General features: G+C 68.7%; 79 protein-coding genes (2 of these 79 running past the window's edge). 35 read left to right on the top strand and 44 right to left on the bottom strand.

Annotated elements, in window-relative coordinates; all coding sequences use genetic code 11:
- The 3 genes from OEB96_RS45050 to OEB96_RS45060 form a co-directional block, all read right to left on the bottom strand.
- Positions 1-1,057, bottom strand: the 5' portion of a protein-coding gene (locus OEB96_RS45050) for an asparagine synthetase B family protein (protein WP_266223188.1). 905 nt of this gene lie to the left of the window's left edge; only the first 1,057 of its 1,962 coding nucleotides appear in the window; it begins with the start codon at positions 1,055-1,057; its stop codon lies off the left edge, out of view.
- Positions 1,058-1,105: 48 nt separating this feature from the next.
- Positions 1,106-1,828 carry a hypothetical protein gene (locus OEB96_RS45055; protein WP_266223189.1) on the bottom strand — a complete coding sequence of 241 codons (723 nt, stop codon included), beginning with the start codon at positions 1,826-1,828 and terminating at the stop codon, positions 1,106-1,108.
- Positions 1,829-1,971: 143 nt separating this feature from the next.
- Positions 1,972-3,837, bottom strand: a complete 1,866-nt coding sequence (locus OEB96_RS45060) for a serine/threonine protein kinase (protein ID WP_266223190.1) — start codon at positions 3,835-3,837, stop codon at positions 1,972-1,974.
- Between the two features lie 251 nt (positions 3,838-4,088).
- Between OEB96_RS45060 and OEB96_RS45065 the strand changes: the two genes are divergently transcribed.
- On the top strand, positions 4,089-5,009 hold the full coding sequence (locus OEB96_RS45065) for a PAAR domain-containing protein (RefSeq protein ID WP_266223191.1): 921 nt from the start codon (positions 4,089-4,091) through the stop codon (positions 5,007-5,009).
- Positions 5,010-5,378: 369 nt separating this feature from the next.
- Here OEB96_RS45065 and OEB96_RS45070 read toward each other — a convergent pair whose 3' ends face one another.
- Positions 5,379-7,589 (bottom strand): type VI secretion system Vgr family protein, encoded by a 2,211-nt coding sequence (locus OEB96_RS45070; RefSeq protein ID WP_266223192.1) that lies wholly within the window; start codon positions 7,587-7,589, stop codon positions 5,379-5,381.
- A gap of 113 nt (positions 7,590-7,702) precedes the next feature.
- Here OEB96_RS45070 and OEB96_RS45075 point away from each other — a divergent pair, with 113 nt between their 5' ends.
- The 3 genes from OEB96_RS45075 to OEB96_RS45085 all read left to right on the top strand — a co-directional run bounded on the left by OEB96_RS45075 (position 7,703) and on the right by OEB96_RS45085 (position 13,464).
- Complete coding sequence (locus OEB96_RS45075) at positions 7,703-7,954, top strand: hypothetical protein (protein WP_266223193.1); 252 nt, start codon at positions 7,703-7,705, stop codon at positions 7,952-7,954.
- A 757-nt stretch (positions 7,955-8,711) separates the two neighbouring features.
- Positions 8,712-11,081, top strand: a complete 2,370-nt coding sequence (locus OEB96_RS45080; protein ID WP_266223456.1) for a serine/threonine protein kinase — start codon at positions 8,712-8,714, stop codon at positions 11,079-11,081.
- Between the two features lie 13 nt (positions 11,082-11,094).
- Entirely contained in the window at positions 11,095-13,464 is a 2,370-nt protein-coding gene (locus OEB96_RS45085) for a serine/threonine protein kinase (protein ID WP_266223194.1), read from the top strand.
- A 162-nt stretch (positions 13,465-13,626) separates the two neighbouring features.
- On the opposite strand, the gene OEB96_RS45090 is transcribed toward OEB96_RS45085, so the two are convergent.
- From OEB96_RS45090 to OEB96_RS45130, 9 genes are all read right to left on the bottom strand, one after another.
- The gene (locus OEB96_RS45090; RefSeq protein WP_266223195.1) at positions 13,627-14,511 is read right to left on the bottom strand and encodes a hypothetical protein; all 885 of its coding nucleotides are present in this window, start codon (positions 14,509-14,511) and stop codon (positions 13,627-13,629) included.
- Between the two features lie 594 nt (positions 14,512-15,105).
- On the bottom strand, positions 15,106-15,945 hold the full coding sequence (locus OEB96_RS45095; protein WP_266223196.1) for a hypothetical protein: 840 nt from the start codon (positions 15,943-15,945) through the stop codon (positions 15,106-15,108).
- On the bottom strand, positions 15,942-17,456 hold the full coding sequence (locus tag OEB96_RS45100) for a hypothetical protein (protein WP_266223197.1): 1,515 nt from the start codon (positions 17,454-17,456) through the stop codon (positions 15,942-15,944). Before OEB96_RS45100 ends, OEB96_RS45095 begins: the two co-directional genes overlap by 4 nt.
- A 939-nt stretch (positions 17,457-18,395) precedes the next feature.
- Positions 18,396-19,874 carry a right-handed parallel beta-helix repeat-containing protein gene (locus OEB96_RS45105; protein ID WP_266223198.1) on the bottom strand — a complete coding sequence of 493 codons (1,479 nt, stop codon included), beginning with the start codon at positions 19,872-19,874 and terminating at the stop codon, positions 18,396-18,398.
- Between the two features lie 47 nt (positions 19,875-19,921).
- Positions 19,922-21,400, bottom strand: coding sequence for a right-handed parallel beta-helix repeat-containing protein (locus tag OEB96_RS45110; RefSeq protein ID WP_266223199.1), 1,479 nt, complete (start codon positions 21,398-21,400; stop codon positions 19,922-19,924).
- Between the two features lie 18 nt (positions 21,401-21,418).
- Complete coding sequence (locus OEB96_RS45115) at positions 21,419-22,273, bottom strand: hypothetical protein (RefSeq protein WP_266223200.1); 855 nt, start codon at positions 22,271-22,273, stop codon at positions 21,419-21,421.
- 47 nt (positions 22,274-22,320) lie between these two features.
- Positions 22,321-23,205 (bottom strand): right-handed parallel beta-helix repeat-containing protein, encoded by an 885-nt coding sequence (locus OEB96_RS45120; RefSeq protein WP_266223201.1) that lies wholly within the window; start codon positions 23,203-23,205, stop codon positions 22,321-22,323.
- A 632-nt stretch (positions 23,206-23,837) separates the two neighbouring features.
- Complete coding sequence (locus tag OEB96_RS45125; protein ID WP_266223202.1) at positions 23,838-24,719, bottom strand: hypothetical protein; 882 nt, start codon at positions 24,717-24,719, stop codon at positions 23,838-23,840.
- 59 nt (positions 24,720-24,778) lie between these two features.
- Positions 24,779-27,082, bottom strand: a complete 2,304-nt coding sequence (locus OEB96_RS45130; RefSeq protein ID WP_266223203.1) for a serine/threonine-protein kinase — start codon at positions 27,080-27,082, stop codon at positions 24,779-24,781.
- Between the two features lie 554 nt (positions 27,083-27,636).
- On the opposite strand from OEB96_RS45130, the gene OEB96_RS45135 reads away from it, so the two are divergent.
- Positions 27,637-28,767 (top strand): O-antigen ligase family protein, encoded by a 1,131-nt coding sequence (locus tag OEB96_RS45135; protein WP_266223204.1) that lies wholly within the window; start codon positions 27,637-27,639, stop codon positions 28,765-28,767.
- A 7-nt stretch (positions 28,768-28,774) separates the two neighbouring features.
- Positions 28,775-29,620: a glycosyltransferase family 2 protein gene (locus OEB96_RS45140; protein WP_266223205.1), complete on the top strand. Its 846-nt coding sequence runs from the start codon at positions 28,775-28,777 to the stop codon at positions 29,618-29,620.
- Between the two features lie 28 nt (positions 29,621-29,648).
- Here the strand turns inward: OEB96_RS45140 and OEB96_RS45145 are convergent, their stop codons facing one another.
- The 3 genes from OEB96_RS45145 to OEB96_RS45155 form a co-directional block, all read right to left on the bottom strand.
- Entirely contained in the window at positions 29,649-31,517 is a 1,869-nt protein-coding gene (locus tag OEB96_RS45145; protein ID WP_266223206.1) for a M43 family zinc metalloprotease, read from the bottom strand.
- Positions 31,518-31,596: 79 nt separating this feature from the next.
- A complete protein-coding gene (locus tag OEB96_RS45150; RefSeq protein WP_266223207.1) occupies positions 31,597-32,253 on the bottom strand; it encodes a hypothetical protein in 657 nt (218 codons plus the stop codon).
- A gap of 216 nt (positions 32,254-32,469) precedes the next feature.
- Positions 32,470-33,615: a hypothetical protein gene (locus tag OEB96_RS45155; protein ID WP_266223208.1), complete on the bottom strand. Its 1,146-nt coding sequence runs from the start codon at positions 33,613-33,615 to the stop codon at positions 32,470-32,472.
- 166 nt (positions 33,616-33,781) lie between these two features.
- Here OEB96_RS45155 and aroA point away from each other — a divergent pair, with 166 nt between their 5' ends.
- The 3 genes from aroA (at position 33,782) to OEB96_RS45170 (ending at position 38,077) form a co-directional block, all read left to right on the top strand.
- On the top strand, positions 33,782-35,110 hold the full coding sequence (aroA, locus tag OEB96_RS45160; RefSeq protein WP_266223209.1) for a 3-phosphoshikimate 1-carboxyvinyltransferase: 1,329 nt from the start codon (positions 33,782-33,784) through the stop codon (positions 35,108-35,110).
- Entirely contained in the window at positions 35,107-36,423 is a 1,317-nt protein-coding gene (locus tag OEB96_RS45165; RefSeq protein WP_266223210.1) for a class I SAM-dependent RNA methyltransferase, read from the top strand. The genes aroA and OEB96_RS45165 overlap by 4 nt, the downstream gene beginning before the upstream one ends.
- A gap of 76 nt (positions 36,424-36,499) precedes the next feature.
- Complete coding sequence (locus OEB96_RS45170) at positions 36,500-38,077, top strand: right-handed parallel beta-helix repeat-containing protein (RefSeq protein ID WP_266223211.1); 1,578 nt, start codon at positions 36,500-36,502, stop codon at positions 38,075-38,077.
- Positions 38,078-38,094: 17 nt separating this feature from the next.
- Here OEB96_RS45170 and OEB96_RS45175 read toward each other — a convergent pair whose 3' ends face one another.
- Positions 38,095-38,694, bottom strand: coding sequence for a hypothetical protein (locus OEB96_RS45175; protein WP_266223212.1), 600 nt, complete (start codon positions 38,692-38,694; stop codon positions 38,095-38,097).
- 107 nt (positions 38,695-38,801) lie between these two features.
- On the opposite strand from OEB96_RS45175, the gene OEB96_RS45180 reads away from it, so the two are divergent.
- From OEB96_RS45180 to OEB96_RS45190, 3 genes are all read left to right on the top strand, one after another.
- The gene (locus OEB96_RS45180) at positions 38,802-39,464 is read left to right on the top strand and encodes a glutathione S-transferase family protein (RefSeq protein ID WP_266223213.1); all 663 of its coding nucleotides are present in this window, start codon (positions 38,802-38,804) and stop codon (positions 39,462-39,464) included.
- A 267-nt stretch (positions 39,465-39,731) separates the two neighbouring features.
- Positions 39,732-41,099, top strand: coding sequence for an MATE family efflux transporter (locus OEB96_RS45185; RefSeq protein WP_266223214.1), 1,368 nt, complete (start codon positions 39,732-39,734; stop codon positions 41,097-41,099).
- A gap of 128 nt (positions 41,100-41,227) precedes the next feature.
- A complete protein-coding gene (locus OEB96_RS45190; RefSeq protein ID WP_266223215.1) occupies positions 41,228-42,526 on the top strand; it encodes a hypothetical protein in 1,299 nt (432 codons plus the stop codon).
- 30 nt (positions 42,527-42,556) lie between these two features.
- Here the strand turns inward: OEB96_RS45190 and OEB96_RS45195 are convergent, their stop codons facing one another.
- From OEB96_RS45195 to OEB96_RS45210, 4 genes are all read right to left on the bottom strand, one after another.
- Positions 42,557-43,012 (bottom strand): hypothetical protein, encoded by a 456-nt coding sequence (locus OEB96_RS45195; protein ID WP_266223216.1) that lies wholly within the window; start codon positions 43,010-43,012, stop codon positions 42,557-42,559.
- Between the two features lie 132 nt (positions 43,013-43,144).
- Positions 43,145-44,272: a hypothetical protein gene (locus OEB96_RS45200; protein ID WP_266223217.1), complete on the bottom strand. Its 1,128-nt coding sequence runs from the start codon at positions 44,270-44,272 to the stop codon at positions 43,145-43,147.
- Positions 44,273-44,373: 101 nt separating this feature from the next.
- Positions 44,374-44,808 carry a hypothetical protein gene (locus OEB96_RS45205; RefSeq protein WP_266223218.1) on the bottom strand — a complete coding sequence of 145 codons (435 nt, stop codon included), beginning with the start codon at positions 44,806-44,808 and terminating at the stop codon, positions 44,374-44,376.
- Positions 44,809-44,935: 127 nt separating this feature from the next.
- Positions 44,936-46,135, bottom strand: coding sequence for a beta propeller repeat protein (locus OEB96_RS45210; RefSeq protein ID WP_266223219.1), 1,200 nt, complete (start codon positions 46,133-46,135; stop codon positions 44,936-44,938).
- 77 nt (positions 46,136-46,212) lie between these two features.
- On the opposite strand from OEB96_RS45210, the gene OEB96_RS45215 reads away from it, so the two are divergent.
- Positions 46,213-47,949: a CotH kinase family protein gene (locus tag OEB96_RS45215; RefSeq protein WP_266223220.1), complete on the top strand. Its 1,737-nt coding sequence runs from the start codon at positions 46,213-46,215 to the stop codon at positions 47,947-47,949.
- 1 nt (position 47,950) lies between these two features.
- On the opposite strand, the gene OEB96_RS45220 is transcribed toward OEB96_RS45215, so the two are convergent.
- Together OEB96_RS45220 and OEB96_RS45225 are read right to left on the bottom strand one after the other, a co-directional pair.
- Positions 47,951-48,448: a hypothetical protein gene (locus OEB96_RS45220; RefSeq protein ID WP_266223221.1), complete on the bottom strand. Its 498-nt coding sequence runs from the start codon at positions 48,446-48,448 to the stop codon at positions 47,951-47,953.
- An 11-nt stretch (positions 48,449-48,459) separates the two neighbouring features.
- Positions 48,460-48,993 (bottom strand): hypothetical protein, encoded by a 534-nt coding sequence (locus OEB96_RS45225; RefSeq protein ID WP_266223222.1) that lies wholly within the window; start codon positions 48,991-48,993, stop codon positions 48,460-48,462.
- Positions 48,994-49,338: 345 nt separating this feature from the next.
- On the opposite strand from OEB96_RS45225, the gene OEB96_RS45230 reads away from it, so the two are divergent.
- Together OEB96_RS45230 and OEB96_RS45235 are read left to right on the top strand one after the other, a co-directional pair.
- Positions 49,339-51,009 (top strand): hypothetical protein, encoded by a 1,671-nt coding sequence (locus OEB96_RS45230; RefSeq protein WP_266223223.1) that lies wholly within the window; start codon positions 49,339-49,341, stop codon positions 51,007-51,009.
- Positions 51,010-51,050: 41 nt separating this feature from the next.
- Entirely contained in the window at positions 51,051-52,604 is a 1,554-nt protein-coding gene (locus OEB96_RS45235; protein ID WP_266223224.1) for a vWA domain-containing protein, read from the top strand.
- Positions 52,605-52,684: 80 nt separating this feature from the next.
- On the opposite strand, the gene OEB96_RS45240 is transcribed toward OEB96_RS45235, so the two are convergent.
- Positions 52,685-52,963, bottom strand: coding sequence for a hypothetical protein (locus OEB96_RS45240; protein WP_266223225.1), 279 nt, complete (start codon positions 52,961-52,963; stop codon positions 52,685-52,687).
- 116 nt (positions 52,964-53,079) lie between these two features.
- On the opposite strand from OEB96_RS45240, the gene OEB96_RS45245 reads away from it, so the two are divergent.
- A complete protein-coding gene (locus OEB96_RS45245) occupies positions 53,080-54,192 on the top strand; it encodes a formylglycine-generating enzyme family protein (RefSeq protein ID WP_266223226.1) in 1,113 nt (370 codons plus the stop codon).
- A gap of 81 nt (positions 54,193-54,273) precedes the next feature.
- On the opposite strand, the gene OEB96_RS45250 is transcribed toward OEB96_RS45245, so the two are convergent.
- Complete coding sequence (locus tag OEB96_RS45250) at positions 54,274-55,167, bottom strand: hypothetical protein (protein ID WP_266223227.1); 894 nt, start codon at positions 55,165-55,167, stop codon at positions 54,274-54,276.
- A 264-nt stretch (positions 55,168-55,431) separates the two neighbouring features.
- On the opposite strand from OEB96_RS45250, the gene OEB96_RS45255 reads away from it, so the two are divergent.
- From OEB96_RS45255 to OEB96_RS45275, 5 genes are read left to right on the top strand one after another with little or no spacing between them, the layout of a single operon-like run.
- Complete coding sequence (locus OEB96_RS45255) at positions 55,432-56,028, top strand: TetR/AcrR family transcriptional regulator (RefSeq protein ID WP_266223228.1); 597 nt, start codon at positions 55,432-55,434, stop codon at positions 56,026-56,028.
- Position 56,029: 1 nt separating this feature from the next.
- Positions 56,030-57,331 carry an efflux RND transporter periplasmic adaptor subunit gene (locus OEB96_RS45260; RefSeq protein WP_266223229.1) on the top strand — a complete coding sequence of 434 codons (1,302 nt, stop codon included), beginning with the start codon at positions 56,030-56,032 and terminating at the stop codon, positions 57,329-57,331.
- A 3-nt stretch (positions 57,332-57,334) separates the two neighbouring features.
- On the top strand, positions 57,335-60,586 hold the full coding sequence (locus OEB96_RS45265) for an efflux RND transporter permease subunit (protein WP_266223230.1): 3,252 nt from the start codon (positions 57,335-57,337) through the stop codon (positions 60,584-60,586).
- Between the two features lie 39 nt (positions 60,587-60,625).
- Entirely contained in the window at positions 60,626-61,570 is a 945-nt protein-coding gene (locus OEB96_RS45270) for a hypothetical protein (protein ID WP_266223231.1), read from the top strand.
- 39 nt (positions 61,571-61,609) lie between these two features.
- Complete coding sequence (locus tag OEB96_RS45275) at positions 61,610-62,125, top strand: 3-hydroxyanthranilate 3,4-dioxygenase (RefSeq protein ID WP_266223232.1); 516 nt, start codon at positions 61,610-61,612, stop codon at positions 62,123-62,125.
- 1 nt (position 62,126) lies between these two features.
- Here OEB96_RS45275 and OEB96_RS45280 read toward each other — a convergent pair whose 3' ends face one another.
- Together OEB96_RS45280 and OEB96_RS45285 are read right to left on the bottom strand one after the other, a co-directional pair.
- Positions 62,127-63,284 (bottom strand): Rieske 2Fe-2S domain-containing protein, encoded by a 1,158-nt coding sequence (locus tag OEB96_RS45280; RefSeq protein WP_266223233.1) that lies wholly within the window; start codon positions 63,282-63,284, stop codon positions 62,127-62,129.
- Positions 63,285-63,378: 94 nt separating this feature from the next.
- Complete coding sequence (locus OEB96_RS45285; protein ID WP_266223234.1) at positions 63,379-66,060, bottom strand: amino acid permease; 2,682 nt, start codon at positions 66,058-66,060, stop codon at positions 63,379-63,381.
- Positions 66,061-66,260: 200 nt separating this feature from the next.
- On the opposite strand from OEB96_RS45285, the gene OEB96_RS45290 reads away from it, so the two are divergent.
- A complete protein-coding gene (locus OEB96_RS45290; RefSeq protein ID WP_266223235.1) occupies positions 66,261-67,586 on the top strand; it encodes an aminopeptidase P N-terminal domain-containing protein in 1,326 nt (441 codons plus the stop codon).
- Between the two features lie 284 nt (positions 67,587-67,870).
- Here OEB96_RS45290 and OEB96_RS45295 read toward each other — a convergent pair whose 3' ends face one another.
- Positions 67,871-68,368, bottom strand: coding sequence for a nucleoside 2-deoxyribosyltransferase domain-containing protein (locus tag OEB96_RS45295; protein ID WP_266223236.1), 498 nt, complete (start codon positions 68,366-68,368; stop codon positions 67,871-67,873).
- 81 nt (positions 68,369-68,449) lie between these two features.
- On the opposite strand from OEB96_RS45295, the gene OEB96_RS45300 reads away from it, so the two are divergent.
- The gene (locus OEB96_RS45300) at positions 68,450-70,663 is read left to right on the top strand and encodes a LamG-like jellyroll fold domain-containing protein (protein WP_266223237.1); all 2,214 of its coding nucleotides are present in this window, start codon (positions 68,450-68,452) and stop codon (positions 70,661-70,663) included.
- A gap of 24 nt (positions 70,664-70,687) precedes the next feature.
- On the opposite strand, the gene OEB96_RS45305 is transcribed toward OEB96_RS45300, so the two are convergent.
- Together OEB96_RS45305 and OEB96_RS45310 are read right to left on the bottom strand one after the other, a co-directional pair.
- Positions 70,688-71,647: a HupE/UreJ family protein gene (locus tag OEB96_RS45305; protein ID WP_266223238.1), complete on the bottom strand. Its 960-nt coding sequence runs from the start codon at positions 71,645-71,647 to the stop codon at positions 70,688-70,690.
- Positions 71,644-72,501 (bottom strand): peptidylprolyl isomerase, encoded by an 858-nt coding sequence (locus OEB96_RS45310; protein WP_266223239.1) that lies wholly within the window; start codon positions 72,499-72,501, stop codon positions 71,644-71,646. Before OEB96_RS45310 ends, OEB96_RS45305 begins: the two co-directional genes overlap by 4 nt.
- Before the next feature lie 146 nt (positions 72,502-72,647).
- Between OEB96_RS45310 and OEB96_RS45315 the strand changes: the two genes are divergently transcribed.
- Together OEB96_RS45315 and OEB96_RS45320 are read left to right on the top strand one after the other, a co-directional pair.
- Entirely contained in the window at positions 72,648-74,732 is a 2,085-nt protein-coding gene (locus tag OEB96_RS45315; protein WP_266223240.1) for a serine/threonine-protein kinase, read from the top strand.
- 8 nt (positions 74,733-74,740) lie between these two features.
- Complete coding sequence (locus tag OEB96_RS45320) at positions 74,741-76,510, top strand: serine/threonine protein kinase (RefSeq protein WP_266223241.1); 1,770 nt, start codon at positions 74,741-74,743, stop codon at positions 76,508-76,510.
- A 27-nt stretch (positions 76,511-76,537) separates the two neighbouring features.
- On the opposite strand, the gene OEB96_RS45325 is transcribed toward OEB96_RS45320, so the two are convergent.
- The 3 genes from OEB96_RS45325 to OEB96_RS45335 form a co-directional block, all read right to left on the bottom strand.
- Positions 76,538-77,326 carry a hypothetical protein gene (locus tag OEB96_RS45325; RefSeq protein ID WP_266223242.1) on the bottom strand — a complete coding sequence of 263 codons (789 nt, stop codon included), beginning with the start codon at positions 77,324-77,326 and terminating at the stop codon, positions 76,538-76,540.
- Between the two features lie 698 nt (positions 77,327-78,024).
- Positions 78,025-78,771, bottom strand: coding sequence for a hypothetical protein (locus OEB96_RS45330; RefSeq protein WP_266223243.1), 747 nt, complete (start codon positions 78,769-78,771; stop codon positions 78,025-78,027).
- Between the two features lie 415 nt (positions 78,772-79,186).
- The gene (locus tag OEB96_RS45335) at positions 79,187-80,287 is read right to left on the bottom strand and encodes a Kelch repeat-containing protein (RefSeq protein ID WP_266223244.1); all 1,101 of its coding nucleotides are present in this window, start codon (positions 80,285-80,287) and stop codon (positions 79,187-79,189) included.
- 464 nt (positions 80,288-80,751) lie between these two features.
- Between OEB96_RS45335 and OEB96_RS45340 the strand changes: the two genes are divergently transcribed.
- Complete coding sequence (locus OEB96_RS45340) at positions 80,752-83,277, top strand: hypothetical protein (protein WP_266223245.1); 2,526 nt, start codon at positions 80,752-80,754, stop codon at positions 83,275-83,277.
- Positions 83,278-83,302: 25 nt separating this feature from the next.
- Here OEB96_RS45340 and OEB96_RS45345 read toward each other — a convergent pair whose 3' ends face one another.
- The 3 genes from OEB96_RS45345 to OEB96_RS45355 all read right to left on the bottom strand — a co-directional run bounded on the left by OEB96_RS45345 (position 83,303) and on the right by OEB96_RS45355 (position 87,094).
- Complete coding sequence (locus OEB96_RS45345) at positions 83,303-84,610, bottom strand: hypothetical protein (RefSeq protein ID WP_266223246.1); 1,308 nt, start codon at positions 84,608-84,610, stop codon at positions 83,303-83,305.
- A 113-nt stretch (positions 84,611-84,723) separates the two neighbouring features.
- The gene (locus OEB96_RS45350; RefSeq protein ID WP_266223247.1) at positions 84,724-85,575 is read right to left on the bottom strand and encodes a hypothetical protein; all 852 of its coding nucleotides are present in this window, start codon (positions 85,573-85,575) and stop codon (positions 84,724-84,726) included.
- 427 nt (positions 85,576-86,002) lie between these two features.
- Complete coding sequence (locus tag OEB96_RS45355; protein WP_266223248.1) at positions 86,003-87,094, bottom strand: 6-phosphofructokinase; 1,092 nt, start codon at positions 87,092-87,094, stop codon at positions 86,003-86,005.
- Between the two features lie 149 nt (positions 87,095-87,243).
- Here OEB96_RS45355 and OEB96_RS45360 point away from each other — a divergent pair, with 149 nt between their 5' ends.
- On the top strand, positions 87,244-88,767 hold the full coding sequence (locus OEB96_RS45360; RefSeq protein ID WP_266223249.1) for a gamma-glutamyltransferase: 1,524 nt from the start codon (positions 87,244-87,246) through the stop codon (positions 88,765-88,767).
- A 10-nt stretch (positions 88,768-88,777) separates the two neighbouring features.
- Here OEB96_RS45360 and OEB96_RS45365 read toward each other — a convergent pair whose 3' ends face one another.
- Positions 88,778-91,912 carry a serine/threonine-protein kinase gene (locus OEB96_RS45365; protein WP_266223250.1) on the bottom strand — a complete coding sequence of 1,045 codons (3,135 nt, stop codon included), beginning with the start codon at positions 91,910-91,912 and terminating at the stop codon, positions 88,778-88,780.
- Positions 91,913-92,120: 208 nt separating this feature from the next.
- Between OEB96_RS45365 and OEB96_RS45370 the strand changes: the two genes are divergently transcribed.
- The 7 genes from OEB96_RS45370 to OEB96_RS45400 all read left to right on the top strand — a co-directional run bounded on the left by OEB96_RS45370 (position 92,121) and on the right by OEB96_RS45400 (position 101,608).
- Positions 92,121-93,284, top strand: a complete 1,164-nt coding sequence (locus tag OEB96_RS45370; RefSeq protein WP_266223251.1) for a hypothetical protein — start codon at positions 92,121-92,123, stop codon at positions 93,282-93,284.
- A 57-nt stretch (positions 93,285-93,341) separates the two neighbouring features.
- A complete protein-coding gene (locus OEB96_RS45375) occupies positions 93,342-94,694 on the top strand; it encodes an NHL repeat-containing protein (RefSeq protein ID WP_266223252.1) in 1,353 nt (450 codons plus the stop codon).
- Positions 94,695-94,836: 142 nt separating this feature from the next.
- Positions 94,837-96,636, top strand: a complete 1,800-nt coding sequence (locus OEB96_RS45380; RefSeq protein WP_266223253.1) for a DUF2330 domain-containing protein — start codon at positions 94,837-94,839, stop codon at positions 96,634-96,636.
- A complete protein-coding gene (locus OEB96_RS45385) occupies positions 96,630-97,556 on the top strand; it encodes a hypothetical protein (RefSeq protein WP_266223254.1) in 927 nt (308 codons plus the stop codon). The genes OEB96_RS45380 and OEB96_RS45385 overlap by 7 nt, the downstream gene beginning before the upstream one ends.
- Before the next feature lie 11 nt (positions 97,557-97,567).
- Entirely contained in the window at positions 97,568-99,325 is a 1,758-nt protein-coding gene (locus tag OEB96_RS45390; RefSeq protein WP_266223255.1) for a DUF2330 domain-containing protein, read from the top strand.
- Between the two features lie 62 nt (positions 99,326-99,387).
- On the top strand, positions 99,388-100,212 hold the full coding sequence (locus tag OEB96_RS45395; RefSeq protein WP_266223256.1) for a hypothetical protein: 825 nt from the start codon (positions 99,388-99,390) through the stop codon (positions 100,210-100,212).
- A gap of 232 nt (positions 100,213-100,444) precedes the next feature.
- Positions 100,445-101,608 (top strand): cytochrome c peroxidase, encoded by a 1,164-nt coding sequence (locus OEB96_RS45400; protein WP_266223257.1) that lies wholly within the window; start codon positions 100,445-100,447, stop codon positions 101,606-101,608.
- Positions 101,609-101,619: 11 nt separating this feature from the next.
- Here the strand turns inward: OEB96_RS45400 and OEB96_RS45405 are convergent, their stop codons facing one another.
- Together OEB96_RS45405 and OEB96_RS45410 are read right to left on the bottom strand one after the other, a co-directional pair.
- Positions 101,620-102,459, bottom strand: coding sequence for an Fpg/Nei family DNA glycosylase (locus OEB96_RS45405; RefSeq protein WP_266223258.1), 840 nt, complete (start codon positions 102,457-102,459; stop codon positions 101,620-101,622).
- Positions 102,460-102,919: 460 nt separating this feature from the next.
- Positions 102,920-105,262, bottom strand: coding sequence for a S9 family peptidase (locus OEB96_RS45410; protein WP_266223259.1), 2,343 nt, complete (start codon positions 105,260-105,262; stop codon positions 102,920-102,922).
- A gap of 214 nt (positions 105,263-105,476) precedes the next feature.
- On the opposite strand from OEB96_RS45410, the gene gyrA reads away from it, so the two are divergent.
- A complete protein-coding gene (gene gyrA, locus OEB96_RS45415) occupies positions 105,477-108,191 on the top strand; it encodes a DNA gyrase subunit A (protein ID WP_266223260.1) in 2,715 nt (904 codons plus the stop codon).
- A gap of 45 nt (positions 108,192-108,236) precedes the next feature.
- Here gyrA and OEB96_RS45420 read toward each other — a convergent pair whose 3' ends face one another.
- The 5 genes from OEB96_RS45420 to OEB96_RS45440 all read right to left on the bottom strand — a co-directional run.
- Positions 108,237-108,530: a helix-turn-helix domain-containing protein gene (locus OEB96_RS45420; protein ID WP_266223261.1), complete on the bottom strand. Its 294-nt coding sequence runs from the start codon at positions 108,528-108,530 to the stop codon at positions 108,237-108,239.
- Positions 108,527-108,817 (bottom strand): BrnT family toxin, encoded by a 291-nt coding sequence (locus OEB96_RS45425; RefSeq protein ID WP_266223262.1) that lies wholly within the window; start codon positions 108,815-108,817, stop codon positions 108,527-108,529. The genes OEB96_RS45420 and OEB96_RS45425 overlap by 4 nt, the downstream gene beginning before the upstream one ends.
- A gap of 264 nt (positions 108,818-109,081) precedes the next feature.
- Positions 109,082-109,663 (bottom strand): Maf family protein, encoded by a 582-nt coding sequence (locus tag OEB96_RS45430; protein WP_266223263.1) that lies wholly within the window; start codon positions 109,661-109,663, stop codon positions 109,082-109,084.
- 17 nt (positions 109,664-109,680) lie between these two features.
- Positions 109,681-111,876: a serine/threonine protein kinase gene (locus OEB96_RS45435; protein WP_266223264.1), complete on the bottom strand. Its 2,196-nt coding sequence runs from the start codon at positions 111,874-111,876 to the stop codon at positions 109,681-109,683.
- 123 nt (positions 111,877-111,999) lie between these two features.
- Positions 112,000-115,343, bottom strand: partial view of a serine/threonine-protein kinase gene (locus OEB96_RS45440; RefSeq protein WP_266223265.1) — the 3' portion only. It continues 220 nt past the right edge of the window; 3,344 of the gene's 3,564 nt are visible here — the last part of the coding sequence; its start codon lies beyond the right edge, outside the window; the stop codon is at positions 112,000-112,002.

Raw genomic sequence — 115,343 nt, forward strand, 5'->3', positions numbered from 1 at the left:
GCCCCGAGAGCACGTCGACCGTCAGCTCGAGCTCGTGGTGGTGGGTGCCGAAGAAGCGGGCGACCGCTCGCGCCTCGCTGCGCTCGTCGTAGCTGCGCCCTTCGGCCCCGTAGCCCACGCAGAACGTCTTCACCGGGCCATGGCCGTGCTCGCTGAGCACCGCCACGATCGTCGACGAGTCGATGCCTCCCGACAGGAACGCGCCCAGCGGCACGTCGGCCACGGTGCGCGACAGGATCGCGTCCTCGAGCACCGGGGCGACGACCTCGGCCCACTCCTCGAGCGAGCGTCCCTCGATCACCGCCGGCTCCGCGTCCCAGTAGCGGCGGATCTCGATCGCGCCCGCCTGCCACACCAGCAGGTGGCCGGGCGGGAGCTGGTGGATCCCGCGAAACATCGAGAGCGGCGGCGGCACGTAGTAGAGGTCGAGGTAGGCATCGAGCGCCAGCGGGTCGAGCTCGCGGCTCACTCCCGGCACGGGGAGGAGTGCCTTGGGCTCCGAGCCGAACACGAGGGCCGTGCCCGACGGCTTGGACCCTTCGGGGGCCGTGCCCGACGGCTTGGACCCTTCGGGGGCCGTGCCCGAGAGCATGGACCCTTCGAGGGCCGTGCCCTCGAGCAAGGCATAGTAGAGGGGCTTGACCCCCACTCGATCCCGCACCAGCAGCAGCCGCTTGCGCGCGTCGTCCCAGATCCCGAAGGCGAACATCCCCAGCAAGCGGTCGACCATCGCGTCGCCCCACTCGCAGTAGGCCGCCAGCAGCACCTCGGTGTCCGAGCGGGTCGTGAACACGTGGCCGAGGCGCTCGAGCTGTGCTCGCAGCTCCCGGAAGTTGTAGATCTCGCCGTTGAACGTCACCCAGCACGAGCCATCGGCGCTCTGCATCGGCTGGACGCCGCCCTCGAGGTCGATGATCGACAGGCGGCGGTGACCGAGTCCCCAGCCCTCCCCCAGCTGCAGGCCGTCGGCATCGGGGCCGCGATGCCGCAGCGTCGCGGTCATCGTCGCGAGCAGCGAGCGGTCGGCCTGGCCGACCATGCCGGTGATTCCGCACATGCGAAGTTGCTGACCTTCGTCGGGGCTCTGGCTGGGCCTCTGGTCGAGCTAGAGGCGGTCGAAGCTCTGCCGAAATTGATCCGTCTGGCGCTCCAGCACCAGTTCCTTGCTGTTGGCCTCGTAGAACCATGCGTCGTCGGTGTCCTGCCCGTAGCGCTGGAGCTTGATGTAGTCGCGACCGCCGAGGCTGCCCAGCTCCTGCACCGTGCCCACCTCCATCAGGCCGCGGTCGTAGGGGGCGAGCATGCGCCAGGTGTCGTCGAGGTCGAACGCCAGCAGGTGCAGGTCGGGGCCCCCGAGCCTGCGAGGTGACTCGCTGACCTTGACCCATGCGCCGAGCAGCGGAGTCAGGCGCGAGTCGGGCTGCGCGACCATCACCTCGACCTCGAAGCCGCCCGAGTTGCCCAGGTTCTTCGGACCATCGGGGGTCGCATCGTTGATGCCCAGGAGCAAGGGACCGCCCGCGCGCGAGCACAGCGTGGCCTTGGCGCCCACGAACTGCGGGCGGCCATCGACCTGGGCCAGCAGGCCCGCATGCCCGTCGTGCCAGCCGGTGAGGGGATCTTCGAAGCATGCGTCGGCCGGCCAGTGGACGTTGAAGTCCGAGCGCGGGTAGCCGTTGGGGCCCACGTCGGCGCCCCACTGCGGGGTGGCGTTGAAGCGCACCGCGCCCTCGACGTAGCGCACCAGGACGTGTTGGCCGGGGTCGAGGTGGACGTCGGTGGGGGTGAGGGCGCGGTCGCCCGGGACGAAGACGCGGACGGTGGTCATGGGACGGGGGCCTGCGAGTGGCAAGGGTACATGGTCCGCGGGGGGGATGGCGCTGATCGGGCAAACGGTGCTGGGTATGCAGGCGCGTATGCGATGAGTGGGTGCACGCGGCGGCGGTGGTTTCCGGGGAATCGCGTGCGGTGTTAGCGTGGTGTGCACTTGGGGTCGGTCGAGAACGGGTCGGTGCAGCCGGCGATGGCCTTGCCGAGCACGGGGCTCATGGCGATCTTGGGGTTCTTGCCCGAGAACGAGGGCCTGCCGACCGCCTTGGTCACGCAGTCTTCGATGGCCTCGATCTTCGTGCCGACCTCCACGCGCTCCACTCGACCCTTGCTGGTGATGTGCAGGGTGATCTTGACCTTCTTGCCGATCCCGACCTTCGCGCAACGGCGCTTTACCTTGTCGAGGATCGCGCCGCCGAGCGCTTGGTCGTCGAGTGGGCGCGAGGACGAAGGTTGGGGGCGGGGGGATGGTGAGGTCTCGGCCGGGGGGTCGATGGTGGGGGAGTGGGATTGAGTGGATGCGTCGGGGTCGTCGATCGGGAGCTCGGGGTCGGGGACTTCGAGATCCTGCTCGGGGGCGGATGAGGTGGCGAGCTCGTCGGTGGGGTCGTCCGCGGGCGATTCCGAGGTCTCGGTCGCATCGGGTTCGCTGCGCTCGAGCGGCTCGGGAGGTCCCGAGGGTGGAGGCGCCTGCGCTTCGGTGGGCGGGGTGACCGATGTCGGCGCAGTTCGAGGCTCGGGTGCGAGCGGAGGTTCGTCCCCCGGTGGTGATGCGACCGCGAGATAGGCACCTGCGGCCGAGATCGCACAGATGCAGATCGCCGCGATCGAAGCGAACGTCCACAGGCGCCAGGTGCTAGTGGATGGATTGGGCGAGGCAATGGCCTGCTCGGGATCCGCAGTCGATGCGGAAGCAGCGGGCGCTGGCGTGGCCATGATCGCGGCGGGAGTTGGAGACGGAGGAGCTGGACTCGATGGGAGTTCCGATGGCTCCGCCTCCAAGGGCGTCGCGAGCACCACGGGGGACGGGCTAGCGTTGGTGGTGCCGGAGGTCGCAACCGGACTGGGCACGGTGCCCGACCGTCGCCGCAACACCACCGTGCCGCCTCGTGGCTCCGGTTCGGGCTCGTCCTCATCCACCGCACGCAGCGCGCGACCGAACTCGTCCATCGTCGGGTAGCGGTCGTCGGCCTTCTTCGCCAGCGCTCGCAACACCACCGCCTCGAGCCCGGACGGCACCGACGACTGCAGCTCGCTCGGCGGCCGCGGCGGCTCGTAGACGTGCTTGGTGATGATCTCGAAGGCACTGTCGCCCGAGAACGGCACGCGACCCGTCAGCATCTCGTAGGCCACGATCCCGAGCCCGTACACGTCCACGCGAGGATCGTTGGAGGAGCCGTAGGCCTGCTCGGGAGCCATGTACCGGGCGGTGCCGAAGATCTCCCCGGTACCCGTGAGGTTCTTGACCAGCACGCTGTCGGCACCGGTGATGTCGGGAGCGAGGATCTTTGCGATGCCGAAGTCGAGGATCTTCACGAAGTCCCGCACGCCGTCGCCCTGCATCACGAACACGTTCGCGGGCTTGATGTCGCGATGGACGATGCCCCGGGCGTGGGCGGCCGCGAGTCCGTCGGTGGCCTGCGCCAAGAGGTGCTGGACGCGGCGCCATGGGAGCGGGGCGTGGCGACGGAGGATGGTGTGGAGGTCGCGGCCCTCGAGCAGCTCCATCGCGAAGAACACCGAGCCGTCGGGGGTCTCGCCGAAGTCGGTGATCTGCACGACGTTGGGGTGGCGGATCAGCGAGGCGGCCTTGGCCTCACGCTTGAAGCGGTCGCGGGCCTTGGGATCGATGGCGAACTGGGGGGCGAGGACCTTGATGGCGACGGAGGTGCCGAGGCGGAGGTGCTGGGCCTCGTAGACCGTGCCCATGCCACCCTCGCCGAGGGGGTGGAGGATGCGGTAGCAGTCACCGAGGATGGTGTTGGCGAGGGCGGGGGGGTCGGACATGGTCACATGCATTGTCGAAATCAGGAGACGAACACAAACCATCGAGCCTACAATGGCGCCATCGCGCCAACCGACCAGCCACGAGACACCTCACCTGCCGACCGCGAGAACGGTCACCCCCATCACCCAATCGGGACATCAGAACATCTCTCACTTGACCAATGAAGTGTTACCATGGATCCTAACTCCTCGCCATCACACTCTCAGCTCTTCATCTCCAAAATTACTACCACTACACTTCGGAGACCCCGATGCCCCCCGCCGCAACAATCGGAGACCAACATCTGTGCCCAAAGACCACCCCCGACGTACACATCGGCGGCAAAATCATCGGCCCTGGCTCGCCGACCGTGAGAATCGGCGCTGCAAGAGCCGCTCGGGCATCGTTCTCGAACCTGAACCGAGAACAGCTCAGGATCCAGGATCCCGACGCAGCATCATTGATCGAGGACAACGCGGCTGCGATCCTCTCCGCGGCGAAGGCTTTCGAGATCGACCCAAAGATCCTCGCCGGCATTGTCTACGTGGAGAACTGGAGGAACGTAAACTGGACCGAGATCGTAGAGAAACCGTTGGGCTTCTATATGGAGACGGTTCCGATCCTCAACAAGCGCCCATCCATTGGCCTCGCCCAGGTTCAAACTCGAACAGCCCGATTCTTGGAGGAACAGAAATACATTCTACCCACATCCGGCAACGAAGGCGGCTGGACACTCAACCTCCCGTTCTTCGACGAGATCCCCATACATGGAACCGAGCAAATGGCTCGCGAGCAACGCCTTGAGGACAACGAATTCAACCTTCTCTACGCTGCAGCGTATGTTCGATACTTCGAGAACACTTGGCGTGAAGACTTCCCACAGATCGGAGAAAGAGCGGACATCCTGGGCACACTATACAACCTTGGCCACGAGAGCACGAGCCCCAACCCGACGCCCAACGCCAATGACTTTGGCCACGCCGTGAGCGACAGCCAGTTGCTGATGGCATTGCTCTTAGGGTTCCTTGTCGGCGACGGAGACCGTGCCATCTGCCACGGTTCTCTCGATCAGATCCTGACCGGCTCAAGTACTGTATTCTTCGATGGCCTCTCGGCGGCTCGTCTCGGCGATCTCTGTACACATGGTGGTATCGTCGTATCGGGATCGAGCACTGTCTTTATTGGGGACTAAACTCGACCCCGCCAGCCCCACGCGACCACACCCGCGCCAGCAGCCCCTTATGAAGCGACGGCACTTCCTTCATTATCATGATAATCGCTCATAGCGCGATGCGCTCACGGGCTCATCGAATAACTCGGTGGCCTCGGGAAGCACCACATCGCGGAACCGCGAACACCCTCGATCTCGCTGAAGCACCGCGTGTCCGTCACGTTGTGACTCGTGGCCGGCTGAGGTATTGCCCTCTACGGTTCGATCTCGGCTCCCCGCTCGAACAGCCCACTACGATCGTGGTCGAGGCCTTCACTTGGACCATGTCGAGAGCCGGGAGAGTCTGAGATCCGATCCTGAACCGCAGATCAGATCGGGAGATTTGGTGGTTCAGTTAAGCTTGATGACACTACCAGTGAGCACCATCTCGCCGTCAGCATTCTCGGCAATTGGACCCTTGGAATGAATGGTGATGTCGGTGCCTTCGAGCTTGATCTTTCCAGTGTCGTCCATCACGAGGCTCGACGCACCGCATTTCAGCTCGATCTTCGTCTGGACCTCGATCTTGTACTCCCCCGCAACCGGACCAGGAGGCGGCTTGCCGTCAGCGGGCGGCTTGATGTTCCCAACCGACAGATTCGAACCTCCGCCAACACTGACCGTCCGATTCGCACCCACACTGACGGTTTCGTTGCTCCCGACCGAGCGCGAGTGATTGTCGTTCACCACCTCGTCAAGGTTCTTCTGAGCGTGCAGGTAGATCTGCTCGCTCCCCTTCAAGTCCTCGAAGCGAAACTCATTGAACCCACCGCCGCCCAGGCTGCTGTTGCTCTTGATCGTGCTGGTGGTCTTCTTCTCCGGCAGCGGATAGGGCGGCTTGTTCTGGCCGTTGTAGACACAGCCCACCACCAGCGGTCGGTCGGGGTTGCCGTCGAGGAACTGCACGACCACCTCCATGCCGATCCGCGGCAAGAACCACGTCCCCCACCCCGTGCCGCCCCACATCTGTGCCACACGGACCCAGCACGACGACGTCTGGTCGAGCGGCGAGAGCCGATCCCAGTGGAATCGGACCTTGATGCGCCCGTGAGCGTCGGTGTGGATCTCCTCCCCGGCGGGCCCGGTCACGGTCGCGGTCTGAGCCCCATACACCTTTGGCTTGGTGGTGACGGCAGAGGGTCGAAAGACCGCCGTCGCCGGGATGCACTCGAACTCGTTCTGGTAGCGATTGCCGCGGGCCTCGTCTCCCTGCTCCTCCTCGGGACAGTCACCGCGGTGCACGACGCGGGTCAGCAGCAAGCGTGCCTCGGCCACGTCGGGATGGGGGTGATCACCGATCACGAACAGCCCCCCCGCCCGAAAGCCGGTGACGTTGGAGTCCCCCGTGCCCTGAGCCCGAGCGGCCGTGAGCATCTCGAAGGTCTTGCCCGTGTGCGGTGTCTCGTCCTCGTCGACCTCGGTCCCCTGGTAGCCATCGTCGCCCTGCTTGTCCTCGATTCGGCGTCGATCGTCGGGGATGTAGCTCTCGCGGGTTCGGCCGCGCTCGTCGGCCTGCTCTTGCTCCGCTTCGGGGGGGGCGTTGGGGTCGGGCCGCTTCCAGTTGAACTGCCTCGTGGTGACCTTGGTGATCGACTCGGGCCGCGACCACTCGAAGTGCTGGATGGACTCGGTGTCAGCGGTGTCGGGTCGGTCGGTGATGATGGGAACGCTGCCGTCGATGACCGACTCGACCTCGGGAAAGTCCTCGTTGGGCTTGGCCGGGGCCTGGTCGGCCAGGACCATCGTCTCCACCTGCTCGTCCTCCAAGACCTCGAAGTAGTAGGAGATGCCTTCCTCCTCCATCAGGCGATGGCAGAACTCGAGGTCGGACTCCTTGAACTGAACGCAGTAGTCGCGTGGCAGGTAGGTATCGTTGAGCTTGGAGACGTCGAGCTTGCGATCGTACTCGGCGAGCGCCGGCGCGAGCACCTCCTCGAGGATCTGCGGGACGGTGAGATCCTGGAAGACCCGCGTGTCGTTGCGCTGCGCGAGGGAGCGCAGCGCAGGGACCACGTGAACCCGCACCTTGAGTCGCTCGGATGCGATGCCGATCGTGTCCACGCGATCGATGACGCCACACACCCTGCGAAACACTCCGTTGCGCCCGTACTCGAGCACCAGGTCGGCGCCCAGCAACTCGTCGACATTGAACACGCCGTCGGTGTCCTCGGTCAGCATCTCGACCGTCATCCGATAGGGGGCCGAGATGACCTCCTCCAGCTCGAGCCGACGCACGTGCCAGTCGAGGTCGGGACCACCATTGATGGCGATCTCGTAGCTCACCGGGTCGATGCGCTTGCCCGGGATGAGCACGTCGAGCACCAGTCCCGCGACCGCCTTGGTCGCCTTCTCGACTGCGATCCGTGCGAGCTCCCCCTTCTTGCCCTCGAGGGACTCCTCGACCAGCCCGCCGAGCTTTCCCGCACCATAGCCCGCCGCCTCGGTCAGCAGCGACTTGGGTGATGCTTGCTCGGCGAGATCGCCCAGTACCGACCCCTTGCTCGACTGCACCTCGGCGAGCTCGTCATCGGGGGACATGCCATCATGGCCTTGCATGGTCATCGTGCTTCTCTCATGGTGTCGATGATTCGACCGCGTCGGGTGGAGTGGCCGCAGGAGATTGGTGCGTGTCGGAAGGAGGTCGTCCTGCAAGCATCAGACCGATGAGTATGCCGATGCCCGCCACCGCAAACATGGCGACGACCACCAACAGCTCCAGTCTGGCGGTCGATGCGGGCGGGTGCGGAGCGGGCCGGTGCGGGACGTTGGTGTGGACGGGGACCGCGCTCGCGCTCGCCGCGAGCGGGAGTGCCTGGGTCATCGCCCCAGGATGCAGTGGCTCGGGTGCCGCGGCCCGAGGCAACGGATGCTGCGCAGGAGAGGCCAGCACGGTGGTCGGTGCCAGTGGTGCGGCGGTGGGAGCCTGACTCGACCGACGGGCTCCGGGGTGCAACGAGGGCAGGCTCGGCGCACTGTTTCCGAGCACCTCGGTGGCATCGATCGGTGATGCTCGCAGAGGCAGCGACTGAGCATTCCACATCGCGGTCGCCTCGGCTTCGAGTGCTGGGGCCGACGACCGGGCGAACATCACCGTCGCACCTTCCTCCGAGTCCAGCTCCTCCTCGAGCGCGGGACGGGACGGGGACGGCTTCGGGGGTGCAACCACCACGGATGCGTTGGGCGGCCGCGGGGGCCCGTGCATCGACCTCGAAGGACGATGAGGCGGAGCCGGCACGGACAGGACTCGACGTCGGGTCTGCTCTTCCGCGCACGGCTCGACCTCGCCGCTCGCCGTGACCACCATCGCATCGAGATCCGTCGTGGGCGTACGGGCATCTGGTTGTCCGGCTCCACTCTCCTCGACCATGCGTGCACTCGCCGTCCCCATCACACACCAACCCAGAGCGCGATGCTCATGGGCTTATCACTGGTTTCTCCATGAGCAAATCGAATTCATCAGTTGCGACACCAACGATCCACATTGCGCATCAACGGGCCATGTTCGGCTTCGAAGGCGCCGATGGGCCACCGATGAGCAGCACGGATCAACTGACACGAACATGCCGTTGGCGATCGATCTCATTGAGCCATTGTTCATCGATCTGCTAGCCTGCCTTCGCTGTGACTGCTCCAAGGTTGCCCAAACGTGCCGAGGCGGGTGCCGTCATCGGTGGATACGAGCTCGTGCGAAGGATCGGCCGTGGAGGCATGGCCGAGGTCTGGGTGGCCCGCAAGGCGCTGGGCAAGAAGGGGAGCAAGTTCGTGGCGATCAAGCTGATTGCCGACCACTACGTGGGCGACGATCGCTACGCGCGAATGTTTCGCTCGGAGGCCGAGCTGGCGGCCGTGCTCAGCCACGCCAACATCGTGCAGGTGTTCGACGAGGGCGAGGAGGACGGCCGCAGCTTCCTCATCATGGAGTGGGTCGATGGGCTCAACCTGCTCAAGCTCGGGGCGGTGCTGTCGCTGCTCGACGACGAACACCGTCGGTTTCGGGTGGTCTCGTACATCATCGGGCAGCTTCTGCATGCGCTCAACTATGCGCACAGCATCACTTCGTTCGATGGCAGCCCGCTCGGGGTGGTGCACCGCGACGTGTCGCCACAGAACGTGCTGGTGAGCAACCATGGCGAGGTCAAGCTCACCGACTTCGGGGTGGCGTATCACAACTTCGAGGAGAGCTCGGGCATCCATGTCAAGGGCAAGGTCCGCTACATGTCGCCAGAGCAGCTCGCGGGCAAGACGCGCTCGCCCACGGTCGACCTCTATGCCGTGGGGGCGCTGCTGCACGAGCTGCTCGACGGCAAGAAGTTTCGCGGCGAGCTGGAGGATGGGCAGGAGCTGTTCACCACCGTGCTCTCGGGTCACGTTGCACCGCTATCGCGGCCGGCTCCGCCCGAGCTCGAGCGGCTGAGGCTGGCGCTGCTGCAGCCCGATGCCACGCAGCGCTTGCAGACGGCCGAGGACGCGATTGCCATGCTCAAGCGCTACCCCGGCTACGGCGATGCACGGGACGAGCTGACCAAGCTGTGCGGGAGCCTGACGGGGGTGGTCAAGCCGCGAGTGGGGCCGGGGCAGTCGGGTCAGATCGAGGCCGCCGATCAGCGGACCACGCAGTGGGGCGGGCGCAAGCGACCGCTGGCCACGCCCAGAGTGAACGTACCGACGAGTCCGCCGCCTGCGCCATCGAGAGCCGCGAGCGCACCGATGCGTCCTACCGGCTCGATCACGGCCATCAAGGCGAGCGCGGCGGCGCAGGCTCATCTGGCGGCGGCATCCGAAGCGTTGATCACGGGGCAGACGGAGTTCGTGCAGCCGCAGTCGCTGGCCTTGCTGGACGGGCCGACCGTGCCGCTCGGGTATGCGAGCAACCCGAGCCATGCGCCAACCGTGTCGGTGCGTCCGGCCGAGCTGTGGAACTCGGCGCCGCCGCCTGCCAACGGGGCTGCCTTGGCGCAGTTGCCCGCGCGTCCCGTGCTCGCGTTGCCTCCGGCAGACGTGATGGGTGCACCCGGTGCCGTGATGCCGCAGGGCTCGAGCCCCATTCCCACCTACGTTGGAGGTCAGCCTTCGCATGCGATCCCGGTGCAGCCGTCGGGTCAACCGTGGCTGGCGGCCACCGAGCGGCTCGTGACGTCCGAGACCTCGGGCGCGAGTGCGTACCCGGGCACCGAGGTCCTCGACGCGAGCATGTTGATGGACAACGGGGTGGGCAGCGGAACGGAGCAGGAGATCTGGCCGCCACGCCTCCCGGGCGATGGCACCGACACCTCGCGAGTGCGGCCCGGGATGCCTACGCGCGCGAACGATACGGTCAGCATCATGCTCCCCAAGCGCTCGGCCGTTGCCGCGATCGGAGTGGGGCTGGTGATGGTGGCGGTGATGTCGGTGGGGGTGACGGTGTTGTTGTTCTCGCGGGACGATGGGATTGAGGTGGCTGCGGGCACCGAGGCCGCGGCGAGCGTGGCGGGGGCGGCGGAGCAGGCGGAGGCGGCGGAGGCGAAATCGGAGGCATCGGAGGCGGGGAAGGCCGTCGGGGAAGAGGATGCGGCGCGCGAGGTGAAGGCTCTCGTCGAAGGCGAAGGCGAGGGTGAGGGTGAGCAGAAGCAGGATCGGGATGCCGAGGACCCGGACGATGGCCAGGACGTGGTGGTGGACGAGGCGAGCGATGAGGGGGTGGATGACGACCAGGAGATCGGAGCGGACGCAGGCACGGAGGAGGAGGACTCTCCGGATGCGGACGAGCCCGCGGCGGAGACTCCGAAGCGGGTGGTGAGCAAGTCTGGTGAGGAGGACGAGAAGCCGCAGCCGAGCAAGCCGGTCGTCAAGACATCCGTGAGCATCGGAGGAAGCAGTGTGTTCGACAAGGCACAGGTGAAGATCGCGGGGAAGGTCGGCGGTATGGGGAGCACACTGAAGGTTCCGGTGGGCCGCAAGTCGGTCTCGTGGCGCAAGAACCCGAAGGAACCGTGGCGGTTCGACGGCATGTATCCGTTCGAGAAGGATCGCAAGGTGACGATCTTCATCACCCCGGGTGGTCTCAACTTCAAGTGAGTCGAGGTGAGTCATGGACGTTGCAACCGACATCACCAATGCGAACATGTTGCCGGCTCGACTGCCCAAGGGGTTCGAACTCGAGGGCTATGTCGTCGACGGATGGCTCCGCGACGGGGGCATGGCTGCGATCTATCGCGCGCGCCGGAGCTCCGACGATCGAAGGGTGGCGCTGAAGCTGCAGCTGCCGTCGACCGCTCATGACGAGGCGATCGGGGCTCGCTTCGACCTCGAGGCCGAGCTGATGCGACGCACGGCCGACGGAACCCACGTGGTCGAGCTGCTCGACGCGGGGGTGCTCGATGACGGGCGCCGGTTCTTGATGATGGAGTGGGTCGACGGCGAGGACCTCGAGGAGCTGCTCGACTTCAGCCGCAATCAGGACCAGCGGCTGTCGCTGACGCGCGCGTGTCGAATCGGGCGCGACATCATGCGCGGGCTGGCCGAGCTGCACGGGCACGGGGTGGTGCACCTCGATCTGAAGCCGGCCAACGTGATGGTGGGGCACCGCGACGATGGAGGTGATGCGGTCAAGCTGGTCGACTTCGGGATCGCGGCCGACTTGAAGGAGAAGGCGGCAGCGCCCGCGGCAGGCGATGCAGGTGGCGGCAAGAAGAAAGGGGTGATGGGGACTTCGGCATACATGCCACCCGAGCAAGTGGCGGGGGAGGCGAGCAATCCTTCATTCGATCTGTATGCGTGGGGCGTGCTGATGTTCGAGGTGCTCTCGGGGAGCTGCCTGCCGCCCGATGGGTGGTCGGTCGAGACGCTGCCGCGGCTGGAGACGCTGCGGCGTGGGGTGCCGGGAGAGCTGGTCGGGCTGGTGCGGAGCTGCATGGATGGGGATCCGCAGCGGCGGCCGGAGTCGGCGGAAGGGGTGGTGCGAGCGCTCGGGCGGATCATTCGGATGCTCGAGAGTAGCGGCGGGCAGCGGGCGATGAGGGAGGAGGACGTGCCCGTGCGTACCGGCGGGACGCAGGTGGCGGTGCGGTCGGAGATGTTCGCGGCGGTGGGAGTGCCGGGAGCGGCACATGTGGCGACGGCGGCCGAGGTGGCGGCGGCGGCGGGCGGAGCGGGGGCCGATTTGGCGGGGGCGATCGATGTGCCGGAGGCAGCGGGCGTGCCGGGGATGCCGGAGCAGCGACCGCAGTCGGGGGTGGTGGCGGCGACTGGTGGTGCAGGCTCGGGGCCGGTGCCTGCGTCGAGCGCTGCGGCGGGGCGACCGGAGTCGGGGGTGATGGCGGCGGCCGGTGGTCGCGACTCGGGGGTGGTGGTGGCGGCGGCCGTGAGCTCGGGCGAGGCGCAGGTGTCGGGGGTGATGGCGGCGGCCGGTGTTCAAGACTCCGGTGCGGTGGCGGCTGCCATGGTTCCGAGCGGGGTGCAGGCGTCAGGGGTGATGGCGGCGGCCGGTGCTCGCGAGTCGGGTGCGGTGGCGGCTGCCATGGCCTCGAGCGGGGCGCATGTGTCGGGGGTAATGGCGGCTGCGGCCGTGCTCGAGTCGGTCGGTGCAGCGACTCCGGCCCGGACTGGAGACACGGAGATCGTGCAGACCGGAGGGCTGCAAGCGGCCCTACGGGAGCGGGAGCAAACGCCCGCACGTACGGGGCAGACCGAGGTGGTTCTGACGCATGAGGAGGTGCTGCGGAGGTCTGGGATCGTTGCGATGCCGACGGCCGAGATGATCGCGGAAGCGATGGAGCGGCTGGCGGCAACGGATGAGGTGGAGGAGGAGGTGCGGGGGCGGAGGCTGCGGGGGCGGTGGCTGAAGTTCGGGAGTGCGGCGGCGGTAGTGCTCCTGGCGGGGGTGGCCTGGCTCGGGCTGCGCTCGAAAGGCGATGACGACGGATACGAGACACTACCGGCGGATGAGCGAAGTGGAGCGATGGTCGAAACCGCTGCGGAGGGCAGGCAGCGGGAGCTGATGAACCGGGGTGGCTACGAGCAACCCGACGGGACAGCAATGAACGAGGAGATCGTGCCCGACCTGGGCGCTCCGCAGGAAGGTGCCCTTTCGGATGCCGCGAAGGCTGGCGGCGGTGACGCAGCGAGCACGGAGAGCGGCGGCAGGGGCCGAGATGTGAGCGCTTCCTCCGCAAGAGGCAAGTCGGGGCACACCTCGGGACCCAACGACCAAGAGTGCGCGAAGATGCGGGTAGCAGCACTCAGCGCCAAGAGCCTGAGATCGTGGGACAGAGTGCTGCAGGCGACGTCGAAGCGCAGCTGCTGGGCGGCGGGGGAGCTACGGATCGAGCGAGTGCGACTGCGAGTGGAGGCGTACGCGGAGCAAGGGATGTTCGCGAAGTGTGTGAAGGAAGGAAAGAAGAGCAACGACCGGGAGGTGTTGGCGCGGGTCGGGCTCTGCCGGAAGCGGGTCGGGGGGTGAGCCGGAGCGGCAGCGCCGGGGTCGCGAGACCATCGAATCGTACGACAAGCGAAGAGCAGGCCAATGCATTCAGCATCGTCGTCTTCTCGCTCCGAGTTGCTCGGCAGATTGGTGGTGAAGATAGACACCCGGCCCAGGGAAGCCGGGACACGGAAACCGTCGTCAGTCTTGTGCTTCGTAGAGGTGCGCTCCAGCATAATCAGGTGTATTGCTGACATTAGGACGGCTGGTGCCAAAAATATCGACAGCAGGGTCGCCAGTGTTCCACCGAGCGACATCAACGAATATGACGGCTCCGCCCGGGGTTAGGGAGAAGTCGCCTTGCGCAATGCCATTGAACCATCCAAATTGCCCTCCACCGAACCCCCCAACTTCTTTGTTACCTGGATAGTCGTCGGTCTCCACAGCGCTATTCGCCACGCTCACGCCATCACACAAGATTGACTCTCCACCAGTATTGAGCAAGATTGAGTTACGGACATCTACCAATGGCTTCCCCACCACACTAGAACATTGCAGCGCGTGCGTCCCATCACCACCATCACTCCCAAGGCCCGCAATAATCGTACTGAACACTACAGTTGCCACCGTGTTGAAACCATTCACCTCAAGCGCCTCTGAACCTTCCTGCAGCCCCCCAACGAAGCAATTTTTGAGTGTCAGCTCTGCTCCATCGTTGACTTCCACCCCACCTCCAGAATTGTTAACGATGTGACTTCTGTCTACCCACACGCGGGCTTGGGTTCCATTGATATGCACCGCCGATATAGGGCTGACGCCGTTGGAGACCGACAACCCCTCGATGATGACCGTGCCATTGGTCACGGCCAACTGAGGAAAATCGTCATAGCCATTCCAGCTTGGAAAGCCGGGGTCCATTGCCAAGATCCCCAGTACACGACCGTCGCTAATCAACAGGGAGTCGGCGTAGCTTCCGCTGTGCACGAGAATGGTTCCTCGTTCGCCAGGGCCAAAGCTTTCGGCAGCAGAGGCGATCGACAAGAATTCCTGGCTGTTTCCCACATGTACCACCGCATCTGCGGGCAAGCAGACACCTTCATAGAAATTGCAGGCCGCTTCGCCGCACGTAGCGTGGGCGCCGCAGAGTGTCAGGCAGGTGTTGGTGTCCTCGTCGCAGCGTTCCGTGTCCTCGTTACAAGCACCATGCTCCCCAGATGTGCATGACACGCACGTTCCGCCCAAGCAAATCGGTTCGTTTTCACGTCCTGCGCAGGCGTCAGGATCGCCTTCGTCACAGGGAACGCACTCGCCTTCGATACAGGTAGGTGCTTCAGCCGGGCACCCCCCACAGTCTGACGCTCCCGAGTCGGCGGTTGAATCCGGGGAATCGCCCGAACTGTCAGAGGTGCTCGTACCATCGAAACTCTCCAGGGAGGCCGTACCGTCGCTCGCCACACCCTCCCACCGGCACTCGGGTGGTGGCAACTCGTTGGTGCAGCCATCCGCCTGTGCGTGGCAGATATCGCAATAGGCGCCAACATCACGCTCCACGCATGTCATGTCTCCATTGTGGTTCATGCAATGGTTCGGGAGATCATACTGGCAGGCGGCGCCAATGCCGAAACCAGCCAGCGCTCCGAGAGGAATGAGGACTCGAGTAGTGTGCATCGGGATTCTCCTTCAGAAGTGACGAACGAATGAAATACCTGCCTGCCGCGACCCAAACGTCGGGGCCGCGGCAACAGCACGTTTGCGTCCTTGGATGGCTTCGACAATGAGCAGAGAGACACCAGCGCCGAGCGCTGCGGCACCCACTGCAATCAGGGCGATGCCGGGTGGCTGCAGGGTGTAGCCCACTCCATTGGGATGCTCGCCACGCGTGCCATCGCGCTGGAGCACCAGGGCCGTCCCGGTAGCCAGGGTGCCCGCACCCACCGCCGCCACCGCAATCGCCATCGTTTGGAATCGGGTCGGTCGGCGAGCGTGATCGGAAGAACCGGGGCGTGGCTCGTTCGCTGCCTCTAGCGCGCGTTTGCTCGGCGTCGGGACGACTGGTGGGGGCGGCGACGGTAGCGTCGTCTGGCGTAGTTTGTCGACGGCCCATTCGATGCGCTCGTCGACCAGGTCGAGCAGTCGCTCGCCGTTGCACTCGCATCGCAACGGCCCGCCGGCGCCCTCGAGCGGCGCACCATCACGCATTGGGATCACGGAGATCGCGTAGTCGTAGGTGACGCCGCTGATCGTCACCGAGACCCACTGCTCGTGAGCAGCGGACGTTCTAAGCTTCTCGGCGAGGTCGGGGTTGCGGGCCTCGATCCACTCCTTGATGAGCTCACCATCGTCGACGGAGGACTCGACTGCGATGTGGAGCGGGCTCGAGGAGGGCGCGAAAGGAGAGGTGGTGGGGCCTGGAGCCGCCAGCGCAGGAGGCATCCCGCTGCCGACGGCGAGAGCCAACGCGAGGATCGAAGACGACATGGTGCTCACGAGACGACGTGGTCGCGTCTTGTGGTAGGTCATTGGAGGGCTCCGGTGTGGACGAGCATGCGTTGCTCGGGATCAAGGACGTGCGCACCGACGTAGTCAGGGGTACCGTCGACGTTGGGTCGCTGGGTGCCGAGGATGTCGATGGGGGGATCGCCGGTATTCCACTCGGCGAGGTTGGCGAAGACATCGGCGCCGGCTTCGGTGAGGGTGAAGTCGCCGATGGTGAGATCGGTGAACCAGGACTCCCAGTCGCTCCCAACGTTGTAGACCCCGATCACGCCTTGCTCGGAGGCGCAGTGGTCGAATGTCGCAACGCATCCGTTCAGGGCCAAGGGGGTGTCGTCGGTACCTCGCTTCAAGAGAATGGAGTCAGTGATAGTGGCATGACCCTCGCCTTCACACTGCAACGCTCGCACGTCGCTCTGCTCGCGCGCGATGACTGTGCTGCTCGCGATGGTTACCTTTGCGTGCTCGACCCTGAGTGCATCGTCGCTGCCATCGTCTCCGTGGTACGTATCAACGTCACCCACGAAGCAGTTCCGCATCATCAACTCCGCGCCCTCTCGTACGAGCACGCCCCCACCGACGTTGCTCACGATGCGGCTGCGGTCGATCCACACGTGCGCCTGCGTGCTGTCGAGTTGCACCGCGTGCTCCGTGGCGATGCTCCCCGCAATGGATAATCCATCGATGATCACCGTGCCGTTGGTCACCACCAACTGCGGGGCACTCGGATCGGAGGGGCCGATCCAGACCGGACGCTCGCCGTCATGGGCGAGGATTGCCAACACGACGCCGTCGGTGAGCTTGATGGATTCCACGTGAAAGCCACCATGGAGGATGATCGTACCTCCCACTCGCGGCGCGAGGCTGACCATGGCCTCATCGATACTTCCAAACAAGCCCGGGCCTACTCCCACGTGCACCACGGCGTCCTGAGGCAGGCAGGTTTTGTCGAACAGATTGCAGGCTGCATCGCCGCACTGTTCGTGCGCCGTGCACGACGAGCACTCGTCGTCTCCTTGACAGGTCGGCGGTTCGCGTCCGCAAGAGTCCACGTCACCGGTACACGGCACGCATCGCCCGTCCACGCAGACCGAGAGTACTTCGTCTCGTTCTCGACACGCCGCATCGCCGTTCTCACCTTCGGTGCAGGTGATGCATCGGCCGTCATCGCAGATCGGTCGATCATCGAGGCACTCGCCGTGTTCGAGGCACTCGATCATCGGCTCGTCGCTTTCCGACGTCGAGGACTCGTCGAGCTCGCCCGGGCCCGTGATGCTCGTCGCCTCGGCTGCGCTCGTGCTGCCGGTCAGCTCCCCCTGGCCGACGCCCGTCCACTGGCAGCTCTGTGCCGGTCGCTCATTGGTGCACCCTTCGTCCACGGTCGAGCAAATGTCGCAGTAGAGCCCGGCCCGCCGCTCCGCGCAGCTGAGATCGCCGTTGTGGTTGGCGCAGTGGTTCGGGATTTCATAGCGGCATGCGATCCCGATGCAGCCGATCGAGATCACGCCGAGCAGGAGGATTGGCTGAATGGCTCGCATCGATGGTGACTCCTAGAATCGACGTCCAAGCGACAGACCCGCGTGCTTCGACCCGACCGCAGGGGTGATCGTGGGCGGACGATTGCTGCTACGAACGACGCCCGCAACGAGCAAGGCGATTCCGCCCGCAACGGCCGCTCCACCCGCAACGACCAGAGCAACGCCTGGCGGCCGAGTGGTCACGAAGTACGAGCCATCGTGACCGAGTGAACCCCGACGCTCGTTCGGTCTCGAGAGGAGTTGGACCCCCAAACCGACCGCGGTCACGCCGAGCACGGTCGCCGCAATTCCTACGTACTGCGGGGGCCTCAGCGTACGCGGGCGAGCATCGCTGCGTTCGGGAACGATGGGCTCGTGGACGCAGGGCGGCGGCGATGGTTCGTTCGTGGCCTGGGCGATCTCCTCTGCGGCCGCGTCAATGCGCTGGTCGAGCAAGTCGAGGAGTTGATCGTTGTTGCACTCGCATCGCAGCGGCCGGCCCACGGCTCCCACCGGCTTGCCATCGCGCATGGCCACGATCGTGACGTCGTATGCGTAGGTGGTGCCTCCGATTGCGATCGAGATCCACTGCTCGTGATCGCCAGAGGACCGGAGTCGGCTGGTCACATGAGTATTGCGTTCGTCGATCCACTTCTTGAGCAAGCTCGCATCGTCCACCGTCGGCTCGACGATGATGCGAAGCACGCCAGTCGGGGGCTTGCGTCGAGGTGCGCCGGAGGGCGGGTCGAGGGAAGGCCTGGGGTAGCTCGGACGAGGATCGGCGCTGGGCGATGGAGTCGAAGGCGCGACGAACTCATCGGCGATCGGCTCGGCACTAGCACGAGTACCCACCCCAAGGGTGAGGGGGGTCGCGAGAGCACCAAGGAGCGCGCCCTGGCGGTGATGCGCGAGTCGTTCGTGGCTGCGGTTCGCGTGCATGGCTGGTGGTCGGGTGACGCCCTAGGGAACGAAGATGTGGGCACCGGCGAAGTCGGGCATCCCGTTGCCAGGACGGGGAGTGCCCAGGATGTCGGTGGGAGGATCGCCCTCGTTCCACACCGCGATGTTGGCAAAGACGGCGGCACCTTCGCCGGTCAGGGTGAAGTCGGTCGTCGTGTCCGTGAACCAGTCCAGACCATCGGTGTAGGAGTCAACCTTGGTATTCCCCGCGTGGGCGAACTCCAATGCGGAGTAGTCCAGGCCCGCGCTATCGCACTCGGCGCCATTGTCCGCAGGACCTGTATCGAGCACGATGGAGTTCTTCAACTGAATCAGAGGATTGAGGGGAAACGGGGAGCACTGCAGAGCATGTGTGCCGTCGCCATCATCACCCCCGCCGCCCCCGATGAGCGTGCTGTACGACACCTCGACGACCGTGCCGACATCATCGACCTCGAGCGCCTCCACATTTGGCAGCACTCCGCCTACGAAGCAATTCCGTACGGTTGCCTTGGCCTGTTCCTCCACCAAGATCCCGCCGCCAGCGTTGTCCACGATCCGGCTCCGATCCGCCCATAGCCACGCGGCGAGCCCTCGCACCTGCACCGCCGGTTCTCCTCCGCCGTTTCCCGAGATCGACAACCCATCCATGATGAGCGTACCGTCGGTCACCAGCAGTCGAGGCGCGCCTCCAGGGTCGCTCAAGACCGGTAGATCTCCCGGGTTGGCCAGGATACCGAGCACCTTCCCTTCATCGATCGTGATCGGCTCGGCATAGGTGCCCTGATGCACGATGATCGTGCCGCGCGCTCCCGCGTCAAAGCTCGCGACCGCATCTGCAATGGACCCGAACGTCTGCCCGGGTCCCACGTGCACCACTGATTCCACCGGCAGGCACCCTTTCACGAACATGTTGCACGCCACACCGCCGCACTCGTCGTGCGTGCTGCACGACGTCAGGCACGTATGAGTGGCCGGGTCACAGACCTCGGCACCCTCGCTGCATGCCCCGAGATCGTCTTCCGTGCAAACCACACAGCTACCACCCAGGCACACGGGCTCGTTTCGTCCTCCGCATGCCTCGGTGTCTGCTTCGTCACAAGGAACGCACTGGCCATCGACGCAACTCGGCGCATCGGCCGGACAGGGCTCACACTCGACCGGCGCATCGTCTCCCGATGTGGACACCACGCCGATCGTGTCCTCGCCGTCGAGGCTCGTGATGTCCGACCCGACACCACTCTCCTCGCTCGTGCTCGTCGTGCTTCCTTCGCCGCCGGTTCCATCCGGCGCGTGACCTACGAAGTGGCAGTCCTGCGAAGGCATCGCATCGACACACCCGTTGTTTTCGAGGATGCAAATGTTGCAGTAGTTTCCACCCAGACACGAGAAGTCGCCATTTTGATTGGCGCAGTGATTGGGCACCGGATATGTACAGGCCGCACCAACGCACGAGCCCGCAATGGTTCCAACCGACAGGGTGAGCAGTATGGCTCGCATGGATCTACTTTCCTCCAGGCCAGAATCGACGAACGAGAGCCGTAGGGTCAAGGGATGTGGGCGCCTGCGTAGTCGGCCATCCCGTCGCCGGGGCGCGGGGTGCCCAGGATGTCGGTGGGAGGGTCGCCATCGTTCCATACTGCGATGTCGGCGAAGACTGCGGCACCCGCCATGGTAAGGGTGAACTCGGCAAACGGGTCCACGAACCAGTTCGAAGCAATCTCGTACTTGCTAACTTTTCTGTTTCCCGTACGGTTGAACTCGAGAGCATTATTGCTTAGAACAGCGCTATCACACTCACCGTATTTATCTTCGTCATGCGTATCGAGCACGATGGAGTCTTTCACACGAACCAGAGGATTAAACGGAATCCCGGAACACTGTAGTGCATGTGTGTCGCCAGCACCGTCCGAGCCACTGCCCGCAATGAGCGTGCAGTAGGACACATCCACTGCCGTGCCGACATCGTTGATCTCAAGGGCCTCCACATACGGCCACACTCCGCCCACGAAACAGTTCCGTATAGTTGCCTTGGCTCCTTTCTCCACCAAGATCCCACCACCAGCGTTGTCCACGATCCGGCTCCGATCAGCCCACATCCACGCACCGTTGCCTCGAACCTGCACCGCCGGCACTAGTGGTCCGCTACCCGAGATCGACAACCCATCCATGATGATCGTTCCATCGGTCACCAGCAGTCGAGGGGTCCATCCAAAAAGCACGCTCAAGATCGGAAGATCTCCCGGGCTGGCTAGGATCCCCAGCACCTGCCCCTCATCGATCACTAGTGACTGCGCATAGGTCCCTTGGTGCACGATGATCGTGCCCCGCCCCCCCGCACCGAAGCTGGCGACCGCATTCGCAATGGACCCAAACGTCTGCCCAGGCCCCACGTGCACCACCGAATCCATCGGCAGGCAGACCCCCTCGAACATGCTGCACGCCGCTTCACCGCACTCCTCGTGCGTACTGCACAAGGTCAGGCACGTATTGGTACCCGGGTCGCAGACCTCGATGCCCTCGCTGCATGCCCCGAGGTCATCCTCCGTACAAGACACACAGCTACCCGCCAGGCACACGGGCTCGTCCCGCCCAGCACATGCCTTGGGGTCTCCTTCGTCACAAGGAACACACTCACCATCGACGCAAGTCGGCGCATCGGCGGGACACGGCCCGCACTCGACCGGCGCCTCGTCGCCCGACGTCGACGGCACGCCGACCGTGTCCTCGCCATCGAGGCTCGTGACGTCGGGTCCGACGCCGCTCACCTCGCCCGTACTCGCCGTGCTGGTACCTTCGCCGCTCGTTCCATCCGACGCGACGCCTGGAAAGTGGCAGTCCTGCGACGGTTTCGCCTCGACACACCCGTTGTTCTCGAGAGTGCAGCCGTCGCAGAAGCTTCCGCCCTGGCACGAGAAGTCGCCGTTTTGGTTGGCGCAGTGACTGGGCACCGAATAGGTGCAGGCCGCAACAATGCACGAGCCAACAATGGTCCCGACCGACAGGGTGAGCAGTATGGTTCGCATGGGTCTACTTCCTCCAGATCAGAATCGACGAACGATCGACACACCGCCTCGAGTCGAGCCCCCGAGCGTGGGTACGAGTGCCATCGCGCGGTTGCGTCGTCGATTGCGGACGACGTCAGCGATGAGCAGTGAGACTCCTGTGGCGACGGCAACACCGCCTGTCGCCACCGTCGCGATCCCCGGGGGCCTCACGGTGAATGCCTCCAGACCACCTGCCCCGTGTCGTACGGCGTCTGGTCGGGTGAGCAACTCCACACCAACCCCCACCGCCCCAGCGCCGAGTGCCATCGCTACAATCCCAATGTAGCCCGGCGCTCGAAGCGTCCTGACCCGATCGTGCGTTGGTGAGGGACGGCGGGTTGGCTCGGGTCGTGGCTTGGGTGGTGGTGGAGGTGGGGGGGGGTGTTCTACGGCTGTCGCTTGCTGCAACCGTACAACGCTCCCATCGATGTGTCGGTCGATGAGCTCGAGCAACTGCTCCACTGTACATTCGCAGTGCGCGGGAGCACTTGCCTTACCGATCGGCTCTCCGTCACGAATGGCCATCACCAAGACTTCGTAGTCATAGGTGGCGCCGGCGACGGAGATCGCGATCCATTGCTCGTATCCCTCGTTCATCGATGGCTGATCGAACACATCGGGATTCCGGGACCGGATCCAACCCTCGATGAGATCCGCATCTGCGATGGTCTCGTCGATCTCGATCCGGAGAATATCGGCGGTATCTCGAACGCTGGACTGCACCGCTGTCGGCGCCGGGAGATCGGTCTGGCCAGGAGAGGCCATCGCCGGCATGCCAGCGGTGAGCATCGACATCGCCACCAGAGTGGCCATGACGATGCCTCGGTGATGATTGAACGTTGGGAAGGCCATTGGGACTCTTCTCGTCGGCAGTCGAGCGCGGGTCGTCGCCCATGGGGTCAAGGGATGTGAGCACCCGCGTAGTCGGCCATACCATCGCCAGGGCGGGGGGTGCCCAGGATGTCTGTGGGAGGATCGCCTTCGTTCCACTCCGCGATGTTGTCGAAGACGGAGTCACCTGCCATGGTCAGGGTGAAGTCGGAATACGGGTTTGTGAACCAGTTTGACATGATCGAGTAGGGGCCAACGTTCGCGTTTCCTGCTCGGTCGAACTCCAGGGCGTTGTTGTTCAGAACTGCGCCTGCGCACTCGTCGTGGCTATCATCGTCATTCGTATCGTGCACGATTGAGTCTTTCACACTAACCGAAGGATTGTACGGAAACGCGGAGCACTGCAGCGCATGTGTGCCGTCACCACCATCTAGCCCGCTTCCCGCGATGAGCGTGCTATAGGACACCTCCACGACCGTGCCAACATCATTGACCTCGAGCGCCTCCACATTCGCTAGGACTCCGCCCACAAAACAATTCCGCACGGTTGCCTTGGCTCCTTCCTCCACCAAGATCCCGCCGCCAAAATTGTTCACGATCCGGTTCCGATCCGCCCACAACCACGCAGCGAGACCCCGAACCTGCACCGCCGGCTCTCCTCCGTTCCCCGAGATCGACAACCCATCCATGATAATCGTACCGTCGGTCACCAGCAGTCGAGGCTCCCCTCCAAAAAGCACGGTCAAGTTCGGCAGATCTCCCGGACTGGCCAGGATGCCCAGCACCTGCCCTTCATCGATCACCAGCGGCTCTGCATAGGTCCCCTTGTGCACGATGATCGTCCCCCGCGCGACCGCACCAAAGCTCGCGACCGCACTCGCGATGGACCCGAACGTCTGCCCAGGCCCCACATGCACCACCGAATCCATCGACAAGCAAACCCCCTCGAACATGCTGCACGCTGCCTCACCGCACTCCTCGTGCGCACTGCACAAGATCACGCACGTATTGGTACCCGGGTCGCAGACCTCGACGCCCTCGCTGCATGCCCCAAGGTCATCCTCCGTACACTCCACGCAGCTGCCACCCAGGCACACGGGCTCGTCTCGCCCTGCGCACGCCTGGGGGTCTCCTTCGTCACAAGGAACGCACTGGCCATCGACGCAACTCGGCGCATCGGCTGGACACGGCTCGCACTCGACCGGCCCCGACTCGGCCGACCCGACCTCGTCTCCAGACGCGGACAACACCCCGACGGTCCCTCCGTCATCGAGGCTCGCATCTCCCGAACCGCTCGCACTCGCTTCACCGTTCGTGCCAGGCCCACCGCTCGATGCCCAACCTGGCTCCCCCACCCAGCGACACTCGTCCGAGGGCATCTCGTCCATGCACCCACTGCGGTCGGGAAAGCAGAGATTGCAGTACGGCCCGTCTCCCCGCTCCGTGCACGTGATGTCCCCGTTGAGGTTCCCACAATGCTCGGGCAGCTTGATCGTACAGCTGACCCCAAGGCCAATGCCCGAGCCGAGGCCCGCGAGCATGCCGATCGTACGAATCAGTCGTCTCGCCTGCATCGACGTCATCTTCAGAATCTCCGAGCAACTGCCACGCTCGCGCCCCGAAGCCCGAGGCTCGGCGCGACGGTCAAGCTGGCCCTGCGCCGAGGAGCGAGCTTCGCGGCGAGCAGCCCGACCCCAGTGATCACCCCCACACCCCCGACCACCGCCAGCGAAATTCCGACCGGCACCGTGGTGAGCAACGTGAATCCTCCTCGCTCACCTCGCACCTCATCCGGTCGTACCGCCAACGGAATCCCCGCCGCCAACATCCCGACCCCGAGCACCGCCGTCCCAATCCCCGCGTACCCCATCGCACCAAGCGTGCGGCCGCGGTTTCGCTCGGCCTCCGCGGCCTCGAGTCGCGCCCGCTCCTCCTTGTCCAGCGCCGCTCTCTCTGCTTCCGCTGCCCGCTCCGCCTCCGCCTCCGCCTCCGCCTCCGCCTCCGCCACCTTCGCCAGCCGCTCAGCCCCTTCGCCGATCGCCACGCCGACCTTCTCGAGCATCTCGTCGCTGCCGCACTCACACGTGATCGAAGCCATCTGCTCCACGAGCAACCGCTTGTTCCGAACCAGCGCGACGTGAACCTCGTAGTCGTACGGGCCACCTCGCACTGCCACGTGGATCAAGTCCCCGGCCTCGAGCGCCCGCCCCCGCTCGCGGAACACCTTCTGCGCCCGCTCCTCGATCCACCCGCGGAGCTGCCCGGCCTCCGGCACGGTCTCCTCGACCCAGATGGCCAGACCCGCCACGGCCGACCGCTGACCATCCATTGGAGGCTCGAACGCCTCCAGTTCCACCGCCTCCGGCGCGACAACGCCGACACGCAACACGCCTGCCACCAGGACCTCGGCCGATCCACCCAAAGCCTCGCCACCGAGCGCCCCCCGCGCCCTCGCCTCCCCGGGCATCCCCACGAAGATCACCGCCCCCGCGAAGAGAGCCCCACCCGACCGCAAGCTCCGTCCGCTCATTGCACCTTGCTCCTGCAAATCCCCACCATCTTCTCCGTCTGCCGATCGCTCGCGCCCTTGCCGGCCTTCACACACGCCTCGAACCGCCCGTCCTCGAGCAGCGCCATCACGTGCATGCTGCGTCGATCCACTTGCTTGGCCGAGGGCCAGCACTTCTTGTCTGCGGCGAGTCGAGCCAGCTCGGCCCACTTGCGCTTGCCGAGCGCCGCATCGGCATCGGCACGAACGCGCGCACACTTCTCCGTCTCATGCGACGGCACCTTCGGCGCAGCTGGCCCTGGCTTCCCGGATGCAGGCGGAGGAACGACATCCTCGTCGAGCACGATCTCACCGAGATCCTCTTCCGCAGCCTCGTCGACCGCGACGGGCTCGGTCTCGGTCTCGGAGCCCGTCACCCCGACCATCGCGTCCGTCTCGCCATCGTCGCTCGCTCCCCGCTCCAACCCCTCCCCCGCAGCCTCCGTCGACTCACCGACCCCCTCACTCACAACCATCCCCCCCGGAACGGGCACCGTGGCACCGCCCCCGAGCTCCACCCCCTCGAGCTCCGCCTCCGCCTCCGCGGCCGCGTCCTCCGTGCCGACCTCCCGCACCTCCTTCGCCCCCGCCTGCGAGGAGAGCACCGTCAGCGTCCCCCCCACCGAGGCGGCGCCCACCAAGATCACCAACACCCCAACGACGAACAACATCCGCAACGAGACCCCCTGGCCCTCACCCACCACGGGTACTTGCGGCGAGATCTCGCTCCCCGTATCCGCCACGCGATCGAGCGGTCCGGTCCCCGCGTTGGTCGATTGCCAGCTCGGCCACATTCGACCGGAAGGATTGGTGTCGACACCAAGCCCCGGCGGAGGGTACGTGCCATCCATGCCCCGATCTGGAGCCGACATCGGCGCAGCCATCGGCACGGGATGAGGCGCGGCCACCGAAGGCTCCACTACCGTCGGCGCGCCCGCCATGGATGCGAAAGCCGGCGGAGGCGGAACCACGAACGACGACTCCACGGGCGCCCTCTCCACCGGAGGCACCACACACGCAGGCTCGAGCGGCAAGCCCGAACCCCTCGCCACCGTCGCTGCCGCCGATCCCCACGTCAGCGAACCAGGCCTCGCACCACCGCCATCCCCCGTCCCCCGCGTCGTCTCCACCACCGTCTTCGCGCCACCGCCATCCCCCGCCCCCCGCGTCGTCTCCACCACCGTCTTCTTGACGCCGCCTGCCCCCGCCGTCCCCGGAGTCACCATCTGCGTGCGCTCGGCATCCGCCCCCGCTCGCCCCGCGAGCACGGCCGTCTTCTCCTTCGCGCCCGCCCTCACCGGCGGCACCACCCCCTTGCCCGCCGCCGCCTTCTTCTCCTCGACCAACGCCCGCAGATCCTGATCCGTCCCCCACAGCCTCGTCCTGCGCTGCCCTCTCTCGGCCGCATCCTCGGGAATCCCCTCCAGCGCCCGCTCGACCGCCGCCATCGACGGATAGCGATCCTTGGCATCCTTGGCGATCATCCTCAGCACCACCGACTCCACGGCAGCCGGGATCTCGGGCACGAGGCTTCGCAGCGGCTCGGGCGGATCATTGAGGTGCCGCGTGATCACGTGGATCGCATTGATCCCCGTGAACGGCACCTCTCCGGTCAGCATCTCGTAGGCCATGATCCCCAGCGAGTACATGTCCGAGCGAGCATCGAGCTGCTCCCCCCGCGCCTGCTCGGGGGCCATGTAGCTCGCGGTGCCGAACACCTCGCCGGTCCCGGTCAGGCCCTTGCCCTGCGCATCGGCGTGCTGGTCGCTGCCCACCTTGGCGATCCCGAAGTCGAGCAGCTTGACCCGATCGCCGTCCTCGCCGTCGTCGCCCCTGGTGAGGAAGCAGTTCCCGGGCTTGATGTCGCGGTGGATGATCTCCTTGAGGTGCGCCGCATGCAGGGCGCTGGCGGCCTGCAGCAAGATCCCACGCGTGCGCGACCACGGCAGCACGCCATGCTGCTTGAGCTCGAACCCCACGTCGTGCCCGTCGAGGTACTCCATCACGAAGTACACCGAGTCGTCGGGCGTCTCGCCGAAGTCCTTGATCTCCACCACGTTGCGGTGGCGAATCTTCGAAGCCGCCCGCGCCTCCTGGAGGAAGCGCTCGCGAAAGCGCTGCTCGTAGGCGTAGCGCGGGTGCAGCACCTTCACCGCGACGCGGTGGTCGAGCGCCATGTGCATGGCATCGTACACGTAGCCCATGCCGCCCCGACCGAGCAGGCCCGTGATTCGGTAACGCCGATCGAGGATCGATCCGGTCAAGTCCACCGCAAACGCCATGCTCCGATCATCATGGATCACTGCAACCGCGAACGGAACTGCCTGGATCACGAATTCATGTCACTCGAGGGCCAAAGTCGCAACAATTCTTCGATCCCCAAAGTGCCACACCACCGCCGATCGGGCCAAGTCGACACGATCGTGACACTTCCACCCCACGACCCAAGTGTGTCACTCGCCGAACACCACGAAGCACTCGCGCATGACCCATGACCCCCACGACCGACCGATCCACCGCACCGCACCGCCACGACCACGGCTCACGGCTCACCCCCTTCACCACGCTCGAGCGCACCCCAGCGACCCGAGCGAGCACCACCCCCACCCGCACCACCGTCCCCTCCCGCTCCCTCCCGGTGGACCATCCTGCACGACGACGCTCCTCACCTCCCCCAGCGCAGCACCGTCACTCACTCACCCCACGAACCACGACCCCAGAGCACGCACCGCCCACACCGCGATCGCCCCACCCGCCCCCTCGAGGCCGCACGCAACCCCTCGCCACCCCTGCCCTCGCTCGTCCCGGCACCCCCGTGCTATCGTGCGCGCTTGCCATGGTCACGAGCGCCATCGTCATCCTCGGCGTGCTGCTGACGCTGGTGCTGCCGATCTACCCCCAGGGGTTCGAGCCCTCGATCGGGCTGTTCCTGGTGCTGGCGGGCCTCGGAGGGATGATGGGGCTGATGCGCCGGGCGGCCCGCCGGGAGCTGATGGTGCTGTCGCCGTGGGTGGTCGCGCTGATGCTGGCGATGCTCGTGGGCGGCATGCGACAGGGCGAGTCGCGGCAGGCGCTGGAGGACTGCCTGCCCTACCTGCTGTTCATGATCGGCTTGGTGGCGGGGCGCGGCGCGGCACGACCACGGACGATCCTGGTGGCGGTGCTCGTGGCATGCCTGGGCGACAGCCTGGTCTCGCTCTACAAGATGCCGAGCTTCGAACCCGGCATTCGCTCGACCTACAACTACTTCAAGATCACGGCGGGCCTGCCGCTGGTGGGCGTGTTCGCCTCGACCCTGCTGCGCCACACCGATTCGAATGGACGGTCGCCCTCGCTGGCGACCCGCCCCGGACACCTGGTGGCCTACGGGCTGATGCTGGTCGCGCTGTTCGCCTCGGTGAGCCGCGGCATGATGCTGGGCTACGTGATTGGCCTGCTGTTCACCGCCTACATCCGCCGCCCGTCGCAGGTGCTGATGGCCTCGCTGGTGGTCAGCGTGGGGCTGCTGGCGTTCTCGTCGGTGTTCCTGGAGCTGGGCGAGAAGTACCTGCGCCTGCGCTCCTCGGGCACCATCGAGGGCCGCGTCGACGAGATCGAGTCGGCCTGGGCCACGTTCTTGCAGTACCCGCTGCTCGGCGCGGGCCTGGGCGCCACGTTCGTGGTCGACGGCGCCCACAAGGCCTACGTGCACAACATGGCCGCGTATCACCTGTGGAAGTTCGGGCTCGTCGGCTCGGGCATCCTCGCCATGCCGCTGTTCGTGATCGGCCGGCAGCTCTCGGCCTCGGGCCGCGACGAGCGAGCCATCGCGATCGGGGGCGGGCTCTCGGTCATCGCCTACCTGATCACCTGCGCCGCCTACAAGACCTATTATCTGGTGTGGATCCTCGGGGTGGTGGTCGGCGCCACCATCTCCTGGCTGACGGCGTGGCGTACCATGCAAGCGCCCCAAGCCCCCGTGTCGTGAGTCCCTCATGCAAGAGCTCGTGGTCATCATCCTCACCCTCGACGAAGAGCCGAACCTCGAGGCGGCGCTGGCCTCGGTGGGCACCAAGGCTCCGGTGCTGGTGCTCGACTCCGGCTCGAGCGACCGCACGCAAGAGCTCGCCCGCGAGGGCGGAGCCGAGCTGCACGTGCGCAAGTTCGACGACTACGCCACGCAGCGCAACCACGCGCTCGACCTGGTGCGCGACCGCTTTCGCTGGGTGCTGTTCCTCGATGCCGACGAGCGCATGACCCCCGAGCTGTGGGCGGAGATCGAGCAAGTGCTGCCGCGCGACGACGTGGACGGGGTCTACATCGGCTGGGTGTTCGAGGTGCTGGGCCGCGACCTCCACCACGGGAGCTTCGGCATCGCGAGCAACCTGCGGCTGATGCGAGCCGAGAAGGCGCGCTTTGGCCGGGCCACGCACGAGCGGGTGGACGATCGGGAGATGCGGGTGATCCGGCTGCGGCACAAGATCCGCCACGCCGACGCGAAGCCGCTGGCCGAGTGGTTTCGCAAGCACATCCGCTATGCACAGTGGGAGGCCAAGCACTACGTGGACGGCACCGACGAGGCACGCGGCCTCGAGGGCTTCAGCCTGCGCACCAAGGCCGGCCGCACGGTGGGCCTGCGCTGGGCCTACAACAAGCTGCCGCTGTTCGTGCGCCCATTCCTGCACCTGGGCCGCACGGTGGTCCTCCACGGTGCCTGGCGCGACGGCGTGCCGGGACTGATGTACGCAGGCATGCAGTCGCTGTGGTACCCGATGATGACCGACCTGTTCATCCTGGAGGAGAAACGACGCCGACGCCGACGCCGACGAGACGAGGACTGACGCAACCCGGCGAGCGTCCGCGCCGTGCTCACCCGTCGTCCCGTTGCAGGTCGTCGACGCAGATGGGATGCGAGACGCCGCTGACCTCGGCGCAGCGGCAGCCGGGAGTGTCGTCGTCGCATGGTCGCACGCAGCGGGAGTCGGCGTCGGGCTGGCCGATGCACTGGGCGCCCAGCGAGCAGTCGAGGCCGCCGGTGCACACGCCTCCGGGCACCACCGGACCGTCGAGCGCACAGCGCTGATAGGGGCCGTCGTCGCCGGCGAAGCGGCGGCAGCTCATGGCCTCGGGGCACGCCTCGCCGTCGGTCGTGGCCCCGATCTCGCACGGGCAGCCATCGCCGACGAGACAGCGATGCCACTGCCGACGCAGGGCGAACGTGCGTCGCATGAGCTTGGCCTGCTCGGCCGAGAAGCCACGGCGACACTCCGGGTAGTAGCCCATGACGTTGCCGGGATCGGGCTGGCTGCCATCGGCGCACACGAGCGCGCACTCGGGACCGACGAGGCAGGTCTCGGGACCGGGATCGGGCGGAGTGTCGCAAAGACCATCACCGTCGAGCACGCAAGCCTCCATGCACATGCGACCGCCGGCCTCGGAATCGACCGGAATCACCTCCTGGGGGTGATCGGCGTGCGTATGACACAGGCCCATGAAGTGCCCCAGCTCGTGCGCGAGCGTGGTGTCCCAGCGCTCCTTGGCGACCGCGACCAGCCCGTGCCCCGACTGCGGGCCGGCGATGCGCCGCTGACCGCCGCAGCTCCCGTTGGGCACGGTGGACAAGCCGGGGCGCGGCACGCCGTCGACGAAGATGCGATCGGTGAGCACGACGGGCACGTAGAACTCGTCGCGGTGCTCGCTGATGGTGCGGCTGCGCACGATGGCGGAGAGATCGTTGCCGTCGAGCTCGAGCCACGAGGGCTCGGCCACGCGGATCACGTCGACCGCACGCACCTCGAGCCCGAAGTCGTCGTCGCGCGAGAACCAGTGATGGAGACGTGCGAGCTCGGCCTGCACCTCCTCGAAGGCGTAGCTGCCCTGGCCGTCCTCGTCGACGATGACGAAGACCACCAGGTCGAGCGGCGGGCACTGCCCCGACTCGTCGACGAAGCCGTCGGCGTCATCGTCGAGGCCGTTGCAGATCTCGTCGCGCCGCGTGTCGTCGGGGCAGCCGCAGGGATCGTCGCAGCCATCGGGCATCACGGGAGGCCTTGGCTGGAGGCACGCGGCGGCGCCCCCGTGGGGCGAGCGCCCGCAGATCGCCCCGCGCGAGCGGCAGTCGAGGCGCTGGCGCTCGCCCTCGACGCACGCGACCAGCTCGTTGCCATCGCACCGCGGGGGCTCGAAGGCGGGCACACAGGCGTGCTCGGAGGGCGGCTTGCACACGGGCCCTTCCTCGGTGGTCACGCAGCGCTGGCCCCGAGCGCCGCAGTCCACCGAGAACGGACGCCCGCCCGCGCAGCCCACCGCCACGTCCTCGTCGCAGCGCCCGAGGATCGGCACGTCGCCGCATCCGGGCGGCCCGGGCTCGCACGCACCGGCGCGGCAGGGTGCCGCACCGCACTCCTGCGCGACCTCATTGGGCACTCCGCAGCCGTCGACCCACCACGCGTCGCCATCGATGCAGCGGCGCTCGGCCCGGGGCATGCAGCCGGGCGCGGGCTCGACCACCGGACGCGGCCGCCACACGCGAGGCGCGGGGGATGGCTCGGGTGCTCGAGCCGTCGTGGGCTCGGAGATGGGTGCAGGTCGCTCGGCCCGCTCGCGCGAAGGCAGGCCGAGCATCCACCAGCCCAGCGCGCCCGCCACCAGCAGCACCAACAGCGGACGCCAGAGCCAACCCCACAGCCCACGCACCACGCGACGTAGACGAGAGGGCGGTGCGGGTGGTGAGGTCACCGGCCCGAAGCGTAACAGGCGAGCCCGGTGGAGCGTTGCGAGCGGCCGGATCCAACGGGAACCGAAGGCCCGTGCTCGCTCAGGCCGGCCCCGGCTCGCACGAGCCGTCGAACAGATCGAGATCCGCGTCGTAGTAGTGCACGCGGACCTCTTGGACCCCGGGCTCGACCGCCTGCACCCAGGTCACCTCGTAGGTGAGCACGTCGCAGCCCGAGTAGTTGATCGTCACCTCGGAGAAGTACGAGGGCGCCATGCCACCGTTGTAGTCGCCGCACAGGTCGTACAGACCCCAGTAGTCCTCGATCTCCTCGACGAGGCCCGGGGGCACCGCGTCTTCCCAGTCGTCGCCGCTGCCCAGCGTCTCCGACCAGGAGCCTTCCTGGCCGCAGCTCGGCGCGATGTAGCCGAACAGCTCGGCACAGTCGTACAGCTTCGCGATGCTCGCCGGGCCGACGAAGTAGATCGAGTCCAGCGTCGCCTCGGAGTCGATGACCTGGTCGTCCGCGGTTCCGTAGAGCTCGTCGGGACCGGTGCGGAAGTCGTCGATGTACCGTGCGGTGTCGCTGCGAAGCGCACAGTCGAAGTCGAGCACGTCCTGGGTGCTGACCTCGTGGTCGCCGAGGAACGCCACCAGACCGTCCTCCGCCGCGGAGCGGAACCGCATGGAGCTCGACGGCTCGACGTCGCAGCCGATGACGAGGATGAACGACGCCAGAATCAGGGTGTTGCGCAGCATGATCGTACCTCGAGGCCGCGTCGCGTATAGCATGCAGGGCAGGTCGAGAGCGCCCACCTCGAACGGCCCCAGCCACCACCGAAGTGGGAGATCCCACTGTCAACCGCCGTCCGCAGCACGAGCCTAGCAGAGCACCCCGGTCGGCCCACCCATGCCCCCCTTCCGGGGGGCAACCTCGCTCTTTGCTCGCCTACCGCTGGCCGCGGGGGGCCATGACTAGATCGGAACCCCGCCGACCAGGACGATGTTGTCGACCCAGGCCCGATCGGAGCCCGCGACGATGCTGCCGTCCTTTTGGTACCGCCACTGGAGCGTATGCGCGCCCGCAGCGACCGGATAGCTGGCCATGCCGCTGGTCACGCCCGACCACTGCGCCCCCACGACCTGCACGCCGTCGACGTAGAAGCGCAGGTAGTCGCAGCAAGCCTCGCTGCTGATGCTGTAGGCGAAGTCGATGGTGCCGGCAACCGCCATGTTGACGTTCACGTTCATCTGCGACTGCTGGCTGTGACCGATCACGCCGCTGTGCGCCGAGAACCCGCCGGCGATCGGCATCATGTTGTCGACCACCCAGTTGGCGTTGCCACCCCCGGTGAACTGGGCCGGCATCACGCCGCCCTCGAAGTCCTGGATGTACTGCCCGCCGCTGCAGTTGCTGAAGTTGAAGCTGCAGTTGGCGAGGTTGCAGGCGAGGTTGCCGGCGTCGAAGCCGAGGCTCACGCAGGTCTCGCCGCCAAAGTCGATGCCGTCGCAATTCTCGGGCCCCTGCTGGATGCCGTCGCCGCAGATCGAGCACTCGCTGAGGTCGTAGAGGCAGTCGGCCCCGCAGGTGATGTCGCCGGCCTCGTACCCGAGCGACTCGCAGGTGACCCCCTCCTGGACCTCGCCCTCGCAATCCTCGGCGATGTCGACCACCTCGTTGCCGCAGATGAAGCAGCCGAGCAGGTTGTAGTCGTCGCAGGTCAGCAGGCACCCGAGCTGGCCGCCCTGATAGCCCAGCGACTGACAGGTCTCGCCATTGACCTGGGAGAGGTCGCAGACCTCGTCGCCCTCGATCTGGTTGTTGCCACACACCGACACCTCACCGCCGCTCTCTCCGGTATCGGCCACGGGGCCGGTGGACGAGCTTCCCTCACCGGTCGTGGTCGAGCTTCCGGACGACTCTTCACCGGTGGTGGTGGTGTCGTCGGGCCCGGTGGTGGTCATGGGCAGGGTGGTCGCGGTGGTCGAGCCCCCCGTGCTCATCTCCGTGTCGTTGTTGGCCGTGTCGAGGGTGGTCGCCGTGTCATCGGCAGCGGGACACGCAGCCAGAGCCAGCGGGAAGGACGATGCGATCAGGAAACGCCAAGCCAGTCGATGCACGCGCGCATTATAGCGCAGGGAAGGATCGCGAGGGAACGGCTTCGGCCATCGCGTGAGCTGGCTCGGCCCGCGCAGCTGCGCCGTCGCGGAGCTCCCTCGCACGCCCAACCAGGCTCCTGGCGCCAATGCATGATGACGGCCGCGAGGCTGCGGTAGCGTCCCGGTGATGGCGCTGCCCGACCCCATCCGCCTGCGGCCCCCTGCGCCCTTCGACGTCACGCTGAGCCCGCCAGGCTCCAAGAGCCTGAGCAACCGAGCCCTGTTGCTCGCGGCGCTGGCCGAGGGCACGTCGACCCTCCGCAACCTCCTCGAGGCCGACGACACTCGACACATGCGGGCCTGCCTGGCCACGCTGGGGGTCGAGCTGCTCGATTTTCCGGATGCGGACGGCACGCTCGCGGTCGAGGGCCTCGCGGGTCCGCTGCGCTCCACCGTCCAATCGGCACCGGGCCTTCCGCCCACGCTCCACGTGGGCACCGCAGGCACCGTGGCTCGCTTGCTGGGTGCCGTGGTGGCGGCCAGCCCGGTGCACGCGATCATCGACGGCACGCCGCGCATGAGGGAACGCCCCATGGCCCAGCTGCTCGACGCGCTGCGCGACCAAGGGGCGCGGCTCACCACCCGGGGCGAGCCCGGGTGCCTGCCGGTCGAGGTCGGCCCCGACGGACCTCGGCTCCGCGGGGGGACGATCACCCTCGCTCGACCAGCCAGCTCGCAGATCGTCAGCGGCCTGGTGATCGCGGCCCTCCTCGCGGCCGCCCCCACGCGGATCGTGCTCGAGCAGGGCACCCCGGCCCGCCCGTATGTCGACATGACCCTCGCCACCGTGCAGGCGTTCGGTGGCCATGCACGCTGGCTCGACGCGCGCACCCTGGAGATCGAGCCCTCGTCGCTGCGCGCCATCGACACCACCATCGAGCCCGACGCCTCGGCGGCCAGCTATCCGCTGGCGCTCGCGGCCCTGTACGGCGGCCACTGCACGATCGCCGGGCTCGGCCACGACAGCCTGCAGGGCGACGTGGCCTTCGCTCCCGCCGTGCTCGCGCCGATGGGCGCAGCGGTCGACCAGGCGGCCCACCAGACCTCCGTCCGCGGAGCGGGCCCGCTTCGAGGCGGGGACTTCGACCTCGGCGAAATGCCGGACATGACCCTCACGCTCGCGGCGCTGGCCATCCACGCCCGAGGGCCCACCCGGATCCGCGGCGTGGCGATCCTGCGCCACCACGAGAGCGATCGCCTGGCCGCAGCCGCCACGGAGCTGCGCAAGCTGGGGGCCACCGTCCACGAGCATCCCGACGGCCTGGACATCCACCCACCCTCGGGGGGACCCAGAGCCGGGGTGACCGTGGACACCTACGAGGACCACCGCATGGCCATGGCCTTCGCCCTGGTGGGGGACGTGGGCGTGCGGGACCCGGGCTGCGTGGCCAAAACATGGCCGGAGTACTTCTCGGTGCTCGAAAGGCTCGGTATGGTCGTGAGCAGCGCCCGATGAAGCCGGGAGACACCATCACGGTGATGGCCAAGACGCTCTCCCGTCACGGGGACGGCGTCGCACACCATGGAGACTACGAGATCCACGTCGGCGGGCTCCTGCCCGGCGAGACCGGTGACGTCGAGCTCGACTACGTGAGCAAGCAGCGGCCGCGCGCCCACGGGAACGCGGTACGCCGACGCAACACCCACCCCGGTCGCCGCGCCGCGCCCTGCTCTCACCATGGCCGCTGCAACGGCTGCCCGCTGATGGAGATGGATCTCTCCAGCCAGCACGAGCTCAAGCGCCAGGAGCTCGCACGCGAGTACGATCTGGAGATCGACCGGCTGGTGGTGCTCGAGGAGGGCGACGGCCTGCACTACCGCTGGTCGGCCAAGCGCGTGGTCGATGGTGAAGCGGGAGCCCTGGTGCTGGGCAGCTACATGCGGGGCACCCACAACGTGGCCGACATGAGCGGCTGCCTCGTCGACCATCCCGACATCGTCCGCTGTGCCCAGGAGCTGGTCGAGCAGGCCAACGCGATGCGCGTCGAGCCCTACGACGAGCTGGGCGAGCACGGCGACCTCCGCTACGTGTGGTTCAAGACCGACGGGCGCGGCCAGGTGCTGCTCACCCTCATCACGTCCGAGCCGACCTCCCCCAGCGTGCGTGCGCTGGCCGAGCGCCTCACGGTGCCGGCCGGGGTCGCCTGGGGCGTCAACTCCACCCGGGGCAACGACCTGCGCGGGACCTCGCTGCGCCCCATACGGGGCAGCCAGAGCCTCACCCTCGACATCGCCGGGGTCGAGTTCCACTGCGGCCCGCTGGGATTCCTGCAGCCCAACCCCACCGCGATTGCGATGGCCTATCACGACCTGGTGCACGTGCCCGCAGGAGGCGTGCCCCACGGTCGCGTGGCGCTGGACCTCTATGCCGGAGCCGGGGTCACCACCGCGTTGCTGCGCGAGCGCTTCGCCCAGGTGTTGCCCTGCGAGTCGTACCCCGAGAGCGCACGCCAGCTCGGGATCGAGCCGCAGCTGGTCGAGGAGTTCCTGGCGCGGATCCTCGGCAACCCGCGCGGGCCCGCTCGGCATCCGGATCTGGTGGTGGCCAACCCACCCCGCGGAGGGCTGGGTCCCACCGTGTGCAGCCAGCTGAACCAGCTGCACGGTTCCCGACTGCACCTGATGAGCTGCAACCCACGCTCGCTTCGCGACGATCTCAACCGGCTCACCGGCCCCGACGGCGCCTACCGCCTGATCCGCACGCGCGCGTTCGATACGCTGCCCCAAACCGCGCACATCGAGCTGGTGGCGTGGCTCGTGGGCAAGTAGGACGGCCGCCTCGGAGGGCCTGGTCAGGGCGCGCATGGGGCGGCCGCACGCGCCGCCCCGGTGGTAGTGTCTACCAATGACCCTTGCCCTTCGCCGCCCTCGCCATCCGCTCGCTCACCCGATCTGCGCCCGGGGCCTCGCGCTCGGCCTGGGCGGCGGGGCGCTCGTGCTGTCGGCGTGCTTCGATCCCGGCGTCCCCGTCGACACCGAGCTCGCTGAGGGCAGCGGCACCACCTCGCAGGAGCAGACGGCGACCAGCCCCGGCACGGAGACCAGCACCACCGCCACCACGCCGACCACCGGGCCCGACACCGACGATCCTCCGACCACCGATCCCGACACGACCGCGGGCCCGGCCGATTGCGAGGGCGACGGGCCCGACCCGGCGTGCGATGCCGCCACGCCCTACTGCGTCGACGGCACCTGCGTCGACTGCACGGGCCTGCCCGACGGTGCGTGCATGGCCCTCGACCCCACGGCCCCGGTGTGCGACGCCGAGGTCGGCGTGTGCAGCGGCTGCACCGAGCACGAGCAGTGCTCCACCGGGGCCTGTCGCTACACCACGGGCGAGTGCTTCGCCCAGAGCAACCGCCTCTGGGTCGACAACACCTTCGGTGGCTGCGCCGGGGGCACGGGCAGCGAGGCCAACCCGTTCTGCACCGTGGTCGAGGCCATGGAGGTGCTCAATGGACAGGCGGGCAGCGAGCCGTGGGCGATCTTCGTGGCCGGCAGCCCCAACCCCTACGAGGGCACCGTCGATCCCGACAACAACCGCCCGGTGGCGATCATCGGGCCCTCGGCGGGCCTGGCCGCCACGCTCGACGGCGTTGCGGGCTTCACCATCGACCACTGGGCGCAGTCGCCCGAGACCTACCTCGCTCGCCTCACCATCGATCGTGGCTTCAGCGGCACCGCGATCCGCTGCAACACCGGGCAAGTGTTCGCGACCGACACCAACTTCGTGGGCGGCGACACGGCCGCGGACGTGACCGGCTGCTCGCTGCGCCTGCGGCGATCGGTGGTGAGCACCGGGGGCCTGGGGGTGATGGTCACCGGCGCGGGCGAGCTGCTCACCGACCAGACCACCTTCGAGAACAGCAGCGGGGGCATCGTCATCGACGGTGGCAGCGCGGTGCTGCGGCGCAGCGTCGTACGCAACCACTACGTGGCGGGTGGCATCGAGGTGATCAACGGCGGCGAGCTGCAGCTGGTCAACTCGATGGTCTACTACAACCAGTACAACAACGACGGGGTCCATGTGGCCAACGGCGGCACAGTCGACGTGGTGCACTCCACCATCATCGGCACGTTCAGCTGCGGCGGCATGGCAGGGCCCACCTCGATCCGCAATTCGATCGTGCTGCACCAGCCGTTCGAGGCCGGCTTGGACTGTACCAGCACCTCGGTCCACACCTCGGTCGTCAACACGGGTCTGGGCCAGGGCATGGGCAACGTGCAGGCCGACGCGATGGACCTGGGGACGATCTTCGTCAACCCCGTGACCGGCATGGACGCCGACTGGCACGTGCTGCCCGGCTCGATCCCCGAGGGGGTGGCGGTGCATCAGCCGGGAGATCCGGTGGTCGACTTCGACGGCGAGCCGCGGCCGGAGATGGCGGGCGCCAACGACTACGCGGGCGCCGACGTGCCGTAGGCCCGCTCGGCTGGCGATCAATTCAGCTCGGGCGCCGTCCCGGCCAGCACCTGGAATTGCCCCCCGGCCTGCACCCGCTCGTCCTCGCTGGTCCCCGACGGCAAGGGCCCCGGCCACACCACGACCTGCGCGCTCGCCACGTACTGCCCTCGCGAGTGCACCCAGGTATCCCGCTCGGCCACCCAGGCCAGCACGGCCTTGCGGGCCACCTCGGTCACCTCGCGGTCATCGGCCGGATCGCCGTTGGACATGCCCTTGCCCCGCTCGAAACCGACCACCATGGGCCGGTTCGGGTCGGCGTCGCGGTTGGCCTCGCGACGCGCCTCCATCTCCTGGCGCATCCGCTCCTGCTCGCCGGCCATCATCTTGCGGATGGCCTGGGCGCTGCGCTCGTCCTGCTCGACCTGAGCCGCGCGCTCCTCCTCGTCGAGCGGGCGCATGGCCTCCCGCAGCCGAATTTCGTCGCCGGGAGGGATGGCTCCATGGCGAGCGGGCCCCAGCACCTCCGTGAAGCGCGGGCGCTCGCGTAGCCAATTCTCGGCATCGCCAACCGACTCGAACGAGGCTACTCGGGCCTCTCCGGTGCGGACATCGCGGATCTTGAGCTCGATGGCCATGGTCCTCCAGTGAACCCTCACGATACCATCTTGGGACGCTCTGGGAGAGGCCGGGCACGTGCAAGAGCTGCGGCCCCTCTAGTACCTTTTCGACTGGTGCCGAGCCGATGATCGACCTCTATACCGCTTCGACACCCAACGGCTGGAAGGCCTCCATCGCGCTCGAGGAGCTCGCGCTGCCCTACACGGTGCACCGGGTGGATCTCAAGGCAGGAGAGCAGAAGCAGCCCCCGTTCCTCGCGATCAACCCCAACGGTCGGATTCCCGCCATCGTGGACCGCGACCAGGACGACCTGGCCGTGTTCGAGTCGGGCGCGGTCCTGATGTACCTGGCGGAGAAGGCCGGGGCGTTGCTGTCGACCGAGGTCGCCGCCCGCTCGCGCGCCATCCAGTGGCTGATGTTCCAGATGGGCGGTCTGGGTCCGATGATGGGCCAAGCCAACGTCTTCCATCGCTACGCGCCCGAGCGGATCCCCTACGCGACTCAGCGCTACCAGCGAGAGGCTCGGCGCCTGCTCGAGGTGCTCGACGGCCAGCTCGGCCGCTCCGAGTACCTCGCGGGGGAGTACTCCATCGCCGACATCGCCAACTGGTGCTGGGCGAGCACGTACGAGTGGTCGGGAATCACGATCGACGGCCTTCCCCACCTCGCCCGCTGGCTCGAGGTCGTTGGCCAGCGACCCGCGGTCCAGCGGGGGCGCGAGATCCCCGGCAAGCTCGCCCCCACGCAGGCCGAGGCCGAGACCATCGGTCGCTCGCTGCTGGTCTAGCCCGGCTCGATCGAGCCGAGCTCCGCGATCGGGGCCGCCGAGGCGGTTCGCCGTTGCCGCCGCGCGACCGTGCAACGTGTGAGAATTGCGTCGTGCACGTGCTGCGCGGGCCCTGGCGCCCCCTGCAACGCCGTCCCCGCGTCGTCGCGGACTTGCTCGGCTCACCCCGCTGGGGTAAGCCCCCGCACACAGAGGTCTGCGCCGCTGTCCGACGAGCTCACCAGTCTCGGCGACGAGCCACCCCGGTTCCTGAAGCTCGGCCTGGAGATGCCGCTGGTGCGTCGCGTGGTGCGGCTGGGCGTGTGGGTGGTGCTGGCGATGGTCACCCAGTACCTGGTCAACGTGGCCGACAACGCCATGGTCGGCCGCCTGCAAGGCGACGAGGCCACCGCCTCTCAGGCGGCGCTCGGCGTGGCGATGCCGTTCTTCTGGGCGTTCGGCGGATTCTTTGCGGCCGTGGGTGCGGGCACCCAGGCGATCACGGGTCGCCGCTACGCCGAGGCCGACTACAAGGGCGCAGGCGCGGTGCTGTTCAATGCGCTGTGCATCGCGGTGATCGCCGGCTTGGTGGGCACCACGCTGGGGTGGCTCGCGTGCCCCAAGGGCGTGGGCTACCTGGCCGAGGGCGGCGGGCAGCAAGAGGCGCTGGCGATCGAGTACGCGCAGATCCGCATGCTGGGCGTGGCCGGCATGGTCGTGACCTTCGCCTACAAGGCGTTCTTCGACGGGGTCGGCCGCACCTACGTGCACCTGTGGGCCGCCGTTGCGATGAACGTGTTCAACGTCGTCCTGAACTACTTCTTCATCTACGGCAACGATGCGCTGGGGATCCCCAAGATGGCGCTGGCCGGCGCTGGCTATGCCTCGGTGATCAGCACCTACCTGGGCCTGCTCATCATCGCCTTGGTGGCGCACCGCAAGCACTACCGCACCAAGTACGTGTTCTACCGCCTGCATCACTTCGACCCCGGAGTGATGTGGCGGATCGTCAAGCTCATGGTGCCCTCGGGCGCGGCCACGGTGGTGCTGATGGCCGGCTTCGCCCTGTTCATGCGCTTCGTGGGGGTCATCGACACCGAGGCGGGCACGGGCAACGTGTATGGCGCCGCCACCAAGGCGATCATGGACATCGCCGGGGTGTGCTTCATGCCGCTCATCGCGTTCGGCACCGCGACTGCCACCTGCGTGAGCCAGAGCCTCGGCGCGGGCAAGCCCAACCTCGCCGCCCGCTACGGCTGGGAGGCCTCGCGGGTCGGGGTGCTGGCGATGATCGTCATCGGCTTGCTGTTCCTGGCCATTCCCGAGCCGATCATCGCCGTCGTCTCGCCCAACGACCCCAGCGTGGCCGCGGCCGGGGCGAACTCGCTGCGCATCATCACCATCGGGCTGCCGCTGATGGCCATCGGCCTGGTGCTCTCGCAGGCCCTGTTCGGGGCGGGCGCCAACGTGTTCGTGGCGGTGGCCGAGCTCATGCTCCACTTTGGCCTGTTCGTGCCTGGCGCCTGGCTCCTGGGCCCCACCCTCGGCTACGGCATGGAGGGGGTGTGGGCGGCCGCCACCCTCTACATCTGCGCGCTGGGCATCGTGATGGGCGCCAAGTTCCTTGGGCACGGGTGGCGCAAGATCAAGCTCTAGCCACGGTCGGGCGGAGCCCGCCGCCAAGGCCCTGCGCCGCCGCCAAGGGCCGCCGCCAAGGGCCGCCGCCAAGGATGGTTTCGCCCAAGACTGGCCAGCGACCACCCCGATCGGCCTATGATTGGGACATGCGACCCCGTGGGCTTCCATTCGCGACGATGTGCATGACGCTGGCCGTGGGCCTGCCGGCCACGGCAAGGGCGGAGGGGTCGGCCCTCGCGCTCACGGAGCTGCGGAGCACGGCGCAGCCCGTCCAGACCCCCACCGCCGAGCCGACGCCCGAGGCCACGCCCGAACCCACCGTGGTCGAGCCTCCGCAGCCCACGTCGTCCAAGGCCCCCGCCTCGACCATGCAGCCCACGTCGTCCAAGGCTCCCGCCTCGACGGCCCCCGTGCCCGAGGAGACCGAGCCGGTCCCCGACGAGGCGGTCGAGCCCGTGCCCGAGGACGACGAGGACGTGAGCCTCGAGGACGATCGCAAGCTGAGCGGAGCGGGCTCGGCCTTCCATCGTCACGCCATCGGGGCGCACGGCGGCATCGTGGTCATTCCCACGTGGATCCTGTCGAACTGGCTGGCGACCCACACCAACGCGCTGTGCCGCGGGTCGACGATCGGCGCGTTCGCGGCCGATCGCGGCCTCGCCCAGCAAGACGGCTGCAACTTCTACGTGGGCGCCGACTATGCCTATCGGTTCTCGCGCGTGCTCGACGTGGCCGCTTCGGTGCAGTACCAGCGCGCCAAGGTGCCCGATGGCCTGTGGCTCGACAAGGCGCGCTACGACGGCGGCGCGGGCAACATCGAGTCCGCCGACTACACCGAGATCGAGCTGGGCCTCATCGCCATGGAGGTCGACTTCATCGCGCGCGCCCCCGTGGTGATCACCCCCAACGTGGAGTTCGACATCGGCGGCGGCGGTGGCCTGGGTCTGGGCATCTTGTTCGGCGGCGTGTACCAGACCCCGCTGGGCACCGCGCCCGAGGGCTTCTCCAACGGCATGGCGACCCCGGGGACCTGTCAGACGCTCGAGGATCTCGCCGACCTCACCCGCTGCACCCCGCGCTGGGACGCGGCCAACGACGGCGACATGACCCCGCCCGACCAGAGCCAGCTGAGCAACCCCAACCCCGGGCTGTTCGCCAACTGCACCGCCACGGAGTGCGACGAGAACGACCTGGAGGCGTTCGGCTACCGCCAGAAGCAGGGTGGGATCCCGCCGGTGATCCCGGTGGTGAACCTGATCCTCAGCGCACGCATCATCATCAAGGACGCGGTCGGCATCACCCTCAACGGTGGCTTCAACACCGGCTTCTACTTCGGCGGCGGGCTGCAGGTGTTCTTCGGCAAGTCCGAGGAGGACGAGATGCGCAAGAAGCCCGTCGACGAGGAGGCCCGGCGCCGCAAGAACCGACGCGTGGGACGGATCTGACGCGGATTTTGGGCTCGGGCTTCGAGCACGTCAGGTCATCCCGACCTCCCGCGCGCCGCGATCGCCGAAGAAGCGCTCGAGGTCGAGGCCGGCGAGCTCGCTGGTCGCGTCCACGGTCACCAGCACGCGACCGTGCTCGACCCTCTGGGCGAGGGTCACGACCTCGGGCTTGGGCTCCACGTGCCCGAACAGCGCTGCGAACAGGAACCCCAGCATGCCCCCCATCAACAGCCCGATGCCAGCGCCATAGCCGCTGCCGGTGACCAGGATGCCAACCACCGCCCCCACGGCGGCAGCGGCCGCTCCGCCCGTGAGCCCGAGTCGACGCGACCGAAGAGCCGGCGCAGGAAGATCGGCGGGCTCCACGTGCCCCTCGTGCAGTGCGAGATCGACGACCTCCTCGGGCACGCCGTGCTCGAGCAGCGCATCGATGGCCCGCTGGGCCGTGTCGTGGTCGTCGAAGACGGCGTAGACGAGCCGCTCCATGTCGCCGGTCTGCACCCTGCTGCGGCGGTGTCGAGCGACGATCGCCGGGATATCGCCGTCGCGGGTTGCCGGCGAGGGATGACGGGGGCGGAGCGGCCGAGACCGACTCGTGGACCGCTCCGCCAAGCTGCGTCACGGGATCGCGCAGACGCCCACGTCCTCGTGGCCGAGCGGGGCCATCCCCGCCGCAAAGAACGGCACGCACTCCTCGGTGACGGCGGGGCACGGGTCACCGGGCGCGGTCACGTCACAGAAGGGAGTGCAGCAGCCGGGGGAGCCGCCCAGGCAGCCCTCGACCGCAGCGGGGTCGATGCACATCAGGCCCGGATCGCACACGTTGATGAAGGCACAGGCGTCGCCATCGAACCCGCCCGCGCCCGAGGCATCCGGCGCGCACGTGAACGAATCCACGACCGGGTAGCAGGCCTGGCCGGGGGCGCAGTCCTGAACCAGGGGATCGCAGCCCGGCAGACACAGGGTGAGCACGCCGCTGTTGGCGATCACGCAGGAGGTACCGGCCGGCGCACAGTTGGGTGCGGCGGGCGAGCCGGTGCACAGCGCCACGCACGTGCCCTCGTTGGTCGCGATGTCGACGTCCCAGCACATGGCCCCGAGCTCGCAGTTGTCGAGCCCCGAGGTGCCCGAGCCCACGACCTGACACACGGCGCCCACCGGCACGGGAGCCGGATCGACGGGAAAGCAGCCGTTGGCATCCCACGAGCCGCCGCCGCTGCTGTCCCATGCGTTGCACTTCTCGCCCACCGGGCAGTCCTGCAGCCAGGGGTCGCACGCCGCGCCGCCGCCCACGTCGAGCGGCTGGATGAAGACCACGCCCGTGGTCGCGCCGCCCGTGGTCCCCGAGGACTCCGAGCCGCCCGTGGTTCCCGAGGACTCCGAAGTCGAGGCGCCGGACGTGCTTCCCGAGCTCGTGCTTCCCGAGCTCGTGCTCTCCGAGCTCGTGCTTCCCGAGCTCGTGCCTCCCGAGCTCGTGCTTCCCGTGGAATCGCTCGGGCCCGTGGTCCCGCCGGTGGTCGTCTCGCTGCAGCCACCGGTTCCGCACGGTGGGTCGATCGTGGGATCGGTGGTGAGCGTGGTCGTGGGACTGGTCAGGCTCGTGACCGAGGTGGTGCTGCTACCCGAGCTACCGTCGGGATCGACGGGAGGCTCGTCGCCCGGACAACCGGCCAGCAGCATCAGCCCGAGACACGAGGGGAGCAGCGTGCGAAACGAAGGGAACGAGGGGGCAGGAAGCTCACGCATGCCGCGGAGGATGGCACGCGAGATCCGAACCGACGACCCGAAACCTGGAATCGACGGCCATCGAGGGACGGATTGCGTGCAAGAGCGCGCGATCTCGCTCGTCAGCCTCCGAGCTCGCCGCGCTCTCGCATCTTGTCGGTGGTCTCGCCCTGGAGCTTCTCGCCGGCCTTTGCCCCGGCGAGCGCAAAGGCATACCCCAGCACCACCGCGATCACGATCCCGAGCACGTTGATCTCGGCGCCCTCGCGGGTGAGCGCGTAGACCTGATTGAACCCGATCGCCACCGTGGCCGCGATCGCCGGCTCCTTGATGGTGTTGCCCGGGCTGAAGTACGCGACCAGCAGGCCGCCGCCGAAGAACGCCCCAAAGGCCACGATGAACACGAACGCGAGCGTGCCGCCCAGGGGCCCCAGCGCTCCCACGAGCGGAACTCCGAGGGGCTCGAGCAGGAACGCCGGCAAGAGCCAGCTCAGGCCGCCCTGCACCGCGGCGCCGATCATGATCCACTTGAGGGACAACGGGGGTTGCTCGCTCACACGACGGAGGGTACCGAACTACGAGCCGCCCGTCTGCCGAGCCCGGTGACCCATTCCTGCCAGCCCACCGAAATCGACGTTACCTCCGGTCAGGGCCGATGGAAGGCCGTGGCCAGCCACACCCCGATCACGGCGCAGGAGCGTCGAGCTCGCGCAAGGCGTGGAGCGAGCCGGCGCGGGTGCCCAGGTAGAGGTCACCGAGCAGCAGCGCCATCGAGACGAATTGGTCGCCGTCGGGCAGGGCCTCGAGCTCCGCGACGTGCTCCCACGAGGTCGCGTCGCCCGCGAGCGCAGCGGTGCGGTACACGCCGGTGGTGCCGTCGGTCGCCCGCATCAGCACCAGCAGCCGCTCGGGGCCGCCATCGGCGTCGAGCTGGGGCGCCCACGCCACCAGCTCGAGCCCATCGCCCGCGGGCCAGGGCTGGTCGGGCACGAACGCCTGGCCCTCGATGCGGTAGGTCCCCTGGTGGCTGCCCCGCCCGGGGTTGCTCGAGAACGCCGCGATCACCATCGCGTCGCGCAGCACGATCGGCACCAGCGCACCGTCCGGAGGATCGGCCAGCGGCTCGAGCGAGCCTCGATCACGCTCGCGCCGCAGCCACGCGAGCGGCTCGCCCGGATCGGGGTGCTCGCGGCCGCTCACGAACAGCAGCTGCTCCGTGGCTCCCACGAAGTAGAAGCGCGAGAACCGATCGGGCGCCGACTCGCGCCGCAGGATCTCGGTCCAGTGCTCGCCGTGGTCGTGGGACTCGAGCAGCAGCGCGGGCCGACCGTTGAGCGAGCCGGTGGTGGCGTAGATCGCCTCGCCCTGCACCGCCACGTCGTAGACGTGAACGGCCCCCTCGATCGGCGGCATCACCTGCCACGAGCTCTGCCCACAGTCGAGCCGGTAGACCCCTCCCGATTCCTCGTGTCCATCGGGATCGACGGCGGGGCTGTAGAGCGTGCCGTGCCCCGACCGAAACCACAGCACCTCCTCGGTCGGCAGCGTGCCCAGCGAGACGAACGCCTGCTGCCCCGGGTCCCACGCGGTCATCGCGATGGGCCCCGTGTTGTCCGTGTAGTCGCCGTAGCCCAGGTGCAGGCGGCCATCGAAGGCGAACACCGTGCCGAGGATCCGACCGTGCGCGGTGGGCTGCTGCGCGAGCCCGGGGATCTCGTTGCGCGTTGCCACCCGCTCCAGCTGCTGGGCGCCCGGGCCCGGGCCCGTGGGGATCGAGATCGGCGCGCAACGCTCCATGTCGGGGATCGGGACGTCTTCCGAGTCCGACTCGCCACCGGTCCCGTCCTCGCCTGCGCCCCCGCACGCGAGCGCGAGCCCGACCATGGGGGAGAAAACGAGCCCGGACCTCCGCGGGGGACGAGCCTGCTGCACCGATCCTTCGTACCATGGTCGGGGTGCCCATGACGGCTCCAACGCAGCACGCGAGCGAGCAGTGGCTCGGCTCGGCCCTCGCGGGGACTCCTTCGTGGGTGCTGGCGGCGATCCTCGCCGCGGCCGCGAGCTGTGGCCAGGACGATCCCGCGCCGACGATCGTCGATCCGGGGCCGGCCCAGAGCGCCGACGAGCTGCTCTCGCTCACCCGGCTGTCGCGCTTCGACCTGCGCATCGACGAGGCCTCGTGGGCCGCGCTCGAGGCCGCTCCCAAGGAGTGGACGCCCGGTACCTTCGAGTACGAGGGCGAGGTCTTCTCCAACGTGGGCATTCGTCTCAAGGGCAACCACTCGTTTCGCGAGCTGTCCGACAAGCCCTCGTTCAAGCTCGAATTCGACGAGTACGTCCAGGGCGCCCGCTTCCTGGGGCTCGAGGGCCTGACCCTGAACAACATGGTGGTCGACTCTTCGATGCTGCGCGAGTGGATCGGCTACCGGGTGTTCCGCGAGCTCGACGTGCCCGCGCCACGGATCGGCTACGCGCAGGTGTTCGTCAACGACGAGGAGTACGGCCTCTACCTCGTGCTCGAGCCCTACGACGACCCGTTCCTCGCGCGCGTGTACGACGATCCCAGCGGCAACCTCTACGAGTCCGACCGCAGCGCCGATCTCGATCACGACGTGAACGACTGGGATCAAGACGAGGGCTCCGACCACACCCGCGCCGACCTGCTCGCGTTCTCCGAGCTCGCCCAGCTGCCCGGCAACGCCGTGTTCTACGGCGACGACACCACCGACGGGGTGGTCGACATGCCCCGCTTCCTCGCCTTCATGGCGGGCGAGACCATCGTGGGCCAGTTCGACGGCCACGTGGGCGGGCACAACTTCTTCGTCTACCACGAGCCTCGAGCCGACCAGTGGAGCTACCTGCCGTGGAGCCTCGACCAGGCGCTGGCGCGGCGGGTCACCCCCTACGAGCACGAGGGCTACCTCGGCTACAAGTGCCTGCACGACCAGCGCTGCCTCGTCGACTACGTGCTGGCCTTTCGAGACGCGCTGCCCCGGGTGCGGGAGCTCGACCTCGAGGCGGAGATCGACCAGGCGATCGCGCTCACCGACGAGGCCATGCGCTCCGACCCGCGCAAGCCCTACTCGGAGTCGTCGGTCGAGTCGGCACGCGGCAGCGCCAGGGAGTACATCCTGACCAGCGCCGACCTGCTCGAGCCCCAGCTCGAGTGCCTGGTGGACGGGCAGGAGCCCGATCGCGACGGCGACGGCTTCGGGCCGTGCTTCCAGGACTGCAACGAGGACGACCCCTCGGTCCACTTCGGCGCCACCGAGCTGTGCAACGGGATCGACGACGACTGCTCCGGCTTCGCCGACGACTCCCCCGATTGCGAGTGCCCTTCGATCGAGAGCGAGGGGCGCACCTTCTACCTGTGCCACAACCGCATCTCCTGGCTCGAGGCCCGCAGCTACTGCGAGGCACAGGGACGCACGCTCGCGCGGTTCGAGAGCCTCGAGCAGACGGCGCAGGTGTGGGCCGCGGCCGCGGAGATCGACGGCGGGCGCTGGGCCATCGGGCTCAACGACCGCGAGACCGAAGAGGACTATCGGTGGCTCGACGGCACGGCGCCTGGGTTCGACGCGTGGGCCGAGGGCCAGCCCGCCCACGTGCTCGACTGGTTCGACTGCGTGTTCCTGCGCAACGGAGCCTGGTCCGAGTGCAACTGCATCGAGAAGGGCTCGTTCATCTGTAGCGAGTAGCTCAGCCGGTGGTGCCGGTCGAGCCACCGGTGTCACCCGTGCTCTCGCCGCTGTCGGTCGCCCCGGTCGAGTCGCTCGGATACACGCAGTAGCCCCGATCGGTGCACTCCGCCTCGGGGTCGCAGCACGCGGCCGCATCGGCGCACCAGCGGTCCTCGTCCATGATCACCACGCACTCGATCACGCACTCGAGCGGGCCCTTGCCCTCGGGCCCCGCGCTCTGATCGAACGGCGCCACGCACAGCTCGCCCCGCGGGCAATCGGCGGTCACGGTGCACTCGTCGGGGATGCCCACGCTCGAGAATCCCGTGCTGGACGACGACGCTCCACTGGTGTCGTCCGTCGTGCTGGTCGACGTGCTGCCGGAGAGGCCGGTGGTGGTGTCGCTCGGGCTCACGCCGGTCGAGCTCGAGCTCGAGCCCAGCGGAGGATCGGGAAGGTCGTCGCCACACGCGGTAGCGAGCGACGCGAGCACCAGCGGTGCGAGCAGGGTTCGCATGGGGGCGCCGATCATTGCATGCCGGTGGTTCCGGTGGCACCCCCGGTGCCCGAGCCACCGTCGGTCCCGCTGCCCTCGGTTCCGCCCGCGGTCCCGCTGCCCTCGGTTCCCCCCGTGTCGTCGCTCCCCGTCCCGCTGTCGCCCGCCGTGCCCGAGTCGTCGAGCCCGCCCTCCGGGATGACGCACAGACCTCGCGCGCTGCAGACCGCTCCTGCATCACAGCAGGCGCTGTCGTCCACGCACCACACCCCTTCGTCCATCAGGGGGATGCACTGCTCGACACAGGTGAAGTCTCCGACCCGACCGTCGATGAACGGTGCGATGCAGTTGCCCGCGGCGCAGTCGTTGGTGTCGATGCACGGGCCACCGAGCGGCGAGCCGGTGGTGGCGGGCTCGGGACAGTCGCTCGTCGTGCCGGCCGAGCAATTGCCGGGGGGCACGTCCTGGTCGATGAAGTCATCGGTGTCGCCGGCGGATGCGTCTTCGAGCCCCGCCGAGCACCCGCCCACCGCAGCGACCATCAGCACCATCAAGCCAAGTCTCATGCCCCTCACCATAGCGCAGGACTGCCCCGCGTCCCGTCCCCCGTGCAATCGAATCGCGGGTGCGGTCGGGCCGGTCGCGAGCGCGACAGCGATGTCGTGGTCCGGCTCCCATCGCCGAACCTCCCCTCGCGCCGCCCTCGTCCGCGCGCCCGGCGAGTCCTGGCTCCAGCACAACCGCATGATTTCATTGCTGAAAAAACTTTCGAGTCGCACGATCGAACCGAAGGCGAGCGGCACTACCAGCCTGCGAGGCCGCTTGGAGCCGCGCCGATCCTGCATTCGAACCGCTCGGCTCGGCCGTGTACGCTGCCACCTCGATCCCTACTCCTTAGGAGCCACGTTGCCATGTCCCTTCGCTTCGACGACCCCTCCCCCGCGCTACGACCCTCGCGGGCCCTGTTGCACCCGCTGTGGCTGGGGAGCCTCGCGGTGCTGGTGCTCAACGACCACGTGCTCAAGGGCGCCTCGCTGCTGCCCTCGGTCGTGACCGGCAAGCTCAGCGACGTGGCCGGCCTCGTCGTCGCGCCCGTGCTGTTGGCAGCGCTCTGCCGGGTGCGAAGCATGCGGGGCCTGTGGCTCGCCCACGCTGCGGTGGGCGTGGTGTTCTCGGCCATCCAGCTCTCGGCCGCGGCCGCGGGAGGGTGGTCCGCAGCGATGGCGTCGATCGGCTTTCCGTGGGCGATCACCCGCGACCCCACCGACCTCTTGGCCCTGCCTGCGCTCGCGCTGAGCCTGTGGGCGCTGACGGGCGCCATGCGGCGCTCGGCCTCGTTCGGTGCGCGACGGGGGGCCGAGGTGGTGGCGGCCGGTGCCGGCCTGCTCTGCTGCGCGGCCACCAGCCCGCCGCCGGGCGAGCCGTTCCGCTGGCCACTGTGGACCGACGTCTACGTGCACAACGCCGGCAGCGAGCGCGTCGTCGTGCGGATGCGCCGGCTGGCCCCCGGCGTCGACCTGGACTGCGACGCGGTCGCCGAGGATCCGGGGCGCCTGGTCACCGAGCCCCTGTTCGGCAATGCACAGTCGTTCGCGCTCGACCCCGGCCAGAACTTCGGCCTGCGGCTGAACAACGAGTGGGAGCAGTGGGACTCGGACGGCGACGAGATCGTGTTCGACGACAACGGTGATCCCATCGAGCCCGTCGATCTCGATTGCTACGCCGTGCTCCTGGACGTGGACGGCCTGCCCCCCGCGGTGGCGTTCTGGATGGAGGGCCAGGTGCCCGAGCACGAGGTGCCGGGCGAGGGCGCCGAGACCAGCGAGGAGCCGCGCGGCCGCATCGAGCTGCACCCCACCACCGATCCCGACACCCTGGGCACCTACGAGGCGAAGGGCGACGACGTGCTGTTCCTGGTGCCTCCCACCGCCCCGCCCGTTCAGGGCGAGTGCGCGCCGCAGAGCGACGCGGGGCGCCTGGAGTGGAGCGAGTTCACCGATGGGATCACCTGGGAGGTGCTCTCCGCCGAGCACGGCGTCGATGGCTGCTTCGCGCTCGACCTCGGCACCCGCAACGTCGACGGCGAGGTCTCGCAGGAGTTTCGCTGGTACCTGTGCGCGCCGCTGACCGAGCTCTCGCTCGAGCCCGGTCGCATGGTCCGCATGGCCGGACTGGGTGCCACCAGCGCGGGCGAAGGCGGCGTGCAGCTGTTCACCGTCGACGAGACCCCCGGTCTTCCGCAGGTGGAGCTGCAGGCGTTCCGCGGCACCGTGTTCCCGCCCTTCCATGGCTTGCAGGTGGCCGCCGTGCCCGAGTTCGACTGCGGCTACGTGGTGAGCGAAGGGTGCGGCACCGTCATTCGAGCCACCTCGGTGAGCGTGGGCGGCGGTCCCTTCGGCGTCGTCGAGCTCGCCCCCGGCGGCCGCCAGACCCTCACCGACGAGGGTGGTGCCGAGATGACCGTGGCCCTGGCCCACTCCGAGGAGCGGGCCGCCCTCGACCCGCAGTGTGCCGAGGGCCCAGATTCACTCGGGCTCGACCTCGAGGTCGTGGCCCTCTACGTCGAGCCGTCCGCCGGCTGATCCGAACCTTGGCTTTTCCTACCTTCGAGAGGACCTTCACCATGACTCGCTTCACCCGTTTCGCTCGCTCGACGGCCCTGCCCGTCTCCCTGTTGGCCCTTGCGCTCGCCGGAGGCTGTGCTGCCGCGTCGGAGGACGCCTCGTTCGGAGGCGATGGAGGCGGCGCCGGCGTGGCCCAGGGCGGCGCCCAGGACTTCGGCCAGTTCCGCGCCATCCTCGACGACGGAGACCTCCCCGGCCCCGAGACCCTCGACGACGTGGGCTTCTTCAACGAGCACAAGCTCGAGCTCCCCCCCGCCGACTGCGGCCAGGACATCTGCCTGCACGGTGAGCTCGGGGTGATGGGCAACATGATCAACGGCAGCAACTGCACGCTGCTGATGCTGGGCATGAACACGCCCATCGACCCCAGCACGCTGCAGCGGCCGCCGCTCAACCTCGCGATCGCGGTCGACACCAGCGGCTCGATGGCGGGAGACCCCATCGGCTACGTGCGCGAGGGCCTCTACCGCATGCTCGACGACCTCGGCCCCGACGATCGGGTGAGCCTGGTCGCATTCGACGACCAGGCCGAGGTGGTGATCGAGTCGGTGATCGGCAACGACCCCGAGCTGACCCTGGCCATCGGCTCGCTGCAGGCGGGCGGCAGCACCAACATCTACGACGGCCTGCGGGTCGCCTACGAGACGGTCGAGGCCCATGCCGACCCCGCGCTGCAGAACCGGGTGATCCTGCTGTCGGACGGCGAGGCCACCTCGGGGATCCAGAGCGACACCAGGCTGGTCGAGATGTCGGCCGCCTACAACGCCGAGGGCTACGGCCTGACCACCATCGGCGTGGGCGACGGCTTCAACCCCGAGCTCATGCGCGACCTGGCCGAGAAGGGCGCGGGCGCGTTCTACTTCCTCGAGGATCCGGCCGCTGTCCTCGAGGTGTTCGAGGAGGAGGTCAAGACCTTCCTCGTGCCGCTGGCCAAGGACGTGGAGATCAGCGTGCAGGTCGATCCGGGCTATGCGCTACGGGCGATCTACGGCACCAAGCAGGCGCAGACCTGGGGCAACGTGGGGCAGATCTCGATCCCCTCGCTGCAGATCGCCCACCGCACCGCGGTCGACGACAACGAGGGCGGCCGCCGCGGTGGTGGTGGAGCCATGATCGTCGAGGTCGTGCCCCGCGACCCCGCCGCCGCCGAGGAGGAGGGAACGGTCGGCCAGATCACCATGAGCTGGGACGCGCCGGGCAGCGACGAGACCATGAGCACCTCGGTGAAGATCCGCAGCCCGCTGTCGCCGGGGCAGACGCCCGACGAGGGTCACTTCAGCTTCGCGGGCGTGGAGAAGAGCTTCGTGATGCTCAACATCTACGCAGGCTTTCAGATGGCGGCCACGCGCTCGTCCTACGGCGACCTCGCGGGTGCGCGCGGTGTGCTCGTGCCGCTGGCCGAGCAGGTCGAGGACTGGCTGGCCGACAACCCCGATGCCGACATCGAGGACGACCTGAAGTACATCCGCAAGTTCATCGACAACCTCGACACGCGCGGGGCAGCCGACGAGCCGCAGAGCCCCAACCCGCCCAATCCCTGGCCGCAGGACTAGCTTGGGGTCCAGCCAACGACGAGCCCGCCATGCACGCGCATGGCGGGCTCGCTCGATTCCCGAAGACCAGCGAGGGCGACCTACTTGCCGCCGCAGGAGCCTTCGCCCTCGCCCTCGCCGCCGCAGGAGGCTTCGCCGCCGCCCGCTGCCTCTTCGCCGCCGCAGTGGCCTTCCTCGGTGTGCCCCTCGCCGCATGACGCCTCGCCGGCCGGAGGCACCGCTTCGTCGCCGCCGGTCGGAGCCACCTCGGCATCGCCGCCCGGGACCTCCGTCGCGGGCTTGTCCTTGCCGCAGCCGGTCATGACCAGCGCGCCGGAGCCGAGGATCGCAAGGGTCGCCGCAATGTCCTTGATGTTCATGTGTCGCTCGTTTCCTTGGGTGCAGCACGCCCCTTGGGTCCCTCCCACGGGGTGCCCCAGCTTGGCCGAGGCGGGCAAGGCGTGTAAAGCGATGGTATCAACCCCCACCGCCCGCCATGGCTCGCTCTCCGGTTTCCCCCGTCCGTCTTCGTTCTGCGTGCTCGCTGCTGCTGCTGCTCGTACCCGCCTGCCGGGCTCCCGCGCCCGCCGAGCCCGACCCCGTGGTCGCCGACGCGCCCGCTCCCGAGCCGGTCGTGGCTCCCGAGCCGGAGCCCGAGCCCGCCCCCGAGCCGGAACCCGAGCCCGAGCCCGAGCCCGAGCCGCCGAAGCTGGTCGCCCCCGACGGCACCGTGATCGAGCCCTGCGAGGAGGTCCCCGAGGGCATGGCGTGCATCCCCGGCGGTCCGTTCATCCGCGGCACCGACGACGGCCCCAAGAACACGCACCCGGCCGAGACGATCTGGCTGCAGACCTTCTACATGGACCTCAACGAGGTCACCTACAAGGAGTACAAGGACTGCCAGAAGGCCAAGAAGTGCATGCGGGGCGGGCCGCTCTACAACGACTTCAACCACCCGCGGCAGCCGATCACGGGTCCCAACTGGTACGCGGCGGTCAAGCACTGCGAGGTCGAGGGCAAGCACCTGCCCACCGAGGCGCAGTGGGAGAAGGCCGCCCGCGGACCCGACGGCAACCTCTACCCGTGGGGCAACGAGGAGGCCACCTGCGAGCACGCCATCATCATGGACGAGCGCGGGCGCAGCTGCGGCGTGCAAAAGAAGATGGAGCAGCCCTGGAAGGGCAAGCCGTTCGAGATCGGCAGCCGCCCGCCCGGTGTGTATGGGCTCTACGACATGAGCGGCAACTCGTGGGAGTGGGTCTACGACTGGGACTCGCGCAGCTACGAGGCCTGCGGCGACGAGTGCCGCGGCACCGATCCCAAGGGTCCGTGCGGCGGCAAGGAGCCGTGCAAGGGGCACGAGAAGCGCGTTGTTCGCGGGGGCTCGTGGTACTGGGACAAGACCTACGCCACCGGGGCGTACCGGCGCACGCACTACCCGGCCAACGATCCCAAGGTGGAGTTCCACCACTTCGGGTGGCGGTGCGCGGCGACGCTGGAGGAGGCGCGGGCGCTGCTGGAGAGGCAGAAGGCGGAGAAGGAAGCGGCTTCGGCCGATTCCGCCGCCCCGGCGGCTCCGGCCGCTGCCGATGGCAAGGCCAGCCAGTAGCCCGGTACTCCAGCCCATCGTTCGAAAACGAAGCGGGCGGACCCGAGGGCCCGCCCACTGTCGCTCTCGCGCGCCCTCGCGCTACATCGGCACGAGATCCTGATCGTTCGTGATCAGAATCCGCCCCATCGCCGCGGCCTCGCGATACGTGAACTCGATCTGGTGCACCCCGGTGGTCCAGTCGGGTGCCCAGGGATCCTCCACGTAGGTGCAGGGGCCGGCCATCTGGTCGCGCCAGTTGAGCGGGGCCCAGATGTAGCCCTGGCCGCCGTTTTGGCAGTCGCCCTCGAAGATCGCCTCCGGCATCGGCTCACCGTCGAGGGTGGCGAAGTAGGAGTCGTCGCTGCCGTTGTTGAAGGCGCGCACCCAGATGTACCAGGTGTCATCGCAGGGGATGTCGGGCTCGAACAGGATCGAGCCCGGCCCGCCCATCTGGTTCACCGAGATCTCGCCCTCGCCCACCATGCTCATGCCCAGCATCCAGGCGCCGCTGAGGGTGGCTTCGGAGGGCATCATCTCGAAGGTCACGACCTCGCTGCAGGCTTCGCCAGCTCCGGTGGTGGTCCCCTCGGTGGTCCCCCCGTCACACACCGCCATGCAGTCGCCCTGGGCCAGCTCCACGCAGACCTCGTCCCAGCTGAAGGCGCAGCACGCCGCCTCCTGCGCGCACACGCAGTCCACCACCGCCTCGTCGTCGCAGCCGGGCGCGTCGTGCGGCTCGCAGCAGCTCTCGGTCATCCCGGCGGTGGTGTCCTCGGGAGGCAGCGTCGGATCGGTCGTCACATCGGGTGTGTCCGTGGTCACGTCGCTGGTCACGTCGCCCACCGTCGTGGGCGTGGTGGTCATCGGCATCGTGGGGTTGGTGTTGGTCGCGTCGCCCGTGGTGCCCGACGAGCCCTCGCTCTCGCCGTCGGTCTCCGCGGCCACGCCCGTGGGCCCACACGCAGTCGTCAAACACAGGCCGGTCGCGGCCACGACAATCCAGGATCGATCGCTCAGCTTCATGGCAAACCCCGAGGTGGTTGTACCAAGACGCGCGCTCGTGACGTCGCTCGATTGGACGCCCAACCGGGGATGCCCTCCGAACGAGCGAGAGATCGATCACGCAACGATCACGCTCGATCCGAGCGAAACACCCCTTGCTCCAACGGCGTCCCAGGGTATGTAACTGAGCGCTCACTTACTATCGAGCGTTCTCGGGCGAATCCCGTTCTTCGCGTGCAAGACACGCAATTGGCCATGCGACCGCGTCAGTTCACCGACGACGAACTCTTGCAGACCGCGCGCCGCTGCTTCCTCGAGCACGGTCCTGGGGTCTCGACCAACGCGATCGCCGAGGAGCTCGGGGTCAGCCAGGCCGCCCTGTTCAAGCGCTTCAAGACCAAGCAAGACCTGATGGTCGAGGCGCTAGCGCCTGGTGCGCAGCCTCCCTGGATCGCCGAGGTCGAGGCCGGACCCGATGACTCGCCGGTACCCGAGCAGCTCCACCGCGTGGTGAAGCGCATCGATGCGTTCTTCGAGCAGATGCTGCCGGGCATCGCGATGCTGCGGGCCGCGGGCATCGAGCCCGAGGTGATGCTCCGCCATCACGAGGTGCCGCCCCCGGTGCGAGCCCACCGGACCCTGAGCGCATGGCTCCGCCGCTTGCACGAGCAGGGGCGGGCCAACGTGCCGCATCCGCAATCCACCGCGATGGCCTTCCTCGGCGCCATCCATGCCCGCCACATGCTGTGTCACATGCTGCGCGAGCACGCCCCCAAGACCGAGCCCGAATTCCTGCAGAACCTGGTCGACGTGTTCTGGGCCGGCATCGCCCCCGCGCCCCAGGAGACCTGACATGAACCGCTTCCTCACCCGCTTCGTGCTGCCCGCAGTCATCACCTTCGCCGCCGTGGGAGGCGCCATCGTGTTGGTGCGCTCGGCCGAGTCGGCGGAGCGCGAGCCGGCGACCGTGCCCCCGCCGCTGGTCGAGCACGTCGAGGCCAAGGCGTCGCCCCGGCACCCGCGCCTCTCGGGCAACGGCGTGGTCGAGCCGGCGCGCGAGGCCACGCTCTCGCCCCAGCTCTCGGGGCGCGTCGTGTACGTCTCCCCCTCCCTGGTGGTGGGCGGCCGCGTCGAGGAGGGGCAGGTGCTGCTGCGCCTCGACAAGCGCGACTACGAGATCGCGCTGCGGCAGCAGCGAGCCACCGTGCAGCAGCGCAAGGTGGAGCTCGAGCTCGAAGACGCCTACGGCAAGGTCGCCAAGCGCGAGTGGGAGCTGATGGGCAATCCCAATGCCGACGGTCGGCTGGCCAAGCGCGAGCCCCAGAAGGAAGCGGCCGAGGTCGCAGTGGACGCGGCCCGCAGCCAGCTCGAGCGCGCCAAGCTCGACCTGCAGCGCACCGTGCTCGAGGCTCCGTTCAACGCCACCGTGAAGGCCGAGTCGGTCGAGATCGGCGAGATCGCCAGCCCCGGCGCCGTGGTGGCCACGCTGGTGGGCACCGATGCGCTGTGGGTGCGGGTCTCCATCCCGGTGGAGTATCTCGCCCTCCTCGACGTGCCGGGCCTGGGCGCCCAGCAGGGCGCCGTCGCCACCGTGACGCAGCGCCTGGGGCCCCACACCGCGGTGCAGCGCGCCGGTCGGGTGATCCGCCTGGTCAACGAGGTCGACGCCGAGAGCCGGACGGCGCAGGTGCTGGTGGAGGTCGAGCGACCGCTCGATCCCCCGCCCGGCGAGCTGCCGCTGTTGCCCGGAGCCTTCGTCGAGGTGGAGCTGCAGGGGCGCGAGCTGCCGCAGGTGTTCGCGCTGCCACGCGTGGCCGTGTTCGAGGGGCGACGAGCCTGGGTGGTCGACGACGAGCAGCGCCTGCGCAAGCGCGAGCTCCGGGTGGTCTGGGGGGACGACGAGCGCGTCTACGCGACGCACGGGCTCGCCGACGGGGACCGCGTGGTGGTCACGCCGCCGGCCACTGCGCTCGAGGGCATGGAGGTGCGCAGCGAGGTCCAGGCCTCGAGCTCGACCGACGGCGAGCGCGTCTCCGCGGCCGCGCCCGCCGATGCACCGGTCGAGGAGACCAGTGCCGACCCCACCCGGAGCCCCACCTCGGCCAGCTCCATCCCCGGCCCCAGCAATAGCCAGCCCAAGGGCGCGGAGGGCTGAGCCATGGGCAGCACCGAGCCCGAGATCGAAAAGGGCGCGCTGGCGTGGATGGCCCGCAATCACGTCGCGGCCAACCTGCTGATGTTCCTGATGATCGTCGGCGGGATCTTCGGGGTGCTCGGCACCAAGCAGGAGGTCTTCCCCGAGTTCGATCTCGACATGATCACCGTGTCGGTGCCCTACCCCGGCGCGGCTCCGGCCGAGGTCGAGCAGGGCATCCTGCTGGCGATCGAAGAGCGCGTACGAGGCCTGGACGGGGTCAAGCGCATCAAGTCCACCGCACGCGAGGGCTCGGGCTCGGTGTCGGTCGAGCTGCTGCTCGACGCCGAGCCCGACCAGGTGCTCGCCGACGTCAAGAACGAGGTCGATCGCATCACCACGTTCCCCGAGCAGGCCGAGCAGCCCACGGTGAGCCTGGCCAAGCGGCGGCGGCAGGTGGTGTCGCTCATCCTCTCGGGCAACCAGGACCTCCGCGCCCTGCACGAGCTGGCCGAGGACGCTCGCCGCGGGCTGCTGGCGACCGGGTCGATCACCCAGGTGGAGCTCGAGGGCGTGCCGCCGCTCGAGATCGCGGTGGAGGTGCCCGGCGAGGAGCTGCAGCGCTACGGGCTCACCCTCCAGCAGATCGCCAACGAGATCTCCGCTGCCTCGCTCGAGCTGCCCGGCGGCGGCATCGACACCACCAAGGGCGAGATCCTGGTGCGAGTCTCCGACCGCCGTCGCGCCGGGCACGAGCTCGAGGACCTGGTGCTGCGCGGCACGGCCAAGGGTGGCCAGGTGCGGCTGGGCGACATCGCCACCATCAGCGACGGCTACGAGGACACCGACCAGTACTCGCTGTTCGGGGGGCACCCCGCCGTGCGTCTGACGGCCTACCGCGTGGGCGACGAGACGCCCACCCAGGTGTCCAAGGCGGTCCGGGCCTACGCCGAGCAGCTCCAGCAGCGGCTCCCCGAAGGCCTCCACGTCAACGTGTGGAACGACGACTCGGAGGTCCTCCAGGCACGCATCGACCTGCTCACCCGCAACGCGACCATGGGCCTGGTGCTCGTGCTGGTGGTGCTCGCGCTGTTCCTCGACATGCGGCTGGCGTTCTGGGTGTCGCTGGGCATTCCCACCTCGTTCCTCGCCGCGTTCCTGGTGCTGGGGGGCACCGACCTCTCGATCAACATGATCACCCTGTTCGCGTTCATCGTGACGCTGGGCATGGTGGTCGACGACGCCATCGTGGTGGGCGACCGCACCTACTCGCTGATGGACGAGGGCTACACACCACGCCAGGCCGCCGTGCTCGCCGCGCGCGAGATGGCGATGCCGGTGACGTTCTCGATCCTCACCACGGTGGCCGCGTTCGCGCCGCTGTTCTTCGTGCCCGGCACCATGGGGAAGGTCTTCTACATGATCCCCACCGTGGTGGTCGCGGTGCTGATGCTGTCGCTGGTCGAGTCGTTCCTGGTGCTGCCCGCCCACCTCGGGCACCTCCGCCCCACGGGGACCAGGCTGCCGCGGCGGGGGTTGCTCGGGCTGCCCGGTGCCGTGCGGCGAGCGGTGGCGAGGGGCCTTGCGTGGACCACCGACCAGGTCTACCGACCGCTGGCGGCGCTGCTCATCCGCTACCGCTACATCACCTTCGCCACCTCGCTGGCCGGCTTCATCCTCACGGTGGGCTACGTCGCCAGCGGCAAGATCCCGTTCAACTTCTTTCCGCAGCTCCCGGGTGACTTGGTCATCGTGCAGGCACGCCTGCCCTACGGCGCCGCGATCGAGAGCACCGAGCAGGTCCGCAAGGAGCTCGAGGACGCGCTCGATGCCACGATCGAGGAGTTCGGCCGGCAGAACGTGCGCGGGGTGTTCACGCGCATGGGCCAGGCCGCTCCCCAGCAGGGGCCGGCCGCGGGTGATGCCCAGGTCGGCAGCCACCTCGTGGCGCTCGAGGTGGCGCTGGTGCCCTCGCAGGAGCGCAGCTTCGACTCCGAGGCGTTCTCGGCGCGCTGGCAGGAGCGGGTCCCGCCGCTGCCGGGGATCGAGGCGCTCACCTTCCAGAGCAGCGTGGGCCCCGGGGCGGGGCAGGCGGTGGCGGTGCAGCTCGAGCACTCCGACACCGAGCTCCTGGCCGAGATCTCCGAGCACATCGTCGAGGTGCTGCGCGAGTACCCGGTGCTGCGCAACATCAACAACGAGTACTCCTCGGGCAAGCCCCAGCTCGACTTCAGGCTGCGACCCGAGGCGCGCAGCCTGGGTTTGTCCACCAACGACATCGCCCGGCAGCTACGCGCGAGCTTCTTCGGAGCCGAGGCCATCCGCGAGCAGCGGGGGCGCAACGAGCTGCGGATCATGGTGCGGCTGCCCGAGCAGCAGCGCAGCTCCGAGCACGACCTCGACACGCTGATGATCCGGACCCCGCGCGGGGGCGAGGTGCCGCTGCACTACGTGGCCGAGCTCGACCGTGGCCGGGCCGCGACCGCGATCTATCGCGAGGATGGTCACCGCACCATCACCGTCTCGGCCGAGCTTGCGGTGGGCGTGGACTCCTCGCGCGAGGTGATCACCGACCTGCAGAAGAACGTGTTCCCCGCGCTGCTCGAGGCCAACCCCGGGCTCGAGATCGGCCTCGCGGGCGCGCAGCGAGAGCAGGCCGAGTCGTTCGCGGCGCTCGGCAAGGGCTTCGTGTTCGCGCTGATCGTGATCTTCGGGCTGCTCGCGGTGCCGCTGCGCAGCTACATCCAGCCCGTCATCATCATGGCCGTGATCCCGTTCGGGTTCATCGGCGCGATCCTGGGTCACGTGGGCCTGGGCTACGGCCTGAGCATCATGAGCGCGATGGGCCTGGTGGCCCTGTCGGGCGTGGTGGTCAACGACTCGCTGGTGCTCATCGACGCGGTCAACCGCGAGCGCAGCCACGGCAAGCCCGCCATGCAGGCCATCATCGACGGCGCCGCGGGCCGCATCCGGGCGATCCTGCTGACCTCGCTCACCACGTTCTTCGGGCTCGTGCCCATGATCGCCGAGACCTCGGTGCAGGCGAGGTTCTTGATCCCCATGGCGATCAGCCTGGCCTTCGGGGTAATGTTCTCCACCTTCATCGTGCTCTTGGTGGTTCCGGCGCTCTACATGATGATCGAGGATCTGCGGGCGTTGTTCGGCATGGTCGACGAGCACGCCGTTTTGCCGCACCAGGAGTCCGGGCCGCCGGGGTGGTCGCCGGCGCAGGTCGGGGGTGCCGAGGCGGGACCGCGGTTGCCTCCGGCGGAGTAGCCGCTTGGCGGCTATGATCGGTCAGGTGGTTGAACCGCGATGAACCTGACCCTTCCCCCTCCCGAGACCGCCCACGACACGCTGCGCGCGATGGCGACGGTCGCGCTCGCCGACGGAGCCATGCATGCGCAGGAGCGCCGCATGATCGAGCTGCTCGCCGAGGCCATGGACATCCCGGTCGACGTGGATGCGCTGTTGCCGATCGAGCCCGATGAGCTCGCGGCGAAGCTCGAGGACCCCGAGGCGCGCAAGGCGTTCGTGCAGCGCATCGTGATCCTCTCGACCCTCGACGGCGAGATCACCGAGGACGAGGTCCGTACCATCGAGGCGTTCACCGCCGCGCTCGACGTGGACGAGCGCGCGGTCGACAACATCCGCCAGCTCTCCCAGGGCTATGCGCGCCTGGTGGCCTTCGACCTCGGGCGGCGCTCGTTCATGCCCAAGCTCATCAAGGGCGTGTGGCGCGAGCGCGGCGTGCGGGGGCTGTGGCAGATCGTGCGCGTGCTCGCGGGGCGGACCGATCCGAAGCAGGTCGCCGAGTTCGAGCGCCTGGGGACCCTGCCCGAGGGGACCCTGGGTCGCGCCGTGTTCCAGCACTTCACGGAGAACGGCTTTGCGTATCCCGGCCAGAAGTACGGCGCGCCCAAGGCGTTCATGTTCCACGACATCGGCCACGTGCTCGGGGGCTACGGCACGACTCCCGACCAGGAGCTGCTCGTGGCCGGGTTCCAGGCCGGGTACATGGATACCGATGGTCTGGTCATGTACTTGATGATCGCCATGCTGTTCCAGCTCGCGATCGAGCCGGTGGCCAAGATGCGGGGCGTCGAGCCGGTCAAGGGCGCGCTGGACATCGAGCGCTTCCTGGCCGCGGTGCAGCGGGGCCGGGCGATGACGGTGAGCCTCGTGGACTGGGATCCGTGGCCGCACATGGAGCGGCCGCTCGACGAGGTGCGCGCGGAGCTGGGCCTGCGCGCGGCCTGAGCGGCACCCGCCCGGCTTGGCTATGATCCCGTGGTGGCCATGCCCGCGCCCATCGATCTGCAGCGGTTCATCGACGAGCACCGCGAGCTGCTGCGACCGCCGGTGGGCAACGCTCGGGTGTTCGAGGAGCAGGGGTTCATCGTGATGATCGTGGGCGGGCCCAACGCTCGCAAGGACTTCCACGTGGACGAGGGGCCCGAGCTGTTCTTGCAGGTCGAGGGCGACATCGTGCTCACCGTGCTCGAGGGCGGCAAGCGCCGTGACGTGCCGATCCGGCAGGGCGAGCTGTTCTTGCTGCCGCCGCGGGTGCCCCACAGCCCGCAGCGACCGGCGGGGACGGTGGGGCTGGTAGTGGAGCGCACGCGCATGGCTGGCGAGCTCGACGTGTTCCTGTGGCTGTGCGATGCGTGCGACCACGAGCTCTCGCGGGTGGAGCTTCCGCTGCGGGACATCACCACCGAGCTGGCGCCGCTGTTCGCTGCGTTCTGGGCCGATGTGCCGCGGAGGACCTGCGAGCGCTGCGGGGCGGTGCTTCAGCCCCCCGACGCCGCTTGAGCTACTCGGCGACGGGGTCGAGCACGGAGGACTCGAGCGAGGGCGCGGGCATCGAAGCCGACACCACATCGTCGTCGGGCATGTAGTCCGGCGGCCAGAAGCGCTCGCACCACTTGCGATACCCGATGATCGGCCCGTCGTCGGGCAGCGGCTTGGGATTTTGCAGGAACCGACGGTTGGTCCAGATCATCTCGTCGCCGTCGAAGTCCTTGGTCGCGATCGCCAGGAACACCCGTGACAGCGCGTCCTCGAGCCCGACGCCCAGCACCCGCCGCGCCAGCCGATTGAGCGGGTGATCGACCGTGCGCCGCACCGAGCTGACCACGCGGATCTGACAGTCGGTCGCGTTGACCGGCGTGATCAAGATGATGTTCATCAGCTGCAGGTTGCCCTGCTCGGGGGTGAGCGTGGAGACCGAGATCGCCATGCCCGGCCCCAGGATCCGGATGTCGAAGTGGAACGGGCTCGAGTACATCTGCCCCAGCTTGCGGAGCAGGGGATTGGGGCTCTGCGCGCCCGCGGTCCACGTCATGTGCATGATGGCCGTGAACGCGCCGTCCTCGTCCTCGGCCGGCTGCCGCTCGATGCCGCGCAGCTCCCAGAAGTGCACCGCGTAGAAGTGCTGGATGTCGATGATGTTCTCGGTGGGGAAGAACACGTTGGTGGGCGCGAGCCGGCGCCCGGCGTTGGTGACCGGCTCGCTCCAGCCGTCGAAGAACCCGGGCTCGGCAAAGCGCAGCGGACGATCGGGTCGGGTGCGGTCGGGCCCGTGCCAGATGAAGATCGACGACGCCACCTCGTGCACCGTCCACGGCGTGGACTTGACGTGCCGCAGGTGACGGGCCTCCTTGACGAAGTCACCCTTGACACACTGGCCGGTGCCATCGAAGTGCAGGCCGTGGAACGGACAGCGCACGCAGCCGTCGACCACCCGCCCGCCCACGCCGCGGTGCGCCCCGAAGTGTGGGCACGTGGCGTCGAGCACCACCGCCTTGCCGGCCTCGTCGCGAAACGCGATGAGGTCGTGGCCCATGAAGCTGAAGTTGGTGATCTTGCCCGGCACCACGTCGGACGAGCGCAGGGGCGAGAACCAGTCGTGCACGAACTGCGGCGGCGGCCGCATGTACCGCTTGGGGTGCGCCTTGGAGGCCGTGACCATGACGGACGAAAGGCTACCACCGACCACGGGTACGTTGGAGGTGCCGAGCGGCGACGAGCCAAGGGGTAGGATGGTGCGCGCCGGGCCACGCCCCCTACCCTGGCACCACGCTCGGACCCGGGCTCGACAGCGCCTCGAGCAGCGCCTCGGTCGACTCGGCGGCTCGCATGCGCTCGAGCAGATCGCTCTCCATCACCGCGCCCGCGATCGCGGCCAGCAGGCGCAGGTGCGAGGCGCGATCCGATGGCGGACCCAGCAGGCAGAAGCACACGTCGACCGGCTCCTCGTCGGCGCCCTCGGCAAAGGCGATCGGCTCGGTCAGCGTCATCACGCCGACGAACGTCTGAGGCAAGCCCGCCACGGTGGCGTGCGGGATCGCCATCCCGTGGCCCATGGCGGTGGTCTGCACGGCCTCGCGCTCGCGCAGCTCCTTCTCGATGGCGGCGGCGCTCATGTGCGGCACGGTGCCGGCCATCATCGCGGCCAACTCCGAGAACAGGCGGTCCTTCTTGGCCACCGAGCGGCAGGCGGCCACCGCCTCGGGCACGAGGCGATCGATCAACACCGAGCCGGTCCGGTCGGCTCCGGCCGTACGCAGGGCCCGGTGCACCTCGGCTCGCGGAGTCTTGAGCCGCAGCACCGCACAGTGGGCTCGCTCCACGATCCGCTCCTCGCGGGCCGCCACGAACATCGAGCGCAGGGGCTTCTCCGGGGGAGCCCCCAGCACCACCAGGTCGAAGCGCGCGGAGGCCTTGACCAGGTCGGCCACGTCGTCGGAGCCCGAGAGCACCTCGAGCTTGGTCTCGCTGTGGCACAGCGCCCGCATCTGCTCGCCGTAGGCGGTGGCCGCCGCGGCGTCGCCGTCGTGGGTGGCGGTGTGGTTGACGAACGCCACGTCGGCGCGGAACAGCGAGGCCAGGTCGTCGGCGGTGTGGGCCACCAGCGCATCGTGGGGCCCGGGCTCGGCCACCACCATCAGGTGCCGATAGGTGCGGATGCCCGCGTCGCGGAACACGGCCAGATTGCAGGGCAGCCGCGCCATCAGCCACTCCATGGGGTCGCGCACGATGTGGCCCCGCATGTCGGTCTCGCGCCAGGCCATGACCACCCAGCGCGAGTCGAGCCGATTGGCGCGCTCGTAGAGGGTCCGCCGCACGTCGCGGGTCACGATCACGTCGAGCTCGGCGTGCACGCCTCGCTCGGCCGCCAGCGCCAGCACGCGCCGCTCGAGCGACACCATGCGATCGTCGGGCTCGAGCATCGCCGTCAGCCCCATCTGCTCGGGAACCTCGCGCAGGGCCAGCACGTCCACGTGCCCACCCGGGCCGGCCAGGGTCATGCCGATCTGCACCAGCGCCTCGGCCGAGGGCTCGCCGCCCACCAGCGCCACGATGGTGCGACCCTCGTGCAGGGTCTTGTAGGCTCCCGTACGGGAGGGGTCGCGCACCAGGTCCTTGCGCCACAGGATCTGCTTGAGGATGCCCAGGCGGCTGGCCCGCGTGCGCCCGTAGAGCACGTAGAGCAGCACGCCCAGCGCCCCGATGGCCACGAGGCCCCAAAGCGCCACCATGCCCATGGCCACCAGGATCAGGAGGCCGGTGACGATGCCGACCCCCTGCATCATCGGATAGAGCGGCGCCCGAAAGCGCGGCTCGTACCACTGGATCTTGCTCTCGCGGAACAAGATGATCGCCACCTGTACCGTCACGAACGCGGCGATCATGAAGGCGCTGGCGAGCTTGGCGATCCGCACCACGTCGAGCAGCAGCACGATGGCCGCCATGGCGGTGCCGGTGAGCACGATGGACCAGTGCGGCGTCATGTAGCGGCGGTGCACTCGGTGCAGCAACGAGGGAGCGAGGTGGTCACGGGCCATCGCGAACGGAAAGCGCGACGCGGCCAACAGGCCCGCGTTGGCCATCGACACCAGGGCCGCGAACGCGGTGCCCACCACCAGCGGAATGCCCACCGGCCCGATGATCTCCCGGGCCAGGGTGGCCAGCGGGGTCTCGTCGCTCGCCAGCTCGGCGGGATCGAAGATTCCCGCGAGCACCCACGCCACGAGCGTATAGACGAGCGCGATGACCAACAGCGAGATGACGATGCCCAGCGGGATGTTGCGGGCCTCGTCGCGAACCTCCTCGGCGATGGCGGCGATCTTGGTCACGCCTGCGTAGGAGATGAACACCAGGCCCACCGCGGCCAAGAGCCCCGACACGCCGCCCGCCAGCCACGGGGGCGAGTCGGCGGTGGCATGCAGGAGGTGGAGCCGCTCGATCTGCGGGGCACCGATCATCACCAGCGCCACCAGCACCAGCAGGCAGGCGCCCACGATCACCGTCTGCACCTTGCCCACCTTGCGCACGCCCACGATGTTGAGCACGACGACCCCGAGTAGCAGGGCCATCGCGACGGGAGCGGTGGGTACGTCGACGGCGAGCGCGAGGTAGGAGCCGAGCACGGCCAGGGCGAACGCGCTCTTGAGCAGCAGCGACAGCCACAGCCCCAGGCCCGCGATGGTGCCCGCCATCGGGCCCATGGCGCGCTCGACGAACAGGTAGCTGCCGCCCGCCGAGGGGATCGCGGTCGACAGCTCGGCCTTGGTGAGCGCGGCGGGGATGACCAGCACCGCCGCCAGCAGGTAGGCCAGCCACAGCGAGGCGCCGGTCATGGCGGCCGCAACGGCGGGGAGCAGGAAGATCTCGCCGCCGAGCATGGCGCCGATGGAGATCGCCACGACGCTGGGCAGACCCAGCGAGCGCTCGAGCTCCTTCACGCCCGAGCCCCCCGGCGGGGGAGGATGCAGCAGTCACGCGCACCGCGAGATCGGTGAGCGAGGACGGTTGGGCTCGGCATTCGCGGGGATGATAGTCGCTCCCGCCAGCGACGTACTACCATGGGCGCCATCCGAGCCTCGGACTTCCACGAGGATGATCACGAGGACGGCCGCCCAGGAAAGGCCCAGGAAGAGCATCGATGCTGCAGCTCCCCGCCTCGACCTACGTCGATCGTCGTCGTCGCCTGCTCGAGCAGCTGCCCCCCGGGGGCGCGATGCTCCTGCCCACCCATGGCGAGGTCACTCGCTCCAACACCACGGCGTTTCCGTTTCGGCCCCACAGCGACTTCTACTACGTCAGCGGCTTTCCGGAGCCCGATGCGTGGTTGTTGCTCAAGCGCGACGGCGAGGAGCCGGGCATGCACCTGTTCGTGCTGCCCCGCGATCGCGAGCGCGAGACCTGGACCGGTCGCCGCTACGGGGTCGACGGGGCCAAGGAGTGCTTCGGGGCCGACCACGCCTGGCCGCTGCCCGAGCTCGACGAGCAGCTCGCCCGCCTGCTCGCCGACGTGGACGTGCTCTACTTCTCGTTCGGCCGGCACACCAGGAAGGAAGCGCGGCTGCATCGGATCCTGAGCAAGGTACGAACCGGTCGCAAGGCCGAGCTGGGGCCGACGACGCTGTGCGATCCCGAGTCCCTGCTCGCCGAGATGCGGCTCATCAAGACCCCCGAAGAGCTGGCGGTGATGCGCACCGGGGCGGAGATCTCCGCCGAGGCCCACATCGCCGCGATGCGGGCGGTGCGGCACGGCATGCACGAGTACGAGATCCAGGCGCTGGTGGAGTACACCTTTCGACGCCGCGGCGCGTGGGGGTGGGCCTACCCCAGCATCGTGGCCGGGGGCGACAACGCATGCATCCTGCACTACGTGCGCAACGACGGGGTGTTCCGCGATGGTGAGCTGATGCTGATCGATGCCGGAGCGGAGGTCGATGGGTATGCGACCGACATCACCCGGACCACGCCGGTGGGTGCCGCGTTCTCCGGAGCGCAGCGCGATGCGTACGAGGTGGTGCTGGGGGTGCAGCGTCGAGCGATCGAGGCGGTCAGGCCCGGGGCGTCGATCAACGGGATCCACGAGCAGGTGCTGCTCGATCTGACGCGCGGGATGGTGGATCTCGGGGTGCTGCACGGGGATCCCGAGGAGCTGGTGGCCGACAAGAAGCACGAGGCGTTCTATCCGCATCGCACCTCGCACTGGCTCGGGTGCGACGTGCACGACGTGGGGCGGTACAACCTGCGCACGGGGCCGCACAAGCCGCTCGAGGCGGGGCAGGTGCTCACGGTGGAGCCGGGGCTGTACTTCCCGGCGGATGACGAGCGAACGCCGGAGGCGTTCAAGGGGATCGGGATCCGGATCGAGGACGACGTGCTGGTGACCGGAGATGGGCACGAAGTGCTGACGGCGGCGGTACCCAAGGCGGTGGAGGAGCTCGAGGCGCTGCGGCGCGAGGCGCTGGGGTAGGCCGGACGACGGGTCGCGGCGCACTGCGCGACGGGTCGCGGCGCTGCTATGATGACGGGGCATGAGCGACGAGGAACGAAGGGCTCGAGCCGAGGCGCGCCGCCTTCGGGCAGTTCTCCGCAAGGGGACGCTGGGAGCGCGAGAGCATGATTTCGATCCCGTCGTTGGGCCGGCGGCCCTGTCACTCGTCACGCGACTGACCGACGAGAGCTGGTCGCTCTCCGGGCTGCCATGGCCGAGCTACTCACGCAGCGAGATTCCTTGTCGCTTCGTACGGTGGCGGGTCACGTGACCGAGCTTCCGGAGGACTTCGGGCGGCCGCCCGTACCCCGCAGGTGCCGGGCGAGCGCGTCGAGATCCTCGAGCAGCTCGATCCCGTACCGCCCGCACACGATCTCCACGTTCCCCCGGCGCCAGAATCCCTCGGGGCAGCACACCACGGCCCGCCCCGAGCGCGCGACCAGACCCAGCTCGAGCAGCGAGATCGGCGACTTGGTGGCGGGCGCGAAGTAGAAGCACACGCGATCAGCCCGCTCGAGGCCCTCGAGCTCCCACTCCACTTGCTCGCGAAACGGCTCGCAGCGCGCACGCTGCTCCCACGTCGCGTCCCAGGCCTCGCGGCGAGGGTTGAGGATCACCAGGTCCGTGTCCGCGAGCGCGGCGATGAGCTGATCTTGCCAGCGCGGGGCGTCGTCCATCTCGATGCTGCCCGCGAGGAACAGCGACGGCGCAGTGGTGTCGTGGAGCGGCGCGAGGGAGGCGGGGGGCTGGAGGACGAGCATCGCACCCTCGATCGTAATACGCAGACACGGGCTGACGGAGCGGCACGGAGGGTTACGCCCCGAGCAGCAATCGAGCGCCACATGCCACCGAACGCCGTCGATCCCGGCTTCCCCGCCCGCGCCCCTCCGTCGTACCGTGGATCCGTGCTGAACACGATTCCTCGCCGTTTCCCGTGGATCTCTGCGCGAAGCCTCCAGCGGAGCCTTCCATGGATCTGCGCCGCCCTGCTCCCCGCCTGCGCGGGTGGCTCGGAGGGCCGCGAGGACGCGAGCGCCAGCGCCGGCTCCACCACGGCCGACACCGAGGGCGACACCGACCCTGCCGTCACCACCACCGGCACCGAGACCTCCGCCGACGGCACCGGCACCTCGGCCGACTCGACCGGCGAGCCCCCGCCGATGCTCGCCTGCGACGACTCGCCCCCGCCCGTGCGCAGCAGCCTGCGCTTCGATGGCGTCGACGATCACGTGACCATGGGCGTGGCGCCCGAGCTGGGGCTCGAGACCTTCACCGTGGAGGCCTGGGTGCGCCGCGACGGCGCAGGCGAGGAGATGGGCACGGGCTCGGGCGGGCTGCGGCTGGTGCCGATCGCCGGCAAGGGCCGCGGCGAGAACGACGACACGATCTACAACTGCAACTATGCGTTCGGGTTCCGCGGCAACGTGCTCGGCGCGGACTTCGAGGACTCGGCCACCGGGGCCAACCACCCCGTGGTGGGCACCACCACCGTCACCTGGGGCACGTGGCATCACGTGGCCGTGACCTACGACGGCGCAACCTGGAGCCTCTACGTCGACGGGCAGCTCGACGAGCAGCTCACGGTCGATGCCACCCCGCGCGCCGACAGCATCCAGCACTTCGCGATCGGCACGGCGATGGACTCGACCGGAGCGGCGGCGGGATCGCTCGACGGGGCGGTGGACGAGCTGCGCGTGTGGAACCGTGCGCTCGACGAGGCGGAGATCGCCACCGGCATGTTCCAGACGATCGTGGCCGGCGAAGGCCTGGTGAGCCGCTGGGCCCTCGACGAGGCCGACGGGGGCGCGCCCGACAGCGTGGGCGGCTCGATCGGCACCATCGTGGGCGCGACCTTCGAGGCCGACGGCGCGGTGCTCGACCGCGGGGTGCCGCCGACGGTGGTGGTGGACGACCCGCCCGAGCCTCCGTCGCTGCCGGCCGAGGCCGCCGAGCTCGAGCTGACGATCGCCGATCCCGATAGCGACGAGCACACGGTGACCTTCTACCTGCGCGAGGTGAGCGACGCCGACGACTTCGCGATCGTGGTGCTGCCCGACACGCAGTACTACTCCGACGTGGACTCGCCCAGTGCGGGCGACCCCCAGTACTTCCACGATCAGACCCAGTGGGTCCGGGACAACCGCGAGGCCTATGACATCAGGGCGGTGATCCACAACGGCGACATCGTCAACCACGGCAACGCGCCCGAGGAGTGGGTGATCGCCAACGCGGCCATGGCTCGACTCGAGACCCCCGAGCCCGAGCTGCCCGAGGGCATGCCCTACGGGGTGTGCGTGGGCAACCACGACCAGGAGAGCAACGGTGCGGTCGACTCCACCACGGACTTCAACATGCACTTCGGCGTGGATCGCTTCGCGGGACGCTCGTACTACGGCGGGCACTACGGCGACGACAACGACGAGAACTGGTTCCACATCACGGTGGGCGAGCTCGAGATCGTGGTGGTCGACCTCCAGTACGACACGACCCCGGACCCGGCGGTGCTGGCTTGGGGGCGCTCGGTGTTCGAAGCCCACCCCGACGCGCTCGGGATCCTCAACACGCACTACATCCTCGGCGGCACTGGCAATTTCAGTGCGCAGGGGCAAGCGATCTACGAGGCCCTCAAGGCCACCGACAACGTGCAGCTGATGACCTGCGGCCATGTCTCGGCCGAGTCGCGACGCACCGACACCTACCAGGGCAACGTGATCCACTCGATGCTCGCCGACTACCAGGCCGATGGCGACGGTGGCTCGGGCTTCCTGCGGATCTGGGAGTTCTCGCCGGCCAACGACGAGCTCACCGTGAGGTCCTACTCGCCCAGCCTCGACCAATGGCTGACCGGCGACGACAGCGAGTTCACCCTCGAGGTCGACCTGCTCGGAGCGGGGGGAGACTTCGCCGACGTGACAGTGGTGGACCCGGCGATGGGCGTGGTCTCGGCTGCGATCCCCGGGCTGGAGGCGGGACGGAGCTACGAGTGGTACGCCACCGTCAGCGACTGCGCGCACACGATCACCACCCCCGTGCGGCGCTTCACGACCCAGCCCTGAATCAGGGCCAAGTCAGGGCCAAAGTCAGGGCCAGACCAGCGCGACCGCCCGCGCCAGGAACCACCACGCCCCGAGCCCACCCAGCGCGTAGGCGGCCACCGTGCGCAGGCCCGGCCACCGCACGAAGCGGCGACCGAGCGTGGCCGCCGCGACGACCGCCGCCACGATCGCCAGCTGTCCGAGCTCGACACCGAGATTGAACCACAGCAGGCTACGCCCCACCCAACCCTCGGGTAGACCCTGCTCGCGTAGCGCTCCGGCAAAACCCAGCCCGTGCACCAGGCCGAACAGGAGCGCCACCACCCACGGGGAGCGGCGGGTCAGGGTGAGCCCGTGGTGGGTGGCCTCGCGCGCCACCAGGACCACGCTGGCGGCGATGGTGGCCTCGACGGGAGCGGAGGCCAGGGTCAGGATTCCGGTGACGGCGAGCGCGAGGGTCAGCGAGTGCGCGAGGGTGAAGGCGGTGATGGTGGTGACGAGCCGGCGCAGGCTCGTCGCGCCGACCACGAGCATCAGGCCCAGCACGAACGCCACGTGATCGAGACCGCCCATGATGTGGTGCAGGCCGAGTCCGAGCCACGCGCTGGCCGAGCGCCCCGGGGTGGCGTCGACCACGAGCCGGGGTTCCGCGACGGTGACCATGTGCTCGAGCACGCGGCCGTCGTGGAAGCGCACCAGGGTCATCACCCGGTCGTGGCCCTCGGCCAGGCCCTGGAAGGCGATCGTGCCGCGCAGGCCCTGCGTGCCGCACTCGAGGCGCTCTCCCTCGCGACGGCACGGCGCGGGAAACACCACCTCGACGGGCGCCCCGGAGCCACTGGTGTCGACTGGCTCGCTCCAGGCGATCACGAAGCTCCCGGGTCGTTCCTCCGTCAGCGCGAGCACGCCCGGGCGCAGGCCGTGCGCCATCGCGGCGGACGACCACGCCGAGACGAGCACGAGCGCGAGCACGAACGACGGCAGCTCGAGCGCGCGGGCTCTCATGGCGACTCGACGATCTCCCAGCCCGCGCGGAGCTCGACGGTGGCGCGCTCGATGGCGCTCGCACGCTGGGCCTGCTCCCAGTCGTGACGCACCTGGTCGCCCACATCCTGCAGGCGCGGAGCCTCGCCCACGGTCCAGCGATCGAGCCGCACCACGTGGATTCCCACCGTGGAGCGTCGCAGGACCCAGGTGCCGGGCGGCTGCGCATCCATGCCGTCGACGAAGGCGTCGCCGAAGCGCACCGCCAGATCGGCGAGCTTGCGCCCGCGAAAGCGTCGGCCACCCGAGAATCGATCACCAAGCCCGTCCGGATCGGCGCCACCTTGCAGCAGCCCCAGGAGCTCGCGAGCCCGGGCCTCCGCCGCGGCGTTGGTGCCATCGACGAACACCTGGGTGAAGTCGACACGCTCGGGTCGAGCGTAGCGAGCGGCGTGCGCCTGAAACCACGCCCGCAGATCCTCCTCGTTCGGCACGGGTATCGTGATCCGCGATTGCAGCACGTAGGCCATCTGTGAGGCCACGCGCTCGCGGATCTGCAGATCGCCCTCGTCGAGCCCGCGCCGTAGGCCCTCGCGGTAGAGCACCTCTTGATCGATCCACCCCTGGACGAGCGAGCGAAGCTCTTCGTCGGTGGGCGGCGCGGGGTGGGTGTTGGTCCACTGGGCGACGAGCCGCTCGCGTACGCCCGCGTCGACCACGATGGGCTCGCGCGGAGCGTCGGCCAACGACCGCTGCGATGCGGGCTCGTCCGCTTCGCGCGGCGACACCCAGCCATCGATCGCGAACGCCACGGCGCCGATGAGCACGAAGTGAGCCACTGGCTCCCGCACGATCGCTCGCAGGCGGTCGTTCACGGCGGGGAGTATCGCCTCCGGGCGGCTCCTCGTCACGCCGCAAGATCGGCGACGAGACAACCGCCGGCGGCGGCAGCGATGACGAACCGTGCGAGCCATCGACCCACCGTTTGCTAGCTTGTCATCGCGTGGCGGGTATGCACTCGATGAGAGTGGCCGAGGCGGGTGGCGTCATCGGTGGACACGAGCTCGTGCGCCGCATCGGCCGCGGAGGCATGGCCGAGGTCTGGGTGGCCCGAAGGCCACTCGGTGAACGAGGCAGCAAGTTCGTCGCGCTCAAGCTCATCGCCGAGCACTTCGTCGGCGACGAGCGCTACGCGCGAATGTTTCGCGCCGAGGCCGAGCTCGCCGCAGTGCTGAGCCACGCCAACATCGTTCAAGTGTTCGACGAAGGCCAGCAGGACGGCCGCAGCTATCTCGTCATGGAATGGGTCGACGGGCTCAACCTGCTCAAGCTCGGCGACGTGCTCTCCTTGCTCGACGACGACGAGCGCCGCTTTCGCGTGATCGCCTACATCATCGGGCAGCTGCTGCATGCTCTCGACTACGCCCATAGCATCACCTCGCTCGATGGAAGCCCGCTGGGCGTGGTCCACCGCGACGTCTCTCCACAGAACGTGCTGGTGAGCAACCACGGTGAGGTCAAGCTCACCGATTTCGGGGTGGCGTTCCACAACTTCGAAGAGAGCTCGGGCATGCACGTCAAGGGCAAGGTGCGCTACATGGCGCCCGAGCAGATCCGCGGCCAGTCCCGCCACGCGAGCGTCGATCTGTTCGCCGTGGGCGCCCTGCTGCACGAGCTGCTCGACGGCCACAAGTTCCGCGGCGAGCTCGATGATGGGCAAGAGCTGTTCACGGCGGTGCTTGCGGGACACGTGGGCCCGTTGAGGCGCCCCGCGCCACCGGAGCTCGAGGACTTGCGGCGAGCTCTGCTCGAGCCCGATCCCAGCCGGCGGCTGCGAACGGCCGAGGAAGCGCTCGCGATGCTCAAGCAATACGCCGGCTACGGCGATGCTCGCAACGAGCTGAGCAAGCTGTGCGGGAGCCTCACCGGGGTCGTCAGGCCACGCGCGGGACCGGGCGGGTCGTGGAAGCCCGATGCGGACGATCGACGCACGATGCGATGCGATTCGCGACGGCCGCTGGTACCGCCCAAGGTGAGCCCGTCGCCGAAGCCTCCGCCTCCACCCCCGCCGAGCTCGTCGTTGGCGGCTCGCCGTGCATCCACGCCCACAGGCTCACGGACGGCGGTCAAGAACCAACGGAGAACGCTCCCCACGATCACGGGGCATACCGAAGTCGTCGTCTTTCCAGCGATGGTCTCGAACGCGCCGGCGTGCATGCCTCCCACCACCCATCCCGCCGCCGCACTGGGACCCACGAGCCACGTGTGGCCGGAAGCCCCTCCCATGGGCTCGATCGCATCCGAGCCCATCGCCGTGCGCTCGGGGCTCACCACGGTCCTCGAGGTCCCCGAGGTCACGATGTCGTCGGAGCTCGGCTCGGGAAGCGCTACCGAGCGGGAGCTCGCGCCCAACGCCGTGCCCGGTGACGGTTCGGACTCCTCGCGAGCCTCTGGCCCACGTCCTTCGACGGGCCCCGATTCGGTGAGCATCGTGCTGTCCAAGCGCTCCGCGATGGCGGCGCTGGGTGTGGGCCTACTGCTGGTTGCTGCCGTGTCGGTGAGCCTCACCTGGCTCATGTTCGCCGGACGGCGAGCTGCGGCCACCTTGGCGGATGCGGTCGCACTCGGGGTCCTCCCAGGCGATCGGCCTCACCACCCCGACGTGAGCGACGATGACACGGCCGTGGCCCCCGCCAACGCCGAGGGCTCGCTACCGAGCGAGAGTACACCGAATGCGGGCGCGCCCAATCCGGCCCTCGCGTTGGTCCGAGCGCCGCCCGACGAGCCCACGAGCGACGACGACGTGGAGTCCGCCTCGGGTACGCCTGCCGCCAAGGTGGCGCGCAAAGCCAAGGAGCCGGTCGGCAAGGCCAACGTGAAGGTCACCAGCAGCACCGGGCTCGAGGGCGCGCAGATTCGCATCGGCTCGAAGGTCCTCAGGGTGGACGAACGGCGCGAGCAGGTGATCTTGGCGGGAAGAAGGGCGATCAAGTGGCGCAGGTCTGCAGGTGAGCCCTGGCAGCGCGCGAAGTCGGTGAGGTTCGGAGCGGGCCAGCATTTCGTCATCCACATCGGCAAGCACGGACCCAACATCCGCAGCAAGTGAGGACGACCATGCACGTCGCACCGAGTGTCACCGAGGATGACGTGCTGCCCGCTCGTCTGCCCAAGGGCTTCATGGTCGGGGGATGCGTGATCGATGGCTGGCTTCGTGATGGTGGCATGGCCGCCATCCATCGCGCGCATCGACCCAGCGACGGTCGACGCGTGGCCCTCAAGCTGCAGCTGGCGTCCACGGCTCACGATCCGGAGATCCGGACGCGCTTCGATCGCGAAGCCGCGGTGCTGCGGCGGATCGGGGGCAGCGCTCACGTGGTCGAGTTGCTCGACACGGGAGCACTCGCGGATGGCCGTCGCTGGTTGATGTTGGAGTGGATCGACGGCGAGGATCTCGAAGAACTGCTCGACTTCGAGCGCAACCAGGACCGACGCCTGGAGCTCGAGCGTGCATGCCGGATCGCGCGCGACGTGGCCCGGGGTCTGGCGGAGCTGCACGAGCACGGAGTGCTACACCTGGATCTCAAGCCCGCCAATGTGATGGTGGGCAGGGGCGTTGCGGCCGGCGAGGTGATCAAGCTGGTCGACTTTGGCGTTGCGGCCGATCTACACCACCCGCAGGCAGACGAGAGTTCGACCGTGATGCTCGGGACCTCCGGCTACATGCCACCCGAGTACGCGACGGGACAGCCGCCCTGTGCCTCGTTCGATGTGTACTCGCTGGGGGTGCTGATGTTCGAGACGCTCTCGGGGCGCTGTGTGCCGCCGTTCGGGTGGTCGCCCGAGTCCCTGCCGGGGCTGGAGTCGCTGCGGCGAGGCATGCCGCGTGAGCTCGGCGAGCTGGTGCGGTCGTGCATGGAGCCCGACCCCCGGCGACGACCGGCGACTGCGGCGGCGGTGGCCGAGGCGTTGGTCCGGATCATCGCGCGCTCCAGCGCGAACTGGCGAAGGGCAGCGGGGGCTCGAACGACGCCCGTGCGTACGGGAGCAACCCAGGTGGTACGCCAACCGAGCGTCGTGGCGGCCGGTGATGCGACCGAGCACGCGATCGACGAGCGGGGGGAGCAGCCGGTGCGTACGGGCGGAACCGAGGTGTTCTCGCGGCCGGAGCTCGGCTCGAGCGGATCGGAGAGCACGCAGGCGGACGAGCCCGCGCTCGAAGCGTTCGCGGTCGACGACGGTCCACGCCCTCGATGGCGACGCTGGGCCGGAGCGGGTGCGTTGCTGGTCGCAATGGGGCTCGGGGCTCGACTGTGGATGGGGGACGGTGAACCGCCAGGGCGGGGCGTGCGGAGCGGAGAAGATCATGCGGCGCCGAGTCAGTCCGAGCGGAGCACGGCGAGCTCTCCGACCGAGGCCGCGTCTGCGTCCGCGTCGCCCTCGCGAACGGCTCGGACCAGCGAGGTGCACGAAGCGGGCGAGTCCCTCGGGCCGCAGCCGGAGGATGCACGAGAGGCCGAGCACGAGGCCGCAGGAGACGACGCGACCTCCGGGCCCGAGTCTGGCGGTCGAACACCGGTCGCCGGCCATGAACCGACCGCAGGTCGGCGGTCGCGTGACCGACGTCGACCAAACGCGGCGTGCGAGGAGACTCGGGCGCAGGCCGCCCTGGCCCGTCGACGGGGCGAGTGGAAGGAGCTGCTCTTGGTCACCGCTCGACGCAGCTGCTGGTCCACCCGGAAGCAGAAGCTCGAGCGCAAGAAGCTGAGGGTCGCGGCCTACGCGGAGCTGGATGAGTTCACCCTGTGCGTCGACGAGGGCAAGGGGATCCGCGAGCGCTCGATCGTGGCGAGGGTGGAGTTCTGCCGCGGGCAGCTCGGCTCGTAGCCGCCGAGCCGTACGGGAGGCGACGAGTCACTCGGTCATTGGGACGTCGGCGCCGGGATAGTCGAGTGAGCCGTCGGTGCGACGCTGGTCTCCATGGATGTCCGTGGTTGGATCGCCGGGCAACCACTTGGCCACGGCCTGCATCCCACTGGGGGGACTGTCGAGGCTGAAGTCCGTGGCCAAATCGTTGAACCACATCGCATCGAGATCATTCAGCGCCACGTTGCCGCCGCCCGCGACGGGGTTCTCCGTGGCAGTAAACGAAATCGCGCCGGGTTCGATAATGCAAACGACCTCCGCGGCACTGTCGTTCGTTGCGAGAATGCTGTTGCGAACGACGATGTCGACGGGATCGGCGCAGCGAAGAGCGGCCGGATATTCATCGTCATCCTGGGCCCCTCCCACCAGTGTCGAGTATAGAACCGACAGGGACGCACCCTCGACGGATGCGGCATCGACACCGGCGATATCGCCGCCAACGAAGGAGTTCCGCAGCACCAACTCGCCGAGGTTCGTGACTCGAACACCTCCCCCCGAGTTGTAGACGATGCGCCCACGATCGACCCATGCGCGCCCTTGAGCGACCAGCAAGCCTTGCTTTCCACTGTCCATTATGTGCAGCCCATCCATGTAGAGGACGGCACCGGATTCCACACGGACCCCGCGCTCACCCGCTTCTCCCTGGATCACCGGCGACTCGCCTTGAGCCGCCAGCAGCGCGATCGTCTTGTTGTCACCTACGGTGATTTCGCTGTAGTTGCCGTCCCACCCATGTACGATGATGATGCCATATGATCCGTTGGCAAACGAGTTCACGGCAGCGCTCAGAGCACTCACTCCGTCAGTTCCATGGACCTCTTCGATCACGGTGTCAGGCGGAAAGCACGATCCTCCATTCATCAACTGACAAGCGCCACTCTCACATTGCGAGTGCGCCGTGCATGCAACGCAGACATGAGTGTCGTCGTCGCACACGGGCGTCGCTCCTTCGCACGCACTCGAACTCGAGCACTCCACGCACTCCCCGTCGATACAGAAGGGAAGGCCCTGCCCCAGCCCTGCGCAAGCATTCTCCGGAGCTTCGTCGCAGTCGACACAGGCACCATCGACACAAAACGGCGTCGACCCCTGGCACCCCGGGGTACACTCATCGGCCCCCGCCGAGCTCGCCCCCTGCCCGGTCGGCGGCCCCGAGGTCGAGCCCCCGCCGGTCCCATCGCCATCCGATTCCGGGCCCGACGCCACCCCGTCGTCCAATGCCTGCGCCAAGCAGTCAGCGGGCGGTGCTTCGTCGAAGCAGCCGTGATTGTCGGCCTCGCAGGTGTTGCAGAAGCTCCCCCATCCCCGCGACTGGCAGAAGTCGTCTCCCTCGTTGTAGCTACAGTGCTGCTGGTCCTTGTGCCAACAACCCAGCCCGATCACGACGCCGGAGAGCAAACCCAGTGAACATAGCAGCGGATACCTTCGCATCATGAACCTTCCTTCGGCATTGGCGACGCTCGTCAAGCGCTCCATCAGAATTTGCGAACCACCGCCAAGCCGACCAGCCTCCCGCCGAACGTGGGTACGAGCGTCAACCCGCGGCGACGCGCGCGAGCGAGATCCACCCCCAGCAGGGTGGCCCCGGTCGCCAGCGCCACGCTTCCCCCCACCAGGAGCCCAACGCCGGCACCCCGAAGGGACCGTGTCTCGAAGACATCACCGGACTCTCGAAACCGGTCCGGTTGCCGCGCAAGCCCGATCCCTACTCCAAGTGCGCCTGCCCCCATCACGCCCACGCCAATCCCGGTGTAACCGAGCGCCCCCACGCGACACTCACGGCCATCGTTCGAGCAGGTGGTCGGCCGGCTGGATACCGAGTGCTCACGATCCGGCTCGATTCCCGCCGCCGAGCTCGAGCGAGTCGCCGCGGTCCCCTCCGTCCCGTTGGCGCCAACCACCGGCGGAGCCACCTCCGTTCCCGAGTCGCCGCGCAACCGAACCACGGCGGCGGCGATTCGCCCGTCGAGCGCCTCGAGCAGCATGCGATTGTTGCACGCACACCGAAATTCCGATTCTGGTGCTCCCACTGCGGCGCCGTCGCGCACCGCCACCACTCTCACGACATAGTCATAGGTGTTGCCGCCGATCCACACGTAGACCCATTGCTCGTGCCCACCGGCCTGGCCAAGTCGTTCGCCCACGTTGGAGTGTTGGGCGCGGATCCACGCCGGCAGCGCGTCCGCATCCTCGATGGGCTCGTCCTGCTCTCCCGCGACCACGATGCGGAGCGGCCCGGTGAGCTCACGGCCAAGGGCACTCGACGTCTGCTCACCCGCCGATGACTCCGCAGGCGCCCGCGCCAGGGCCGGCGAAACCCAGCTCGAAGTGCCCAGCAGGAGGCCAGCAAGCCATGCGAAACGTCGTCTTCGCCCGTGCCCAGCGGCGATGCTCGCTCCTGGTCCATCCATGGATCCACGAGCCGACGAAATGGTCGACTCCTAGCATCGTCAGGCTACGACGCGGTGACGGAAGTGCTTCGATCGATCGTGAGATCGTCGCGGCCCGACCTCGAGGATACTGGATCCTTCGGGCCTGCCGAGACAGCGCCCGCAGCGATCGAGTCCACGCTCGGCGAACGCAGCGCCCCAACACTCGAGCCAGGCCAGGAGTTCGTCGCCTCCGGGCGGCTCCTCGTCAGCGGCAGGAGCCCAACTCCAGCGCAGCCCCATCGAACGCCGGCTTGGTCTCCACGTACGGGTCGCACCCCTGATCACGCGGCACGTTCTCGCACCCGCCCCCGCCCACGTTGCGCTGTCCTGCCCACACCACCAGGTGGGTCGACGTCATCACCTGCACCCGTTGGTGGCGCCCGTGCAGCGCCTTGGGCAGCTCGTGGCGGGCCCAGGCGAGCGACTCGGGATCGAGCACGAACGCCTCGGCGTCGGTGACCACCGCCACGCGCCCGTGCCCGAACGGCCGATCCTGGATCGCGACCCTGGCCGGCAGGCCCAGCTCGCGCCACGTGCCCTTGCGCAGATCGTAGATCGCCCCACGCTGGGCGTCCCACAGGATCACGCGGTGGCCGGCCACCGTCGCATCGACCCGACCCTCGAGCACGGGCCCACCGTGCAGCGGCGTCCAGCGATCGCTCACGGGATCGTAGAGACCACCGTCGGTCAGCGCGACCAGGCTGCCGTCGGCCGCAGGGCCCCGACCGCCGTAGACGAGCATCTGCGCCCCCGTCCACACGGCCGCCGCATCGACCCGCGGGCCGGGGGCCCCGGTCGAGGCCGCCATGCGCCAGGCGTCCTTGCGACCATCGAACACGGCACCGCCGGGCGGCAGACGCGTGGTCCCGTTCTCGAAGCGGCTGCCACCGAACGCCAGCACGAACGCCCCGCCGCTGGCCCACGCCGAGGCCTGGCGCCCCGCGGCCTCGAACGTGGCGTCGTCGAACGTCACCACGCGCCAGCTCGCGCCCGCGCTCACGAAGCGCTTGTCGGTGGGGACCAGCAAGCCATCGGCCAGGACCTGGTGGGTGCGCCCCGGGTACGGCGTGCGCGGCATCGAAGGGATCGTTCGCGGCGCGGCGGTGGTCACGTCGACCAGCAGCCCCGAGGCGTCGGGCGGTCCGCAGCAGAGCGACGCGTGCGTGGCATCGAGCGCCAGCGGAGCGATGCGCCGCAGCTCCTGCGGCACGTCGTCGTGCTGCTGCCATCGCCGGGCGCACGGGTCGTAGCTGGCGAGGAAGCCATCGGTGGAGTGATGGGCGAGCAGCTCACGACCCACCGCCACCCCACGCGCGGGCTCGCGGCCCACCGGAGTCCGGGGCGGCGCGGCAATCGATCGCCACGAACCACGACCGCGGCTGATCACCGGCGCCGGAACCGGTGTGGCCGTCGGCGGAACCGCGACGCCTGCCCCCGTGCTCGCTCCGGTGGAGCCGGCCCCGTTCGAGATCGCCCCACTCGCGCCCGCTCCACTCGTACCCGACGCTCCCGGGGGCGGCGGAGCGAACGGCGAGCGTGCACCCGCACGGTTGCAGCTCGCGAGCCCCAGCGCACACGCCCCCCACAGCCACCAACCTCGACCGAGCGCCACCCCTCCAGACTACCAGCCACGCCCGGTACCCGCGCCCTCCACGGCCTCTCGGGGCGTCAGGGTCGGCGTCCTCTCACGGCGCGGCCATGGGCGCTCGGCGCCCTCTCACACCAGTCACCTTGCGTGCGCGAAGCCCGGACGACAGACTCGTGGGCTAGATGCTTGGCCTTCCCCTGCTCGCGTTCGATGACAAGGTCCCCAACGAGGAGGCCTTGGCCCTCGGCCCCACCACGGGCTGGCTCATGCTGCTGGGGGCCGTGGCCCTGGTGTCGCTGCTCGTGCTCAACCACGAGCGCTGGCGTCGGTGGTGGCTGCAGGTCGAGGACCCGCGCTCGATCGGGTTGTTCCGCATCGTGTTCGGGTTCTTCGTGATCTGCAACATCAATGGTCTGTGGGAGCACTTCACGATGCTCTTCACCGACGAGGGCATCTTCACCGCCGACGTGGCCCGGCAGGTGCACGCGCGGGCGCAGTTCGATGGCTTCGGCGACGGCCTGACCGAGGACGACCCCTGGGGCTTCTTCGACGTGCACGGGGTGCTCAAGTTCCTCGAGGGGCCCAAGTACTCGCTGCTCTTCTTCTGGGACACGCCCACCTTCTTCTGGTGGCACTGGGCCGCGTTCCAGCTGTGCGGCACGCTGTTCATGATCGGCTTTCGCACCCGCCTGATGGGGGTGCTCACGTTCTTCCTCATGAACAGCATCATGTTCCGCAACCACCTGTTCTGGGAGGGTTCGGACCTGGTCTACCGCGTGTTCCTGGCGTACCTCATCTGCGCCAAGACGGGGCACGCCTACAGCGTGGACAACTGGCTGCGCTGCCGAAAGCTGCGCAAGCAGGGCCTGCTGTCCGAGCCAGGCGGTCCCGGAGGAGGGGCGGGCGTGGCTCCCAGCGAGGAGCATCCCAAGGGCCTGCAGGCGATCTACCGCCTGGTCCCGGCGTGGCCGCGGCGGCTCTTGATGCTGCAGCTGGCCACCATCTACACCGTCACCGGCATCCTCAAGAACGGCAGCGTGTGGGCCAAGGGCGACGCGATCTACTACGCGTGGAACATGGACCACTTCTATCGCTTCTACCCGCAGCAGATCACGGCCGCGACCGGCACGAACCTGCTGCGGCTGGCGACGTGGACCACCCACTGGGGCGAGGCGCTGTTCCCCATGTGCCTGGTGGGCGTGATGTACTTCTGGGCGCGCCGCGAGGGCTTCGCCCCTGCCACCGGCGTTCGCAAGCTGCTCATCCGTCTATGCCTGGCCGCGATCGGCTTCGTGGCCGCGGCCCTGGTATGGGTCACCTGGGAGGTTCACTTCTCCCCCACCGTGCCCAAGGAGGCGTTCGTGGGCGGCATGGTGGCGGCGATGCTGGGCTTCAGTTGGCTGTGGGGCCGCCTGAAGCGTCGGCCGTTCGTGGTGCGCACGCTCTTCCGCCTGCGACCGCTGCGGACCCCGCTGAAGATCGACCGCGACTTCTTCGTGGCCTGGACCGTCGGCCGTCGCCTGTGGATCCCGTGGCACCTGGGCGTGATGGGCGGGATCTTCATCTTGATGAACATCGGGCAATTCCAGACCGGAATGCTGTCCGCCACCATCATCTTCTTCACCGGTGAGGAGCTCGCCCGCTTCGGCCGTGCGGTCGGCCGTCGCCTGCGGTGGCTGCCGTTGGTGCCCAAGAGCGTCAAGGACGGCGAGCCGCCGATCCCGCCCGAGGACCCCTCGCTTCCCCATCGCCACCTGCACCACGACACCGCGCGCTTCCCCACCTGGGCGATGTGGATCGCCGTCGGCGGGGTGCTCACGGGCATCCTGGTCAAGACGTTCTGGGCGCCCGAGTGGTGGGCCCGCATCTGGATCGGCACCGCGGTGTTCGGCGCCGGGGTGGCGTTCCAGACCTGGCGCAGCAAGGGCAAGAACGAGAAGACGCCCGAGGGCACGGCCCCCTTGGGCTACGGACCGCTGGGGCGCTTCCTGGTCTCGGGCCTGCTCGCGTGGCACCTCGGCGCGGTGACCACCTGGCTCACCCCCGACAAGGACTGCCTGCAGTCGTGGCGCAACCCCGCCCGACAGGTCTTCACCAAGTACCTCACGGTCACCCAGACCGATCAGGGCTGGGGCATGTTCGCCCCCAATCCGCCGCGCTCCAACGTGTTCCTCAAGGTGCTCGTCTACGACGCGGAGGGCGAGGTCTGGGACATGCGATCGGACGTCTACGCGCCCGAGCGCAAGCCGATCCCCTGGATCTGGAACGACCGCATTCGCAAGATGAACCGCCGCATCATCGGCGGCGAGTCGGGCAACACCCAGTGGTATCGCAAGTGGTGGGCCCGCTATCACTGTCGCCTGTGGCAGCTCGAGCACGAGGGCGAGATCCCCTCCAAGGTCGAGCTGGTCAAGGTCTGGTACACGATCCCCTCGCCCGAGGAGACGGCCAAGAAGGGCTACTACGTGCCCGAGGACCTGCTCGAGCGCTCCGGCCACGAGAAGGTCGAGCACACCGAGCACTGCCGGCGCACGGTGATGGGCCAGCTCCCCAACGAGGTCCGCGAGCGCCACGGCCTGCCGCCGCTGCCCGAGGGCGTCGACTACCGGCCCTGGCTCAAGCACAAGAAGCGCGCCTGGGACAAGAAGCGCGCCAAGGAGCGTGAAGCCGAAGAGGCCAAGGCCGAGGAGAGCCGGCAGGACGAGTAGCACCGGAGGCAGCCAGCCGAGGGCGCTACTTCTTCTTGCCGAGCGGGACCTCGTGGCGGATCGTCAGCGAGCGGACCAGGAAGCGTGAGAGGTCGACCGTCGTCGGGGGCTTGCCTCCCGCCTCGATCGGGTAGAAGCCCGACCCCCGCACGTGCCAGCCATCGCGGGAGAGCTTGAAGTCGTTGTAGTAGATGAAGCCGCCGTCGTCGTGCCCGGGGCCGGGGTTCTCGATGTCCGAGGGATCGACCGCCACGGATTCGAAGCCGAGCGCCTCGAAGAAGCGAGGCAGCGGCACCCTCGCGTCGCCCTCGATGTAGGCGTCGATGTAGAGCGCCCGAGCCCGCCCCTCCTTGCGCAGGAATTCGCCCGCGTGCGGCCCCTCGGTGAGGTCGACGTCGAAGAAGCGGACGTTGTACGAGCCCAGCCCGAGCCGCAGGATGCCCAGGTCGTAGTTGCTGGCGTGCTCGCGCTCGAGGTTCGCGAGCATCTGCGGCACGTCCTTGCCGTCGCGGATGGTCGCGAGGAAGCCGAGCAGCATCGTCTCGACCTGGTCGACCTGTGCCGGGTCGTTGTAGAACCCTCGATCGACGGTGAGCTGGAAGACCCACCGCTCGTCCCGCTGGTTGATGGTCCGATCGTAGGTGAGCAGCGAGACGAAGCCGTCGTGCAGCGGCGCGACGGACCACTGCTCGGCGATGTAGGCGTAGTTGCCCTGGAACACGTCCTTGCTCGGGGGCAGCGGAGGCTCGCTGTTGGCGTAGCGATCCGAGATCGAGATGAGGTCGATCATGGGATCGTCGGCCGCGAACGGCGGGCGGTCGCGGAACCTCCGCTCGTCGTCGTAGCGCGCGTAGTACTTCGATCGCAGCTCGAACAGCAGCGGCATGTCCGGGTCTTGGCCGAAGTGGAACAGCGGTGTTCCGCCGTTGTTGGCTCCCGTGCCGCCCTGGTCGTGCACGAAGGTCGGATCGTGGGACTCGGGGTTGAAGTATCGCCGCATCGGCCGTCCGAGCGCGGCCTCGAGCTCGCTGAGCGGGAGGGGAAACTTCGGCAGCTTCTTGAGCTCGGCCATCAGCGCCTCGGCCTCGGCACGATCCATGCGCATGTCGTCGCGGCTGGGCGTCGTCCTTGCCGCGGGATCCTCGGACAATGGGATCAGCGTGGGCTTGGGCGGCGTCTCGGGCTGTTGTGGGGTCTGGGGCGCCGGCGGGGCCTCGGGCGCCATCGGTGGGGTGGAGTCCGGCCGCGTCGGGCCGGATGCCTCCCCCGAGCTACCGCATCCGGGCATCACCAGGAGCCACGCGAAGACGACCACCGATCCGTACGCTCGCACGCCCGCATCATGCCATCGCAACGGGAGCCCGCCCAGACGCTCGACGGCATCCGGGCGGGCCCAGGGCCCGGTCGTAACCGGTCGTGACCGGTCCGGTCGGGTGGGGCCAGACGCTAGTGGCCCTCGTACTCCGCGATCGCGTCGAGGATGCGCTTGGCGGCCTTCTGGGCCGACTTGGGCGTGGGGTGCAGTCCGTCGGGCAGGGTCTCCAACCCCTTCCAGACGTCGACCAGGATCGCGCCGGGCAGCTCGTCGGCGATGCGGGTCTCGTAGGCGGTGGAGATCGCGTTCCACTGCGGCTCGCTCACCCACCAGGTCAAGCCCGTGGCCACGCCCTGCGTCGCCAAGTCGACGTCGTCGTAGTCGGGGTAGCGCGGGAAGATCGGCACGAGTCCCAGGTCCATCGCGTCCTCGCCCACCGAGATCACCCGGTCGACGAAGGCCTCGACCTCGGCCGGAGAGCAGGGCGCCGAGGCCAGCTGCGGCACGCCAGCCGCCCCCGAGTGGAGGCAGTCGTTGGCCATGCTGATGTAGACGTAGCTGGCGTTGTAGCCCAGCACCTGCGTGGGATTGACGGGGCTGGGGATCGCGACCCGAGCCGCAGCCTTGTGCAGCTGGGTGGCGTAGCCCTGCCAACCCACGCCCAGGCAGACGTGGTCGAGGCACCACGGGCGATCGAAGGTGGTGGCGCCGGCCTGGGCCTCGTTGATCACGAAGCTACCCTTGCGCACGAGGGCATCGCCCTCGCTCAGGTAGCTGCCGGAGAAGACCGACAGCCCACCGAACGGTGCCTGCAGGTCGTCGTCGAAGGGGAGCTTGCCGTTGGCGTAGGAAGCCCCGATCACGAGGATCGGCTGGTCGGTGACGGAAGGGAGGGGGGAAGCGGTGACAGTGGAGGCGGAGGGGGCGGAGACGAGGCACATCAGTGCCATCACGCCGAGGGCGCGGCGCGTGGAGAGGGTCATAGAGGGCGATCCTTGCTGGTGAAAGCGAGAGGGACGGACCACGCGAGCCGAATTGCCTCGTGCTCCGACCTCGGGGAGTTGGTCGAATTCGCGCAGGGATGACGGCCAGACGAAGGAGAGAAGCCGAACCCGTCCTTGGGTGGAGCCTCTCCCTTGGTGTCGTCGCATCAGGGGATGCGAGCGACCTGTAGGGTCATGGAAACTTGTCGCCCGAACGACGTCGGCGCAAGGAAGAATCTTCCCGAATGCACATCGAAGTGATCGATGTCCTGGCGGTCCTGAAACGACGTGCGTGGATCGTGGGTGCGTACGCAACGATCGCGGCTCGTACGGGCACGGTGGCCGCCGCTGCGCAGGACCCACGCCCGTCGGTCGCGATGATCCGAGGACCGGCGCGCGTTCGAGCGGCTCACCATCGCGCGCACCATCAGGCGTCGCCGAAGCAGATGCCCACGTCGCGGGCCGCCTGGACCAGCTGACCGCCGGGATCGACCAGGCGCTCGTTGGCGCAGGCCTCGGCAATGGGCACCGTCACGATCTCGGGGGTCCGCAGCGCGACCATGCAGCCGAACTTGCCCCCCTCCACCGCGTCGACGGCCGCGGTTCCGAACCGGGTGCCGAGGATCCGATCGAACTGCGTCGGCGAGCCGCCGCGCTGGATGTGACCGAGTACGGTCACGCGCACCTCGAGCTCGAGCCTGGGCTGTAGCTGCGCGCCGAGCCGATAGCCGGCACCGAACAGCTTGGGCATGGCCCCGAGCTGACGCTCGCCCTCGAACGACTGCTCGCCGTCGGCCGGGCGCGCTCCCTCGGCGATCACCACCAACGAGAACGGCTGCCCTTGCTCGCGGCGCCCGCGGATCTTGGCGATGACGGGCTCGAGGCGATAGGGGATCTCGGGGATGATGCACACGTGCGCGCCGCCGGCCATGGCGGAGCACAGGGCGATCCAGCCCGCGTTGCGGCCCATGACCTCGAGCACCATCACGCGGTCGTGGCTGATCGCGGTGTCGCGCAGGCGATCGATCGCGTCGGTGGCCGTCTGCACCGCGGTGTTGAAGCCGAAGGTGTAGTCGGTGGCCCCGAGGTCTTGATCGATGGTCTTGGGCACGCCCACGATGCTCAGGCCCAGCTCGCCCAGGCGCTGGGCGATGCGCATGGAGCCGTCGCCCCCCACGCTGATCAGCGCATCGAGGCCGAGCGCCCGGTAGTTCTCCACGGCACGCGCGGAGAGATCGGTCTCCTTGCCGTCGACCACGTAGCGAAAGGGATCCGAGCGGTTGGAGGTGCCCAGGATCGTGCCCCCGCGGGTGAGGATGTCGTCGACCATCGCGGGCGTGAGCAGGCGGTTGCCTCTGGGCGCCCGGTAGGAGAGATCCATCAGGCCCTCGGTGGCGTCCTCGATGCCCATCACCTCCCAACCCTTGGCGTGAGCCTTGAGCACCACGGCTCGGATGACGGCATTGAGGCCCGGGCAGTCGCCGCCGCCCGTCATGATTCCGATGCGCTTGATGCTCACGAGACCTTCTTAGACCGTCGAGGGCCAGCCGTCGAGGGTGCGCCCGGGCCGGGTCCGAAGCCCGGTGGCGTGGTGGTGTGATGCGTCGACGTCAGGCCCTGGGCGGGCCCACTCCCACCGCGTCGGCCTTTTCATGTAGCGTGCGCCTCGTGGTCACGACCGCAGGGGTCATCGCTGCCGGAGACGAGCGCACGGCCGAGGCCGGCGCTCAGATGCTGCGCGAGGGGGGCAATGCCGTCGACGCGATCTGTGCCGCAGCGCTGACCGCCTTCGTGGCCGAGGCGCCGCTGTGCGGGCCCGGGGGAGCGGGCGTGCTGCTGGCGGGTACGGCCGAGCGCATGCACGTTCTCGACGCGTTCGCCGAGGTGCCCGGCCGCGGCCTCGGCCGCGAGCGCAGCGTGCCGCTTCACTTCCACGAGGTGACCGTCGACTTCGGTGGGGCCGAGCAGGTGTTCCACGTGGGCCGCGGTGCGGTGGCGGTGCCGGGGATCCTGCTGGGTCTTTGGCAGGCGCACGAGCGCCTCGGGCGGCTGCCACGAGAGGTCATGGTGGCGCCGGCCGTCGCCGCGGGCCGCGAGGGCTGCCAGCCCAGCGAGAAGATGCTGGGCATCATCGAGATCATCCGGCCGATCATCACGCTCACCCCCGCCACCGCGGCGCTGTTCTTCGACGAGCACGGGGCCGCGCGGCTGGCCAACCCGCGCCTGGCAGACTTCCTCGAGGCGCTCGCCCGCGAGGGCGAGCCGCTCTGGCGCGCTTCGCTGGGCAAGGCGCTGGTGGAGGCATGCGGGCCACAGCGGGGCGGATTGCTGACCGCCGCCGACGTGGCTGCCTACGCGCCCGTGTGGCGCGAGCCGCTGCGCTCGCCATGGGGCGACGACGTGGTGCTCACCAATCCGCCGCCCTCCTCGGGGGGCTCGCTGGTCACCCTGGGGCTGCGGCTGGCGTCGGGGCCCGCGTCGGGCTTGGCGCTGCACGAGCTGCCATGGTTGGGCCCCCGCTATGCCACCGAGGTGGCGGCGCTGCTGTCTGCGATCGACCGCGCCAAGGCCCACACGCGCGGTGATCCGCTCGACGATGCTGCAATCGAGATTGCCCGACGCACCCATGAGCGCCGGCGCCCGCTGGGCAGCACCACCCACCTCAGCGTGCTCGATGGCGAGGGCATGGTGGCCGCGCTCACCATGACCACCGGTGAGGGCTGCGGCGTGACGCTCGAGGAATTCGGGATCCACCTCAACAACCTCCTGGGCGAGGAAGACATCAACCCCAGGGGCTTCCACACCCAGCCAGCCGGCACCTGGATGACCACCATGATGGCGCCCACGGCGGTGCTGCATCGGGGACGGCCCTCGCTGGTGCTGGGCACCGGGGGCTCCAATCGGATCCGCAGCGCGCTCTTGCAGACCCTGCTGCACGTGCTGGCCCACGGTCGTTCACTCGAGGAGGCCGTGATCGCCCCGCGCATGCACGTGGAAGGCGATCGCCTGTGGCTCGAGCGACAGGGCCTGCCCGAGGGCACCGAGGATGCACTGCGAGGCCAGTGGGCCGAGGTGACGGCCCTCGATCGTCTCAACATCTTCTTCGGAGGCGTGCACGCGGTGGGGTTCGACGGGGCGCTGCACGGGGCCGGCGATCCGCGGCGCGGTGGGGTGGTGCGACGGGTGGGGTGAACCCGAGCGGTCAACCTCCGCTGCGCCCGCGCCCGCGGTGCTCGGCCAGCCACGCGTCGATCTGCTCGATCAGCTCGGCATGATCGCCCGGCAGCCTCAGCAGCGCATCGCGGGCCGCCGTGATCGCGGCCCGGGCCTCGTTGCGATCGTCGCCCAGCGCCCACCGGGCCTTCGCCACCGAGAAGCGGACCTGCTGCAGCGACGCCGCCCAGTCGTCCGTGCCCTTGGGCGCCGCATCTGCGTCCGCGAAGATCTCGGCCGCCTGCTCGAGCGGCTCGAGCGCCTCCTGCGGCCTCCCCCCCTCGAGCAGCGCTTCCCCGAGCTGGACCAGTGACGCCGCGGACTCGGGATGCTTGGGACCCAGCACCTCGCGACGGGTATCGAGCGCCTCCCGGTGCAGCGACACCGCCTCGTCGTGGCGGCCCTGGGCCGTGCGCACGAGCCCGAGGTTGGCCTGGAGCGTGGCCGTCAGCGGGTGCCTCGGGCCCGTGGTGACCTTGGTCAGCGAGAGCCCCCGCAGGCCGTGTTCCTCGGCACTGGCCAGGTCGTCGCGATCGAAGGCCAGCGAGCCCATGTTCGCCTCGACGATCGCCAACACGAACTCGTGTCCCCCGATCTTCTCGAGGATCTCCAGCGCCTTCTCGTAGTGCTCGCGCGCGCGCTCGCGCTGGTCCAGCGCGCGATACACGTTGCCCATGTTGATGTGCGTGCCCGCCACGTTGGTATGCAGAGGGCCCTGGGACTTCTCGAGGATCGGGAGCGCCTTCTGATAGCTCTCGAGCGCGCGCTCCGATTGCCCCATCTCCTCGTAGGTATTGCCCAGGTTGACCAGTGCGCTGCCCACCATCGGGTGCTGCGACCCGTAGGCGCTCTCGTAGATCGCCTTGGCGCGGTTCAGCTGGGCCAGCGCGTCCTCGGAGTGCGCCATCATCTGGTTCAGCGTGGCCAGGTTGATGAGCGACGAGGCCACGTCGGGGTGCTCGGGACCCAGCGCGCCCTCGCGGATGCCCAGGGCTCGCTCGTGGAGCGCCTGCGCCTGGTCGAAGCGTCCCTTGGCATCATGGGCCAGCGCGAGGTTGTTCAGCACGGTGGCCACCGTTGGATGCTCGGGGCCGAGCAGCTGCTCGCGCAGGGCCAGGGCACGCTCGAGCTGGGCGATCGCGCCTTCGTAGTCGCCGCGATCGCTGGCCAGCAAGCCCACGTTGTTGAGATAGCCGGGCTCGAGCGCAGGGTCGTGCACGCGCTCCAGCGCCGCGTGAGCGAACCGTGCCCACTGCTCACCCTCGTCGGCGAGGCCCATCTTCGCGCTCACCACGTGGATCAGCACGATCGCCGCGCTCGCTTGCAGCGCGTCGAGGCCCTCGCGCTGGGCGATGAAGTAGGCCTGCTCGAGCTGCGCCTTGCTCTGCGGGTAGTGGCCCAGGTTCTCCTCGACCGCGCCCAGCCGGTGGTGCGCGAGTGCTTCCAGCGGGGCGTATCCGAGCGCCCCGGCGCGCTGCACCGCGAGCCGAGCGTCCGCCTCGACCTCCTTGGACTTGCCGGCATCGATCAATGCCTTGATCCGCGCGAGCTCTTCCTCGAGCGCCTCCACGGCGGCGGCCTGGGTGGGATCGGTGGGCGGCTGCGCCTGGGCTCGCACGTACTCCGGATCGGCACAGGGCTCGATGGTCGGCAGCGCCCCCACGGCCGCCACCGCCCGCTCCACCGTCTTGGCGTCGGCCGCCCGCAGCGTCTCGACCAGCGCTCGCAGGCTGCGGCGGCGATCCTCGAGACAGCGCATGCGCGCATCCATCAGCGCCTCGGGCTGCTCGTTGCGCACGTGGGTGGCCTCGCAGGCATCCTCGTGCGCCGCTTGCCAGCGGGCTGCATACGCGTCGAGCTGGGGTGCCATCCGGGCCCAGGTGTCGGGGGCGTAGCTCACCTTGCTGGCCAGCACCGCCTGCTCCACCTCGGCCGCCGTCTCGAGGTTCCAGATCCCCACGAGCTTGTCGTCCGCCCCGCTGCACAGCGATTGCGTCCCGTGCAGCGCGGCGAACGTGGCACCCAGGAGCAGCACCCCGCCGAGCGCGAGCGCCCCCGAGCGACGGTAGCGACGCCATCGCGCCCCCTGGGACAGGGCCCGCAGCAGCTGGTGCATCGATGCGTAGCGATCGACCGGGCGCGGCGCCAGCCCGCGCAGCACCACCGCGTGCAGCCACCGCGGCACGTCGCGGTCGGGGTTGGTCCTGGGCGTCGCGGTCGTCTTGGCGTGGTACCAGTCGGCGATCTTCGCGGCCTCGAACGGCCGACGCCCGTGGAGCGCCTCCCACAGCGCCACGCAAAAGCCGTACTGATCGCAGCGGGGATCGGCCGTGTGCCCCAGGTGCTGCTCGGGCGCCATGTAGGCCGGGGTCCCCACCACCGTGCCCATCTGCGTCAGATCGTCGGCGAGCGACGAGAGCACGTCCTGGCTGTCGGTGCCGCGCAGGCCGTAGGCGCTGGCGACCCCGCGCACCGACATCGCGCTGTGGCTGTCGTCCGAGCCCCGCGACCACGAGTCCCCCGACGAGCGCACCCCTTGGGCGCCGTCGATCGCTTCGCCCGTGCCGCGGGCCAGGCCGAAGTCCATCACGCGAACGCGGCCATCATCGCCCAGCAGCACGTTGCCGGGCTTGAAGTCGCGGTGCACCAGCCCCGCGTCGTGCGCCGCCGCCAGGCCCTCGCCCGCCGCGATGAACACCTCGAGCACCTCCTCCCACGCGCGCGGGCCCACGTCGAGCCACTCGCGCACGCTCTGGCCCCGCACCAGCTCCATCGCCATGAACACGCGGCGACCGTCGTCGGCCACGTCGTAGATCGGCAGCACGTTGGGATGGCACAGCTGCGCCATCGCCTGGGCCTCCCGCCGCAGTCGGGCGCGTGCGTCGGCGGTCACCCTTCGCAGCTGCTTGAGCGCGACCTCGCGATCGAGCTCGGGGTCGTAGGCCCGAAACACGCGGCCCATGCCGCCCACACCGAGCTCGGCCAGGATCATGTAGCGACCGAGGAACCGCGGAGCCTCCTCCTCGGGCTCGTCCCCCTCCCGGCCGGGGCCCGTGTGCAGCGGGCCTTGCACCACGGTGACGTCGTCGTCGACCGTGAGCAGGCTTGGCGTGGATGGGGGCACGGCTTCATCGTAGGAGAAACGCCGTAGGCCGAATACGGGAAATTCCGCGACTGACGGGATCTTCGGGATGACGGAGCGCATCGGGCCGGCGCGGAAACGCGCGGGGCTCACCTTGGGGTCCGTGAGCCTCGGGCGTGAACCATGGCCCGGGGTTTGGCATCGGTAGGAGCGCATGTCGGGCGTGATGCGGGGAATGATGGGGTTGGCCGTGGCCGGGTCCTTGGTGGCCTGCGTGGTCGATGGCGGGCGCGGCGAGGGCACGGGTCCCACGGTGATCGATGTCACCGACGACGAAGACTCGGGCTCCGAGGGAAGCGACGAGACGGGCACCGAGACCACCGATGCGATGGGCGACGCCACCGAGTCCGATCCCGACACCAGCACGGGGGACCCGACCGACAGCGGCGAGACGGGAGGCGAGGCGCTCGAGTGTCCCACGCTCGGTGCGTGGAGCGGCTCGGCCGAGTTCGCCACGGGTGACGATCACTCGCACCCGCTGCCCTCGTTCGCGGTGGGCGACTGGTACTACGTGCACACCATCGTCGGAGGCAATCGCGTGCTGCTCTCCGCCACCCCGGGTCCCGATGGTGCGCTCGGCCCATGGCAAGAGGCCTCGGGCGACCACGGCGGCGGACCGCACGGCTTCACCGCGATCGCGGTCGGCGACACCGCCTTCCACTTCCGCAACGGCCACATCGCCGAGTACCCGCTCGATGGTCAGGGTCACATGCTCGGCGACGTGGTCCTGTACGAGGACGATCCCAACGCGGCCTTCGGCGGCGAGAAATTCGTGTGGGACTCGGCGGTGCACGTGGCGTTCGAAGGCGGTCCGCGGTGGGTGCTGCACCTGGGCGGCTTCAGCTTCACCCCCTACGACTATCGCCGGGCCATCCGCCGCAGCGCCGTGCCGCTCGGTCCCGTGTTCTCCGAGGTCGGCGTCGATCATCCCGCCGCTCGCCCGGGCAAGGCCGCCGTCCACGTGCCGCCCGGTGCGAGCGAGGCCGTGCTCTTCACCGGCGAGGCGGGCGGCAGCGGCCTGTGGCGTGCCTTCGTGGGCATGGACGGATCGCTGTCGAGCTTCGAGTCGTTGCCCGAGCTCCCCGCGGGCACGGGCAACGAGCGCGGCGATCTGTTCGTGGCGGGTCGGGCCCTGTTCGCCGTGCGCGGGTCCGCGGTGTTTCGCGCGATCGTGGCGGGCGACGGCTCGCTCGGCGCGTGGGAGGCCATGCCATCGCTGCCCGAGGATCAGATCGACGTCCACTGGGGCGATGGCCACGGCGAGGGCGCGGCCTGGGGACGGATCGGCGACGCGATCTACCTGACCGGTCCGCGCACGGTGTTCCACTCGGTGCTGCAGCCCGGCGGTTGCTAGCCCGAGGCCCGAGAATCGTCTCCCGCTCGCGCGGCGCGACGTGTACGATGGGCGGCGATGCGGGCTCGTTCGATGATGGTGGGGATGTCGCTGCTGCTCGGCTGCGGTGGCGCGGGCAACGAAGACGCCGGAGGCGAGGGCGAGGTGTTCGGTACCGGCGATCCGGTGACCTCCACCTCCAATGGCTCGGCCGACGGCACCACCGGCCCCGGCACCAGCGCGGCCACGTCGACCTCCGCGGGCCCCGATGGCACCACCACCCCGCTCGACGACACCAGCAGCCCGCCGATCTTCGACGTGGCGGTGGAGACCACCGGCGTCATTCCTGGTGACTGCTGCGGTCCGGCCGACTTCAGCTACATCTGGATCGCCAACAGCACGCAGAGCACCGTCAGCAAGATCAACACCCGTACCATGATCGAGGAGGGGCGCTATGCCACTCGCGACACCCCGGGCAATCCCTCGCGCACCTCGGTGAGCGTGGATGGTCGTGCGGTCGCGGTGGCCAACCGCTACGGCGGCATCGTCAAGATCTGGGCCCGCCCCGGGGACTGCTCGGGCCTCGACACCTCCACCGGAGCCGGCGACATCAAGCCCTGGGGCACCGACGACTGCGTGGCCTGGTACACGCCCTTTCCCCAGGCGGCCAGCCAGCGCCCCGTGGCGTGGACCACCGGCACCCTGAACCAGGCCACCTGCGAGTGGGAGGGCCAGAAGATCTGGACCGGCGAGGGTCGTGGCGGCACCTCGCCCGGCATGTGCAGCGACTCCGTGGTCTACGTGCACCGCCTCGACGGCGACACCGGCACGATCGAGGACACGATCCAGATCCCGCTTGGCTGCACCACCTTCGGGTGGTACGGCGGGGTCGTCGACGCCAACAACGACCTGTGGCTCACGCGCCTGTTCGAGGGCAGCCCCGGGGCCGTGCGCGTGGACTACGACACCCTCACCTACGAGACGGTCGGTCCGTTCTACGGCTACGGCATCACCGTCGATCACAACGGACGCATCTGGGGCGGCACCGGGGTTCCGGGGCGCTGGGATCCGGCCACCGCCACCTGGACCACCATCATGGGCTCGATCCAGAACGTGGGCGTGGGCCTGGCCGAGGACCAGCAAGCTCGCATGTGGGTGGGGATCAACGGCGGCATCCAGGCCGTCGACGTGGACACCATGGCGCTGCTCGACACCGTGATGTTCGCGGGCGAGACCATCCAGTCCAAGGGCATCAGCGTCGACGTCGACGGCTTCATCTGGGCCGTGCCCGACTCGCAGACGCGCGCCTACAAGGTCGATCCCAACGACCTGAGCTACCAGCAGTTCAACGGGTTGGTCGGCGCCTACACCTACTCGGACATGACCGGCGGCGCGCTCAACAGCGTGGCCTGCAATCCGCCCGCGGGCTGACGGTCGGGACCGGCCGGCTGCCTGCGGTCACCGCGATCGCCGCACTCGCCTGCAACGCGGTTCCGTCCCCTACTTGTTGTCAATAGTCGTTTTGTTATTCAACAATCGACAGCGACGCGACATTTATGTTAGCTAAGTCTCCATGCACCGGTCGAAGACTTGGCTTCCTCTGGCCGCGCTGAGCCTCGCGGTCGGGATCGAGTTGGCACCCACTCCGGCAGAGGCGTGCGGCGGCACGTTCTGCGATGGCGCGCTGCCGACCTCGATGCCGGTCGATCAGACGGGCGAGACGATCCTGTTCGCGATCGACAACGGCTACGTCGAGGCCCACGTGCAGATCGAGTACGACGGCGGCGACGCGGATCAGTTCGCGTGGATCGTGCCCGTGCCCGAGATCCCCGAGATCGAGGTCGGCTCGTGGCGTCTGGTGCAGGCCATGCTCGACGGCACCGTGCCCGTCTACGGGGTCCAGAGCCGCGCCGTCTGCGAGGACTCCTCGATCGGCGACGGCGGCCTCTTCCTCTCGCAACCCGACGGTGGCGGCAGCACGGGCGAGGATCCCGTGGTGGTGGCCAAGGACGTGGTGGGCTCGCTCGAGTACGTGGTGCTGCAGGGCGGCACCGCCGACACCGTCACCGACTGGCTCGTCGGCAGCGGCTACGCCGTCGAGGATGAGGCCCCTGCCATCCTCGACGAGTACATCGGCGAGGGCCACGTGTTCGTGGCCTTTCGCCTGCGCCACGGCGCTGGCGTGAGCGACATCCACCCGGTGGTGATCCGCTACCCCGGCACCGAGCCCTGCATCCCCATTCGCCTCACGCGCGTGGCGGCCAAGGACGACATGGACATTCGCGCCCTGTTCCTCGGCGAGTCTCGCGTGGTGCCCACCAGCTACCGCCACGTGCTGCTCAACCGCGCGCAGCTCGACTGGCCGAGCTTCGGCGCCAACTATCGCGAGCTGGTCACCATGGCCGTCGATGCGCCCATGGCCGACGGTCGCGCGTTCGTGACCGAGTACGCCGGCAGCGTGTCGGTGATCGACTCAAGCCGCCTCGACACCTCGATGCTCGATTCCAGCGCCTTCGACGGGATCCCGGTGGTCGACGTGATCGACACCCTCGAGGCCATGGGCCTGATGCTGTGCAACGAGGACGGCTGCCAGTGGCTGCACGAGCTGGCCCCCTCGCTGGTCCACGAGTTCCTGCCCGTACCCGCTGGCGTGGAAGAGGATGCGTTCTACGCCTGCCTCAGCTGCTACGCGGGCCTCATCGATCCCGTGGCGTGGGACGCCGCCGCGTTCGCGGCCGCCTTCGACGAGCGCATCGTGGCTCCCATGCAGCACGGGCAGGATCTGCTGGCCACCTGGCCCTACGTCACGCGGCTCTACACCACGATCTCGCCGCACGAGATGACGGTCGATCCCATGTTCGCCGAGAACGCCGGGCTGCCGGACGTGCCCAGCCGCTACGGCGCCGAGCGCCAGCAAGATTGCTGCGGCGACGCGATGCGGCTGCCCGGCGGTCGCCTGGTGTGGATGACCGGCAACTCGTGGCCCGTGTGGGGCAACGACATGCCCTGGGCCGAGCGCATCGAGGAGTATGCACCCGGCGGGGGCGCGCCGATCGTGCTCGATGACCAGAGCGCCACCATCGATGCCGTGATCGATCACTGGAACCAGGTCGCCGATTGCAATGGCCAGGACACCGGCGGCTGGGACACCGGGCTCGACGACGGCAGCGGGAACCCGGGCGACGCCGACGGCGGTAGCAACGGAACCACGGGTGGCACGGCGGGTGCCTCGGGGACCTCGGGCAGCGGCGGAGGGCTCGATGGGAGCAGCAGCGGCTGTGGCTGCACCACCACGCCCATGCGCACCGATGCCGTGGGCTGGATGCTGATGCTCCTGGGCCTGGGCGCGGTCGCGCGGCGGAGGCGATGGTGAGCCGCTCGAGCGTGCTCACCATCGTGGCCGCGCTCGCGATCCTGGGCTGTGGTCCTGGCGCGGAGCTCGACGATCCGTCCTCGTCCTCGTCCTCGGGCGGCGAGAGTACCGGGAGCACCGCTGCGCCCTCGAGCACCAGCGCCACCTCGGCCTCGACCACCGACCCGGGTGACGGCACCGCCTCCACCGACACCGGCGAGCCACCCAGCGGCTACGAGGACGACGGGGTGGATACCGGCTGCGCCTTCACGTGTCCCAATCCTCCACCGCCTCCGCCTCCTCCGGGCCAGTGGTGCAACCTCAACTGTCCCGAGGGCGAGAAGTGCATGCCGTGGGCCAACGACGGCGGCATCGAGTGGAACGCCGTGCGGTGCTCGCCCCTCGCTCCCGATCCCGGAGACGTTGGCGATCCCTGCACGGTCGAGGGCTGGCCGTGGAGCGGCATCGACGATTGCGACGATGGCCTCCTGTGCTTTGGCGTCGATCTTCGCACCAACGAGGGCGTGTGCCATGCGTTCTGCGGCGGCATCGACGAGGGCCTGTGCCCCGAAGGAGCCAGCTGCGCGCAGCTGCCCCAGTTCGTGCCGGTGTGTGTGACCTCGTGTGATCCGCTCGTGCCCGACTGCGACATGGGCATGCAGTGCCTGCCTTCGGGCTCGGCCTTCACCTGCTTGCCGCACGACGGGCTCGGGCTACCCCTGGGCGAGCCGTGCAGCGCACCCGAGGCGTGCGCCGGCGGGGCGCTTTGTGCCTTCGATCCCGCGATCACCTGCGGCAATGCACCGGGCGAGGGCTGCTGCGCCTCGCCGTGCGACGTGAACGCTCCGGGTCCATGCGGAGGGCCGGGCTCGCAGTGCGTGCCGTGGTTTCCGTTCCGAGCGCCGCCCGAGCTCGCGCACCTCGGCGCCTGCACGCCATGAGGGCACCGCTCATGGCCAGCTCGTCGGTTCATGGTGGTGGCATTCGCGGTGGGCTCCTCGCGAGTGCTCTTGTGGTCGGCCTCGCATTCGCGTCCGCGCCCCGCGAGGCTTCGGCCTGCGGCGGCACGTTCTGCGACAGCGGGCCCGGGGCCATGCCGGTCGATCAGACCGGCGAGACGATCCTGTTCGCGATCGACAACGGCTACGTCGAGGCGCACGTGCAGATCGAGTACGACGGCGGCGATGCCGAGCAGTTCGCGTGGGTGGTGCCAGTGCCCGCGATTCCCGAGCTCGAGGTCGGCTCGTGGCGCTTGGTCCAGGCGGCGCTCGACAGCACCCGCCCGGTCTACGGCTACCAGAACCAGGCCGAGTGCGAGGAAACGGCCGCAGCCGACGACTCCGGCGTGATCTTCCTGCTGGCGCCCGATGGCGGCGGTGGCTCCCCCACCGTGGTCGCCGAGGACGTGGTGGGCGCGTTCGAGTACGCGGTGCTCCAGGGTGGCAGCGCTCAGACGGTGACCCAGTGGCTGCAGGACCACGACTACGCAGTGGACGCGCTGGCCCCCGACATCCTCGACGAGTACATCGCCGAGGGTCACGTGTTCGTCGCCTTTCGTCTGCGACATGGCCAGGGCGTGACCGACATCCACCCGGTGGTGATCCGCTACCCCGGCAGCGAGCCCTGCATCCCCATTCGCCTCACTCGCGTGGCGGCCAAGGAGGACATGGACATCCGCGCGCTGTTCTTGGGGGAATCCCGCGTGGTGCCCACCAACTATCGCCATGTCTGGCCCAACCGCACGCGCCTGGACTGGCTGCGCTACGGGGCCAACTATCGCGAGCTGGTGACCATGGCCGTCGACGCTCCCGTGGCCGATGGTCATGCGTTCGTCACCGAGCACGCGGGCAGCTCCGCGGTGATCGACCGCAGCCTCCTGGACACCACCGGCCTCGACTCCGGCGTGTTCGAAGGCCTGCCCCCGGTCGACGTGGTCGACGTGCTCGAGGTGATGGGACTGGCCCGGTGCGACGAGGACAGCTGCCGATGGCAGCACGAGCTGGTGCTCTCGCTGCTCCACGAGTTCCTCCCCGCGCCGCCCGAGCTCGGCGACCACCTCTTCTACTCGTGCCTGTCGTGCTACGCCGGTCTCATCGATGCCCAGGCCTGGGATGCAGCCGCGTTCGCGGCGGCGTTCGACGAGCGCATCGTCGGCCCTCTGCTGCATGCGCAGGAGCTGCTCGACACCTGGCCCTACGTCACGCGGCTCTACACCACCATCTCGCCCCACGAGATGACGCTCGACCCCATGTTCGCCGAGAGCCCCGGTCTGCCCGACGTGGTCAGCCGTCACGGAGCCGCGCGCGAGCGGGATTGCTGTGGCACTGCGATGCGCCTGCCCGGCGGGAGACTGGTGTGGTACATGGGCAACCGCTGGCCCGTGTGGGAGGACGACATGCCATGGGCCGAGCGCATCGAGGAGTACGCGCCCGGTGGCGGCGCACCGGTGGTGCTGGTGGACGAGGGCGCGGTGATCGATGCCGTGCTCGTGCGTTGGAATGGGCTCGTTGGCTGCGAGGACCTGGGTACGGGCACCGGCCTCGACTCCGGCCCCGGCACATCGACGAGCACCGGCGGCGCGGGCGAGCCGAGCGCCCAGGAGACCGCGGGTGATGGCTGCGCCTGCACCACGCGCTCGGGTGGCCCCGCAGGGTCATTGCTGCTCCTGCTCTTGGGTCTTGGAGGGCTCGTGCGTCGGAGACCCGGATGAGAGCGCCCCGGTGGCTCTTGGGGCTCGGGATGGTCGTGGGGGGATGCGGGGCACCGAGCCCGATGCAAGCACTCGAGGCGTCGAGCGAGACGACGGCGACCGGCTCGAGCGGCACATCTGCCGACGCCACCACCGAGCCGCTCGATCCAACTGGCTACGAGGACGACGGGGCCACGGGGTGCAGCTTCACGTGTCCCCCGCCGCCCCCGCCTCCCGTTCCGGAAGGCTGGCCGTTCGAATGTGATCTCCTCGTGCAGGACTGCCCCGAAGGTCACAAGTGCGTCCCGTACACGTACCACGCGGACCTGCAGTGGGTCGGCACGGTGTGCGTGAGAGTGCCCGAGGAGCCCGACCTGCCCGGCGAGCCCTGCATGGTGGAGGACCATGTTGGCAGCAGCCGAGATAGCTGCGATCGCGGGGCGATCTGCTGGCAGGTCGATCCGACCACGCTCGAGGGCGTATGCCACTCGCTGTGCGACATCCTCGATGGTGTCCTTGCATGCGACTCGGGGCTCGACTGTGCACAGCTGAGCTTCGTGCCGCTTTGCGTGGAGCCATGCGATCCGCTGACCCCGAGCTGCCCTCGGGGACAGGCGTGCACCTTCGCTGGCTCGGCGCTCACGTGCCAGCCCGTGCCCCTCGCTGGTGCCACCGAGGGCGAGATGTGTCACCCCTGGTCGATCCCCTGCGTCGATGGCTCGCTGTGTTCGTTCGATCCCGCCCTCGACTGCCTGCGGCTGCCGGGCGCGGGCTGCTGTGCAGCCCCGTGCGACATGAACACCCCCAAGCCTTGCGAAGATCCGGCTTCGATCTGCGTGCCGTGGTTCACCGTGGATCCTCCACCCGATCTCGCACATCTCGGCGTGTGCGTCGTTCCTCGAGCTTGATCCATCTGGACCATCGTCCATCGCGAACGCGGTTCGATTGACGGGACCTACGTCGAGTTCGTGATCGACGACATGATCGCCATCTGCGAGGCCGCTGGGTCGCGATTTCGACCACTTCGCCCATCACTGGGGACCATCTTCGCTCGAAGGGGAATCCTGACGATTTGTTGTTGCGCACTACACAGAAATCATTTCGGTTGACTCACTTTGGCCATTCGTGGAGGCTGAATTCATGGGGGACACCAAGACCATCGGGGGAATCGTGGTCGGAATCGCGCTCGGGCTCGTGGGGGCGGCCTGTGACGTCGAGAACGACTCGTTCATCGCACCAGACGCGCAGTGGAGATACGGGGGAGACCTGGACGACGACGACGACCTGGACGATGACGACCTGAACGACGACTCGCTGCCCAACGGCAAGAAGCTCTTCAAGAAGGAGACCTTCGAGGGCAACGGTCGCACGTGTCGCACCTGCCACACCAAGGACACGGGCACGCTGTCGCCCGCGCAGGTCCAGGCGGCCTTCGCCGAGGATCCCACCGGGCCGCTGTTTCGCGCCATCGACAGCGACGACCAGCTCGGCCTCGGCTACGACCGCCTGCTCCAGCACGCCACCATTTTGGTCTCGATCCCGCTGCCGCCCGGGTGGTCCCTGGCCGACGATCCAACCGCCACCGAGGTCCTGCTCGAGCGCGGGATTCCAACCACCATGAACGTGCCGTCGCTCGACGACATCTTCATGGCCGACGCGCGCTTCGACAACCTCGAGGATCAGGCGCTCGGGGCCATCAACGCCCACGCCGAGCCCGGACGCCAGCCCACGCAGGAGGAGCTCGAGGCGATCGCCGAGTTCCAACAGACCAACAAGTTCTTCAACAACAAGAAGCTCAAGAAGTGGGCCAATGGGGGCCCTGCACCCGAGCTGCCCATGGGCACCACCGAGTCGGAGATCCGCGGACGCGAGTTCTTCCTGCCCGGCCCCAATGGTCTTTGCGCCTTCTGCCACTCGGGGCCCATGCTCAACGAGACCAGCGGATTCCTCCCCATGCCGCCGCTGCCGGCCGGAGTGCGGGTCTTCACCGCGTTCGTCTCCGAGTTCAACCCGGGCAACCTGCCCGTGCGCACGTTCCTCGTCGACAACGGCGATGGCACCACCACCACGGTGCATTCACCCGATCCCGGGCGGGCGCTCATCACCGGCGATCTGGCCGACGTCAACCTGTTCCGCACCCCCACCCTTTGGGGCGTCAAGGACACCGCGCCGTACTTCCACGACAACTCGGCGCCCGACCTCGAAGCGATGATGGACCACTATGCCGCCTACTTCGACTTTGCCGGCATGCCGCTGTCCGAGCAGGACCAGGCCGACATCCTGGCGTACTTGATGCTGCTGTAGGACTCCTGGCCCTACTTCTGGATGGCCGGCACCCACGCCGTGGTCCGCCCGCCGATCTCGAGGTGCTCGATCGCCTCGCCCTTGGCCGTGCGGGCGTCGGCGACCTTGCCCCAGCGGTGATGGAACAGCCATCCCTTGGGAAAGCGCGCCTTGTCGGCATCCACCGCGCAGGCCTGGACCACGATGTCGCGCAGCTTGGCGTGGATCCGCCGGGCCTCGGCCGCCGTCAGCTCCGTGCCGCGACGGCGCGGATCGATCCTCGCCTGGTAGAGGATCTCGTCGGCCATCCAGTTGCCCACGCCCGCCACGAAGCCCTGGTCGAGCAGCACGCTCTTGAGCACCCCCTTGCGCGAGCGCAGCCGCGCGGCGAAGTCGTCGGCCGGCGGCAGCTCGTAGAGCGGATCGAAGCCCAGCCCGGCGATCGGCTGCTCGCGCTCGGGATCCTGCTGCAGGCGGATGCGTCCCAGCCGGCGTGCGTTGGTCATCGCCAGCTCGGTGCCATCGTCGAGCTCGAGCATGATCTTCCAGAACCTGGGCGGCCAGCTGCGATCGAGCGCTCGCTTGCCGTGCGCGGCCAGCCGCAGCGGACCCTGGTGCGGGGTCACGAACTGCCCCGTCATCCCAAAGTGGAACAGCGGCCACGGCCGGCGATCGAGCTCCCACCACAGCTGCTTGCCGCGCCGCCGGCTCGCGACCACCAACCGGTCCGTCAGCGCACGTGCCATTGCGCCCGGGGTGATTCCCACGAGCACGATGTCGTCGGTCGCGCAGACCACGTGGCGGATGCGGCGACCCACGGCGACCTGCTCGATCAGGCGCCGTGCTCGCTCGACCTCGGGCAACTCCGGCATCGCGTGGACGAGAGCGCCATCCTAGCAAAGCAGGGCAAGGAGGCCGTTGCCGCCGGCCTCCCCCCCCTAGCTCAGGGCCGCGTCCTGCGGCCGTCTTCTGCGAGAGAGGTCGCCCTCCTGGCAACCCCACCGCACGGACCCCGACCGCGCTTGGGCGGCTCCCTGGCCCGGTATGTGCGCCGATGAGGTCACCCTCCTTGGCAACCTCGTGGCGCCAGGCCTGCGGCCGGCCGTCCTTGCCGCCCTCGCAGACCCAAGGGAAAGGCTCCGCTCGAACCCCGCCCCGATCCTCCCTGGCGTCCTGCCAGGGAAGGTCCTTCCTCCGACCCGCTCCATTCCATGAGCAACGACCGTGCCAACAGCCGGTGCCCGTGCTTTCAGGAGGATGGGGCGCGCAAATCGTGCGGAGCGTCAACTCGATCTAGCAGGGGTGACAACTCGATCGGACACCGAAATACCGTCAGTTCTTCGCAGGCGTCCCGGGGTCGAAGGCCCGCCCACGAATCATCGCCTCGAGGTCGTACGGTGACGGTCTTCCACCGAGATAGCGGTGAAACCAGTCGAGGTGCGCGGCGTAGTAGAGCGGCATCGAGCGCACGTGGCTGGGCCAGTGTCCGTCGTTGGGGAACACCACCAGCCGGGCCGGCACGTCGCGGCGGCGAAGTGCGGTGAACAAGTCGAGGCTCTGCGTATAAGGGACGCGGTAGTCGCGCTCTCCGGTGATGACCAGGGTCGGAGTCGAGAAGCTCGCCGCGTAGGTCGACGGCGAGGCCTGCTGGTAGGCCGGCCCGTGCTCCCAGGGTGGTCCTCCCAGGTCGTACTCGGGAAACCAGAGCTCCTCGGTGCCGCCGTAGAACGAGCTGAGGTCGTAGATGCCCATCATCGACGCGATCGCCTCGAAGCGGTCGGTGTGGCCGAGCAGCCAGTTCATCATGTAGCCGCCATACGACCAGCCCATCGCGCCGATGCGCTTGGAGTCCACGTAGGGCTCGCGCTCGAGCGCATCGACCACCGCCATCACGTCCGCGTAGACCTTGCCGTTCCAGTCCTTGGAGATCGCGGCCGTGTACTCCTGACCGTAGCCGGTGGAGCCGTGCGGGTTGAAGAACGCGACCACGTAGCCCGCGCCGGGGTAGATCTGCCAGTCCCCCCGCAGGGTGTCGGCCCACTGCGATTGCGGGCCGCCGTGAACGTTGACGATGAGCGGGTAGCGCTTGCCCTTGCGAAAGCCGTGGGGCTTGACCACGAACACGTGGACCGGCTTGCCATCGGCGCCGGGCACCCGCAGCTCCTCCACCGGGCGGATGTCGTAGGCGAGGGCCACCGCATCGTTGACCCCGGTCAGCCGCTGCACGTGGGTGCCGTTGGCGTCGGCCACGTAGAGCTCCACGGGCCGACCCACGCTCGAGAAGGTGAACGCCAGCCGGCCGTCCGGCGCCACGTCGTACGCGCCCGCCGAGGGCAGGCCCAGGCGCTCGATCGCGCCGCCGTCCACCCCCACCCGCAAGAGCGGAGTGCGTCCCTCGACCGGGCCCTGGAACACCATGTGAGCGCTGCCCGACCACCGCATCTCCGTGACCCAGTTGGGGAATCCCCCCGTGAGCACGCGCGCCCGGCCGGTCTTGCGCTCGTAGAGGGCCAGCTCGAACTCGTCGGACTCGTAGCCGTCCTTGGCCTGGCGGCGGTACGCGATGAAGCGCCCGTCCGGCGAGTAGAGCGGGTGCCCGTCGAACCCGGGGTTGTCCTTGGTCAAGGAGCGGGCCGGGCCGCCGGTCACGGGAACCACGTAGAGGTCCTTGTTGGTCGACCAGGCCTGCGCGCTGCCGGGCACGCGGACGCTCGAGAAGCACAGCTCCTGCCCGTCGGGTGACCACGAGAACCCGGGGTCGCCCAGGCGGAAGGCGGGCGAGTCGTACTCGCCGGGAGTCACGTCGGTGATCGTCCCGGTGCGCAGCTCGAGCACCAGCAGGTGATCGCGACGGCCATCCTCCCAGTGGGTCCAGTGCCGCTCCAGCAGCTCGTCGGCCAGGTAGGCCTTGATCGGGCTGCGCTCCACGTCCTCGAGCGCGGCGCGGTTGGCCTCGTCGTCGGCCCCGTGCTCGGGGAACACCCGCGACACGAACGCGATGCGCGTGCCGTCGGGCGACCACTGGGGCTCGTCCACTCCGGTGGACGACGAGGTCAGGCGCTCGGGTTCGCCCCCGTCGATCGACATGCGCCACAGCTGATTGCCCTCGTCGCCGCGGCTGGAGACGAACGCAAAGCTCCGCCCGTCGGGTGCCCAGGTGGGCGCGCCGTCGTAGCCTTCGAATCGGGTCAGCCGCCGCGTGGTCATTGCCTCGGTCGGCTCGGCCAGCCAGATCTCGCCGTTGGACTTGCCCTTGGCCAGGTCGTGGTGGGTCACGGTGAACAGCAGGCGCTTGCCGTCGGGTGACCACACCGGAGCGCCCACGCTCGCCAGGCGATAGAGCGCCTCGATCGAGAACGGTGCCTTCTTGGCGTCGGCCGGATCGTCGGGTGCACGCTTGGCGGCGAGGTCCCAGCCCCGTGGTTCGCCCGAACCCGAACCCGTTCCCATTCGGTTGCGAGGGTCGGCCGACGGATCGTAGGTGGTCGGCACGAGCTCGGGCTCGCCTCCGGCGGGGTCGGCGGTGCCGTCCACCGCGTGGGACTCGCCGCGCATCAGCGGTCCATCGAGCACCGCAGGCGGCGGCTCGGGCAGGTCCACCGGGGCCGGTCGGCAGCCGAGCATGGCGAGCCACGGCGCGATCCAGATGCCCAGACCACGGGCCGACGACGACATCGAACGAGGAGCGACCAGGGGCATGACCCCCGCAGCGTGACATGGCCTCGGCCGCCGAGAAACGATCGCCCACGGGCCCCGCGACGGGCGGCCTCGCGGCGCTCGATTCGCCCGAATTCGGGCCCCTGGAAGCGGTTCGACGCGACTTTCCCCCACGGGGGTCAAGGGGTATCCTTGGCGGCCTTTTTCGCCCCTGCGAGGGCCTCCGACGTCCATGGTCACTGATCAGAAGACCGCGCTGAACATCGAAGACGAGATGCGTAGCTCCTTCTTGGACTACGCGATGAGCGTCATCATCTCGCGGGCCCTGCCCGATGCTCGCGACGGGCTCAAGCCCGTGCATCGCCGCATCCTCTACGCGATGCACCAGCTGCGGAACACCCACCAGCAGCCCTACAAGAAGTCGGCGCGCGTGGTGGGTGACGTGATCGGCAAGTATCACCCTCACGGTGACTCGGCGGTCTACGACGCCCTGGTGCGTCTGGCCCAGGACTTCTCGATGCGCTACCCGCTGGTCGACGGCCAGGGCAACTTCGGCTCGGTCGACGGCGACTCGCCCGCGGCCATGCGCTACACCGAGGTCCGCATGCAGCGGCTCACGGCCGAGCTGCTCGCCGACATCGACAAGGACACCGTCGACTGGGTCCCCAACTACGACGAGAAGGAGCTCGAGCCCTCCGTCCTGCCCACCAAGCTGCCCAACCTGCTGCTCAACGGCGCGGTCGGCATCGCGGTGGGCATGGCCACCAACATCCCGCCGCACAACCTCACCGAGGTCGTCGACGCCACCATTGCGCTCATCGACGATCCCACGCTCGAGGTCCGCGACCTGCTCGAGTACGTCAAGGGGCCGGACTTCCCCACCGGGGGCCTCATCATCGGGCGCGGCGGCATCAAGCAGGCCTACGCCAGCGGTCGCGGCAGCATCACCGTGCGCGCACGCGCCGAGATCGAGGAGGACGCCAAGGGCCGCGAGGCCATCGTGGTCACCGAGATCCCCTACCAGGTCAACAAGACCCGGCTCATCGAGCGCATCGCCAGCCTGGTCCGCGAGAAGCGGATCGAGGGCATCAGCGACGTCCAGGACTACAGCGACCGCCAGGGCATGCGGATCTGGATCCAGGTCAAGCGCGACGCGGCGGGCCAGGTGGTGCTGAACAACCTCTACAAGATGACCGATCTGCAGACCACGTTCGGGGTCAACATGATCGCCATCCTCCACGGGCGCCCCAAGGTGCTCGACCTCAAGGACGCGCTGGTCGCCTTCATCGACCACCGCCGCACGGTCGTCACCCGCCGCACCAAGTTCGACCTGCACAAGGCCCAGGAGCGCCGCGAGATCGTCGAGGGCCTCGGGGTGGCGATCGATGCGATCGATCGGGTGATCGCGATCATCCGCGGCTCGGCCAACCCCGACGTGGCCCGCGAGGCCCTCATGAGCGAGGCGCTGGACGGCTTTGCGCCGTTCCTGCAGCGCTGCGAGCGACCGGAGCAGGAGGTCGAGGCCGCGCGCGGGCGCCCGTACCACCTCAATGAGCGGCAGGCCAAGGCCATCCTCGACATGCGGCTGCAGCGGCTGACCGGCCTCGAGCGCGAGAAGATCGAGGGCGAGTACCGCGAGCTGTGCGCCGAGATCGCGCGCCTCGAGGCGATCCTGGCCGACGCACGGCTGCTGATGAAGGTGATCCGCGACGAGCTGTCGGAGATCCGCCACACCTACGGCGATCCCGAGGGGCGCAATGCGGGCTCGGGGGCCCCGGGCTCGGGTGGTTCGCGGCGCACCGAGATCGTCGAGGCCGAGGACGACATCGAGCCCATGGATCTGGTGGCCGACGAGTCCATGGTCGTCATGCTGACCCGCCAGGGCTACATCAAGCGGCTGCCCACCGAGGACTACCGGGTGCAGGCGCGGGGAGGCAAGGGCGTCAAGAGCGGCGGTGGGCGGGCCGACGACGACTTCGTCAGCGCGGTGCTCGAGGCCGGTGCCCATGCATGGCTCTTGATGTTCACCGATACCGGCCGGGTGTTCCGCAAGCGGGTGTTCGAGCTGCCGCAGGGGCGACGCGACGGTCCTGGCAAGGCGCTGGTGAACTTCCTCGAGATGCGCGACGACGAGCGCGTGCTCGAGATGGTGCCCTACCGCGACGACGAGATCGACGGCGATCGCTACATCGTCACCGTCACCGCGAGGGGCTACATCAAGCGCACGCACCTCAGTGAATTCGCCAACCTGCGCAAGACCGGGCTCATCGCCGTCAACATCGACGAGGACGACCGCCTGATCGCCGTGCGCTTCACCGACGGCAAGCAGCACATCATGCTCAGCAGCGCCCAGGGCATGGTGATCCGCTTCGACGAAGAAGAGGTGCGCGCCATGGGTCGCAACGCCCGCGGCGTGCGGGGCATGGGTCTGCGCGACGACGATCGCGTGGTGGCCATGAGCTGCCTGCCGGCCGCCGAGAGCACCGAGACCGAGACCGAGACCGAGGAGGCCGAGAGCGAGCTGCAGGTGCTCACCATCTGCGCCAACGGCTACGGCAAGCGCACCCCGGCCAGCGAGTACCGGACGCAGAGCCGCGCGGGGCTGGGGCTCATCACCATCAAGGTCAACGAGCGCAACGGCGAGGTGGTCGAGAACCTGCTGGTGAACCCCGACGACCAGATCATCGTGATCACCAGCGACGGCAAGGTCATCCGCACCCCGGTCGACGGGATCAGCGTGCTGGGTCGCAACACCCAGGGCGTTCGCATCATCCGCATGGGCAAGGGCGAGCGCGTGGTGGCAGTGGCCCGCATGGTCGACGACGGCGACAAGCGCGAGGACGACGACGAGGTCGAGGCCCGCGTGGGGGAGATCTCGAGCGAGCACGCCGAGGCAGAGGACGAGCCGGAGGCGGAGGACGAGCCGGGCGACGACGACGAGTCGTAGCGGGGGCGTAGTGGGGGCGACCGAAGCTCGCCCCCGGGTGCCCGATCAAGCCGCCGACGTGACGTTCTCTCTCACGACATGGGGATGACGAGCCGCGATTCGCAGCAGGGCGAGCGCCGGGCCCTCCGGCTTGCGTCGACCTTGCTCCCAGTTGCGCAGCGTGTGCACGCTGATCCCGAGAGCCGCCGCAAATGCCTCTTGCGAGAGCCCGACGAACTTCCTCAGCGCGGCGATGTCCTCGCCGGATTCGATCTCGCCACGCATGATCCTGCGTCGCTGGCTCGCCTTCATCGCACGGCCAAAGTCGGCCTTGGTGAGCTCGGGTGCTTCATCACTCATGACGGATCTTCCATGTGCTGACGAAACGACTCGATCTCATGTTGCGTTGCGGGGCGAGCGCTGATGATCCGAATCGTATTGGCGGGCTGCTCGGTCCAGATCACGACAATGACTCCACGATCGATGAGACCCACTGCGATGAAACGATCCTCGTCGTCCGAGTGGGTTTCATCGAAGATCTCCAAGTAGTCGGCGCCGCTGGTGAACAGCGCCACGGCGTCCGTGAAACCGAGGCCGTGTTTTTGTCGGTTGAGCGCATCCTTGTGCGGGTCCCAGTCGAACCGCATGACCGAGCATACGTCACTGGCGGACTAAGTCAATGGCTTAGCCCGCTCACGCATCGTGCTCGACTGGGCTAGCAATGGTGACATGACGGACGAGGGTATCGCGTTCCTAGCGCCGAGCGGCGTATCGCCCACATCGATGGCGGCAGCGCGACGTTGGTCTCGTCCGAGAGCACGGCGGATGAGGGCCGACATCCTGGACCGCGCGCGGGCAGCCGGCTGAGATCCCGGTGAAGTCGTCGCGTGAGCACGGTGCGCCGCGTGCCGCTACAGCACCCCGACCTCTCGCAGCAGCCGCGCCACCGCCAGGAGCGGCAGCCCCATGATCCCCGTGTAGTCCGCCCCCTCGATGCGCTCGAACAGCTTGATGCCGGCGTCCTCGATGCGATAGCTCCCGGCGCACTCGATCGGTCGGTAGCGCCGCACGTAGGTCTCGGCCTCGGCGCGATCGAAGGCACGCAGCGTGAGCCGCTGCTCGTCGACGGCCTCGTGCGTCTCGCCGCGCGAGGGGTGCAGCAGCACGACCCCCGTGGTCAGGTGGTGGGTGCGCCCGGACAGCGCCATCAGGTGGTCCACCGCCACGTCCTCGTGGCCGGGCTTGTCGAGCAGCCGCCGCGGGGGACCGGGGAGCACCGCGACCTGATCGGCGGCGAGGATCCAGCGCCCCTCGTAGCGCGAGGCCAGGCTCTGGGCCTTGCCGCGAGCCAGCATCAGCGCGAACGCAGCGTCGTCCATGTGGTCGAAGCGCTCGCGGTGGGCCGCCTCGTCGAAGTCGGGCGCGTCCTGCTCGAACGGAAGCTCGAGCCGCTCGAGCAGCTCGCGGCGCGCGGCCGAGGTCGACGCCAGCACCAGTGGAGGAGGTTGGGCTAGCGACACTTCTTGTTGACCCACCCAAACGGCTTGTTGCAGCCCGAGCTCTTGCTGCCGCTGGGCTTGCTGCCGCTGGGCTTGGGCTTGCTGCCGCCCGGCTTCTTGGCGGTGGTCTGCCCGCCGCTGCCGCCGCCGTCGTCGTCGATGATCACGAGGTCACCGTCGGTGTCCTCGACCGGAGCGAGGGCCTCGAGCATGGCGATCACCTCGGCGCGCCGCGCCTCGAGCCCCTCGCACTTGGCAGCGTCGGCCTTCTCCTCGTCGGTGAGCCCTTCACCCGTGCGAGGCTTGGGCACCTCGGACTTCTGCACCTTGGGCAAGAAGTCGTACTCGGGGAGCAGCGCGATGTTGTCGAGCGCGTCGCGGTAGGCGGTGCAGGGGGTGAGCGCATCCTTGGCCTGTCCCACGTCCAGCACGCGATGCAGCTTCCAGTCGACCAAAGCGTCGTTCTCTTCCACGGTCGACAGCTCTTGCAGCACGCGTCGGCGATCGTTGTAGCCCAGGGATTTCTTCTCGTTGTTGATGAGCTCGAGCAGGAACTTGTGCCCGGAGCTCCCCATCTTGCGCAGCGCAAAGTCGAGGGCCTCGGTGCGCAGCGAGTCGTCGATGAGCAGCGCGTGCAGCTCGGCGTAGAAGTCGGTGTCCTGGAGCAGGCGGGAATCGCTGTCGACCGCGTCTCCGTAGGCGGCCAGCGCCTTGGGCTTGTTCTTGCGCTTCTTGCCCTTGACGAGGATTCGGCCCTGACGCCACGCGAGCATGGCGTTGTCGGGATACTCGTCGAGCAGGGGCTTGAGCAGGGCCTGCGCGTCGGGGAGCTTGTCGGAGAGGATCAGACGATCGATCTCGGCCAGCCGTTGATCGTCGGGCCCGTCGACCAGTGACAGCAGGCCGCCGTCGTCCCCGTCGTCGTCGTTCTCGCCAGAGGGGCTGCTTTCGCCCTCCACGGATGGTGTTCCGCCGCCGCCGCCGCCCTCGCTCTCGCTCTCGCCCCCGCGGCCCACCGCCCAGATCCCCAGCGCCAGCACCACCGCGACGCCACCGATCGCCAGCGGGGGAATCCTACGCTTCGAGCGCGGCTGCAGGACCGTGGAGCCCGGGGGCAGGGTGGGCAGCGTCGCGGGCGAGAAGATGCCCGAGGGCGGCTCGCGCGGCACGGGCATCGACACGCTGATGGGGGCCGACACCGACGAGCTGGCGGCGGAGACCACCGCGCCCGGTATCAGCGGGAACGAGCCCGTCACCGGACTACCCACCGCGATCGGCCCCGAGTGCCGCGAGCCGTACATCGTCATCACGCTGATGACGTCGCTGGTGGCCACCAGGGGCAGCACCGCCTCGAGCGCCTCGCGAGTCTCGGTGGCCGACTGGTAGCGTTCCTCGCGGTCCTTGGCGAGCAGCTTCATCACCACCGCCGCGAGCGAGGGGTGCACGTGCTCGGGCAGCGGCGGGGGATCGCGGCTGACCTGCATGCGCACGAGCTTGACCGGGTCGTCGCTCTCGAACGGCGGCGTGCCCACCAGCATCTCGTAGAGGATCACGCCCACCGAGTAGAGATCGGCGCGTGCGTCGGCCTCCATGCCCATGGCCTGCTCCGGGCTCATGTAGGCGGGGGTGCCGAAGATGAGGCCCGCCTTGGTCATGCGGGTGTCGTCGTTGGCCCCGCCACCGGCGAGCTTGGCGATGCCGAAGTCGACGAGCTTGAGGACCTCGTGGTTGTCGTGGTCCTTGGTGATGAAGATGTTCTCCGGCTTGATGTCGCGATGGACCACGCCGTTGTCGTGGGCGTGCTCGAGCCCGCGGAGGACCTGCATCATCATCAGGACCGCCTGGTCGGCGGGGAGGGATCGACCGAGGCGATCGGCCAGCTCGCTGCCCGCGAGCAGGTCCATCACCATGAACTTGACGCCCTCGTCGGTGGTCCCGACGTCGGTGACGCGCAGGCAGTTGGGATGATCGAGACGCGAGGCCGAGTGGGCCTCACGATCGAAGCGCTTGGAGATCTCGGGATCCCGAGTGAGATCGGGGTGCAGTACCTTGATCGCGACGTCGCGCTTGAGCCCGAGGTGGCGCCCGCGGAACACGGCGCCCATGCCACCCACGCCGAGCGCTTCGTCGATGCGATAGCGCTCCATGATGGTCTTGCCCGGCAGCTCCCGCAGGGTGGGGTGCAGGCTCTCGAGGACGTCGCTCATTTACTGGCGTGGGCGAGCATACCAAGATGGCCATCAGCGTGTTGTGGGGTCCGTTGCAGATCCCGTCGACCCCCATGGGCAGGCCGCGCAAGATGCGCCCGTGCTCCTTCGGCGCAGTGGCGCCTACTTCACCGGCTTGGTACGGACGGTGTCTTGCTCCGGATCGGTATCCGGATCGGACTCGCCGGGGTTCTCGATGAACGCGGTGCCGAGATCCTGCTCGATGCGAGCGAGCGCCTCTTGTGCCCAGTGGGCCAGGCTCAGCTCGTTGGCGGCGTGGAAGTCGGCCAGCATCTCCTCGAGCTCTCGCCGGGCGCGGGCGCTCTGGCCCAGCATGTGGGCGACCTCGGCATCGAGCAGGCGCAGCTGCTGCACGGCCAGGTGCTCGCCCTGGATCTGCATCATGCCCTCCTTGGCCTCGCCGAGCATGGCCGCGCCCTCCTCGACCTCGCCTCGCCGCGCCCTGACGTAGCCCATGAAGCCACGGTTCAGGTGCACGTGGTAGTCGAAGCCGTAGACGGCGGCGAGGCGGATCGCCTCGCGGAAGTCGTCCTCGGCCTTGGGCAGGTCGTCGTTGCGCAGCCGGAGGTCGCCCAGGTTGTGCAGCGGAGTGAGCAGCAGGCGGGGGAGCTTGGCCGCCCGCAGCTCCTCGAGCGCCTGCTCGGTCTCGGGGATCGCCCGCTGGGGCTCACCGCCGAGCACGGCGAGGTAGGCGATGCCCGAGAGGTAGCTCTGGCGCTGCACCACGGGGACCTGGGCGGCAATGGGCTGCGCGATCTCGTGCAGGCGGCGAGCCTCGCCCAGCTTGCCCGACAGGGTCAGGCACCGCAGGCGCACGCCCATGATGTGGCACTTGTCGACCACGCTGGCCTCGTCGACCTCGAGGATGGCCATGGCTTGACGGCTCCACTCGCTGGCCTTCTCGATCTCGCCTGCACCCAGGAGCACCTCGGCGCGGCGGTTGTCGATGCGGAGCTCGAGCGCGCGATCATGGGCGAGCCGGGCCGCCTCGGCCGCGTGCTCGAGGCGCTCGAGCGACAGCTCGATGTCGCTCAGGGCCGCGTTGGTGTAGCGGTCGACGAGCCCCAGCCAGAACAGCGCCTCGGCCCGGAAGTCGCCCACCAGCTCGGCCACCAGGATGCCGGCCTCGTAGTGGCCCAGCTCGCGCCGCGGATCCTCGAGCGCCCCCGCGGCCTTCTCGAGCAGCTTGAGCTGCGCCTCGAGCAGGCGAGGGAGGGCGGGCGCGCGGCCGAAGCGACGCAGGCGCCGTATCAGTCGCTCGAGCACCTGCGCTGCCAGCTGAGGCTGGTCGGCTTCGAACAGGGCGTCGGCGGACTTCTCGAGCTCGTCGGCAGCCTCGAGCGACTCCGAGGCGTCGTCGAGCAGGCGCGCCCGCAAGAACACGTAGTGCGGGTCGGAGGTCTGCAGCTCCTCGATGCGATCGGCGAGGTCGATGCGGGTCTCGTCGAGCGAGTCGGCGTAGCGACCGCGGATCGCCTCGCGCACGGACTCGTGGGCGAGCTGCACGATGCTCTCGCCCGAGCTGGCGCTGCGGGTGACGAGCCCCTCGCCCTCCAGGCGATCGAGGGTGCGCTTGAATCGCTCGGCGCGGAGGTCGGACAGCGACGCCAGCTGCGACTCGGGCAGCGGTGCCTCGACCAGATAGAGGATGCTGGCGATCTCCCAGCCCGAGGCGCCCAGGCCATCGAGCCGCGACTCGGAGCGCTGGGCCAGGGTCTTGTGCAGCTCCTCGGCCGCGGCCGAGGCCCCGCGCAGCACCCAGGTGTCGGCCTCGCGCACGAGGATGCCTTCCTCGATGAGCACGCGCAGGGTCTCGCGGAAGCTCAGCGGGTGGCCACCGGTGAGCTTGTCGAGCATGATCGCGAGTTCCTTGAGGGTGGGCGTGTCGCCCAGGATCCCCAGGAGCACCTGGTACATCTCGCGGTTGGTGAACGGCCGCAGGCTCCACACCTCGGCCACCTGATCGCGCCCCAGCGCCATGAGGATGGGGGAGATCTTGCTGTGCGGCTCGGTGGTGGCGCACAGCAGGATCGGGGCGTCGTTGTGGTCGATGGCGCGGCACAGCTGCTCGAACGCCACGCGCATGGGCTCCTGCGCGCGCGACAGGTCGCTGATGTGCAGCACGTAGGAGCGCTCCTCGGCGGCCGACAGCAGGAATTCGCTGAGGTGGTGCGACGCGATGTCGGCCCCCGGGGCCCCCGCGGAGTGGGCGGCGCGAACCAGGTTGCCGAAGCGCTGGACGGTGGGTGAGCGCTCGCCCAGCGCGGTGGCGAGCTGGGTGACGACGTTGGCGAACGGGCCCAGCGCAGACGAGTCGCTGCCCCAGCAGCTACCCTGCACGAACAGCCCGTCGCCGAGCTGCACCTCGCGGCGCAGCTCGGACATCAGCCGCGACTTGCCCATGCCCTCGGGGGCCTTGATGATCACGGTGCGGATGAGCCGCGCCTTGGTCAGGACGCCGGAATTGGCGGCCGGATCCTCTCCCGTGATCACGGGACCATCGGGGATGGTGGTGTCGGCCAGCGGCTCCACGCCCGCGACGGTGGCGGGGTCCTTGGCGGCCTTGTCGTCGCCGTTGCGGCCACGCCCGATGATCTCGGCGGCCTTGTCGAGCAGCAGCTCGAGGTAGTGGGCGCGGTCGACGAACGGCAGGTGCTCGACCAGCACCCGGGCGAATTCGTGGCGATCGCGAGCGGTCTGCTGGCGGTCGCGATGGGTGGCCTCGCGGCGCAGCAGCTCGAGCACCACGCTGCGGGCGCTCTGCGGGCGCATGTTGGGGTCGGGCAGGAGCATGCGCCCCACGAGTTCGGCGACCACCGGCCCCGTCTGCTGGAGCAGGGCGCCCGCGAGCTCGGGCCGCCAGTCCCGCTGCGCGCGGAGGACCTCCTTGAAGTCCTTGCCCGCAAACGGCTTGTGGCCCCCGCGAGCCGCGGCGTAGACGGTGGCCGCCAGCGAGTAGATGTCGGAGCGTGCGTCGGTGGGCAGGCCCTTGACCTTCTCGGGGGCGGAGAAGCCGGGGGTGCCCAGCACCAGGGTACCGCCGCCCTCGAGCTCGGGGTCGGGCTGCCGCAGCATGCGGGCGAGGCCGAAGTCGATGAGCTTGGCCTGGGGGGTGCCGCCGGCCTCGATGTTGCGCACGACCAGCACGTTGGAGGGCTTGATGTCGCCGTGGACCAGGCCGAGCGCATGGATGTAGTCGAGGGCGCGGGCGAGCTGCACCAGGACCTCGACCACCATCTCGCGCGTGGCCTCGCGCAGGAAATCGGTGAGCTCGACGCCGTCGACCAGCTCCTGGGTGAAATAGAAGCTGTCGCTGTCGTGGCAGCGCCCGAAGTCGTAGACCCCGGCGAGGTTGGGGTGGTGCAGCTGCGTCAGCAGCCGGAACTCGTCCTTGAACGCCTGGGCGACGTTGTCGCCGCTGTGCGAGCTGGGGGGGCCGAAGCTGC

Origin of the sequence: Paraliomyxa miuraensis, from assembly GCF_026337845.1 — a bacterium.
In the GTDB taxonomy this organism is placed as follows: Bacteria; Myxococcota_A; Polyangia; order Nannocystales; family Nannocystaceae; genus Paraliomyxa; species Paraliomyxa miuraensis.

What these genes read in the sequence shown, in the direction of transcription:
- OEB96_RS45265 (WP_266223230.1), top strand. Translation starts at nt 57,335, where the DNA reads ATGGGCAGCACCGAGCCCGAGATCGAAAAGGGCGCGCTGGCGTGGATG.
- OEB96_RS45435 (WP_266223264.1), bottom strand. Translation starts at nt 111,876, where the DNA reads ATGAGCGACGTCCTCGAGAGCCTGCACCCCACCCTGCGGGAGCTGCCG.
- OEB96_RS45140 (WP_266223205.1), top strand. Translation starts at nt 28,775, where the DNA reads ATGCAAGAGCTCGTGGTCATCATCCTCACCCTCGACGAAGAGCCGAAC.
- OEB96_RS45320 (WP_266223241.1), top strand. Translation starts at nt 74,741, where the DNA reads ATGCACGTCGCACCGAGTGTCACCGAGGATGACGTGCTGCCCGCTCGT.
- OEB96_RS45340 (WP_266223245.1), top strand. Translation starts at nt 80,752, where the DNA reads ATGCTTGGCCTTCCCCTGCTCGCGTTCGATGACAAGGTCCCCAACGAG.
- OEB96_RS45380 (WP_266223253.1), top strand. Translation starts at nt 94,837, where the DNA reads ATGCACCGGTCGAAGACTTGGCTTCCTCTGGCCGCGCTGAGCCTCGCG.
- OEB96_RS45425 (WP_266223262.1), bottom strand. Translation starts at nt 108,817, where the DNA reads ATGCGGTTCGACTGGGACCCGCACAAGGATGCGCTCAACCGACAAAAA.
- OEB96_RS45185 (WP_266223214.1), top strand. Translation starts at nt 39,732, where the DNA reads ATGCCGCTGGTGCGTCGCGTGGTGCGGCTGGGCGTGTGGGTGGTGCTG.
- OEB96_RS45150 (WP_266223207.1), bottom strand. Translation starts at nt 32,253, where the DNA reads ATGCTGCGCAACACCCTGATTCTGGCGTCGTTCATCCTCGTCATCGGC.
- OEB96_RS45315 (WP_266223240.1), top strand. Translation starts at nt 72,648, where the DNA reads ATGAGAGTGGCCGAGGCGGGTGGCGTCATCGGTGGACACGAGCTCGTG.
- OEB96_RS45295 (WP_266223236.1), bottom strand. Translation starts at nt 68,368, where the DNA reads ATGCTCGTCCTCCAGCCCCCCGCCTCCCTCGCGCCGCTCCACGACACC.
- OEB96_RS45070 (WP_266223192.1), bottom strand. Translation starts at nt 7,589, where the DNA reads ATGACCATGCAAGGCCATGATGGCATGTCCCCCGATGACGAGCTCGCC.
- OEB96_RS45130 (WP_266223203.1), bottom strand. Translation starts at nt 27,082, where the DNA reads ATGGCGTTTGCGGTGGACTTGACCGGATCGATCCTCGATCGGCGTTAC.
- OEB96_RS45195 (WP_266223216.1), bottom strand. Translation starts at nt 43,012, where the DNA reads ATGGAGCGGCTCGTCTACGCCGTCTTCGACGACCACGACACGGCCCAG.
- OEB96_RS45085 (WP_266223194.1), top strand. Translation starts at nt 11,095, where the DNA reads ATGGACGTTGCAACCGACATCACCAATGCGAACATGTTGCCGGCTCGA.
- OEB96_RS45075 (WP_266223193.1), top strand. Translation starts at nt 7,703, where the DNA reads ATGCCCGCCACCGCAAACATGGCGACGACCACCAACAGCTCCAGTCTG.
- OEB96_RS45225 (WP_266223222.1), bottom strand. Translation starts at nt 48,993, where the DNA reads ATGAGACTTGGCTTGATGGTGCTGATGGTCGCTGCGGTGGGCGGGTGC.
- OEB96_RS45210 (WP_266223219.1), bottom strand. Translation starts at nt 46,135, where the DNA reads ATGGTCGGGCTCGCGCTCGCGTGCGGGGGCGCAGGCGAGGACGGGACC.
- OEB96_RS45065 (WP_266223191.1), top strand. Translation starts at nt 4,089, where the DNA reads ATGCCCCCCGCCGCAACAATCGGAGACCAACATCTGTGCCCAAAGACC.
- OEB96_RS45110 (WP_266223199.1), bottom strand. Translation starts at nt 21,400, where the DNA reads ATGCGAACCATACTGCTCACCCTGTCGGTCGGGACCATTGTTGGCTCG.
- OEB96_RS45105 (WP_266223198.1), bottom strand. Translation starts at nt 19,874, where the DNA reads ATGCGAGCCATACTGCTCACCCTGTCGGTTGGAACCATTGCGGGCTCG.
- OEB96_RS45275 (WP_266223232.1), top strand. Translation starts at nt 61,610, where the DNA reads ATGCCCGCGCCCATCGATCTGCAGCGGTTCATCGACGAGCACCGCGAG.
- OEB96_RS45060 (WP_266223190.1), bottom strand. Translation starts at nt 3,837, where the DNA reads ATGTCCGACCCCCCCGCCCTCGCCAACACCATCCTCGGTGACTGCTAC.
- OEB96_RS45100 (WP_266223197.1), bottom strand. Translation starts at nt 17,456, where the DNA reads ATGCGAGCCATTCAGCCAATCCTCCTGCTCGGCGTGATCTCGATCGGC.
- OEB96_RS45055 (WP_266223189.1), bottom strand. Translation starts at nt 1,828, where the DNA reads ATGACCACCGTCCGCGTCTTCGTCCCGGGCGACCGCGCCCTCACCCCC.
- OEB96_RS45300 (WP_266223237.1), top strand. Translation starts at nt 68,450, where the DNA reads ATGCCACCGAACGCCGTCGATCCCGGCTTCCCCGCCCGCGCCCCTCCG.
- OEB96_RS45260 (WP_266223229.1), top strand. Translation starts at nt 56,030, where the DNA reads ATGAACCGCTTCCTCACCCGCTTCGTGCTGCCCGCAGTCATCACCTTC.
- OEB96_RS45200 (WP_266223217.1), bottom strand. Translation starts at nt 44,272, where the DNA reads ATGCGTGAGCTTCCTGCCCCCTCGTTCCCTTCGTTTCGCACGCTGCTC.
- OEB96_RS45390 (WP_266223255.1), top strand. Translation starts at nt 97,568, where the DNA reads ATGGCCAGCTCGTCGGTTCATGGTGGTGGCATTCGCGGTGGGCTCCTC.
- OEB96_RS45095 (WP_266223196.1), bottom strand. Translation starts at nt 15,945, where the DNA reads ATGACCTACCACAAGACGCGACCACGTCGTCTCGTGAGCACCATGTCG.
- OEB96_RS45190 (WP_266223215.1), top strand. Translation starts at nt 41,228, where the DNA reads ATGCGACCCCGTGGGCTTCCATTCGCGACGATGTGCATGACGCTGGCC.
- OEB96_RS45230 (WP_266223223.1), top strand. Translation starts at nt 49,339, where the DNA reads ATGTCCCTTCGCTTCGACGACCCCTCCCCCGCGCTACGACCCTCGCGG.
- OEB96_RS45405 (WP_266223258.1), bottom strand. Translation starts at nt 102,459, where the DNA reads ATGCCGGAGTTGCCCGAGGTCGAGCGAGCACGGCGCCTGATCGAGCAG.
- OEB96_RS45270 (WP_266223231.1), top strand. Translation starts at nt 60,626, where the DNA reads ATGAACCTGACCCTTCCCCCTCCCGAGACCGCCCACGACACGCTGCGC.
- OEB96_RS45180 (WP_266223213.1), top strand. Translation starts at nt 38,802, where the DNA reads ATGATCGACCTCTATACCGCTTCGACACCCAACGGCTGGAAGGCCTCC.
- OEB96_RS45410 (WP_266223259.1), bottom strand. Translation starts at nt 105,262, where the DNA reads ATGTCGTCGTCGGCCCGTGGTCTGGGCATCTGGATCGCGCCGTGGCTC.
- OEB96_RS45280 (WP_266223233.1), bottom strand. Translation starts at nt 63,284, where the DNA reads ATGGTCACGGCCTCCAAGGCGCACCCCAAGCGGTACATGCGGCCGCCG.
- OEB96_RS45240 (WP_266223225.1), bottom strand. Translation starts at nt 52,963, where the DNA reads ATGAACATCAAGGACATTGCGGCGACCCTTGCGATCCTCGGCTCCGGC.
- OEB96_RS45395 (WP_266223256.1), top strand. Translation starts at nt 99,388, where the DNA reads ATGCAAGCACTCGAGGCGTCGAGCGAGACGACGGCGACCGGCTCGAGC.
- OEB96_RS45375 (WP_266223252.1), top strand. Translation starts at nt 93,342, where the DNA reads ATGCGGGCTCGTTCGATGATGGTGGGGATGTCGCTGCTGCTCGGCTGC.
- OEB96_RS45215 (WP_266223220.1), top strand. Translation starts at nt 46,213, where the DNA reads ATGACGGCTCCAACGCAGCACGCGAGCGAGCAGTGGCTCGGCTCGGCC.
- OEB96_RS45125 (WP_266223202.1), bottom strand. Translation starts at nt 24,719, where the DNA reads ATGCCCGGGGAGGCGAGGGCGCGGGGGGCGCTCGGTGGCGAGGCTTTG.
- aroA (WP_266223209.1), top strand. Translation starts at nt 33,782, where the DNA reads ATGGCGCTGCCCGACCCCATCCGCCTGCGGCCCCCTGCGCCCTTCGAC.
- OEB96_RS45400 (WP_266223257.1), top strand. Translation starts at nt 100,445, where the DNA reads ATGGGGGACACCAAGACCATCGGGGGAATCGTGGTCGGAATCGCGCTC.
- OEB96_RS45220 (WP_266223221.1), bottom strand. Translation starts at nt 48,448, where the DNA reads ATGCGAACCCTGCTCGCACCGCTGGTGCTCGCGTCGCTCGCTACCGCG.
- OEB96_RS45420 (WP_266223261.1), bottom strand. Translation starts at nt 108,530, where the DNA reads ATGAGTGATGAAGCACCCGAGCTCACCAAGGCCGACTTTGGCCGTGCG.
- OEB96_RS45175 (WP_266223212.1), bottom strand. Translation starts at nt 38,694, where the DNA reads ATGGCCATCGAGCTCAAGATCCGCGATGTCCGCACCGGAGAGGCCCGA.
- OEB96_RS45165 (WP_266223210.1), top strand. Translation starts at nt 35,107, where the DNA reads ATGAAGCCGGGAGACACCATCACGGTGATGGCCAAGACGCTCTCCCGT.
- OEB96_RS45245 (WP_266223226.1), top strand. Translation starts at nt 53,080, where the DNA reads ATGGCTCGCTCTCCGGTTTCCCCCGTCCGTCTTCGTTCTGCGTGCTCG.
- OEB96_RS45120 (WP_266223201.1), bottom strand. Translation starts at nt 23,205, where the DNA reads ATGTTCGAGGGGGTTTGCTTGTCGATGGATTCGGTGGTGCATGTGGGG.
- OEB96_RS45170 (WP_266223211.1), top strand. Translation starts at nt 36,500, where the DNA reads ATGACCCTTGCCCTTCGCCGCCCTCGCCATCCGCTCGCTCACCCGATC.
- gyrA (WP_266223260.1), top strand. Translation starts at nt 105,477, where the DNA reads ATGGTCACTGATCAGAAGACCGCGCTGAACATCGAAGACGAGATGCGT.
- OEB96_RS45350 (WP_266223247.1), bottom strand. Translation starts at nt 85,575, where the DNA reads ATGACCCTCTCCACGCGCCGCGCCCTCGGCGTGATGGCACTGATGTGC.
- OEB96_RS45255 (WP_266223228.1), top strand. Translation starts at nt 55,432, where the DNA reads ATGCGACCGCGTCAGTTCACCGACGACGAACTCTTGCAGACCGCGCGC.
- OEB96_RS45135 (WP_266223204.1), top strand. Translation starts at nt 27,637, where the DNA reads ATGGTCACGAGCGCCATCGTCATCCTCGGCGTGCTGCTGACGCTGGTG.
- OEB96_RS45385 (WP_266223254.1), top strand. Translation starts at nt 96,630, where the DNA reads ATGGTGAGCCGCTCGAGCGTGCTCACCATCGTGGCCGCGCTCGCGATC.
- OEB96_RS45305 (WP_266223238.1), bottom strand. Translation starts at nt 71,647, where the DNA reads ATGAGAGCCCGCGCGCTCGAGCTGCCGTCGTTCGTGCTCGCGCTCGTG.
- OEB96_RS45115 (WP_266223200.1), bottom strand. Translation starts at nt 22,273, where the DNA reads ATGGCCTTCCCAACGTTCAATCATCACCGAGGCATCGTCATGGCCACT.
- OEB96_RS45290 (WP_266223235.1), top strand. Translation starts at nt 66,261, where the DNA reads ATGCTGCAGCTCCCCGCCTCGACCTACGTCGATCGTCGTCGTCGCCTG.
- OEB96_RS45235 (WP_266223224.1), top strand. Translation starts at nt 51,051, where the DNA reads ATGACTCGCTTCACCCGTTTCGCTCGCTCGACGGCCCTGCCCGTCTCC.